This window comes from Streptomyces sp. TAA486, assembly GCF_000426165.1.
On record NZ_KE384503.1, the window covers coordinates 263551 to 378893 of the forward strand.

Annotated in this window: 100 protein-coding genes and 2 tRNA genes (1 of these 102 running past the window's edge); 50 read left to right on the plus strand and 52 right to left on the minus strand. The window is 69.6% G+C overall.

What is annotated here, in order from left to right:
- Positions 1-111: 111 nt before the first annotated feature.
- Positions 112-184 (minus strand) — tRNA-Ala (locus I004_RS0128985).
- A 127-nt stretch (positions 185-311) separates the two neighbouring features.
- Between I004_RS0128985 and I004_RS0128990 the strand changes: the two genes are divergently transcribed.
- Positions 312-866, plus strand: a complete 555-nt coding sequence (locus tag I004_RS0128990) for a DNA-binding protein (RefSeq protein WP_028438339.1) — start codon at positions 312-314, stop codon at positions 864-866.
- A 32-nt stretch (positions 867-898) separates the two neighbouring features.
- Entirely contained in the window at positions 899-2209 is a 1311-nt protein-coding gene (locus I004_RS0128995; RefSeq protein ID WP_028438340.1) for a serine/threonine-protein kinase, read from the plus strand.
- A 92-nt stretch (positions 2210-2301) separates the two neighbouring features.
- Here I004_RS0128995 and I004_RS36840 read toward each other — a convergent pair whose 3' ends face one another.
- The 4 genes from I004_RS36840 to I004_RS0129015 all read right to left on the minus strand — a co-directional run bounded on the left by I004_RS36840 (position 2302) and on the right by I004_RS0129015 (position 6653).
- Positions 2302-3753: a hypothetical protein gene (locus I004_RS36840; RefSeq protein WP_158677141.1), complete on the minus strand. Its 1452-nt coding sequence runs from the start codon at positions 3751-3753 to the stop codon at positions 2302-2304.
- Between the two features lie 104 nt (positions 3754-3857).
- A complete protein-coding gene (locus tag I004_RS36845; protein WP_051345564.1) occupies positions 3858-5894 on the minus strand; it encodes a VWA domain-containing protein in 2037 nt (678 codons plus the stop codon).
- A gap of 230 nt (positions 5895-6124) precedes the next feature.
- A complete protein-coding gene (locus I004_RS38700) occupies positions 6125-6259 on the minus strand; it encodes a DLW-39 family protein (RefSeq protein WP_003958712.1) in 135 nt (44 codons plus the stop codon).
- Between the two features lie 181 nt (positions 6260-6440).
- Complete coding sequence (locus I004_RS0129015; RefSeq protein WP_028438341.1) at positions 6441-6653, minus strand: hypothetical protein; 213 nt, start codon at positions 6651-6653, stop codon at positions 6441-6443.
- Positions 6654-6797: 144 nt separating this feature from the next.
- On the opposite strand from I004_RS0129015, the gene hemC reads away from it, so the two are divergent.
- The gene (gene hemC / locus I004_RS36850; protein WP_486580581.1) at positions 6798-7826 is read left to right on the plus strand and encodes a hydroxymethylbilane synthase; all 1029 of its coding nucleotides are present in this window, start codon (positions 6798-6800) and stop codon (positions 7824-7826) included.
- Positions 7827-7844: 18 nt separating this feature from the next.
- On the opposite strand, the gene I004_RS0129025 is transcribed toward hemC, so the two are convergent.
- The 3 genes from I004_RS0129025 to I004_RS0129035 all read right to left on the minus strand — a co-directional run bounded on the left by I004_RS0129025 (position 7845) and on the right by I004_RS0129035 (position 11473).
- Positions 7845-8420: a dihydrofolate reductase family protein gene (locus tag I004_RS0129025; RefSeq protein WP_028438342.1), complete on the minus strand. Its 576-nt coding sequence runs from the start codon at positions 8418-8420 to the stop codon at positions 7845-7847.
- 149 nt (positions 8421-8569) lie between these two features.
- Positions 8570-10966: a tetratricopeptide repeat protein gene (locus I004_RS36855; RefSeq protein WP_158677142.1), complete on the minus strand. Its 2397-nt coding sequence runs from the start codon at positions 10964-10966 to the stop codon at positions 8570-8572.
- Positions 10967-11107: 141 nt separating this feature from the next.
- On the minus strand, positions 11108-11473 hold the full coding sequence (locus I004_RS0129035) for a hypothetical protein (RefSeq protein ID WP_028438343.1): 366 nt from the start codon (positions 11471-11473) through the stop codon (positions 11108-11110).
- A gap of 1018 nt (positions 11474-12491) precedes the next feature.
- Here I004_RS0129035 and I004_RS40005 point away from each other — a divergent pair.
- The gene (locus I004_RS40005; RefSeq protein ID WP_199779482.1) at positions 12492-12791 is read left to right on the plus strand and encodes a hypothetical protein; all 300 of its coding nucleotides are present in this window, start codon (positions 12492-12494) and stop codon (positions 12789-12791) included.
- Between the two features lie 651 nt (positions 12792-13442).
- On the plus strand, positions 13443-13709 hold the full coding sequence (locus I004_RS40615) for a tyrosine-type recombinase/integrase (protein WP_028438345.1): 267 nt from the start codon (positions 13443-13445) through the stop codon (positions 13707-13709).
- 55 nt (positions 13710-13764) lie between these two features.
- On the opposite strand, the gene I004_RS0129055 is transcribed toward I004_RS40615, so the two are convergent.
- From I004_RS0129055 to dnaA, 9 genes are all read right to left on the minus strand, one after another.
- A tRNA-Ile gene (locus I004_RS0129055) sits at positions 13765-13841 on the minus strand.
- Between the two features lie 69 nt (positions 13842-13910).
- Entirely contained in the window at positions 13911-14573 is a 663-nt protein-coding gene (locus I004_RS0129060) for a DUF3566 domain-containing protein (RefSeq protein WP_051345566.1), read from the minus strand.
- Between the two features lie 3 nt (positions 14574-14576).
- Entirely contained in the window at positions 14577-17216 is a 2640-nt protein-coding gene (gene gyrA, locus I004_RS0129065) for a DNA gyrase subunit A (RefSeq protein ID WP_028438347.1), read from the minus strand.
- Positions 17217-17315: 99 nt separating this feature from the next.
- A complete protein-coding gene (gene gyrB / locus I004_RS0129070) occupies positions 17316-19412 on the minus strand; it encodes a DNA topoisomerase (ATP-hydrolyzing) subunit B (protein ID WP_028438348.1) in 2097 nt (698 codons plus the stop codon).
- Between the two features lie 243 nt (positions 19413-19655).
- A complete protein-coding gene (locus I004_RS0129075) occupies positions 19656-20249 on the minus strand; it encodes a DciA family protein (protein WP_028438349.1) in 594 nt (197 codons plus the stop codon).
- On the minus strand, positions 20246-21403 hold the full coding sequence (recF, locus tag I004_RS0129080) for a DNA replication/repair protein RecF (protein ID WP_028438350.1): 1158 nt from the start codon (positions 21401-21403) through the stop codon (positions 20246-20248). The genes I004_RS0129075 and recF overlap by 4 nt, the downstream gene beginning before the upstream one ends.
- Positions 21404-21411: 8 nt before the next feature.
- Positions 21412-22344: a phosphogluconate dehydrogenase (NAD(+)-dependent, decarboxylating) gene (gnd, locus tag I004_RS0129085; protein WP_028438351.1), complete on the minus strand. Its 933-nt coding sequence runs from the start codon at positions 22342-22344 to the stop codon at positions 21412-21414.
- 128 nt (positions 22345-22472) lie between these two features.
- A complete protein-coding gene (gene dnaN, locus I004_RS0129090; RefSeq protein ID WP_028438352.1) occupies positions 22473-23603 on the minus strand; it encodes a DNA polymerase III subunit beta in 1131 nt (376 codons plus the stop codon).
- Between the two features lie 809 nt (positions 23604-24412).
- Positions 24413-26392, minus strand: a complete 1980-nt coding sequence (gene dnaA, locus I004_RS0129095) for a chromosomal replication initiator protein DnaA (protein WP_037978233.1) — start codon at positions 26390-26392, stop codon at positions 24413-24415.
- 430 nt (positions 26393-26822) lie between these two features.
- Here dnaA and rpmH point away from each other — a divergent pair, with 430 nt between their 5' ends.
- The 9 genes from rpmH (at position 26823) to I004_RS0129135 (ending at position 33280) form a co-directional block, all read left to right on the plus strand.
- Entirely contained in the window at positions 26823-26960 is a 138-nt protein-coding gene (gene rpmH, locus I004_RS0129100) for a 50S ribosomal protein L34 (RefSeq protein WP_028438354.1), read from the plus strand.
- Between the two features lie 23 nt (positions 26961-26983).
- Entirely contained in the window at positions 26984-27361 is a 378-nt protein-coding gene (gene rnpA / locus I004_RS38715; RefSeq protein WP_078511901.1) for a ribonuclease P protein component, read from the plus strand.
- Positions 27358-27648 carry a membrane protein insertion efficiency factor YidD gene (yidD, locus tag I004_RS0129105; protein ID WP_028438355.1) on the plus strand — a complete coding sequence of 97 codons (291 nt, stop codon included), beginning with the start codon at positions 27358-27360 and terminating at the stop codon, positions 27646-27648. The genes rnpA and yidD overlap by 4 nt, the downstream gene beginning before the upstream one ends.
- 8 nt (positions 27649-27656) lie before the next feature.
- Positions 27657-28790, plus strand: coding sequence for a membrane protein insertase YidC (gene yidC, locus I004_RS0129110; RefSeq protein ID WP_028438356.1), 1134 nt, complete (start codon positions 27657-27659; stop codon positions 28788-28790).
- A gap of 18 nt (positions 28791-28808) precedes the next feature.
- The gene (locus tag I004_RS0129115) at positions 28809-29327 is read left to right on the plus strand and encodes a R3H domain-containing nucleic acid-binding protein (protein WP_028438357.1); all 519 of its coding nucleotides are present in this window, start codon (positions 28809-28811) and stop codon (positions 29325-29327) included.
- Positions 29328-29386: 59 nt separating this feature from the next.
- Entirely contained in the window at positions 29387-30109 is a 723-nt protein-coding gene (gene rsmG, locus I004_RS0129120; protein WP_028438358.1) for a 16S rRNA (guanine(527)-N(7))-methyltransferase RsmG, read from the plus strand.
- Positions 30110-30362: 253 nt separating this feature from the next.
- Positions 30363-31436, plus strand: coding sequence for an AAA family ATPase (locus I004_RS0129125; RefSeq protein ID WP_078511902.1), 1074 nt, complete (start codon positions 30363-30365; stop codon positions 31434-31436).
- Positions 31433-32563 carry a ParB/RepB/Spo0J family partition protein gene (locus I004_RS0129130; RefSeq protein ID WP_078511903.1) on the plus strand — a complete coding sequence of 377 codons (1131 nt, stop codon included), beginning with the start codon at positions 31433-31435 and terminating at the stop codon, positions 32561-32563. The genes I004_RS0129125 and I004_RS0129130 overlap by 4 nt, the downstream gene beginning before the upstream one ends.
- A gap of 99 nt (positions 32564-32662) precedes the next feature.
- Positions 32663-33280, plus strand: a complete 618-nt coding sequence (locus I004_RS0129135; RefSeq protein WP_028438361.1) for a GNAT family N-acetyltransferase — start codon at positions 32663-32665, stop codon at positions 33278-33280.
- A gap of 804 nt (positions 33281-34084) precedes the next feature.
- Here the strand turns inward: I004_RS0129135 and trxA are convergent.
- The 7 genes from trxA to I004_RS0129170 form a co-directional block, all read right to left on the minus strand.
- Positions 34085-34414, minus strand: a complete 330-nt coding sequence (trxA, locus tag I004_RS0129140) for a thioredoxin (protein ID WP_028438362.1) — start codon at positions 34412-34414, stop codon at positions 34085-34087.
- Between the two features lie 71 nt (positions 34415-34485).
- Entirely contained in the window at positions 34486-35505 is a 1020-nt protein-coding gene (gene trxB, locus I004_RS0129145; protein ID WP_028438363.1) for a thioredoxin-disulfide reductase, read from the minus strand.
- 118 nt (positions 35506-35623) lie between these two features.
- On the minus strand, positions 35624-36625 hold the full coding sequence (locus I004_RS0129150) for a hypothetical protein (RefSeq protein ID WP_028438364.1): 1002 nt from the start codon (positions 36623-36625) through the stop codon (positions 35624-35626).
- A complete protein-coding gene (gene sigM / locus I004_RS36865; protein WP_486580588.1) occupies positions 36622-37419 on the minus strand; it encodes an RNA polymerase sigma factor SigM in 798 nt (265 codons plus the stop codon). The genes I004_RS0129150 and sigM overlap by 4 nt, the downstream gene beginning before the upstream one ends.
- 59 nt (positions 37420-37478) lie before the next feature.
- A complete protein-coding gene (locus I004_RS0129160) occupies positions 37479-39374 on the minus strand; it encodes a protein kinase family protein (RefSeq protein WP_028438365.1) in 1896 nt (631 codons plus the stop codon).
- 111 nt (positions 39375-39485) lie between these two features.
- Positions 39486-41924 carry a murein biosynthesis integral membrane protein MurJ gene (gene murJ, locus I004_RS0129165; RefSeq protein WP_028438366.1) on the minus strand — a complete coding sequence of 813 codons (2439 nt, stop codon included), beginning with the start codon at positions 41922-41924 and terminating at the stop codon, positions 39486-39488.
- A 34-nt stretch (positions 41925-41958) separates the two neighbouring features.
- Positions 41959-44505 carry a DUF6049 family protein gene (locus I004_RS0129170; protein WP_199779483.1) on the minus strand — a complete coding sequence of 849 codons (2547 nt, stop codon included), beginning with the start codon at positions 44503-44505 and terminating at the stop codon, positions 41959-41961.
- Positions 44506-44663: 158 nt separating this feature from the next.
- On the opposite strand from I004_RS0129170, the gene I004_RS0129175 reads away from it, so the two are divergent.
- Entirely contained in the window at positions 44664-46184 is a 1521-nt protein-coding gene (locus I004_RS0129175; RefSeq protein ID WP_037978235.1) for a CCA tRNA nucleotidyltransferase, read from the plus strand.
- Here I004_RS0129175 and I004_RS36870 read toward each other — a convergent pair.
- The 3 genes from I004_RS36870 to I004_RS0129190 form a co-directional block, all read right to left on the minus strand.
- The gene (locus I004_RS36870; protein ID WP_051345568.1) at positions 46167-47534 is read right to left on the minus strand and encodes an MFS transporter; all 1368 of its coding nucleotides are present in this window, start codon (positions 47532-47534) and stop codon (positions 46167-46169) included. The two genes, I004_RS0129175 and I004_RS36870, sit on opposite strands and share 18 nt — an antisense overlap.
- A 163-nt stretch (positions 47535-47697) precedes the next feature.
- Positions 47698-49203 carry a glycosyltransferase 87 family protein gene (locus I004_RS36875; RefSeq protein WP_051345569.1) on the minus strand — a complete coding sequence of 502 codons (1506 nt, stop codon included), beginning with the start codon at positions 49201-49203 and terminating at the stop codon, positions 47698-47700.
- Positions 49204-49328: 125 nt separating this feature from the next.
- The gene (locus tag I004_RS0129190) at positions 49329-51977 is read right to left on the minus strand and encodes a transglycosylase domain-containing protein (RefSeq protein ID WP_028438369.1); all 2649 of its coding nucleotides are present in this window, start codon (positions 51975-51977) and stop codon (positions 49329-49331) included.
- A gap of 373 nt (positions 51978-52350) precedes the next feature.
- Here I004_RS0129190 and I004_RS0129195 point away from each other — a divergent pair, with 373 nt between their 5' ends.
- A complete protein-coding gene (locus tag I004_RS0129195) occupies positions 52351-53052 on the plus strand; it encodes a PadR family transcriptional regulator (RefSeq protein WP_028438370.1) in 702 nt (233 codons plus the stop codon).
- 50 nt (positions 53053-53102) lie between these two features.
- Positions 53103-54185, plus strand: coding sequence for an inositol-3-phosphate synthase (locus tag I004_RS0129200; RefSeq protein WP_028438371.1), 1083 nt, complete (start codon positions 53103-53105; stop codon positions 54183-54185).
- 174 nt (positions 54186-54359) lie between these two features.
- On the opposite strand, the gene I004_RS0129205 is transcribed toward I004_RS0129200, so the two are convergent.
- The 3 genes from I004_RS0129205 to I004_RS0129215 form a co-directional block, all read right to left on the minus strand.
- On the minus strand, positions 54360-55391 hold the full coding sequence (locus I004_RS0129205; RefSeq protein ID WP_028438372.1) for an alanine racemase: 1032 nt from the start codon (positions 55389-55391) through the stop codon (positions 54360-54362).
- An 81-nt stretch (positions 55392-55472) separates the two neighbouring features.
- On the minus strand, positions 55473-56591 hold the full coding sequence (locus I004_RS0129210; RefSeq protein ID WP_028438373.1) for a peptidoglycan bridge formation glycyltransferase FemA/FemB family protein: 1119 nt from the start codon (positions 56589-56591) through the stop codon (positions 55473-55475).
- A 64-nt stretch (positions 56592-56655) separates the two neighbouring features.
- A complete protein-coding gene (locus tag I004_RS0129215; protein ID WP_028438374.1) occupies positions 56656-58143 on the minus strand; it encodes an MFS transporter in 1488 nt (495 codons plus the stop codon).
- A gap of 224 nt (positions 58144-58367) precedes the next feature.
- Between I004_RS0129215 and I004_RS0129220 the strand changes: the two genes are divergently transcribed.
- Complete coding sequence (locus tag I004_RS0129220) at positions 58368-59312, plus strand: DUF5996 family protein (protein ID WP_028438375.1); 945 nt, start codon at positions 58368-58370, stop codon at positions 59310-59312.
- A gap of 119 nt (positions 59313-59431) precedes the next feature.
- On the opposite strand, the gene I004_RS0129225 is transcribed toward I004_RS0129220, so the two are convergent.
- Both I004_RS0129225 and I004_RS0129230 read right to left on the minus strand, forming a co-directional pair.
- Complete coding sequence (locus tag I004_RS0129225) at positions 59432-59794, minus strand: UBP-type zinc finger domain-containing protein (RefSeq protein ID WP_028438376.1); 363 nt, start codon at positions 59792-59794, stop codon at positions 59432-59434.
- Between the two features lie 380 nt (positions 59795-60174).
- Positions 60175-60477, minus strand: coding sequence for a hypothetical protein (locus tag I004_RS0129230; protein ID WP_028438377.1), 303 nt, complete (start codon positions 60475-60477; stop codon positions 60175-60177).
- Between the two features lie 234 nt (positions 60478-60711).
- Here I004_RS0129230 and rpsF point away from each other — a divergent pair, with 234 nt between their 5' ends.
- The 4 genes from rpsF (at position 60712) to rplI (ending at position 62511) form a co-directional block, all read left to right on the plus strand.
- Positions 60712-61002 (plus strand): 30S ribosomal protein S6, encoded by a 291-nt coding sequence (gene rpsF, locus I004_RS0129235; protein ID WP_028438378.1) that lies wholly within the window; start codon positions 60712-60714, stop codon positions 61000-61002.
- Positions 61003-61122: 120 nt separating this feature from the next.
- Positions 61123-61701: a single-stranded DNA-binding protein gene (locus I004_RS0129240; RefSeq protein ID WP_028438379.1), complete on the plus strand. Its 579-nt coding sequence runs from the start codon at positions 61123-61125 to the stop codon at positions 61699-61701.
- Between the two features lie 108 nt (positions 61702-61809).
- Positions 61810-62046, plus strand: coding sequence for a 30S ribosomal protein S18 (gene rpsR / locus I004_RS0129245; protein ID WP_028438380.1), 237 nt, complete (start codon positions 61810-61812; stop codon positions 62044-62046).
- A gap of 18 nt (positions 62047-62064) precedes the next feature.
- Positions 62065-62511 (plus strand): 50S ribosomal protein L9, encoded by a 447-nt coding sequence (gene rplI / locus I004_RS0129250; RefSeq protein ID WP_028438381.1) that lies wholly within the window; start codon positions 62065-62067, stop codon positions 62509-62511.
- Positions 62512-62708: 197 nt separating this feature from the next.
- On the opposite strand, the gene I004_RS0129255 is transcribed toward rplI, so the two are convergent.
- Positions 62709-64049, minus strand: a complete 1341-nt coding sequence (locus I004_RS0129255) for an MATE family efflux transporter (RefSeq protein ID WP_028438382.1) — start codon at positions 64047-64049, stop codon at positions 62709-62711.
- Between the two features lie 697 nt (positions 64050-64746).
- Between I004_RS0129255 and dnaB the strand changes: the two genes are divergently transcribed.
- Positions 64747-67149, plus strand: a complete 2403-nt coding sequence (gene dnaB, locus I004_RS0129260; protein WP_486580647.1) for a replicative DNA helicase — start codon at positions 64747-64749, stop codon at positions 67147-67149.
- Between the two features lie 229 nt (positions 67150-67378).
- On the opposite strand, the gene I004_RS0129265 is transcribed toward dnaB, so the two are convergent.
- Positions 67379-68131 (minus strand): IclR family transcriptional regulator domain-containing protein, encoded by a 753-nt coding sequence (locus tag I004_RS0129265; RefSeq protein ID WP_028438384.1) that lies wholly within the window; start codon positions 68129-68131, stop codon positions 67379-67381.
- 381 nt (positions 68132-68512) lie between these two features.
- Between I004_RS0129265 and I004_RS38720 the strand changes: the two genes are divergently transcribed.
- The 6 genes from I004_RS38720 (at position 68513) to I004_RS36885 (ending at position 75723) form a co-directional block, all read left to right on the plus strand.
- Positions 68513-69001, plus strand: a complete 489-nt coding sequence (locus I004_RS38720) for a hypothetical protein (protein WP_028438385.1) — start codon at positions 68513-68515, stop codon at positions 68999-69001.
- A gap of 30 nt (positions 69002-69031) precedes the next feature.
- Entirely contained in the window at positions 69032-70144 is a 1113-nt protein-coding gene (locus I004_RS0129275) for a cupin domain-containing protein (RefSeq protein ID WP_037978239.1), read from the plus strand.
- Positions 70141-70977 carry a fumarylacetoacetate hydrolase family protein gene (locus I004_RS0129280; protein WP_028438387.1) on the plus strand — a complete coding sequence of 279 codons (837 nt, stop codon included), beginning with the start codon at positions 70141-70143 and terminating at the stop codon, positions 70975-70977. The genes I004_RS0129275 and I004_RS0129280 overlap by 4 nt, the downstream gene beginning before the upstream one ends.
- Positions 70974-71561 (plus strand): maleylpyruvate isomerase N-terminal domain-containing protein, encoded by a 588-nt coding sequence (locus tag I004_RS0129285; RefSeq protein ID WP_028438388.1) that lies wholly within the window; start codon positions 70974-70976, stop codon positions 71559-71561. Before I004_RS0129280 ends, I004_RS0129285 begins: the two co-directional genes overlap by 4 nt.
- A 28-nt stretch (positions 71562-71589) precedes the next feature.
- Positions 71590-72780 carry an FAD-dependent oxidoreductase gene (locus I004_RS0129290; RefSeq protein ID WP_051345570.1) on the plus strand — a complete coding sequence of 397 codons (1191 nt, stop codon included), beginning with the start codon at positions 71590-71592 and terminating at the stop codon, positions 72778-72780.
- Between the two features lie 366 nt (positions 72781-73146).
- Positions 73147-75723 carry a glucosidase family protein gene (locus I004_RS36885; protein ID WP_199779485.1) on the plus strand — a complete coding sequence of 859 codons (2577 nt, stop codon included), beginning with the start codon at positions 73147-73149 and terminating at the stop codon, positions 75721-75723.
- 211 nt (positions 75724-75934) lie between these two features.
- Here I004_RS36885 and I004_RS0129300 read toward each other — a convergent pair whose 3' ends face one another.
- Positions 75935-77230 (minus strand): PAS domain-containing protein, encoded by a 1296-nt coding sequence (locus I004_RS0129300; protein WP_028438390.1) that lies wholly within the window; start codon positions 77228-77230, stop codon positions 75935-75937.
- A gap of 401 nt (positions 77231-77631) precedes the next feature.
- On the opposite strand from I004_RS0129300, the gene I004_RS0129305 reads away from it, so the two are divergent.
- Genes I004_RS0129305 through I004_RS36890 form a run of 3 tightly spaced genes read left to right on the plus strand, consistent with a single transcriptional unit; the run spans position 77632 to position 82483 of the window.
- Positions 77632-79071: an ATP-grasp domain-containing protein gene (locus tag I004_RS0129305; protein WP_028438391.1), complete on the plus strand. Its 1440-nt coding sequence runs from the start codon at positions 77632-77634 to the stop codon at positions 79069-79071.
- Positions 79068-81080 (plus strand): PEP/pyruvate-binding domain-containing protein, encoded by a 2013-nt coding sequence (locus I004_RS0129310; RefSeq protein WP_028438392.1) that lies wholly within the window; start codon positions 79068-79070, stop codon positions 81078-81080. Before I004_RS0129305 ends, I004_RS0129310 begins: the two co-directional genes overlap by 4 nt.
- Positions 81077-82483: an MFS transporter gene (locus I004_RS36890; protein WP_078511905.1), complete on the plus strand. Its 1407-nt coding sequence runs from the start codon at positions 81077-81079 to the stop codon at positions 82481-82483. Before I004_RS0129310 ends, I004_RS36890 begins: the two co-directional genes overlap by 4 nt.
- A 94-nt stretch (positions 82484-82577) precedes the next feature.
- On the opposite strand, the gene I004_RS0129320 is transcribed toward I004_RS36890, so the two are convergent.
- Positions 82578-83210, minus strand: coding sequence for an HAD family hydrolase (locus I004_RS0129320; protein ID WP_028438393.1), 633 nt, complete (start codon positions 83208-83210; stop codon positions 82578-82580).
- 248 nt (positions 83211-83458) lie between these two features.
- On the opposite strand from I004_RS0129320, the gene I004_RS0129325 reads away from it, so the two are divergent.
- Together I004_RS0129325 and I004_RS36895 are read left to right on the plus strand one after the other, a co-directional pair.
- The gene (locus tag I004_RS0129325; protein WP_037978242.1) at positions 83459-83890 is read left to right on the plus strand and encodes a nitroreductase family deazaflavin-dependent oxidoreductase; all 432 of its coding nucleotides are present in this window, start codon (positions 83459-83461) and stop codon (positions 83888-83890) included.
- 92 nt (positions 83891-83982) lie between these two features.
- Positions 83983-84267, plus strand: coding sequence for a GNAT family N-acetyltransferase (locus I004_RS36895; protein ID WP_486580600.1), 285 nt, complete (start codon positions 83983-83985; stop codon positions 84265-84267).
- 86 nt (positions 84268-84353) lie between these two features.
- Here the strand turns inward: I004_RS36895 and I004_RS0129335 are convergent, their stop codons facing one another.
- The gene (locus I004_RS0129335; RefSeq protein ID WP_028438395.1) at positions 84354-84713 is read right to left on the minus strand and encodes a DUF1304 domain-containing protein; all 360 of its coding nucleotides are present in this window, start codon (positions 84711-84713) and stop codon (positions 84354-84356) included.
- Between the two features lie 105 nt (positions 84714-84818).
- Here I004_RS0129335 and I004_RS0129340 point away from each other — a divergent pair, with 105 nt between their 5' ends.
- Positions 84819-85274, plus strand: a complete 456-nt coding sequence (locus I004_RS0129340; RefSeq protein ID WP_028438396.1) for a winged helix-turn-helix transcriptional regulator — start codon at positions 84819-84821, stop codon at positions 85272-85274.
- A gap of 62 nt (positions 85275-85336) precedes the next feature.
- Here I004_RS0129340 and I004_RS0129345 read toward each other — a convergent pair whose 3' ends face one another.
- The 3 genes from I004_RS0129345 to I004_RS0129355 form a co-directional block, all read right to left on the minus strand.
- A complete protein-coding gene (locus I004_RS0129345; protein ID WP_028438397.1) occupies positions 85337-86440 on the minus strand; it encodes a restriction endonuclease in 1104 nt (367 codons plus the stop codon).
- Positions 86441-86604: 164 nt separating this feature from the next.
- A complete protein-coding gene (locus I004_RS0129350; protein ID WP_051345571.1) occupies positions 86605-87102 on the minus strand; it encodes a GNAT family N-acetyltransferase in 498 nt (165 codons plus the stop codon).
- A gap of 217 nt (positions 87103-87319) precedes the next feature.
- Entirely contained in the window at positions 87320-87769 is a 450-nt protein-coding gene (locus I004_RS0129355) for a MarR family transcriptional regulator (protein WP_028438399.1), read from the minus strand.
- A 199-nt stretch (positions 87770-87968) separates the two neighbouring features.
- Here I004_RS0129355 and I004_RS36900 point away from each other — a divergent pair, with 199 nt between their 5' ends.
- Entirely contained in the window at positions 87969-89240 is a 1272-nt protein-coding gene (locus I004_RS36900) for an MFS transporter (RefSeq protein WP_051345572.1), read from the plus strand.
- On the opposite strand, the gene I004_RS0129365 is transcribed toward I004_RS36900, so the two are convergent.
- Positions 89219-90181 (minus strand): GNAT family N-acetyltransferase, encoded by a 963-nt coding sequence (locus tag I004_RS0129365; RefSeq protein WP_486580604.1) that lies wholly within the window; start codon positions 90179-90181, stop codon positions 89219-89221. The genes I004_RS36900 and I004_RS0129365 overlap by 22 nt on opposite strands.
- A 4-nt stretch (positions 90182-90185) precedes the next feature.
- Complete coding sequence (locus I004_RS36905) at positions 90186-90581, minus strand: hypothetical protein (RefSeq protein ID WP_051345573.1); 396 nt, start codon at positions 90579-90581, stop codon at positions 90186-90188.
- A 172-nt stretch (positions 90582-90753) separates the two neighbouring features.
- Between I004_RS36905 and I004_RS0129375 the strand changes: the two genes are divergently transcribed.
- The 3 genes from I004_RS0129375 (at position 90754) to I004_RS39270 (ending at position 95105) form a co-directional block, all read left to right on the plus strand.
- On the plus strand, positions 90754-91536 hold the full coding sequence (locus I004_RS0129375; RefSeq protein ID WP_028438401.1) for a hypothetical protein: 783 nt from the start codon (positions 90754-90756) through the stop codon (positions 91534-91536).
- 200 nt (positions 91537-91736) lie between these two features.
- Positions 91737-93596 (plus strand): globin domain-containing protein, encoded by a 1860-nt coding sequence (locus tag I004_RS38725; RefSeq protein WP_028438402.1) that lies wholly within the window; start codon positions 91737-91739, stop codon positions 93594-93596.
- Between the two features lie 171 nt (positions 93597-93767).
- Positions 93768-95105, plus strand: coding sequence for a pyridoxamine 5'-phosphate oxidase family protein (locus I004_RS39270; RefSeq protein WP_486580607.1), 1338 nt, complete (start codon positions 93768-93770; stop codon positions 95103-95105).
- Positions 95106-95153: 48 nt separating this feature from the next.
- Here I004_RS39270 and I004_RS0129390 read toward each other — a convergent pair whose 3' ends face one another.
- Entirely contained in the window at positions 95154-95654 is a 501-nt protein-coding gene (locus I004_RS0129390; protein WP_037978411.1) for an NUDIX hydrolase, read from the minus strand.
- A gap of 529 nt (positions 95655-96183) precedes the next feature.
- Here I004_RS0129390 and I004_RS0129395 point away from each other — a divergent pair.
- The 4 genes from I004_RS0129395 to I004_RS0129410 all read left to right on the plus strand — a co-directional run bounded on the left by I004_RS0129395 (position 96184) and on the right by I004_RS0129410 (position 100094).
- A complete protein-coding gene (locus tag I004_RS0129395; protein WP_486580609.1) occupies positions 96184-97572 on the plus strand; it encodes a cation:dicarboxylate symporter family transporter in 1389 nt (462 codons plus the stop codon).
- 111 nt (positions 97573-97683) lie between these two features.
- The gene (locus I004_RS0129400) at positions 97684-98250 is read left to right on the plus strand and encodes a carboxymuconolactone decarboxylase family protein (protein WP_028438405.1); all 567 of its coding nucleotides are present in this window, start codon (positions 97684-97686) and stop codon (positions 98248-98250) included.
- Positions 98247-99149: an SDR family oxidoreductase gene (locus I004_RS36920; RefSeq protein WP_078511907.1), complete on the plus strand. Its 903-nt coding sequence runs from the start codon at positions 98247-98249 to the stop codon at positions 99147-99149. The genes I004_RS0129400 and I004_RS36920 overlap by 4 nt, the downstream gene beginning before the upstream one ends.
- A 30-nt stretch (positions 99150-99179) precedes the next feature.
- The gene (locus tag I004_RS0129410; RefSeq protein ID WP_028438406.1) at positions 99180-100094 is read left to right on the plus strand and encodes an amidohydrolase family protein; all 915 of its coding nucleotides are present in this window, start codon (positions 99180-99182) and stop codon (positions 100092-100094) included.
- 65 nt (positions 100095-100159) lie between these two features.
- Here the strand turns inward: I004_RS0129410 and I004_RS0129415 are convergent, their stop codons facing one another.
- Positions 100160-100936, minus strand: coding sequence for an IclR family transcriptional regulator domain-containing protein (locus tag I004_RS0129415; protein WP_028438407.1), 777 nt, complete (start codon positions 100934-100936; stop codon positions 100160-100162).
- Between the two features lie 92 nt (positions 100937-101028).
- On the opposite strand from I004_RS0129415, the gene I004_RS36925 reads away from it, so the two are divergent.
- Positions 101029-101775 carry a hypothetical protein gene (locus tag I004_RS36925; RefSeq protein WP_037978244.1) on the plus strand — a complete coding sequence of 249 codons (747 nt, stop codon included), beginning with the start codon at positions 101029-101031 and terminating at the stop codon, positions 101773-101775.
- A gap of 388 nt (positions 101776-102163) precedes the next feature.
- Here the strand turns inward: I004_RS36925 and I004_RS40620 are convergent, their stop codons facing one another.
- The 3 genes from I004_RS40620 to thiC all read right to left on the minus strand — a co-directional run bounded on the left by I004_RS40620 (position 102164) and on the right by thiC (position 105601).
- Positions 102164-102301: a DUF397 domain-containing protein gene (locus I004_RS40620; protein WP_078511908.1), complete on the minus strand. Its 138-nt coding sequence runs from the start codon at positions 102299-102301 to the stop codon at positions 102164-102166.
- Positions 102258-103202, minus strand: a complete 945-nt coding sequence (locus I004_RS0129430) for a helix-turn-helix domain-containing protein (RefSeq protein ID WP_486580613.1) — start codon at positions 103200-103202, stop codon at positions 102258-102260. Before I004_RS0129430 ends, I004_RS40620 begins: the two co-directional genes overlap by 44 nt.
- A gap of 551 nt (positions 103203-103753) precedes the next feature.
- Positions 103754-105601: a phosphomethylpyrimidine synthase ThiC gene (gene thiC, locus I004_RS0129435; protein ID WP_028438409.1), complete on the minus strand. Its 1848-nt coding sequence runs from the start codon at positions 105599-105601 to the stop codon at positions 103754-103756.
- Between the two features lie 213 nt (positions 105602-105814).
- Here thiC and I004_RS36930 point away from each other — a divergent pair, with 213 nt between their 5' ends.
- Positions 105815-107347 carry a YibE/F family protein gene (locus tag I004_RS36930; RefSeq protein ID WP_078511909.1) on the plus strand — a complete coding sequence of 511 codons (1533 nt, stop codon included), beginning with the start codon at positions 105815-105817 and terminating at the stop codon, positions 107345-107347.
- On the opposite strand, the gene I004_RS0129445 is transcribed toward I004_RS36930, so the two are convergent.
- Both I004_RS0129445 and I004_RS0129450 read right to left on the minus strand, forming a co-directional pair.
- A complete protein-coding gene (locus I004_RS0129445; RefSeq protein ID WP_028438410.1) occupies positions 107310-107531 on the minus strand; it encodes a DUF5326 family protein in 222 nt (73 codons plus the stop codon). The two genes, I004_RS36930 and I004_RS0129445, sit on opposite strands and share 38 nt — an antisense overlap.
- 204 nt (positions 107532-107735) lie before the next feature.
- On the minus strand, positions 107736-108053 hold the full coding sequence (locus tag I004_RS0129450; protein WP_028438411.1) for a cupin domain-containing protein: 318 nt from the start codon (positions 108051-108053) through the stop codon (positions 107736-107738).
- 121 nt (positions 108054-108174) lie between these two features.
- Between I004_RS0129450 and I004_RS0129455 the strand changes: the two genes are divergently transcribed.
- From I004_RS0129455 to I004_RS0129475, 5 genes are all read left to right on the plus strand, one after another.
- A complete protein-coding gene (locus I004_RS0129455) occupies positions 108175-108552 on the plus strand; it encodes a phage holin family protein (RefSeq protein WP_028438412.1) in 378 nt (125 codons plus the stop codon).
- 83 nt (positions 108553-108635) lie between these two features.
- Positions 108636-109178, plus strand: coding sequence for a low molecular weight protein-tyrosine-phosphatase (locus I004_RS36935; RefSeq protein WP_051345574.1), 543 nt, complete (start codon positions 108636-108638; stop codon positions 109176-109178).
- Positions 109178-110101: a fructosamine kinase family protein gene (locus I004_RS0129465; protein ID WP_037978245.1), complete on the plus strand. Its 924-nt coding sequence runs from the start codon at positions 109178-109180 to the stop codon at positions 110099-110101. The genes I004_RS36935 and I004_RS0129465 overlap by 1 nt, the downstream gene beginning before the upstream one ends.
- A gap of 58 nt (positions 110102-110159) precedes the next feature.
- Positions 110160-111311 (plus strand): cystathionine gamma-lyase, encoded by a 1152-nt coding sequence (locus I004_RS0129470; protein WP_028438414.1) that lies wholly within the window; start codon positions 110160-110162, stop codon positions 111309-111311.
- A 287-nt stretch (positions 111312-111598) separates the two neighbouring features.
- The gene (locus tag I004_RS0129475) at positions 111599-111979 is read left to right on the plus strand and encodes a VOC family protein (RefSeq protein ID WP_028438415.1); all 381 of its coding nucleotides are present in this window, start codon (positions 111599-111601) and stop codon (positions 111977-111979) included.
- Between the two features lie 201 nt (positions 111980-112180).
- Here I004_RS0129475 and I004_RS0129480 read toward each other — a convergent pair whose 3' ends face one another.
- The 3 genes from I004_RS0129480 to I004_RS0129490 all read right to left on the minus strand — a co-directional run.
- Positions 112181-113194, minus strand: coding sequence for a hypothetical protein (locus I004_RS0129480; protein ID WP_028438416.1), 1014 nt, complete (start codon positions 113192-113194; stop codon positions 112181-112183).
- A 325-nt stretch (positions 113195-113519) separates the two neighbouring features.
- On the minus strand, positions 113520-114689 hold the full coding sequence (locus I004_RS0129485; RefSeq protein WP_028438417.1) for a metallophosphoesterase: 1170 nt from the start codon (positions 114687-114689) through the stop codon (positions 113520-113522).
- Between the two features lie 277 nt (positions 114690-114966).
- A protein-coding gene (locus I004_RS0129490) for a LacI family DNA-binding transcriptional regulator (protein ID WP_028438418.1) crosses the window boundary here: on the minus strand, positions 114967-115343 show its end. Its footprint extends 775 nt past the window's final position; only the last 377 of its 1152 coding nucleotides appear in the window; the start codon falls outside the window, past its right edge — the gene reads right to left on this strand; it ends in the stop codon at positions 114967-114969.

Below are 115343 nucleotides of genomic sequence, written 5' to 3' on the forward strand. Positions count from 1 at the left end.
ATAGAGGGGGTGCGGGTGGCCAAGCCCCCGCCCCGCGAGGCGAAGCCGAGCACAAACAACGAGGGCGAACCTGTCCGCGCTCTCCGCGGACACAGTTCGCCCTCGCACTCGTGGAGCCTAGGGGAGTCGAACCCCTGACATCTGCCATGCAAAGACAGCGCTCTACCAACTGAGCTAAGGCCCCGCGCGCACAAGAGTACCGGCTCCTCTGAACGAATTCCGACCGGGTATCGCCCGGCGTCCGCCACGCTCCGTAGGATGCACGGCAAGTTCGCGTCAGCGAAGTGCCAGGGGAGTCCAGGGGAGACGTGATGGACGCAGCACAGCAGGAATCCACTGCCAAAGCGCGTGAGCTGCAAAGTCAGTGGTACGGCGAGCCGCTGGGTACTCTCTTCCGCCGGCTCATCGACGATCTCGGCCTGAACCAGGCCAGGCTCGCCACCGTGCTGGGTCTCTCCGCGCCCATGCTGTCCCAGCTGATGAGCGGGCAGCGAGCAAAGATCGGCAACCCTGCCGTCGTGCAGCGTGTGCAGTCCTTGCAGGAGCTCGCCGCGGAGGTCGCGCGGGGGGACGTCAGCGCGGCCGACGCGACGCAGCGCATGGAGGAGGTCCGTCGCAGCGCGGGCGGCAGCGTCCTCAACAGCCAGTCGCAGACGGCCTCTTCGGGCGCGTCGTCCCAGACGCCCGTCAAGCGGGTGGTCCGCGAGATCCAGGCTCTGCTGCGTTCCGTCTCCGACGCCGCGGACATCCTCGACGCCTCCTCCGCTCTCGCGTCCACTCATCCGGAGCTGGCAGAGTTCCTCCGGGTGTACGGGGCGGGGCGCACCGCGGACGCCGTCAAGCACTACGAGTCGCATCAGAACTGACGCGAGCAGAGGGCACAGGGGGACACGGCGTCATGGGTGAGGTCTTCGCCGGACGGTACGAGCTGGCCGACCCGATCGGGCGCGGAGGGGTCGGTGCGGTGTGGCGCGCCTGGGACCGGCGCCGCAAGCGCTACGTGGCCGCCAAGGTGCTCCAGCAGAGCGACGCCCATTCCCTGCTGCGGTTCGTACGCGAACAGGCCCTGCGCATCGACCATCCGCACGTGCTGGCACCGGCCAGCTGGGCCGCCGACGACGACAAGGTCCTCTTCACCATGGACCTCGTGGCGGGAGGCTCGCTCTCCCATCTCATCGGCGACTACGGGCCGTTGCCGCCGAGCTTCGTGTGCACGCTCCTGGACCAGCTGCTGGCCGGGTTGACGGCAGTGCACGCCGAGGATGTGGTGCACCGCGACATCAAGCCCGCCAACATCCTGCTGGAGCCCACCGGCAGGGGCCGGCCGCATCTGCGGTTGTCGGACTTCGGCATCTCCATGCGGAAGGGCGAGCCGCGGCTGACCGAGACGAACTTCGTCGTGGGCACACCGGGTTACTTCGCGCCGGAGCAACTGATGGGCGCCGAGCCGGACTTCACCGCGGATCTGTACGCGGTGGGGCTCGTCGGGCTGTATCTGCTGACCGGGCACAAGCCCGACTCGCTGGAGATGGTGGCCCGTTACGAGCACGGCGTTCCTCCGGCGCCGGACCGCGTTCCGGAGCCCCTGTGGCAGGTGCTGGGCCAGCTGCTCCAGCCGGACCCGCAGTACCGCTTCCGCACGGCGACGGGCGCGCGCAAGGCCCTCGCGGGCGCGGCGGAGATGCTGGCTCCCGACGCGACGGCCGAGCAGGAGACCGTCGAGGTCTTCGACCATCTCGGGCCGCTGCCGCAGGGCTTCGGACCGGACGGCCCGCTCGCAAGCGGCAACTCCGCGGACCCGGTGACGGGCGCCGGCGGCGCTTCGGACTCTCCCGCCGCTCCGGCTCCGGCCGCCGCCGCGATCTCTCCGTCGGCCACCGGCAGCTTCCATCTCGCGCCCCCGCAGGGCGGGTTCGGCTCTCCTGAGCAGCCCCGGACACCGCCGGCTCCGGGCCACGCGACCACGCATGCGTCCTCACCCGCGGCGTCCGCGCCACCCGCGTCAGCTCCGTACGGGAGCGCGCCCGCGCCCTACGGTGCGGTGCCGCAGCAGACGGCAGGTGCGGCACCGTACGCGCGGACGGCGGGTACTGCCCCCGCGGGCGCACCGGCGCGCAGACCGGGACCGCCCCCGAAGGTGGCGATCCCGGTCCTGGTCGTCGCGCTGATCTGTCTCACCGTCGGCGTCTGGGCGCTGATCGCCGCCTGACCCGGTCCGCTCGCCGATGAGCGGTCCGGGGCGGTTCGGGGGTCCTCCGGCCGCCGGTCACGGCGGTTTCTGTCCCCGCCGGCCCGGACGACCTAGTACCGCTGTTGCGGCGGCCCGTGCCCGTGGCCCTGTTCGGGGCCGTATCCCTGGCTGTATCCCTGGCCCTGCTGCTGTGGCCGGAGCGGCACCGTGCCCGACTGCCCGCCCTGGCCGGGGAAGCCGCCGGACATCCCGGGTCCCGGCGGCGGCACGGCACCAGGGCCCGCGGCCGTGCGCCGCCGCGCCGTCAGCGTCCACACCGCCAGCACGAGGATCAGCACCACACCCGCGCCGATGCCGGCGTAGGCCACGAGCTTGAGGGTCCCGCTGCGCTCCGCGTCCGCCGCGCTCTGGCCCTTCTCCGCCTGTGCCTTGTCGTCCTCGCTGACGCCGAACCCGGCGGCCGCGGCGTCCCCCGCGTACCGGGGTCCGGCCTCGGCCTTGCCGGTGACGTCGACGCGCAAGGTCAGCGGTGCGGTCGACTTGAAGTAGCCGGACAGCTTCGGCGACACCGTCACTGCCAGGTAGTGCCAACCGGCCACGCACGGCGTGTTGTTGGAGTAGGCGAAACGGCGCCCGTAGTCCACAGGCTGTGTGTGGACCGCGGCCTGCGCCGACTTGTCGGGGGTGTACGTGACGAACTGGTCCGCGTCGAACTGCCCCCGCGCCGGGTTGTAGGCCGTGACGCCGAGCCCGTCGTAGATCGTCGGCGGGTACTCGCCGGGCGAGCCCGCGCTGCCCAGTTCCACCGCGGCGTTCAGACGCTGCCCCCAATCGACCGGCACCCGGTAGAAGCGGGTCTCACCGGGCCGGATGCGGTCCTTCCACTGCCCTTTCGAGACGGCTCCTGCGTCGTTGAAGCCGCTGCCGCCGTGTGCCCGCTTCTTCTCGCCGCCGGTGACGGGCTCGGGTGTCTCCTCGGGCGTTGCCGCGTTGTCGTTCGGGGCGCCCGGCAGGGCGTCGAGGCCGCCCTTCAGGCCCGGCTCCGCCATGAAGCGGATCTCCAGCGGCCAGCGCGCCGGGTCCGAGGTCGCCGGGCCCTCGCGTTCGACGGAGAAGAGATACGGGCCCGCCTTCTGGCATTCGTCGTTGGCGCCGATGATCCGCGTCGCGTAGCTCGCGATCGGGTAGGCGGAGCCCTCGGCGCTGAACTGCGGCTGGGTCGCGCCGTTGCAGGCGCTTCCGTCGACGTTCTCCAGTCCGATCTTCAGGCCCTCGCCGATGTCCTTCACGCGCGAGCCCGGTTCGGGTGCGGCGACCGCGGAGATGAAGGCGCTGGATTTCGCGTCCAGTTCGACGCGGTAGTACCTCTTCTCGCCGCGGCCTATGGAGTCGGTGTACGTCGCCGGCGCGATCTTGGGTGCGTCGCCGCTGCTGGCCGTGCCCTTGATCTTCTTGGCTTCGTCGGCCTGCTGGTACGCCGGTACGTCTCCGGCGGCGCCGTCCGAGGGCGCGGCTGACGCCTGCCCCGGCAGGGCTGCCGCCAGGCACAGTGCCCCTGCCACGGCTGCCACAGGTACGGCGGCCCGCCGCCTCGTCCTGCCGTTACTGTCACGTCGCGCTGCGCTGCCGCAGCGCTGCGCGCTGCCGATTCGCCCTGGTCGCCGCGTCACCACGCGTTCCCCCTCATCGCTTCCGCCCCGCCGTCTCCACTGCCACTGCCACTGCCTCCACTGCCACTGCCTCCGGCGCCTCTGTCTCCTGGGGGACCGCTTCCGCGGCGCGCCGCCACGAACCACCAGGCGAGCCCGGCCAGGAGCAGCAGCCCCACTCCACCGGCGACCGCCGCCACGACCAGCGCCCCGCTGCCTCCCGCGCCGTCCCCCGCGGCACCGCCCGCACCGCTGCCCTTGCCGTCGGACGCCGGGTCCGCCGGAGACGCCTTCAACGCCGGGGCGTTGTGCTGCGGTCCCGCCTTGGCCTCGCCCTTGACGTCGACGCGCAGCGTCACCCCGATGTCGGGATTCTCCGCGATGCGCGAGGCGTTGGCGCCGAGCGTGACCGCGATGTAGTAGTCGCCGTCGGTGTGGACGGGAACGACGTGCGTACCGCTCTCGAAGCGGTTCGTCCAGGAGACCGGAACGGTACCGCCCGAGACCTTGCCCGGATCGCCGTCGTAGGAGGACCGCGTGGTCAGTTCACCGGCCCCGGTGACCGGCTGCCGGTAGGGCGTGTAGGTGTCGGTGCGGCTGAAGGAGTACTCGGTGTTGTACTCCTCCACCGTCGGCTCGTTGCTGAACTCCACGTCGTAGCGCAGCTGCTGGCCCCAGCCGACCGGCACCCGGTACCAGAGCGTCTGCGACGGCAGCACCTTGTCACGCCATACGCCCTTGCCGATCCGGGCCGCGTCGTTGAAGCCGGTGCCGCCGCTCACCTTCCTCGCGTTCCCCTGGGGCAGCGTCGCGTCCTGACCGCCGGCGCCGTAGTCGGGCTCCGACCGCGCGGGTGTGGTGCCCGTCTTCAGCGGCTTCTCCGCCGCGTACATCAGCTCGAGCGGCCAGCGCGCGGAGTCGGAACGGCCGACGCTCTCACTGCTCACCCGCTCCACCGACAGCAGATAGCGTCCGGGCCCGCGGTCGCAACGTCCGCTCGAACCCGCGTCGCCCGGGATGCGGCTGACTCCGGCGACGAGCGGCACTCCTCCCTCGTCCTGCCCGAAGCGCTCGGTGCTCGACTGGCAGCTGCTCGCGGACGGTCCCGGCGGGGTCAACTCCGTTTGCAGACCGTCCAGATCGTCCACCACGGAGCCCGGCTTGGGCACCGCCGTGGCGGCGAAGTCGGCGGTACGGGCACCGTCCATGCGCACCGCGTACCAGCGCTTCTCACCCGGCCCGATGGTGTCCAGGTACTGGCCCGAGGCGCTGCCGAGCTTCGTCGCATCGCCGGACTCCGCTCCGCCGTCGATCTTCTTGCCCTTGAGCCGGTACCCGTCCACCGAGAGCCGGCCGGCACGCTGCAGTTGACGGGCGAGAGCATCGGCGTCCGGGGCGTCGTAGTACGTGCCGTTGCCCGCGCCTGCCACGCACTCCAGCTGCTCGCGGGCCTTGCCGCGCACCTTGAAGCCGATCGCGTCGATCCGCAGGTCGATGCCCTGCTTGCCCAACTCCCGTGCCACCTCGCACGGTTCGGGGTCGCCGCAATTGTCCTCACCGTCCGAGATCAGCACGATCGTGCGCTGGCCCGTCGCGCCGTCGGGAACCTCCGGGAGGTCCTCGGCGGCCTTGCGCAGCGAATGACCGATGGGCGTGTCCCCCTTGGGCCGCACCTTCGCGACCGCGTCCTTGATCCCGGACCGGTCCAGCGGACGCACGGACTGAGCGAGCCGGGAGTCGGTGCAGCCCTTCTGCTTCTGCGAACCGTAGAGCCGCAGCCCGGTCGGATAGCCGTCCGGCAGGCTGTCGACGACGGTGCCGACGGCCTTGCGTGCGGACGCGATGCGCGTGCTTCCCGAGCCGTCGTCGTCCGCCATGGAGCCCGACGAGTCCAGCAGCATGACCATCGAACTGTTGCCGTCTGCAACGCCTGCAACTGCGTCCGTCGACTCCGCCGCGGCCGGTGCGGCAAGGATCAGTGCGCACAGCGCTCCGATCGCCGTCCCACCCGACGCCAGGCACTTCGCCCGGCCGGCGCCCCACTGTGATCCCATGTGTCCCCCGCCCCCCTCGCACGCGGGCGTGCCCGCCACATCTTTGCGCGAGACACTATTGCTTTGCTTAAGCACACTACAAGGGGTGGTCCGTCACAGAACGGCAACGCCCTGCCGGCCCTCCCGGCCGCTCGTCGCCGGCGTCCCGCACCGCTCCCGCACCGCTCACGCACGCAAGGAGGCCCCGACCGCCTGTGCGGTCAGGGCCTCACTGCGCGAACGTCGTGGTTTCACACACCCGAACCTGCTGGCACGGAGTCGGTCGCCTCCGTCCACAGATCCTGCTCGGCGCGGTCCGCCTGGATCTGGCGGTACACGAGGAGCCCGCCGATGGCGGCCAGTGCGACCAGGAGAAGCTTCTTCACCGCGCTACCTCGTCCTTCTGAGAGACGTTGGGACCATCTGGCGCCCGATGATACCCAACCGGCTCCCGCCACCGCGGAGTCCGCCCCGACGGGGGACGGCCTCCGTTCCGCGGCCCGCACACACCCGTACAGGCGGACCTGGCGCGCGGATTCAGCGCGACGAAGACCTCATTCCCACACGTCATTCCCACACGTCGGCCTTCCCGCCCCGCCATTCGATCAGCACCGGGTCGTCGAGACGCACCTGGTCGGGGTCGAGCCCCGCCTCGCGCAGGATCCCGACCAGATCCGCGATGCCGCGGGCGAATCCGAGATCGTCCCCATCGACTCTGTCAGCGGTGATACGGCGCCCACCCGTGGGGGCGGGCGGATGCACGACGATCGACGCAGTCATAGCCAAAAGAGTGCGACGGTTCCGCAGCCACCGCATCTCGAACCGGTCACTCATGGTGCGGCCTTCAACACACAGTGCCATACGTGCCGATGAGCGTCCCCGGCGTCCTACGTTGAGAGCCGAACCCCGAGAGGATCCGCCACCGTGACCGACTTCCCCGGCTTCCCCGACCGGCCGCTGCTGATCGGCACCCGCAGCTCACCCATGGCGCTCGTCCAGGCCGGCCATGTCGCGGACCTCCTCGGGCGGGTCGTCCCCGGCCTGACCACACGTACCGTGCCGACCACCACGTCCGGCGACACCTGGCCGGGCTCCCTCACACAGGCCGGCGGCAAGGGGCTGTTCGTCAAGGGCATCGACCAGCAACTGCAGCGCGGCGAGATCGATGTGGCCGTCCACTGCCTGAAGGACGTCCCCGGCGACCAGCCTCTGCCGAAGGGCCTCGTCATCGCCGCGACGCCGCCGCGCTCCGACGTGCACGACGTGCTCCTCGTGCCCGCCGGTTCACCGGTGAACTCCCTCGCGGACCTCCCCGCCGGCGCGGCAATCGCCACCAGCGCAGTGCGCCGCAGGGCCCAACTCCTCGCCCTGCGGCCCGACCTACGCATGCTGGACGTCCGCGGCGCGGTCGCCACACGGCTGGAGAAGCTGGACGGGCAGCGTGGCGGTCTCGAAGCGGACGCGATGGTGCTGGCCGAAGCGGGGCTCGAACGACTCGGCCTCACCGACCGCATCCGCCGCCGGTTCCCGCTCGACGAAGTGCTGCCGGCGGTCGGGGCGGGAGTGCTGGCGCTGCAGTGCCGACGGGACGACGAGGCCGTCGCCGCGCTGCTCCACCGCATCGACGACCCACGTACACACGCGGAAGCCACCGCCGAACGCTCGATGCTCCGCGGCCTGCACGGCCACTGCAACTCGCCTGTCGCCGCGCACTGCGTGACGGATGCGGAAGGCCAACTCGGCCTTCGCGGCACGGTGTTCACCCTCGACGGCACCCGCACGGTCCGCGCTCACCTGCACGCCCCCTCCGCCGCACACGCCGCGGAACTGGGCACCCGCGTCTGCGCCGAACTGCTCGACCAAGGCGCACGCGCCATCATCGACGCGACGACCGTGAACCCCGACCCCACGGGAAATCACCGAGCCCGCGGAGACTCCGGGCCGCAGCCGTGACCCTCGAATCCGTACGGGTCAATGGAGCGTGGGCCGGTAGATGACTTCCTGGACGTGACCGTCGAGCGTCCGCGTCTCCATCAGTTCCAGGTCGAAATCGGCCGCACCACGGAAGATCGGGTCCAGCCCGTTGCGACCGGTGATGACGGGGAAGAGCGTCACCTGCACGCGGGCGACCAGGCCCGCGGCCATCAGCGCCCGGTTCAACGACAGGCTGCCGTGCGAGCGCAACGGCACCTCGGACTCCTCCTTGAGCCGGGCGACGACGTCGACGGCGTCACCGCTCACGAGGGTCCCGTCCGGCCAGTCGAGGGGGCCTTCCACCGCCGTCGACACCACCGTTGCCGGCAGGTTCCTCATCCGCGTGACCCACGGGTCACGCACGTCGGACTCCTCGGTGCTCTCGGCCAGCATCCGCTGGAAAGCCCGGTAGGTGTTGGCCCCGAAGACGATCCGCTGCTCCGCGTCGTACAAGGCACGGCGGCGTTCGAGCAACTCTGGGCCCTGCTTGCCCCAGTAGCCGGTCCAGTCGCCGCCGGCTGCGCCGTAGCCGTCGAGGCTGGAGAAGACGTCGACGGTGTAGGTGACGGTCATGGCGTTCCCCTCGAGTGCGGTTGGTCCGTGTGAGTACAGGCCAGGACCACCGCGATACTCATCGCCGCCGGAACGGGCCACATGAGCCGCAGACGCAGCGGGAAGCCCGCGGGCTCGTGCTCACGACCTGAGGACGGAGCCTCTGACGGTCATACCGGTTGTTCGGGTAGGCCCGGGGTCTCTTGATGGTCTGGGGCGTCTGCTGTGGTTGCTGTATCCGGCTGCTGCACAGCTCGCGGATCGTTGCGCACCCGGGCGAGGTTGTTGCGGGCGGAAAGGGTGTCCGGGTGCTCCTCACCGAGCAGCCGCCCGCGATCGGCCAGCACCCGCTCACACAGGTCGACGGCCTCCTGAATCCGCCCGGTGTCGGCGTAGGAGAGGGCGAGATTGTTCCGGGCGGAAAGGGTGTTGGGGTGTTCGTCGCCGAGCAGCCGCTCGTAGTCGGCCAGCACCCGCTCACGGATCTCGAGGGCGTCCTGGACCCGTCCGGCGTCGCCGTAGCAGTTGGCGAGATTGTTCCGGACAGAAAGGGTGTCCAGGTGGTCGTCAACGAGTAACCGCTCCCGATCGGCCAGCACCCGCTCGCACAGATCCAGGGCTTCCGGGACGCGCCCGGCGTCGCGGTAGGAGCTGGCGAGATTGTTCCGGGCGGAAAGGGTGTCCGGGTGCTCCTCACCGAGCAGCCGCTCGCGATCGGCCAGCACCCGCTCACACAGGTCGACGCCCTCCTGAATCCGCCCGGCGTAGCCGTAGGAGAGGGCGAGGTTGTTCCGGGCGTCGAGGGAGTAGGGGTGGTCCTCACCGAGCAGCCGCTCGTAGTCGGCCAGCACCCGCTCGCACAGGTCGACGGCCTCCTGGACGCGCCCGGCGTCGCTGTAGGAGAGGGCGAGGTTGTTCCGAGCGGAAAGGGTGTGGAGGTGGTCGTCACCGAGCAGCCGCTCGCGGTCGGCCAGCACCCGCTCACGGATTTCGAGAGCGTCCTGGACCCGTCCCGCGTCGCCGTAGGAGAGGGCGAGATTGTTGCGGGCGATGAGTGTGAAGGGGTGGTCCTCACCGTGTAACCGCTCGTAGTCGGCCAGCAGCTCCTCGCACTGGTCGAGCGCGTCCTGGACCCGTCCGGCGTCACGGTAGGAGTGGGTGAGGTTGACGCGGGCCGTGAGGGTGTCGGGGTCGTCGGGACCATGGATCTCGATGCTGCGCTCGACGGTCCTCCGGTCGTACTCAAGTGCCTGGTTGTAGAGGCCGGCTGCTCTGAGACTGCTGCTGACGCGGTGAACACACGGGTGGGTCGTGGGTTGCCACAGGGCCGGGCGGGTGTGCTGGTCGAGCTGCACGGTGCTGGCGCGCAGGTCCGCCGAAAGCTCTCTGTCGTGGTGGTCGAGGTCGGGCCAGAGGTGCAGGAGTGCGTCCGCCGCGGCTTTGGCGGTTGCGGGCAGGCACTTTGCCGGGATCGTCTCGCGTACGGCGCGGGCGGTCAGCGCATGGATGCGAACGGGCGCTTCGGCGGTGTCCTGCGTGATGAGTGCGTAAGTGCGCAGGAGGTCCAAGGCATCGTGGATCTCCTGCTCGGTCACTGGCGGATGGTGCTGTCGCAGCAGGCGGCGGTGGCCGGGGCGTGCCGTGCGCAAGTACCGCATCGCGGGGGGTGTGGTCCACAGATCGGCGGGGTGGCCGAGGAGGTCCAAGAGGGAGACCAGTTCCAGCAGCGGCCGCGCCAGGCGGCTGGTGTCGGTGGCCCGTACCTCGGTGAGAGAGAGCAGGAGTGCCGTGGTGACGGGGCGTCCGTAGCCCTCGGTGTCGGCGGTGGGCGGGAGCAGGTCGCCGACCCGGTTACCGGCGTCGCGGAAGAGCGTCAAGTAGTCGCCGACGGTGCGCCGTTTGTTGATCACGTAGGCGGCGGCGTGGCCGAGAGCGAGGGGCAAATGGCCAAGTTCGGCGGCGAGTTGGTCGGCGTGCTCCGGGTCGTAGAGGTGGGGGTGGCCGGCGTCGGTGAGGCGGCCGCGCAGATAGGAGCGGGCCTCCTCCGGTGAGTAGAGGTCCACGTCGAGGAGTTTGCGGCCCTGGCCGCTGAGCAGGGCGTCGCGTCGGCGGGTGGTGGCCAGAACCCAGCCGTTGTGGTTGCCGTCAGGCCACCACGCATGCACCGCTTCCGGGTGGGTGATGTCGTCCAGCACGACGAGCCACCGCCGAGGGGTGGACGCCAGCCATGCCAGGAACGCCTGCGCCGCAGCGGCGCTGTCCTCCGATGTGCTTCCCGGCAGCTGCAGCGTCGCGGCGGTCTCCGCGTAGGCGGCGATGATCTGGTCGGGCTCGGTGGCGTTCACCCACACCAGCAGATCCAGCCCTTGACCTTCCGTTCGTTCCAGGTCGCGCGCCTCTCGCGCGAGTGAGGCCGCGAGTTGGCTCTTGCCGACGCCACCGTCCCCCGTGAGGACTTGTGAGAGGGCCGTTCCGCTGCCGCCGGCGCGGGCTCGTGCGACCGTGTCCCGGGTGGCGGTGCGTGGCTGGAAGGCGGCCGCGAGCGGCGGAACCCTCCCCACCCGCACCGGCCACTCCACCTCCGGCCTCGGCGCAGGCGGGATGTGCACATGCACGTCACCCGCGCCCTGAACGACGTCACGTCCGGCCTGCGCGCTCTGCCGTGTGCGGCGTTTCCCCGAACTCTCCACTGCTGCCGGTCCCCCCGTTCAGGCGCGGTTGCCGCCCACCTGATCGATGTCACCACCACCGCGCGCCTTCTGCCGCACGTCCTCCCGCCCCGGTCGGCGTCGTGACGCGGCACCCTCACCGTGATCGCCGCCCGTCTGCGTCACGCTGCCCCGGCCTCGCGCGGACTGCCGCACCCGGCGAACCGCGGAGCCGCCTGCCGGTGACGTACCGGCCTGGGACGCCCACGAACCCAGCGCGGCGAGAACCCCCGCGGCGACCACGCCCGCCACCGGACCGATCACCTCCCACGGGTCATCACCAGCGTCGGACAGCAGGGCCCAGGGAACCGCCACAGCGAAGAACCCCAAGGTCGAGCCGGCCACCGCCGCCAGCCACCGCAACACAGCCCGAGCCTGCACACCCGCCCCCGCCCGACACCGGCAACACCCGCTGAAACACTTCATGTTCGCACGCACCGCCCCGCGCACACCGGGACAAGCCGGAAACAGGGCACTGACCGCGAGGGCCCGTCTCGGGCGCGGTGACCGCAGGCTCGACCGCCGGACCGAGCCTCCACGATCTTGAACCGGCCCGGCAGCGACCGCACTTGCGCTCGCCGGCTGATCCCGCCGTGGATGCCGGCCCCGGACGTCAAAAGAGGACCTACTTCCGGAAGCAGGTCCTCTTCGCGCTGGCGGGGCTAACAGGACTTGAACCTCATCCTTATCAGGTCGGTCAATCGAGGGTACCGGTGCTGGCGGCTACCCCTTCTCCTGCTGGTAGGAGGGTTGTTGACGTCTGGTCGCAGCTGCCGAGATCTGCCCCTGTTGTTGTCAGCTGGCGTTGTCAGTGACGTCATCCCTGCGGCACGGTTCCACATGGAACCCTTCTGAGCCTTAGCGGTGGATAGCTCCGACATCTACGGTCGCAGGGTCACGCGAGCGACGAGAAGACCACGTAGGCCCCCGACTCGGTCAGGGTGGCCGAGTCGGGACCCTACGTCGTGAACCACCGTCAGCTCACGGACTCAACACGCCAGCCCTCTTGCCAGACGAGTCACACGGACCCAATTCCGCGAGAACGGGCGATTTGATCATAGGGGCTTCGCGGGCGACTGGGATTCTGACACACGCGGCGGTAGGAAGCTCCTGACTCAGCAGCTCCCGATTCGGCCGAGGCGACCGAATCGGGAGCACACCGCGAGTCACTCACGCAATTTGTGGTCACTATGCGCAGGTTGATCATAGGTCGCTGCTGACCTGCTGGGTTCATCGACACGCAAAGGTCACTGGAGCGAAACCTGACGCCTAGTCAGACAATGGCGGCGTGTTGGGCTGAAATGACACTCCTTTCGTGAATAGCTACTGCTATTCCTTGCGCGATCCTACGGATCGCGCTCAGTGCACTCGAAGTGGAGAAGTCATGCGCATGTTTCGCGGGGCTGCCGTAGTAGCCGCCATTCTCGGTAGCGTCGGCATGGTCGGTGCCGGTGTCGCGTCCGCCGGCGGATGGGAGCACACGCAGCTCCCGAACGTCACCTGCACCCAGTCGAACGGTGACACCGAAGGCGACGTCGACGCCCCCGCCCTCGCCGCACTGACCGGCGGCGGCGGCAGCGCCGACTCCCGCAACCTGCAGAACAACTGCGGCGTCGGCATCATCGGCAACGACCAGAGCTCCGGTGACGCCACCGGCGGAGACTCGACCCCCGCCGCTGCGTGACCTGCTAGTAGCGGCAACAGCTGAAACGCTGTAGCAACTCCCGGGCAACCGCGGGCTTTTACAGGGCCGACAGCCAAGTAGGCCCCGCTCGCGCCAGGTCGGCGTAACGGCTTTGGGCGGGAGCTGCCATGGGGCGAGAGATCGGGGGCTCGTAAGCTTCCCGCGACCCGGGCAGCTCCTAGCCTGCCCGCCATAGCCCGAAGTGAGCCCCCGATCTTCGAGGCTCGCCCCATGGTGGCTGCCTAAAGCCGTGGAGCCGACCGCCCCGCCATGACGGTGCCTCTCAGCAACCCCCCGCACTGCGGGCGGCCGACGGCCGGGCCGCGCCGGGCGAAGACAGGTGCGCGGCCCGAAGTCGTCGGGCCGCCTGCCCGCGCCCTGCGCGGGCCCTTGAGCAGATCGTCAAGCCGAACCGAGAGCACAACACCTACCTGAAGTATGAGTCCAAGATTCGGCTCTACGCGGCCTGTGTGCTCGTCCTCGTGCTGGGGCTACGGCGCAGTGAAGTCCTGGGCCTGCGCTGGCAGGACATCGACTTCGACAACCAGCCCTTCACCCCGGTCAAGCAGGTGCAACGGGAGGACGGTGGCTTGGTGCTCAAGGATCTTAAGACGGAGTCCTCCCAAGCGGTGCTGACGCTGCAACGGCGGCATGATCGAGCCGCGAGGCTTCTCACGGAGCTTCGAAGCTCTCGTCAAGCGCGCCAAGGTGCGCCCGGTGACCGTCAGGCTTGCTCGGCACACCTGCGGAACGCTGCTGGGCTTCCTGAAGGTGCATCCCAAGGTGGCTCAGGCGATTCTCCGGCACAGCCAGATCAGCATGACCATGGACGTCTACACACACGTTGTGGACGATGACCAGCGGGATGCTGCGACGCTGCTTGCCGACCTGCTGAGGGATGATCGTCCGGCCGGTTGATGTCAATTGGTGATGTCAAAGGCCAGTGCTGGATATCCAACACTGGCCTTTTCACTGGTGGGGCTAGGAGGACTTGAACCTCCGGCCTCATCCTTATCAGGGATGCGCTCTAACCATCTGAGCTATAGCCCCTCGCTGCACCGAAAGGTTAGCGCACTTCACCCACGTGCCCAAATCCGTTCAGAGGCCCGATCCTGCTGCTCACTCGTCCTCGGCGAGGGTGACCTCGACGCCTCCGACGAAGCCCGCGGACAGGTTGTAGATGAAGGCACCCAGCGTCGCCAGAGCCGTGGCCAGCACCACGTCGATAGCGGCGATCACCGACGTGAACAGCAGCACCCGCGGCAGCGACAGGAACGACTCCACGTCGAATCCGCCGTCGCCGGACTGCGTCGCCTGGCTGACCGTGCCGGAGATGGCGGAGAAGACGCCCATCGCGTTCATCACCATCCACAGCACTGCCACGGCCACGATGGTGCACACGCCCAGCGCTATCGACAGCAGGAAGCTGACCTTCATGACCGACCACGGGTCGGCCTTGGCCACGCGCAGCCTCGCCTTGCGGGTGCGCGGCACCGTGCGGGCCCCCGTGCGGGGCCTGCGAACGGTGCTCGCGGAGCCACCCATACCGAAAGCGGTGCCGGCCTCCGTGGCGGTGCCCGAACCGTGCTGCTGCCCGCCGGCCGTCGACCCCGCGGCCGTGCCTGCGTTCGTACCCGCCGTCGGCGGATTCACCGGCGGGGCGGGGTACGCCTGCGGCGGACGGTGCGGCTGCGCCTGAGGCAGAGGCTGCGACTCCTGCGGCGGCTGCTGTCGCGGCTCGGCCTCCTGATGCGCATGGGGCTGCGGCTGAGCACCACTCACGCGTTACTCCTCGTCGTCCGGCTCGCTCGACGTGGCAGCCGGCTCCTCACCCAGCAATCCGCCGGGCTCGACAGCCGCCTCCACTTCCTCGGCCTCGCGACCGGCCTCGGCGTTACGAGCAACACCGACCACCGCGTCCCGCTTGCCCAGGTTGATCAGTTGGACGCCCATCGTGTCACGGCCCGTCTCCCTGACCCCACTCACACGTGTACGGATCACACCGCCACCGAGCGTGATGGCGAGGATCTCGTCGCTCTCCTCCACCACCAGCGCACCGACCAGCGAACCGCGGTCCTCCACGATCTTGGCGGCCTTGATGCCCAGACCGCCGCGGCCTTGCACGCGGTAGTCGTCGACATCGGTCCGCTTCGCATAACCGCCGTCCGTGGCGGTGAAGACGAACGTACCCGCACGAACGACGTTCATCGAGAGCAGTTCGTCACCTTCACGGAAACTCATGCCCTTCACACCAGAAGTCGCACGTCCCATGGGCCTCAGAGCCTCGTCGGTCGCGGTGAAGCGGATCGACTGGGCCTTGCGGCTCACCAGCAGCAGATCGTCCTCGGGGGAGACCAGTTCCGCGCCGATCAGCTCGTCGTCGCGTCCGTCCTCCATCTGCCGCAGGTTGATCGCGATGACACCGCCGGAACGCGGGGAGTCGTAGTCCTTCAGCGGAGTCTTCTTCACCAGGCCCGACTTGGTGGCCAGCACCAGATACGGCACCGCCTCGTAGTCCCGGATCGCGATCATCTCCGCGATCTTCTCGTCCGGCTGGAACGCGAGGAGATTCGCGACGTGCTGACCGCGCGCATCCCGGCTCGCATCAGGCAGTTCGTAGGCCTTCGCACGGTAGACACGGCCCTTGTTCGTGAAGAACAGCAGCCAGTGGTGCGTCGTCGAGACGAAGAAGTGGTCGACGATGTCGTCCTCTTTGAGCTTCGTGCCCCGCACGCCCTTGCCGCCGCGCTTCTGCGCCCGGTAGTCGCCCGTCTTCGTCCGCTTCACATAGCCGCCACGCGTGATCGTGACGACGATGTCCTCCTCTGCGATCAGGTCCTCGATGGACATGTCGCCCTCGAAGGGGATCACCGTGGTGCGGCGCTCGTCGCCGAACTTCTCCACGACCGCGGTGAGTTCCTCGCCGATGATCTGCCGCTGACGCTCGGGCGAGGCCAGGATCGCCTTGTACTGGTTGATCTTCGCCTGCAGTTCGTCGTGCTCGGCGGTGATCTTCTGACGCTCCAGGGCCGCCAGTCGCCGCAGCTGCATCTCGAGGATCGCGTTGGCCTGGATCTCGTCGATCTCCAGCAGACCCATCAGGCCGCCGCGCGCGTCCTCGACGGTCTGGCTGCGCCGGATCAGCGCGATGACCTCGTCGATCGCGTCGAGCGCCTTCAGCAGACCACGCAGAATGTGGGCCCGCTCCTCGGCCTTGCGCAGCCGGAAACGCGTCCTGCGGACGACGACATCGATCTGGTGCGTCACCCAGTGCCGGATGAAGGCGTCCAGCGACAGCGTGCGCGGCACGCCCTCCACCAGCGCCAGCATGTTCGCACCGAAGTTCGTCTGCAGATCGGTGTGCTTGTAGAGGTTGTTCAGCACGACCTTCGCGACAGCGTCCCGCTTGAGGACGATCACCAGCCGCTGACCCGTACGCGAGGACGTCTCGTCCCGCACGTCCGCGATGCCGCCGACCCGGCCGTCCTTCACCAGCTCGGCGATCTTCAGCGCGAGATTGTCCGGGTTGACCTGATACGGAAGCTCGGTCACCACCAGGCACTGGCGGCCCTGCAGCTCCTCGACCTCCACCACTGCGCGCATCGGGATCGAGCCGCGTCCGGTCCGGTAGGCCTCCTCGATGCCCTTGCGCCCGACGATCAGCGCGCCCGTCGGGAAGTCCGGGCCCTTGATGCGCTCCATGAGCGCATCAAGCAGTTCCTCGTTGGAGGCGTCCGGGTGCTCCAGGTACCACTGCGCGCCGGAGGCGACCTCACGCAGATTGTGCGGCGGGATATTCGTCGCCATGCCGACCGCGATGCCCGCACTGCCGTTGATCAGCAGGTTCGGGAAGCGCGCCGGCAGAACCGTCGGCTCCTGGTTGCGGCCGTCGTAGTTGTCCTGGAAGTCGACCGTCTGCTCGTCGATGTCCCGCAGCATCTCCATCGAGAGCTGCGTCATCTTGCACTCGGTGTACCGCATGGCCGCCGCCGGGTCGTTGCCCGGCGAACCGAAGTTGCCGTTCGAGTCCACCAACGGCATGCGCATCGACCAGGTCTGGGCGAGGCGCACGAGCGCGTCGTAGATCGAGGAGTCACCGTGCGGGTGGTACGTGCCCATCACGTCACCGACGACGCGGGCGCACTTGTAGAAGCCCTTCTCCGGCCGGTAGCCGCCGTCGTACATCGCGTACAGCACGCGCCGGTGCACCGGCTTCAGACCGTCGCGGATGTCCGGCAGCGCACGCGAGACGATCACGCTCATCGCGTAGTCGAGATACGAGCGCTGCATCTCGGTCTCGAGGCTCACGGGATCGACGCGCGAGGCCGTGCCCTCGATCTGCACCGGAGCGGGGTCTCCGGCGACGACCGGCTCGACGCCGTCGCCCTCAGGGGTGTCAGGGGTGGGGGAAATCTCGTCGGCCATTGCTCAGCTCAAGTCCTTCAGTGTGTGGTGCGCGCCGGACTCCGCGACGGGATACCTGCCTGCGGCGCTACGGCGGGCGACTGGCTCAGATGTCGAGGCTCAAATGTCCAGGAAGCGGACGTCCTTGGCGTTGCGCTGAATGAACGAGCGCCTGGCTTCCACGTCCTCGCCCATGAGGATCGAGAACAGGTCGTCCGCGGCCGCGGCATCGTCCAGCGTCACCTGGCGCAGCACCCGGTGATCGGAGTCCATGGTGGTGATGCGCAGCTCCTCGGCGTTCATCTCGCCCAGACCCTTGAACCGCTGGATCGAGTCGTCCTTGATCCGCTTGCCCTGCTCACGGCCGAGCTGGATGAGGCTGTCGCGCTCACGGTCGGAATAGGCGTACTGGTGCTCGTCGCGACCCCACTTGACCTTGTACAGCGGCGGCTGCGAGAGGAAGACATGCCCCGCCTCCACCAGTGGACGCATGAAGCGGAACAGCAGCGTCAGAAGCAGCGTGTTGATGTGCTGGCCGTCGACATCGGCGTCGGCCATCAGAATGATCTTCTGGTAGCGCAGCTTCGCGATGTCGAAGTCCTCGTGGATGCCGGTACCGAACGCCGAGATCAGCGCCTGCACCTCCGCGTTCTGCAGCACCTTGTCGATCCGCGCCTTCTCGACGTTGAGGATCTTGCCGCGGATCGGGAGGATCGCCTGGAACTCGGGGTTGCGGCCAGACTTGGCCGAACCGCCGGCCGAGTCGCCCTCCACGATGAAGATCTCGCACTTCGCCGGGTCGTTCGACTGGCAGTCGCTCAGCTTGCCCGGCAGCGACGCCGTCTCCAACAGGCCCTTGCGGCGGGTGAGATCGCGCGCCTTGCGCGCCGCCACGCGCGCCGTTGCCGCCTGGATGCCCTTGCGGATGATGTCCGCGGCCTCGTTCGGATTGCGGTCCAGCCAGTCGCTCAGGTGCTCGTGGGTGATCTTCTGGACGAAGGTCTTCGCCTCCGTGTTGCCCAGCTTCGTCTTCGTCTGGCCCTCGAACTGCGGCTCACCCAGCTTGACGGAGATGATCGCCGTCAGGCCCTCCCTGATGTCCTCACCCGTGAGGTTGTCGTCCTTGTCGCGCAGCAGACGCTTGTCACGCGCGTACCGGTTGATCAGACCCGTCAGCGCCGCACGGAAACCCTCCTCGTGCGTACCGCCCTCATGCGTGTGGATCGTGTTGGCGAAGGAGTACACACCCTCGCTGTACTGGTTGTTCCACTGCATCGCGATCTCGACCGAGAGCAGACGCTCCTTGTCCTCGGCCTCCACGTCGATCACGGTCGGGTGCACCAACTCGCCCTTGCGGGAGTTGAGATAGCGCACGAAGTCGGAGATGCCGCCCTCGTAGTGGTAGCGGACCGAGAGCTGGTTGCCGTCCTCGTCCACATGCTCGGGACGCTCGTCCGTCAGCTCGATGGTCAGGCCCTTGTTGAGGAACGCCATCTCCTGGAAACGCCGCGAGAGCGTCTCGAACGAGTACTCCGTGCTCTCGAAGACCTCCGGGTCCGCCCAGAACGTCACGGTCGTACCCGTCTCGTCCGTGGCCTCATTGCGCTTCAGCGGAGCCGTGGGGACACCCAGCTTGTAGTCCTGCGTCCAGCGGTAGCCGTCACACTGGATCTCCACCGCCAGACGCTGCGACAGCGCGTTCACCACGGAGACGCCGACGCCGTGCAGACCGCCCGAGACCGCGTAACCGCCGCCGCCGAACTTGCCGCCCGCGTGCAGCACGGTCAGGACGACCTCCACCGCCGGCTTGCCCTCGGACGGCACGATGCCCACCGGGATCCCGCGGCCGTTGTCGACGACTCGCACCCCGCCGTCACCGAGCAGCGTCACCTTGATCGTGTCCGCGTGGCCCGCCATGGCCTCGTCAACCGCGTTGTCCACGACCTCCTGGACCAGGTGATGCAGACCCCGCTCACCGGTCGACCCGATGTACATGCCGGGGCGCTTGCGCACCGCCTCCAGGCCCTCGAGAACCGTGATCGCGCTCGCGTCGTACGACGGCTCCGCGACCGCGGACACCGGCGTCACCGGTGGACCCACCGGGGGGACCTCGGCGCCCGCGCCGTCGACGAGCGCGGCACCAGTGTCAGTGGAGTTGTTCTCGTACTCGTTGAGATCGCCGGAATCGGCCACGAAGCGCCCTTTCTGGCACAGCACAGGCCGCCTCCAGGATCAGTGGAGCGGCTGCGTCGTTCGACATGTTCCGCTACGGAGCGGTTCTCAACCAGTGTACCGGTGGCGGCAGCGCGAATGGGCGTTTGCCGGTGCCTGAGTCCGCATGTGCCGAGCTGAACTGGCGTCCGGCGACTCCCCATATGCACACCGGGGGGCCAGATCGCTCACAGGGGCGCTCAGCGCTTCGGGCTGTCAACGCTCCATCACCGTGAGCGCCGTCACGAATCACCCGTAGGTGTCCCCCGGCCCCTTGCTACCCGGTGCACGCAAAGGACCACTGCGCGTACCCGGCGCCTGCGGACCACGCACCTTCAGGAACGCCACGGTCCCCTCGCCGAGATCCTCGTTCAGACGCGCGACGAGCCTCGGGGCCAGCAGCCGCAACTGCGTCGCCCACGCCGTGGAATCACAGCGCACCGTGAGCACCCGCTCCTCCTCGTCGAACCGCTGCGGCTCGCAGTGCTGCGCCACCTCCGGCCCGACCAGCTGCGGCCAGCGGCCCATCACGCCACCCACCGCGGCCGGAACCTCCCAGCCCCGCTCCGTGATCAACCCCCGCACCGCAGACCCCAACGACAGCGGGTCACGCCCGTCACGGCCCGCGCCCGAACGCGGCACCCGCCCGCGCCGCACATCCTTCTTCTGCTGCGCCGCCGCCCCGCGCGCCCGCGCCTGCTCCTTCGCCGCACGCAGCGCCACTCGCGCCAGATCCACACCCGTCGGCTCACCGGGCTGTGGACGCTCCGCGCCCGGGGCCTGCGCATCCGCCGGACCCGGTGTCTGCTCGGACGAGGTCTCCGGGGAAGGCTCGTCGCTCATTCCGCCACGACCTCCCCGCCGGACACCGCGAACCGGGCACCCGCAAGCACCTCCGGCACGTCCTCCGGCACCGCCGCCGTCACCAGCACCTGCTCGCCGGGCGCCACCAACTCCGCCAGCCGCGCACGCCGTTGTACATCCAGCTCCGCGAAGACGTCGTCGAGGACCAGCACCGGCTCATTGCCCTCGCTCTTGAGCAGCTCGTACGAAGCCAGCCGCAACGACAGCGCCAGCGACCACGACTCACCATGGCTCGCATACCCCTTGGCCGGCAGCTCGCCCAGCTTCAGCACCAGATCGTCCCGGTGCGGGCCCACCAGCGTCACGCCGCGCTCCATCTCCGCGCGACGCGACTCCCGCAATGCCCCCAGCAGCCCCTCGTACAGCTCCGCGGGGGAGACGGCGGCGCCTCCCTCTCCGTCGTCACCGCCGGCGCGGCTGCCGTCCGCCGGGGCACCCTTGTACTCCAGGCCCACCGGACCACCGCCGGGTGCCAGACGCTCGTACGCCTTGTCCGCCAGCGGCCGCAGCGCCGATATCAGCTCCAGCCGTCGCGCGAGCCACTCGGCGCCCACACGGGCCAGATGCTCGTCCCACACGTCGAGCGTCGAAGTGTCGACGTCGCGCCCGCCGTGGCGCCGCGCCATCACCGCCGACTTCAGCAACGAGTTGCGCTGCTTCAGCACCCGGTCGTAGTCGGAACGCACCCCGGCCATGCGCGGCGAACGCGCGGTCACCAACTCGTCGAGGAATCCCCGGCGTTCACCAGGATCGCCCTTCACCAGCGACAGATCCTCCGGCGCGAACAGCACCGTCCGCACGATACCCAGCACGTCACGCGGCTTGACCTGCGAAGACCTGTTGATCCGCGCACGGTTGGCCTTGCCCGGGTTCAGCTCCAGCTCGACCAACTGCTGCCGGTCCCCCTGCCGGACCACCGCACGTACGACGGCACGCTGCGCGCCCATCCGCACCAGCGGGGCGTCCGACGAGACCCGGTGGCTGCCGAGCGACGCGAGATAGCCGACGGCCTCCACCAGGTTCGTCTTGCCCTGCCCGTTCGGCCCGACGAACGTCGTCACGCCCGGACCGAGAGACACCTCGGCCCGGGCGTACGAACGGAAGTCGGCGAGCGACAGATGCGTGACGTGCATCGGAACCGTCAACCACCCACAGGCGGAAGGACATCGGCGCCCGGAGTGTCACCGTCCACATGGGCACCGCTCGCGGAGACGGCGTGACCGCCGAACTGATTCCGAAGAGCGGCCACCATCTTCATCTGCGGCGAGTCCTTCTGCCGGGACGAGAAGCGGGCGAAGAGCGACGCCGTGATCGCCGGCAGCGGGACCGCGTGGTCGATCGCCGCGTCGACCGTCCAGCGGCCCTCGCCCGAATCGGCGGCATAGCCCCGAAGTTCGGCCAGGTGCTCGTCCGATTCCAGCGCCTTGACCGCGAGATCCAGCAGCCAGGAACGGATGACGGTGCCCTGCTGCCAGGAGCGGAAGACCTCACGCACGTCGGTGACCGAGTCGACGGCCTCCAGCAACTCCCAGCCCTCGGCGAAGGCCTGCATCATCGCGTACTCGATACCGTTGTGGACCATCTTCGCGAAGTGGCCCGCACCGACCTTGCCCGCGTGCACGGCACCGAACTCGCCGTCGGGCTTGAGGGCGTCGAAGACGGGCTGCACGCGGGCCACGTGTTCGGCGTCGCCGCCGTACATCAGCGCATAGCCGTTCTCCAGGCCCCACACGCCACCGGAGACACCGCAGTCCACGAAACCGATGCCCTTGGCGGCGAGCTCCTCCGCGTGCTGCTCGTCCTCCGTCCAGCGGGAGTTGCCGCCGTCGACGACGATGTCGCCGGGGGCGAGCAGCTCTGCCAGCTGGTCGATGGTCGTCTGCGTGGCATCGCCTGCAGGGACCATCACCCACACGACGCGCGGTCCCCCGAGCTTCGACACCAGCTCCTCGATGGTCCGCACATCCGCGACGTCCGGATTGCGGTCGTAGCCGATGACTGTATGGCCGGCCCGGCGGATGCGCTCGCGCATGTTGCCGCCCATCTTGCCGAGACCGATGAGACCGAGCTCCATCAGTGCCCCTTCTTTCACGATTCGTACCTCCGCCCGAGCCTACGCCCACAGGGTGTGTGCACACCTGTGGACAGGGGGCGCTCAGACGTTGCTGACCAGGGGCGACGGCCCGGTCGCCGGAAGGAGCCTCAGCCCGACAACCGCACGGGCATGATCAGGTACTTGTACGCGTCGTCCGCCTCGACGTCCTTCGCGGGCTTGCCGCTCAGCAGCGCCGGCTTCGTCGACGTGGTGAACGAGAGCTGGGCGACGGGGGAGTCGATCGCGCTCAGACCCTCGAGCAGGAAGCCGGGGTTGAAGGCGATCGAGACGTCGTCGCCCTCCAGCTCCGCGTCCACACGCTCCACAGCCTGTGCATCGTCGCTCGAGCCCGCCTCAAGAGTCAGAACTCCCTGCTCGAAGCTCAGCCTGACCGGGGTGTTCCGCTCGGCGACCAGGGCGACGCGCTTGACGGCCTCGACGAACGGCGCGGTTTCGATCACCGCGACCGAGTTGAACTCCGTGGGGAACAGCGTGCGGTACTTGGGCAGATCGCCCTCCAGCAGCCTGGTCGTCGTACGCCGGCCCGCGCCCTCGAAACCGATCAGGCCCTCGCCCGAGCCCGAACCCGACAGGGCCAGCGAGACGTTGTCGCCGCCGCTGAGCGACTTCGCCGTGTCCAGCAGCGTCTTGGCCGGTACGAGCGCCACCGAGGACGCGTCGGGTGTCTCCGGCTTCCACAGGAACTCACGGACGGCGAAGCGGTACCGGTCCGTCGAGGCCAGCGTGACGGTGTCGCCCTCGATCTCGATCCGCACACCGGTCAGCACGGGCAGCGTGTCGTCACGGCCGGCAGCGATGGCGACCTGGGCGACGGCGGAGGCGAACACCTCGCCCGGAACCGTGCCGGTGGCGGTGGGCATCTCGGGGAGCGCCGGGTATTCCTCCACAGGCAGTGTGTGCAGGGTGAAGCGGGAGGAGCCGCAGGAGACGGTCGCCCGTACACCGTCTGTGGAAATCTCCACGGGCCGGTTGGGGAGCGAGCGGCAGATGTCGGCGAGCAGACGGCCGGAGACGAGGACCGTGCCCTCCTCCTCGACCTCGCCCTCGACCGAGACGCGGGCCGAGACCTCGTAGTCGAAGCCGGAGAGGCTCAGGGAGCCGTCCTCGGCCTTCAAGAGCAGGCCAGCAAGGACAGGCACGGGCGGACGGGCAGGGAGGCTCTTCGCCGCCCAGGCCACCGCCTCCGCGAGTACATCGCGCTCTACCCGGATCTTCACCTTCAGCCGCCTCCTGCTGTTGCTGGCTACTCGCCCTGCTGCTTGTCCTAGTCGGCTCGTTGCCGGGGACCAGTCTGACGCACGTCGCCGACAGGCGGCGTGGGTGTGGGTCAAGTCGTTGCGGGGTGGGTAGGAGGGGTCCGGCGCACGTTGTGCACAGCCCCCACTTCGAAACAGATTCAGCGCTATATATCCGTGGTCGTAGTAGTAGGGGTTGTGGAAACCGTGGACAACTCCGTTTTCCCAGCTCAGTGCGCGAATTCTGTCCACCGTCCCTGTGGGCGCGACCAGTGGACGAACGACGGTTTCTGTGGACAGCGGAAAGTTCTGCACACCCGGTTCACAGCCCGGGGCGACTTCCCCACAGCGCGATCCGAAGTTTTCCCCACCTTTCCCACAGGCCGGATCCGGGTCCGGTGTGACGGCTTTCACTCGAACCAGTGAGCAGGCGCGTTGAGTTGCCGAACAGTGGACAGCCCTGTGGAGAAGCTGGGGACAAGACCGTGCCGCCTGTGGGCGGGCGGTGGACAGAGGTCCCTGCAGCCTCGATGGCCACTCCAGGGTCCACACCCTGTGGATCGGAGTTGCTCACAAATCCACACCCCGGTGACCTCCACGGATCAGTGAACAGGGGACCCATCTGTGGAAGCGATCGGGACAACTTCTGCGGCCCACAGGGTGTGGACGCCTCATTCGCCCGCCGCCTGTGGAGCGGGCCCTCCCGCACCGTCGGATTCGAACAGCGAAGAGCCCCCGAGGAGTTGGCTCCCAGGGGGCTCGTGGCGAAGTGCCGCGGTTGAGCGGCGCGCTCAGGCGTTCTTGATGCGGTTGGTGAGCTCGGTGACCTGGTTGTAGATGGAACGCCGCTCGGCCATGAGCGCCCGGATCTTGCGGTCCGCATGCATGACTGTTGTGTGGTCGCGGCCGCCGAACTGGCTGCCGATCTTCGGCAGCGACAGATCGGTGAGTTCGCGGCACAGGTACATGGCGATCTGCCTGGCGGTCACGAGGACGCGGCTGCGGGAAGAGCCGCACAGGTCGTCGACGGTCAGGCCGAAGTAGTCGGCGGTGGCCGCCATGATGGCCGGCGCGGTGATCTCCGGAGTGGCGTCCTCACCACCGGGGATCAGATCCTTGAGGACGATCTCGGTCAGGCCGAGGTCGACGGGCTGCCTGTTGAGCGAGGCGAACGCGGTGACGCGGATGAGGGCGCCCTCGAGTTCGCGGATGTTGCGCGAGATCCGCGACGCGATGAACTCCAGCACCTCGGGCGGTGCGTTGAGCTGCTCCTGGACCGCCTTCTTGCGGAGGATCGCGATGCGCGTCTCCAGCTCCGGCGGCTGCACGTCCGTGATCAGGCCCCACTCGAAGCGGTTGCGGAGCCGGTCCTCCAGCGTGACGAGCGCCTTCGGAGGGCGGTCGCTGGAGAGCACGATCTGCTTGTTCGCGTTGTGGAGCGTGTTGAAGGTGTGGAAGAACTCCTCCTGCGTCGACTCCTTGTCGGCCAGGAACTGGATGTCGTCCACGAGAAGGATGTCCATGTCGCGGTAGCGCTTGCGGAACGCGTCCGCCTTGCCGTCGCGGATGGAGTTGATGAACTCGTTGGTGAACTCCTCGGAGCTCACGTAGCGCACCCGCGTCCCCGGGTAGAGGCTTCGGGCGTAGTGACCGATGGCGTGCAGCAGGTGCGTTTTGCCGAGACCCGACTCCCCGTAGATGAAGAGCGGGTTGTACGCCTTGGCCGGCGCCTCGGCGACGGCGACCGCCGCGGCGTGCGCGAACCGGTTGGAGGCACCGATGACGAAGGTGTCGAAGAGGTACTTCGGGTTCAGACGCGCCGTCGGCTCGCCGGGCCCCGTGGCCGGCGCGGGCTGCGCGGCGAGCGGCCCCGGAGCGCCGCTGGACGCGGGCAGTTGGGACGGGCCGTCGTAGCGCGGCGCGGGTGGCTGGCCCTGTGGCGGCACCTGCGCCTGCGGCATCTGGCCCTGCGGGGGCGGCAGTTGCTGCTGCGCCTGGCGCTGGTGCTCGTAGGACTCGTACGACGGCTGAGGCCGCTCGTACTGCTGCTGGTGCGGGGCCCGGTGCTGGTCGTAGTGCTGCTCGTACGGCTGCTGCTGGTGCGGCTGCTGTGTCTGCTGGGGGTGAGTCTGCCGCTGTGCGTGGTGCGTCTGCTGGTTCTGGGGCGCGTACTGGTCGCGCTGGTGCTGCGGCCAGGCGCCGGTCTGCCGCGGCGCCTCCGGGTATTCCGGGTAGGCGGGGCGCGGGCTCGGCAGGTCGCGGGTCTCGTATCCGTCGTACCTGCTGCCCCCGTATCCGCCGCTGTCGTAGCCGCCGGTCTCGTACCCACCTCCGTCGTATCCGCTGCCACCGCGGTCCTGGCCCGCCGGGCCGGAGCTGTCGTGAGGTGCGGGGGTGTGCTGAGCCGGTACGGACGGCGAGGTGTGCTGCGAATCCGCTCCGGCCGCGGCAGCGGCGGCGGCAGCGGCGTCAGTGGCCGCGGACTGCGCGGACGACTCCGGCGCGGGTCCCGTCACGGTGATCGCGAGCCGGATGGGCTGCTGGCACTCGCGGCTGAGAGCGTCGCTGATCACCGGCGAGAGGCGGCCCTCCAGAACACCCTTCGCGTACTCGTTCGGCACGCCGAGGAGTGCCGTACCCGACACGAGCACGAGCGGCTGGGCCTCGCGCAGCCAGCGCTGGTCCTTGGCTTCGACGCCCTGGCCGTCCGAGAGGAGATGATCCAGCACTCGTGGCCACACTGCGGCAAGATCGGCAGGCAGGTCAGCCACAGGTCACGCTTCTCTCACTCGCTGGATGTGATGGTTCGGTGAAGCCGGTCAGATCCCACGAATGTGTGGTTCTGCGGACGGTCGGGAGGGATGGGAGTTCAATCACGGTAGTCAGGGCGACGCGCAGCATTCAAGTCGTTGTCCACAGGCTGTGCACGAGCGGCGTGCGCACCCCGTGTGGGGCCTTGTCACGGGCTCTCTGTGGTTTGACCGAACGGCGTAGCCCCGCGTACCGTAACGAGGTCGAGTTGTCGATGGCTGCTGCCGCATGCCTCCGATGGGCAAGATCCATGAGACTCTTCACGGATCATGAAGCGGTGCACACTCGGGCGTTGCGAGCTACTCGTGGGCGCACGGTGACAGCCTGTCGACGCCACACGCCCATCTCCCGCGACAACCGTGGGACACGAAGCTTTCCTGGAGCCCCCGAGTGAGCAAGCGCACCTTTCAGCCGAACAACCGCCGCCGCGCGAAGACGCACGGCTTCCGGCTGCGCATGCGTACCCGCGCCGGCCGCGCGATCATCGCGAACCGCCGCAGCAAGGGTCGCGGCCGTCTGTCGGCTTGAGCGCCTGACCACCGGTCCATGACGTGCTGCCTACCGAGAACCGGCTGAGGCGGCGCGAGGACTTCGCGGCCGCGGTACGCCGAGGACGCCGGGCGGGTCGCCCGCTTCTCGTCGTCCACCTTCGCAGCAACAGCAACTCATCGGACCCGCACGAGGCGGGGGGAGACGCTCCCCCGGCACGTGCGGGTTTCGTCGTGAGCAAGGCGGTCGGGAACGCGGTTGTGCGCAACCGCGTCAGGCGGCGGCTGCGGCATCTGGTGCGCGACCGAATGGACGAGTTGGCGCCAGGTAGCCTGGTTGTCGTACGGGCGTTGCCGGGCGCGGGTGAAGCAGACCATGACGAGTTGGTGCGCGACCTGGACGCCGCTCTCGGGCGGCTGCTTGGAAGGCCTCCGTCATGAAGTACCCCCTGCTGTGGTTGATCAAGTTGTATCAGTGGACCATCAGCCCGATGCTCGGGCCGGTGTGCCGGTACTACCCGTCGTGTTCGCACTATGGCTACGCGGCCATCGCGCGGCACGGCGCCGTGAAAGGTACGGCACTGACGGCCTGGCGCATCCTGCGCTGTAATCCCTGGTCCCCCGGTGGCGTCGACCACGTCCCCGCCCGGAAGCATCCGGTTTGGCACCAGCGGCTGCGTTACCGCTGGCAGCAGTACCGGACCCAGTCCAACGCCCAAGGAGCCTGATGAACTTCCTGGACACGATCCTGAGTCCTCTCTATACCGCTGTCTCCTGGATCATTGTCCAGTTCCACTCGCTGTTCAGCCTGGTCTTCGCCCAGAGCAGCGGATGGGCCTGGGGTCTGTCCATCTTCTTCCTGGTGGTGCTGATCCGGATCTGCCTGATCCCGCTCTTCGTGAAGCAGATCAAGTCGACCCGGAACATGCAGGCGCTCCAGCCGAAGATGAAGGCGATCCAGGAGCGCTACAAGAGCGACAAGCAGCGCCAGTCCGAAGAGATGATGAAGCTTTACAAGGAGACGGGTACGAACCCGCTCTCCAGCTGCCTGCCGATCCTGGCGCAGTCGCCCTTCTTCATCGCGCTCTTCCAGGTGCTGAACCACATCGCGAACAACCGGCCTGTGGGTGTCCTCACCGCGGAGCAGGTGGACAGCGCCCGTAACGCGTCGGTCTTCGGCGCTCCGATCGCAGCGAAGTTCCTGGACAGCGCGGACAAGGTCGCCGAGCTGGGTGCGGCTCTGACGGATGTGCGTGTCGTCACGGTCGTCATGATCGTCATGATGTCGGCGTCGCAGTTCTACACGCAGCGCCAGCTGATGACGAAGAACGTCGACCTGACGGTGAAGACGCCGTTCATGCAGCAGCAGAAGATGCTGATGTACGTCTTCCCGATCATGTTCGCCGTCTTCGGCATCAACTTCCCCGTGGGTGTTCTCATCTACTGGCTGACCACCAACGTCTGGACGCTCGGCCAGCAGATGTTCGTCATCAAGCGCAACCCGACGCCGGGCTCCCTCGCCTTCACGCAGCGTCAGGAGAAGCTGCGGGCCGCGGGCAAGCTGAAGGAGGACCCGAAGGAGGTCGAGGCGCGGGAGGCCGTGGAGGCGGCGCGTGCCAGGCGTCAGCAGCCCAAGCGGCAGAGCAAGTCCCAGCGCCAGCAGGCCAAGCCCGGCTCCGGCGCATCGGCTTCCCTGGAGAAGGAGAGTGCCGACGATGACGAGGCTCCCGCGGGAGGCTCCGGCGGCGGGACGACGGGCCAGCAGTCCAAGAAGCCCGGGCAGAAGTCCGGACAGAAGTCGGGACAGAAGAAGTCGGGGCAGCAGCGCAAGGGTGGAGCGCAGCGCCCCAAGCACCCCTCCAAGAAGTAGCGAGAAGGAGCCCACGGCGTGACGGAGACGACGGACACCACGGATACGGCTGCTTCGGACGAGGGGGACTCGCTCTCTCAACTGGAGCAGGAGGGCGAGATCGCGGCGGACTACCTCGAGGGTCTGCTCGACATCGCCGACCTCGACGGTGACATCGACATGGACGTCGAAGCCGACCGTGCCGCGGTGTCGATCATCAATGAGGGATCCGGGCGTGACCTTCAGAAGCTGGTGGGCCGTGAGGGCGAGGTCCTGGAGGCACTGCAGGAGCTGACGCGGCTTGCGGTGCACCGGGAGATGGGTGACCGCAGCAGGCTGATGCTGGACATCGCCGGCTTCCGGGCCCGTAAGCGTGAGGAGCTCGCGGAGCTGGGTGCCAAGGCGGCGCAGGACGCAAAGGGCTCGGGTGAGCCCGTGAAGCTGCGGCCGATGACCCCGTTCGAGCGCAAGGTCGTCCACGACGCTGTGAAGGCGGCCGGCCTGCGCAGCGAGTCCGAGGGCGAGGAGCCGCAGCGCTGCGTGGTCGTGCTGCCGTGACCGACGGGTCGGTAGGGCAGGCCGGGCCGCCCGAGGGTGGCCCGGCGGAATTCAGCGAGCTGTCGGAGCTCGCACCGGCGCCGGAGGCGGCACGGAAACTCTTCGGCAAATACCTCCCGGACGTGGAGCGCTACGCGGAGCTGCTCGCGGACGTGGGCGTGCGCCGTGGCCTGATCGGCCCGCGGGAGGTGCCGCGGCTGTGGGAGCGGCACCTACTGAACTGCGCGGTTCTCTCGGAGATCGTCCCGGAGGGCGTGACGGTCTGTGATGTGGGTTCGGGTGCGGGACTGCCCGGAATCCCCCTGGCTCTCGTCCGCCCGGATCTCGATATCACTCTGCTGGAGCCCTTGCTGCGGCGCACGACCTTCCTCGAGGAGGTCGTCGAGCTGCTGGGGCTGGAGCATGTGTCGGTCGCGCGTGGGCGCGCGGAGGAGATGCTCGGGGCGATCCAGCCCGTGCACGTGGTCACCGCTCGCGCCGTCGCACCGCTGGACCGTTTGGCGGGCTGGGGCATCCCGTTGCTCCGTCCGTACGGAGAGATGCTCGCGATCAAGGGCGACACGGCCGAGGAGGAGCTGAAGGGTGCCCGCGACGCCCTGCACAAGCTCGGCGTCGTGGACACATCGGTGGTCCAGGTTGGCGCCGGCGTGGTGGATCCACTCTCGACGGTCGTACGCGCGGAGGTCGGGGAGAGCCCCGGCGGAGTGCGCTTCGCAGCGCGCCGTGCGAAGGCTCAGAAGGCACGGGGACGTGCGGCACGGGGTGGACGGCGCCAACGCTGAGCATTCCGCCAAGAGGGATGTCCGTTTACTCCAAAAAAGCTCTTAAGACTATGCGTTACGGTGTGTCGTCCTGGTGTGCGGTGTCCGACTGTGCATCGTGTTTCACGTGAAACGCCGCTCTCTCTTGCAAGGAATCATCAGCCGAGGTCGCGCTCAAGCCGCGCAGCGCGACCGGAAATCATCGTCGAAGCCCCGCTCCTCGGTGGATTCATCCACAACTGAGCGGGGCTCGCTGGTTCATGACACCGAAAACATGGCAGGCTCTGTTCAGCACGAGCCTTATGTCGAGGAGAGTGAACCGTTGCGGTCCGACGCCAATACCGCGGGACCGATGGCCGACCCGGTCCCCGGCCCCCGTTCAGAATCGGTGGATGTTTCACGTGAAACTCCGCCCCCGATGGACGATACGCCGATCGGTCGCGCCGCCCAGCAGGCGGTAGAGGCGATGAACCGTGCCGGCGAGGGCCTTCCGAGGCCCGAGCAGACGCGGGTCATGGTCGTGGCCAACCAGAAGGGTGGAGTCGGGAAGACCACCACCACCGTGAACCTGGCCGCCTCCCTGGCCCTGCACGGTGCCCGAGTCCTCGTGATCGACCTTGACCCTCAGGGGAATGCGTCGACGGCCCTGGGCGTCGACCACCATTCGGAAGTTCCGTCGATCTACGACGTCCTGGTCGAAAGCATGCCGCTGGCCGACGTCGTCAAGCCCGTACCGGACGTGGAGGGGCTCTTCTGTGCACCCGCCACCATCGATCTCGCCGGTGCGGAGATCGAATTGGTGTCGCTGGTCGCACGGGAGAGCCGTCTCCAACGAGCTCTCAGCGCATACGAGCAGCCGCTGGACTATGTCTTGATCGACTGCCCGCCGTCCCTCGGATTGCTGACGGTCAATGCGTTGGTCGCCGGTGCCGAGGTCCTCATCCCGATCCAGTGTGAGTACTACGCCCTGGAGGGTCTGGGGCAGCTCCTCCGCAACGTCGATCTCGTCAAGGGCCACCTCAACACGCGACTGCATGTCTCGACGATCATCCTCACCATGTACGACGGCCGGACGCGGCTCGCCTCGCAGGTTGCGGATGAGGTTCGCAGCCACTTCAGCGCAGAGGTGCTCCGGACGAACATCCCGCGCTCGGTTCGTATCTCGGAGGCCCCCAGCTACGGCCAGACCGTGCTGACCTACGATCCTGGTTCGAGCGGTTCGCTGTCCTATTTGGAGGCTGCTCGTGAGATCGCGCTCCGGGACCCGAACGTGAAGCAGCGGCACGACGAGTCCGTACAGCAGCTGCAGCAACAGCAGAACAGCACCATGCCGGAGGGGTCGCAGTGAGTGATCGACGTAGGGGGCTCGGCCGGGGTCTGGGTGCCCTGATTCCGGCGGCGCCGGCGCCCGGGGCCGAAGAGGGTAGGCCCTCGGTCGACTCCAACGGAGCCACGTCACCGAGCGCCGTTCCCGTGATCCCACCCGATCGTGGTGTGGCGGCGGCAAAGGTGACCGCGCTGCCCGACAGCGAGGCGAACGACGACGTTCCACGTGAAACGTCCGGTGCCGACGGCGCCGATTCGACGAACGAAGTCGTTCCCGCCGGGGCGCACTTCGCAGAGGTTCCGCTTGAGGCCATCACTCCCAACCCTCGTCAGCCTCGTGAGGTCTTCGACGAGGACGCACTGGCGGAACTGGTCACCTCCATCAAGGAGGTCGGCCTTCTCCAGCCGGTCGTCGTGCGGCAGTTGGGGCCGGAGCGCTATGAGCTCATCATGGGTGAGCGGCGCTGGCGGGCCTGTCGTGAGGCGGAGCTGGAGCGGATCCCGGCGATCGTCAGGGCGACCGACGACGAGAAGCTTCTCCTGGACGCGCTCCTTGAGAACCTGCACCGTGCACAGCTGAACCCGCTTGAAGAAGCCGCTGCTTACGACCAGCTGCTGAAGGACTTCAACTGCACACACGATCAGCTCGCCGACCGGATCGGCCGCTCGCGTCCGCAGGTCTCCAACACCCTACGGCTGCTGCGGCTTTCGCCGTCGGTGCAGCGGCGTGTGGCCGCGGGCGTTCTGTCCGCAGGGCACGCACGTGCGTTGCTGTCGGTGGAGAACGGTGAGGAGCAGGACCGCCTCGCCCATCGCATCGTGGCCGAGGGTCTTTCGGTGCGTGCGGTGGAAGAGATCGTCACGATGTCGGGCGGCTCCACACCGAAGAGTGCGTCGAAGTCGAAGGGCCCCCGTGCCGGGAAGCGGGTGTCCCCCGCCCTGGACGAACTGGCGGGCCGGCTCTCGGACCGCTTCGAGACCCGGGTGAAGGTCGATCTGGGCCAGAAGAAGGGGAAGATCGTCGTCGAGTTCGCGTCGGTCGACGATCTCGAGCGCATCCTCGGACAGCTGGCCCCGGGTGAGGGCCGGGTGCTCGGCCAATTGACGGCGGAGACGGAAGAGGCCGAAGCGGAGGAGAGCGAGGACTGAATCTTCGTTCGGGAGCCGCGAGAGCGGTGAACCTCGGATACTCCGATACTGGCCCTCAAGAACCAGAACGAGCTGTCGCCCCATGGATACGATGGATCCATGGGGCGACAGCTCGTTCCGCTCACACTGGACAACCTCACGGACCTTCCCGGGCGTTGCCGCGCCTGCGTGTTCTGGGAGCTTGATCCCGTCAGCGGTGAGGCCGCGGTGCAAACCGGGCGGCCGGAGGTTGAGAAAGAGTCATGGATCTCCGCGGTCCTGCTGGAGTGGGGGTCCTGCGGACGCGTGGTCTACGTGGACGAGCAGGCGGTCGGTTTCGTGCTGTACGCACCTCCGGCGTACGTGCCCCGGTCCTTCGCGTTCCCGACCAGCCCGGTCTCCCCTGACGCCGTTCAGTTGATGACGGCCTCGCTGTTGCCGGAGTACCAGGGACAGGGACTGGGGCGCGTCATCGTGCAGACCGTGGCGAAGGATCTGCTGCGGAGAGGCTTCAAGGCGATCGAGGCGTTCGGGGACTCACGCTGGAAGGAGCCGGCGTGCGTGATCCCGGCGGAGCATCTGCTGGCGGTCGGCTTCAAGACCGTCCGCCCGCACCACAGCTTTCCGAGGCTCCGGCTGGAGTTGCGCTCGACGGTCTCCTGGCGGGAGGACGTGGAGCGTGCGCTCGATCAACTGCTGGGAGCGGTGCAGAAGGACCGGGTGCTTCGGCCGTTGTGATGGAGGGCCGGCGAGGGGTGGGTCCTCTTCGGTGGTTTGACTCAGCGCTGGTTTCACGTGAAACGGGACCCGTGGAGTCTCGCCGCAAGGAGTCGCCGTGGGATCACGGCGAGCCCCCTGCCGGCGGTCGCTTGCTAGCTCGTCCGGTCGCACCGTGTTCCGAGGCAGCGAGTCGAGGTGCGCTCAATGGTGTCCTGGCGGGGAGGACATGGAGCGGGCCGCGCTCGAGATTGCTGAGAGCGGTGCAGAAGTGAACTGCCCGCCCGAGCAGTCGGCCACGGCGGCCCCATCCGACGGGCGATCCTCCGAAGGCTGGCTGACGGGCCTCCGATCTGTAGACCCTCGCCAGGAGTGCCCACATGGAGGTTCGCCCGGCTAGGGGCGTCTCCGATCTCGCCGATGAGGTTCTGCCCCCCCGAACGTCGAACCGCGCAGGGGAGTTCGCCGTAGTGACCGAGATCGGTAGGCGACTGCCGGGGACGCAGCAGCGAGAGGTGAGCCGCCAAGAAGCGGCGCGCGGCAGGGCGAGTAGCGCGCCGTCGAGGAGCGCGGTGCTGCTGAGGCGGCGGTCGACAAGCGCGCCACCGAGAGGCGCGGCATCGGGGGCGCGCGGCGCCGGCGAACGCAGCACCTAGCGCGAACTGGAGAGCGCGGCACCTACGATCGCAGCACCGTTCGGCATGGGGCGCAGCGAGGGGGAGTGCCCTCCCCCGTGGGTGACTCGCGCGTGGTTTCACGTGAAACGGCCCGGCGTTCGTACGCCGGGCCGTCCCGTGATGATGCGGCGGAATTCGCCGACCACGCTCAGCCGATGAACTCGGCGAGGTCCTTCTCGATGGCCGCCCGCGGCTTCGCGCCGACGATGGTCTTCACGACCTCGCCGCCCTTGTAGACGTTCATCGTCGGGATGGACATGATCCCGTACTTGGCGGCGACAGCCGGGTTCTCATCGATGTTGAGCTTCACGACGGTGAGCTTCTCGCCGTTCTCCTCCGCGATGGCCTCCAGGGAAGGGGCGATCTGACGGCACGGACCGCACCAAGCGGCCCAGAAGTCGACGAGCACAGGCTTGTCGCTCTTGAGCACGACCTCTTCGAAGTCGGCGTCGGTCGCGGTCACGGTGGCACCGGCCATTGTGGTTCTCCTCGTTTCTCGTGATGGTGCGTGTGCTGCGTTGTTGTCTGTGTCGATCCGCGGCAGGTCCGTCAGAGTGCAGCGGCCTCTGCCTCTGCTGCCTCCTGGGCCTCTTCGGTCTTCTCGGGTTCGGCGACGTGGTCGTTGTGGGCGCCGTCGAGCTGGGCGGCGAGGTAGCGCTCGGCGTCGAGGGCGGCGGAGCATCCGGTGCCGGCTGCGGTGACTGCCTGCCGGTAGGTGTGGTCGACGACGTCGCCTGCGGCGAAGACTCCGGGGATGCTGGTGCGGGTGGAGGGGGAGTCGACCTGTACGTAGCCCTCGTCGTCCAGGGTGAGCATGTCCTTGAACAGCTCGACGCGGGGGTCGTGGCCGATCGCGACGAAGAGGCCCGTCACCGGAAGCTCGGACGTGGCACCGGTCTTGGTGTTCCGGAGCGTCAGGCCGGCCAGCTTGCCGTCCTTCTCGTGGATCGTCTCGACGGCGCTGTCCCAGGCGAAGGTGATCTTCGGGTCGGCGAAGGCGCGTTCCTGCATGGCCTTGGAGGCGCGGAGCGCGTCGCGCCGGTGGATGACGGTGACGGAGTCGGCGAAGCGGGAGAGGAACGTCGCCTCTTCCATCGCCGTGTCTCCGCCGCCCACGACAGCGATGTTCTGGTTGCGGAAGAAGAAGCCGTCGCACGTGGCGCAGTAGGAGACGCCACGGCCGGACAGCTCCTCCTCGCGGGGCAGTCCCAGCGAGCGATAGGCGGAACCGGTGGAGATGATCACGGTCCGGGCGCGGTGGACCGTGCCCGCCGAGTCGGTGACGGTCTTGATCTGGCCGGAGAAGTCGACGGCGGTCACGTCGTCCGGGATCAGCTCGGCGCCGAAGCGCTCCGCCTGGCCGCGCATCTGGTCCATGAGTTCCGGGCCCATGATCCCGTCCGTGAAGCCCGGGTAGTTCTCGACCTCGGTGGTGTTCATCAGGGCACCGCCCGCTGTGACGGACCCCTCGAAGACCAGCGGCTTGAGCGAGGCCCGCGCCGTGTAGAGCGCGGCGGTGTAGCCGGCGGGCCCTGAGCCGATGATGATCACGTTACGGACGTCGCTCACGGGAGTCTTCCTTGTCTGCCGACTGCTTTCCGGTCTGTGAGGTTCTCACCCCACCCAACGGATCCTAGGGGGCAGACATTCCCGCCGTGCCGCCTGTCAGGCCTCCGGTCGAAGCGTGTCAGGGGCGGTCGTAGGTGTGCCTGGTGAGCACCTCTCCCGGTCCGGTGCCTTCATCCCGCACACAGGACGGGTCGACGACGTAGGCGTCGACGCGCTTCGCGTCGTCCTGGTTCGGAAGGACGACGAGATAGGCGGTCACTCCCTTGTACGAGGCGTGCTGGTCGACGGCGAGTGGCGTACCCGAGCGGCCGATGCCCGCGAGCACGCAGGACGGCACGGATGCGGCGCCTCCGGCGAGCGGGGTGTTCCCCTGGCTCTCCTGCGTCTTGAAGTCCCGGGACGGGGCGTCACCGGCCCCCTGTGAGGACTCCCGGGCCGCATCGTGCTTCGCGAGTAGACCGTGGACCTGCTTTTCGAGCGTGCTGCCGGCCTGGGTGCGCTCACTTGCATCGGAGCCCGATCCGGCGCTGGGAGGCGCCGAGCCGTTCATGGACTGCAGGACGACACTGCCGAGACCGAGAGCGACGACCGCGCCCGCACCGGCGAGGATCGCTGACCGCCACCGGCGTACGCGCCGGGCTGGACGGTGACGTCCCGGTCCGGTGCCCCCGCCAGAGGGTCGTCCTGCCGGACGGTCGGCTGGACGGTGCGAGGCACTTGTTTCACGTGAAACAGCGGCAGCGGAATGCCTGTGCGTCGCTGTTTCGCGTGCTGGCTTCGCGTAGCGGTCGCTCCCGTCGGGAGCCGCGTCGGTTTCACGTGAAACCACGGCTCCGTCGCCATGCGGTGAGCCGAGCAATGCCTCCGCAGCGAGGGCCGCGTCGATGCGGCCCGCGATGTCCTCGGGCATGGGGGAGGCCTCCGGCAGTGCGCCGAGCGAGTCGCGGATCTCCTCGAGCGAGGTCAGTACATCCGCACACAGGCGGCAACCGGCCAGATGAGCCCGAAGCTCTGAGGACCGGTCCCGGGGCAGCAGATCCTCATCGAGCGCGGAAATCTCGGCGACGTCCGGATGACCGTCGATGTTGCGCGCGCCGGGCGTGAAAGGGGTGGGTGTCATGCGTGCTCTCCTCCTCCCTTCACGGCTCCGGGTCGTTGCGTGACGCCTTCCGAGGGTGGGACGGATGGCTCGCGGGTCCGGTTCCTTCTCCCCTCTCGCTGTGGCTTGTCCCGCTCCACGCCCTCCGGACGGAGATGGGTGACGAGGGGCAGCAGCCGGGCCCGTCCGCGGGCGCAGCGGCTCTTCACGGTGCCGACGGCGATTCCCAGAACTTCGGCGGCCTCGGCGACCGGATAGCCCTGCATGTCCACGAGAACGAGGGCGGCCCGCTGTTCCGCGGGGAGCTGGGAGAGCGCGTCGACGAGTTGCCGGTTGAGATCCTGGCGCTCGGCGGGCAGTGCCGCGGACTCGTGCGGTTCGAGGAGCAGATCCAGGCGCTCGGTGTCATCGGTGAGCTGAGTGCGGCGCGAAGCGGCCTTGCGCGCGCGATCGAGGCAGGCGTTGACGGTGATGCGGTGCAGCCATGTGGTGACGGCGGACTGGCCGCGGAAGGTGTGTGCGGCCCGGTAGGCGGAGATAAGAGCGTCCTGCACGGCGTCGGCGGCCTCTTCCCGGTCGCCGAGGGTGCGTATCGCCACCGCCCAGAGCCGGTCACGGTGACGGCGTACGAGCTCACCGAAGGCTTCGGGGTCGCCGTCGACGTGCCGCGCGAGAAGCGTCTTGTCGTCCGGTGCGTCGGGGCCGCGATCCTGAGCGGGGACGGGCGGCCGTGCCTGTCTCTCGCCCGCGCCTGCCCCGCCGCGCCCATGTTTGGGGCGGCGGCGCATCCCCTTGCCCCCGCTGTCGTCGCTCACCGTCGGACGCCTCCCGTCATCCTCGCCCGCCGGCCGTGCCGTGCGTCAGTGCCGAGGGATCAGCTCGATACCTGGATCTCAGTGATCCGGCCACGGTAGTTGCCGTCGTCCGAGAGCGGGAGCTTGGTGAGCCATACCAATACGTATTGAGTCCTGATGGGTTTCTTCGCCTTGAGGGTCAGATGCTCACCCGTGCCGCTGCTGACCTTGCTGAATCCCGTGAGCGAGGCCGGCATCGAGGTGGTTCCCCTGGGAGCGGCGAGGAAGTGGGCCTCGGTGGCGCCCATGAAGTCGACCTTGACCGAGCTCACCTGCTGCGGCGTGCCGAGGTCGAGCACGATCCCGGCGCCCGGCTTGAGGTTTCCGAAGTCGGGGCGGCCGTAGTACTTCTGCGTCAGCCAGTACGTATCGGGGGCGCCGTCGTAGGCGTCGGGGACCTTCGCGGGGTTCTCGCTGCCGTTGCCGCCGGGCGGGGGGTCGAAGTCCTTGGCGTCGACGATTTTCACGGACTTGCCTGCGGCGCCCGTCTCGTCGTTGCCCTGTGTCTCGCCCGCTCCCTGGCCCTGGGAGTTGTCGCCCTTGAGGAGTGTGTCGGCGACCTGCCAGCTGCCCAGGCCGAGTGCCGCGATCAGCAGCGCTGAGACGCCCCACTTGAGGACCTTCCCGGTACGGCCCGGAAGCGCGGGTGGTGCTGCGGCCTCGGCAGGTGCTGCGGGACCGCCCATGCCGCCGGCCGGACGCGCGTGGGCGCCCTGTCCGTACGCGCCCTGCTGGAAGCCGCTGCGCTGGTACGGGCGCGGCGAGCCGAAGCCCGTCTCCGGCGGAGGGATACGCGGCAGCGCGGAGGCGGCCTTGGCCAGCTCCTCCGGAGTGGCGCAGGGCTGCTCCTGACTGGATGCGGTGGCGCCGTCGTTGACGAGGGCCCGCATCGCCAGCTGGGAGAGCCCCCGGTGCACGCCTGCACGCACCTGGTCCGGCGCGACGAGGGTGCGTTTGGCGAGGGAGCCGACGCCGGTGAGCCCGTAGGCGTCCTCCTCGTACGGCCAGCGCTGCGTCAGAGCGGCGTAGAGCACGGCGCCGACGCCCTCGGTGTCCGCGCGCTGCGGGGAGCCGCTGGTGATGCCGCGCAGCGCGGCGCTCACGGCCAGCCCGCGGATGCGGTACTGCCCGGAGCCGGTGCGAAGAACCGTGCCGGGTGTCAGCCGCAGATGGGCGAGACCTTCGCGGTGTGCGGCGGCCATCGCCTGGGAGAGCTGGATGACGAGCTGCTGGGCGTCGTGGGGCTCCAGGGCGCCGGTGGCGAGGATGTCGCTGAGGGGCGTCGCGTCGGGAAGCCACTCGTGGACGATGTAGACGAGATCGTGGTCCTCCACGGCGTCGAGGACCTGGACGAAGCGCGGGTCTCCGAGAAGGGCCGAGGAGCGGGCGGCGGACAGCACCTTCCAGGCACGTGGGTGGCCCGAGGGAAGGATGTGAACGCCGACAGCACGACGCAGCTTCTCGTCGACGGCACGCCAGCTGCTGAATCCGTCCAGACGGGTGACGCACTCCTCCAGACGGTACCGCCGTGCGAGCTTGTGGCCGCTGTGCAGCTCCGGGGGCGCGGGCGTCTCCGTGGTGCCGGGAGCGACGGCTTCCGGGCCGCCACCGGCGCTCTCGTCGGTGCCTGGCTGCTGGTCCTGCGAGTGGGCCTGCGGCTGCGTCTCCGCGGGCACAGCGGCGTCGGGGCCGCCCGGGCCGCCGCTTCCACCGCTCGCGCTGCCCGCGCTGTCGCCGTCCTGACTGTCGTGAGAGGTCGAGGAGGCGTCTTGTCTGGTCTCCTCCGGGGGCCGGTCGCTGCCGCTCTTTCCGTCCGTAGCGCTGTCGACGCTGGCCTTGTCCGCCCTGGTGGCGAGTGTTGGCTCGTCACCGTTGTTCTCAGCCACGCCGACGGCAGCTGTGCTCCGTTCCGCCACCGTCGTTCCTGCCTCCCCAGTTCATTGCAGCCACTCTGTGAAACGGCTCGACAATTGTGCCCACAGTCCGCCGCTATGCACGACACGCAGTGGCCGCGGATGGTTGTACGGTCAGCGCCCGAGACGGGCACGCACCATACCGACCATGGCCGTCATCTCCGCGATCCGCATCCTCTTCGCGGCTAGGACGAAAACCACGGCCAATGCGATCCCTCCGGCGATCAGGGAAGCCAGCGAACCGAGCGTTCCGCTGCCGAGAGCCACGGTGACGCCGTAGACGGCGGCACCTGCGGCGGCGGTGGCGGGCACGGCGGCACCGGCGAGCCTGATGTACGTACGCAGCACGTGTGCCGTGTCCAGGTCGCCGCCCAGCCGCAGACGTAGGCGCCGCCACGCGATGCCCACGCCGAGGACGTAGGCGAGCCCGTAGGAGGCCGCCATACCCACGACCGCCCAGCGGGCCGGGAGCAGCAGGAAGCATGCGGCCGAGGCGACCGCGTTGGCGATGGCGACGACGACGGTGTTGAAGAACGGCGTGCGGGTGTCCTCGTACGCGTAGAAGGCGCGCAGCACCACGTACTGCACGGAGAAGGGGATCAGCCCCACGCCGAACGCCATCAGCGCGTAGCCCATGGAACGTGCCGCGTCGATGCCGGAGGGTCCGTAGATCAGGGTGCACATGGGCACGCCGAGGGCGAGGAAGCCGAAGGCGATGGGCACGATGGCGACCGCGGAGTTGCGCAGGCCCTGCGAGATGTCGTCGCGGACGGCCCCGGTGTCGCCGTCGTTGGCCGCGCGGGAGAGGCGGGGCAGCAGGGCGGCCATCACGGAGACGGTGATGATGGCCTGCGGCATGTTCCAGATCAGCTGGGCCTGGGAGTAGGCGGTCCAGCCCGCGCCCGCGTGGCCCTCCGCGGCGGCCGACTCCTGGGCCCAGGTGGAGAGCTGGGTGACGACGAGGACGCCGGCCTGGTTGGCGAGGACGAACAGGACCGTCCACTTGGCGAGCTTCGCGGCCTTGCCGAGGCCGTGGCCGCGCCAGTCGAAGCGGGGCCGGATGCGGAAGCCGGAGGCCCGCAGGTACGGAATCATCGCGAGGGCCTGCACGACGAGTCCGAGCAGGGTGCCGATGCCCAGCAGCCGCACGGCCTCGGGCGGGATGTTGCCGACGGTCAGGCCGGAGTCGTCAGCGGTGCCGTAGACCCACAGGAAGGCGCCGACAGTGGCCATGATGACGATGTTGTTCAGGACCGGCGTCCACATCATGGCGCCGAAACGGCCGCGGGCGTTGAGGATCTGCCCCATCAACATATGGATGCCCATGAAGAAGATGGACGGCAGGCAGTAGCGGATGAAGGTGACGGTCACCGCGTTCGCCTCGGGGTTCTCCGCGAGGCGAACGGACATGACCCGCACCAGCAGGGGAGCCGCGAGGACCGCGAGCACGGTCAGCGTGCCGAGGATGACGGTGACGAGGGTCAGCAGGCGGTTCGCGTACGCCTCGCCGCCGTCACCGTCCTCCTTCATGGCGCGCACGAGCTGCGGGACGAAGACCGAGTTGAGGCCCCCGCCGACGGTGAGGATGTAGAGCATCGTCGGCAGCGTGATGGCCAGTTGGTAGGTGTCGCCGAGCACGGCGGCGCCGATGGCGGCGACGATCATCGCGGAGCGGATGAAGCCCGTCAGGCGGGAGACCATCGTTCCCGCCGCCATGATGGCGCTGGAGCGCAGCAGTCCCCCGGCTCGACCGCCGCCTCCGCCCTTCGACGTGGCCTCCTGGGCGGCTTCCTGCGCGGCCACCGAGGCGGGGGCGTCCGGCTCAGGGGGCGGTGGCGTCGCCTCGGCGGGCGCGGCGTGTGCGGCCTCGAAACCGGCGCCCTGGCCGGGCCCGACGGGCTCCTCGTCCGGCAGCGGCCGGCGCCCTCCGTACGGCCCTGAGGCGGACGCGCGCGGCGCCTGCGGGGGCGTGGCCTCGGAACGCGGCTGGGGCGGCGAGGCGGACGCGTGTGAGGTGTGGCCGCCCTGGTCGCGGAAGAGGTGCGCGAAGGCGTCCTCGGGGTCGCGCCCCTCGGTGCTCACCTGCGGCGCCGGCTCCTGAGCCGGCTCCTGGGCGGACGGTTCAGGAGGCCGCGTGCCGGACGAATCCGGGTGCTCTCCCCGCGGTGCGCTCCCCTCGTCGTCGCGGGAGCCGCTGAGGAGGCCGTCAACGCCCGTGTACCGGACGGAGGCGGGGTCGTCGCCGTAGGGCAGGCGCCGGGACGGGCCGTCGGGTTCGGGGGCGGGTGTGGCGGCCCAGCGCCGTGGATCGGGAGCGTCGGGGCCGGGTTCGGGCTGTTCGTAGAGCGCCTGCGGGTCGGGGAGCGTGCCGGGCGGAGGCGGAGGATCGGCGGCACGGTCGTCGAGGGCTTCGCTCACCGGGTCCTTGGCGGCCGGGTCGCGGTCCCGGTACGGGTCACGCGCGTAGGCGTCCCGTACGTACGGGTCCTCCGGCGGCTGCGAGCCGTCACCGGCGGCCTGGCTGCCCCGGTCACCGTCGTGCGGCGCATTCATCGCTACCTACCCCTGCCCCTGCTCGCAAGCTGACTCAACGGTCCACTTTCTCACCCGCGTCGGGAACGGTTCCGCTTCCCTTACCGGTGTCGGCGGGCCCGGCCTTGCCGTCCTCGTCGTCCTCGTCGTCCGCCCCGTCGCCCCCGGCTGCCGGAGACGCGTCGTCCGCCTCGTCCGGTTCTCCCGGGCCGTCCGCCGGGCCCTTGGAATCGGCTGTGCCGACGTCGCCGCGCTCCTCGGAGTCCGAGCCGGAGCTCGAGTCGGAGTCCGTGTCGGAGCTCGGCTCAGCCGCGTTTCCCGTGTCGTCGTCGGGGCCGGAGGGGTCCTCTCCGTCCGCCGAGCCGCCGTTCCGCTTCCGCGTCGTGTACATCCGCACGCCCGCGAGTACGACGAGCAGCACACCGCCCGCGATGACGAGCAGCACCGTCGACGTGATCGAAGTGACGTTCACCTGGAAGACCATGCGCTTCCCGTAGGGCTTGCCGTCCTTCGTGTACAGCTGGGCCTCCACGAAGGCACGCCCGTTGGCCTTCGACGTCGTGGAGAACTTCACGGACTGGCTGTGCTCCCCGTCGATCTTGACGGCCTGTGCCTCACCGACGTCGAGTCCGATGCGGCGCCTGGACGTCAGGCGCAGCTCCAGGTCGTCGACCCCCTGCACGAGGTTGTTCTGCACCGTCACCGGGATCGTTGCGCTGCGGCCGGACAGAGTGATGGGCGACTTCTGGATCAGGTGGACCTCCTTGGTGAGGCCCACCAGGTAATCGCGCACGCCGTCCCGGTAGTTCGCGGCCCCCTTGGGGTCGCCGCGCCAGGAGGTGGACTCGCCCCGCTCCACCGCGCTCCCGAACGGGGTCTCCACCCGGTCCTCACGGGTGAGGATCTTCTGGAAGTCGCCGACGAGCCGGCTGGTCTCCTGAACGTGCCGGTACGCCTCGCCGGACAGTTCCTGCTTGCGGAGCGAGGCGGGGTACTGGCTGCCGCTCGGCACGCGGCGGTTCGCACCCGGGTCGGGCTTCGCCTTGGCCGCCTCCGAGAGGTCGCTGCCCTCGGCCCAGCGGCCGTCCTTCTGCAGGGAACTCAGCGCCAGCGCCATCGCCCGCGCCTGTTCGGCGCTCGGCTTCCGCTGGGGCGCGACGAGGATGTTGCGCTGCTTGTTGGGGACCTGGGCGTTGACGGCCTGGGTCTCGCCGAGGAAGCGCTGTACGGCCTTGGACGTCGCGCCGGGGCGGGACATGTCGCCCTCGAAGGCCTTGGACAGGCGCGTGTCGGCGACCAGGGCAGTGTTCCCGCCCCCGATGGGACGTGCGGAGGTCGGCGTGTACGACAGGGCCGTGTCGCGAAGGCTGTCGCTGCGCGCGATGACGTTGTGGGCACCGGCGGACGTCGCCACGTCCACGATGCTCGGGTCGAGGGCGCCCTCGACCGGCCAGGCGTAGTCGGTGCTGGGCTTGGCGTGCAGGATCGGCTCGACGGTGTTGGTGGCCCGCTTGGTCGCGGAGTCCAGGTCGCCCAGGGCGCCGGGGACGTTCCTGCCGCGGTGCGCGAGCGAGGCGACATCCGTGTCGCCGAAGGGCAGCGTCGCGACCTCCTCGCCCTTCACGGCGCTCTGCAGGTCCATGAGCCACTGCTTCGCGTACGTCTGGCCCTTGCCGGCGGTCGTGCCGCCGCCCTTCTTCTGCACGCGGTACCGCTCGGTCATCGCGTCGACGGTGGCCAGCAGGTCGGGGTCGATCATCCACGTGATCGGCAGGTCCTTGCCGAGGTGGACCAGCTGCTGGAGGCGGCCGCCGGGGGCCAGTTCCTCGGCGAGGCCGTCGTTGCGGAAGACGGGGGTCTGCTCCTCGTCGGACTGCGTTTGCGCCGTCAGACGCGAGGAGGAGATCAGCGGCCAGAGGTAGGTCAGTTCCGTCTTGTTCTCCGAGTCGGACGTCTGCCAGGGCAGGAAGCTCCGCTCGATGCCGAGGATCTGGTCGTACGGGCGCTCCCGCGTCTGGCCGGTGAGCGTGACGCCCAGCTGGTACACGCCGGCCGAGCGCATCTTGAGCGCGCTGACGGGCAGCTTGATCTTGAAGGAGCGGCGGATGCCGGGGCGCATGCTGCCGACCTTGACCGTCGCGCGCTTGCCTTCGACCTTCTTGCCGTCGGCGCCGGGCACGTAGTCCTTGCGGGCGGCGTTCTGCTCGAGTGCGCCGCGGCTGTCCTCACCCGGGCCGATGCGCAGACCGATGCGGCCGTCGGTGAGGGACGAGCGGCCCTTGTTGGTGACGGTGCCGGTGACGCTCAGGGTGTCGCCCTTCTGCGGCGTCGCCGGAGAAAGGGTGTTGATGGAGATGTCGGCGGTGCGGGAGCCGGTGCCCGTACGGTCGGCGGCCGTCGTGTGCGCGGCGGCCCGGGTGTGGTTCTGCGCGGTGGACCCGCTTGCCGCCGCGGGCGGGCCGGCGTTCTCAGCGGCCGCGGCCGGGCCGGGAAGCAGGCCGCCGACGAGGGGCCCGGTGGTCAGCAGTACGACGGCGGTACCTCGCAGCCACCGGCGGGCGGGAGCGGTCGGGGTGCCCTGGTTCTCAGCCGCCTCGGCCACGCGCTCGTCCGTCCTCGTGTCGTCGTGGATGCGTCTCGTTGGTCTGATGGTAACGATGCCCTCTGAGGGCACGCGCCGCGGTCTGCGTCACATGATCGCCCGGAGTTGCGACCAGGCGCGGGGCGGGGTCCGGGGGTGGCAACGTACCCTGTTCTGTCGTGCCGAACGCCAATGATGACATCCAGCCGACACCGCCCGCCCCCGCCGCCAAGGAGCAGCTCAATGCGGCGCAGCGACGCGCGGTGAGCGAGCTGCTGCGGGTCTCCCCCGTCGCCGACGACCTGGCCCGGCGCTTCCGGGCCGCAGGTTTCCAGCTCGCGCTGGTCGGCGGCTCGGTGCGGGACGCGCTCCTGGGGCGGCTCGGCAACGATCTGGATTTCACCACCGACGCACGTCCCGAGGACGTGCTGCGCCTCGTCCGGCCGTGGGCCGACGCGGTGTGGGAGGTCGGCATCGCCTTCGGAACGGTGGGCTGCCAGAAGAAGACGAACGACGGGGGAGAGACCCGCACTTACCAGGTCGAGATCACCACCTACCGTTCCGAGGCCTACGACCGCACCTCACGCAAGCCGGAGGTCTCCTACGGCCACTCCGTCGAAGAGGATCTGGTCCGGCGCGACTTCACGGTGAACGCCATGGCTGTGGCGCTGCCGGAGAAGAACTTCATCGACCCCCACGGAGGTCTGGAGGACCTGGCGCGGCGGGTGCTGCGCACCCCGGCGGCCCCTGAGTCGTCGTTCTCCGACGACCCGCTGCGGATGATGCGTGCGGCACGCTTCGCGGCGCAGCTCGACTTCACCGTGGCCGACGACGTGCTCGCGGCGATGAAGTCGATGGCGGAGCGGCTCGGCATCGTCTCGGCCGAGCGCGTGCGGGACGAGCTGAACAAGCTCCTGCTCTCCGACCGTCCGGTCAAGGGGATCAGGCTGATGGTCGAGACGGGGCTCGCCGACCAGGTGCTGCCTGAGATCCCGGCGATGCGACTGGAGCGGGACGAGCACCACCGTCACAAGGACGTCTACGAGCACTCGCTGACCGTCCTGGAGCAGGCCATCGACCTGGAGGAGAACGGTCCCGACCTGACGTTGCGGCTCGCGGCGCTGCTGCACGACATCGGCAAGCCGAGGACCCGGCGGTTCGAGCCGGACGGACGGGTCTCCTTCCATCACCACGAAGTGGTGGGCGCGAAGATGACGAAGAAGCGCTTGGTCGCGCTCAAGTACCCCAACGACATGGTCAAGGACGTCTCGCGGCTCGTGGAGCTGCATCTGCGCTTCCACGGGTACGGCACGGGCGAGTGGACCGATTCCGCGGTGCGCCGCTATGTGCGGGACGCGGGTCCGCTGCTCTCCCGGCTCCACAAGCTGACGCGTTCGGACTGCACGACCCGGAACAGGCGCAAGGCGGTCGCGCTCTCGCGTGCGTACGACAGCCTGGAGAAGCGGATCAAGGAGCTGCAGGCGCAGGAGGAACTCGACTCCATCCGCCCCGATCTGGACGGCAACGAGATCATGTCCGTCCTCGGTGTGAAGCCGGGACCCATGGTCGGCAGGGCGTACAAGCACCTGCTGGAACTCCGGCTGGAGCACGGCCCGATGGAGCACGACGAGGCGGTCTCCGCTCTCAAGGAGTGGTGGGCCGAGCAGGCTCAGGATCCGGCGTCAGAGCGCACCCGGTGACGAGGGGGGCGGCGCCGAGGACGAGGCGTTCCTCCGGACCGGCTGCGAGCGTTTCACGTGAAACATCAGCGCAGCGACCCCGGCGTACAGCACGGCGACCCCAATGACGAGCGCGACGGAGCGCCCGTCCGGCGGGAGTATCAGCGCGGCCACTCCGGCGGCGCCGACGAACGCGACGTTGAAGAGCATGTCGTAGAGCGAGAACACCCGGCCGCGGTAGGCGTCGTCCACCGTCGACTGCACGGCCGTGTCGGCGGTGATCTTCGATGCCTGTGTGACCAGTCCGAGGACGAACGCCGAGAGCAGGATGGGCACCGGCGCGAAGCTCAGGCCGAGCGCGGGCTCGAGTACGGCCGCTGCTGCGGCGCACAGTGCCAGCCAGCCGAAGCGGCCCGACCGTCCGACGCCCCACGGAGTGACGACGGCGGCCGCGAAGTAGCCGAGCCCTGACGCGGCCACCGCGAGGCCGAGCAGCTTGAGGCCCGCGCCGACGTCCACCGCTTCGACCGCGTCCCCCACCTTGCCGTCGGTGCCCCATGCGTACCGGCACAGCATCAGCACCATCACGGTCAGCGCGCCGTAGCAGAACCGCATCAGGGTCATGGCGGTGAGCGCGTACGCGGCGGTGCGCCGTGCCCGGAGATGCCGGAGGCCGTCGACGAGACCGCGGGTGGTGGTGGCCAGCGTCGTGAGCAGCCGCAGCGGCACTTGTGGGGCGCCGGGGTCGGGGCCGAGACGGTCGCGGCCCATCCGCAGGGCTGTCGCACCGGCGAGGAGGTAGACCACCGCCCCGGTCAGGACCACCCAGGCGTTCGTCGCCCGGCCGCCGTCGGGTGTGGCCAGCCTGATGGCGAAGGCGATGCCACCTCCTGCCGTTGCGGCGAGTGTTCCGGCCGTCGGGGAGAGGGAGTTGGCGATGACGAGACGGGGTTCGTCCACGACGCGGGGAAGTGCCGCGGAGAGGCCGGCCAGTATGAAGCGGTTCACGGCGGTGACAGAGAGGGCCGAGAGATAGAACAGCCAGGCGGGAGTGGCGCCCAGCACCAGCGCCGCGGTGCATGCGGCGAGCACCGCCCGCAGGAGGTTCCCGTAGAGCAGGACCTGGCGTCGGCGCCACCGGTCCAGCAGCACGCCGGCGAACGGGCCGAGGAGCGAGTACGGGAGCAGCAGAACGGCCATCGCAGACGCGATGGCCGCCGGTGAGGTCTCGTTCTCGGGGGAGAAGACGACATAGGCCGCGAGAGCGACCTGATATATGCCGTCGGCGAGTTGGGAGAGCAGACGCACGGCGAGGAGTCGCCGGAAGTCGGGGAAGTGCAGCAGGCTGCGCAGATCTCCGACGACACTCATGGGCCCAGCTTCACACACGCCGGGGTGGGTCCGCGTCCCGATCCGGAGCGGCGGCGGAGGCTGCGCGCGGCGGACGCGTGGTCATGTTTCACGTGAAACACGGAAGCCGCGCGTGCGGGGGTTCTCGTGACCGGGGTCGCGTCTCCCGGCGAGGCACCGGTCCTCAGTGGGGCGTGGTCGTCGTGCCCCAGCGGACCTGCGGGTCGTCGAAGGGCACGGGCTTCCCGTGCTGCGCCCGCCGTCCGCCGCCGCCCAGAGTGAAGACGTCCGGCGCCCGGTCCAGTACGCCGCCGCCGGGGTCGTCCGACCCGTTCCGGCGCACGACGTCCCGCTCCGGCATCAGCGCGTCCCGAACCACCACCGCGCACAGGTAGAGCGTGCCGACCAGGTGGACCAGGATTACCAGCTGGTAACCCTCGGGAGGCAGGCCGTGGTGCTTGTCCCCGCTGCCCGTGTAGGCGAGGTAGAGCCAGATACCGATGAAGTAGATCACCTCGCACGCCTGCCAGATCAGGACGTCCCGCCATTTGGGGCGGGCGAGGGCCACGAGGGGGATCAGCCACAGCACGTACTGCGGCGAATAGACCTTGTTGGTGAGGATGAAGAGGGCCACCACGAGCAGCGCCAGCTGAGCGAGGCGCGGCCGCCGTGGCGAGCGCAGGGCCAGTGCGGCGATGCCCGCACAGCCGAGCGCCATCAGCAGCGTCGCGTAGAGGTTGGCATCGGGGACCGGGTTGCCGGTCCGCTGGGAGATGACCAGCCAGATCGAGCCGAAGTCGACCGGCCGCTCCTGGCTGAAGCTGTAGAACTTCGACCAGCCCTGGGGCGCCAGAAGCATCACGGGCAGGTTCACGCAGAGCCATGACACCGCGGCGCCGCCAAGTGCCTTGCCGAACGCCCGCAGATGCCCCGCGCGCCAGCACAGCACCAGCAGCGGGCCCAGCAGCAGTACCGGGTAGAGCTTGGCCGCCGTCGCCAGCCCGATCAGCACACCCGCGGCGAGCGGGCGGCTGCGGGACCACATCAGCATCGCCGCGGCGGTGAGGGCCACGGCCAGCAGGTCCCAGTTGATGGTGGCGGTCAGCGCGAGAGCGGGTGCGAGAGCGACGTGGAGGCCGTCCCAGGGGCGGTCGCGGTGGGTGCGGGTGGCGCAGACGAAGAGCACCGCCGCGCAGACCATCAGCATCCCGCCGTTGACCATCCAGTAGAGCTGCTCGCGATGCTGGAGGTCACCGCCACCAGGCGTCAGCCACGAGGCGACCTCCATGAACACGCCTGTCAGCACGGGGTATTCGAGGTAGGCCATGCCGCCGGAGACGCGGTCGGGGATGCGGTCGAAGTACGGGACGAGCCCGTCGGCGAAGCCCCGTCCGGCGAAGAGATGCGGGATATCGGAATAGCACGCGTGTACGTATTGGCTTGTCTGGCCGCTGAACCAGGCGCCGTTGAAACAGGGCGCCTTCTGCACCATGCCCAGCACGAACATGCCCAGCCCCAGCAGCGCCACCACCCGCACCGGCGTCCACCAGCCGCCCGCACCCGGGGCGACCCGGCGGCCGACGGGGCCTCCGATCAGCTCGCTGCCGGCTGCGGCGACCTCGTCCTGCTCCGTCGGACGGACGGGGGCGGCGTTCCGGTCGGGGCGGTCCGAGAGGTAGGCGCGCGTCATGGGCACATCCTGCCGTACGGCCGCGGACGCCAGCAGCCCCGTCACGGTATGACCCGTGACGGGGCTGCGAGGTCCCGCTGTGTGGCTTGCGGCGGGAGGTGCCGGGGGCTGGGGCCTATCGGCCCCTAGTCCCTTTCGCGGCCTCCCGACGGTCCGCCGAAGAGTCCGCCGTTGTCACCCCCGCCGGTATCGCCGCCGGTGTCTCCGCCGGTATTGCCGCCGTCCTGGCCCTGGTCGGTACCGCCGTCCTGGCCCTGATCGGTACCGGCGTCCTGACCCTGGTCGTTGCCGCCGTCCTGGCCTTGGTTGTTGCACAGGATGCCGTTGCAGCTGTCCGTCGGCGACGGCGACTGCGAGGGCGACTGCGAGGGCGGCTGCGACGGTGTGTCGCTCGGCGTCGGCGTCGGTGACGGGCTCGCCCCGGCTCCGAAGACCCTGTCGCCGATCGGCTCGGGCGTCGGGAAGGGCTTGGCGTACGTGCCCCTCAGAGCGCCCGTCATGTACTTCGTCCAGATCTCGGCGGGGAAGGACGCACCGTGGATCGACTCCTGGCCGCCCACGCCGTACATCTTCTGGAAGCGCTGTGTCTTCGCCTTGTCGTTGACCCGCCACATGCCGATCGACGTCGACAGCTGCGGCGTGTAACCGGTGAACCAGGCCGACTTGTTGTCGTCCGTCGTACCGGTCTTGCCGGCCGCCGGACGGCCCAGGGCGCTCGCCGCCTTGCCGGTGCCGCTCTTGACGACCGTCTCGAGGACGTTCGTGACGTTGTCGGCCACCCGGGCCTCGAACTTGCTCTTCACGTTCTTCTGGTGCGTGTAGATGTTCACGCCGTCCTCCTCCACACGTGTGACGGAGTACGGCTCGGACTTGTTGCCGCTGCTGGCGAAGGTCCCGTAGGCGTTCGCCATGCGGATCGCGCTCGGCGCCGAGGTGCCCAGCGAGAGGGTCGGAGTGCTGCGCGCCAGGCTGTCCTCGTTGAGGCCCGCGTCGAGCGCCGCTGCCCGCACCCTGTCGACGCCGACGTCCATGCCCAGCTGGATGTAGGGCGTGTTCACCGAGAACTGCATGGCCTCGCGCAGCGAGACCCGGCCGCGGTCCTCATTGCCGTCGTTGCGCTGGCGCCACTCCTTGCCTTCCTCGTTGCGCCAGATGCTGCGGTCGTAGTTGCGCAGCTTCAGCTTGTTGTCGCCGTTGTAGACGCTCTTGGGCGAGACAGGCGTGCGGGTGTCCGCGGTCTGCACGTCCGGGCCCTCGGGGTCACGGACACCGTCGCGCATCGCGGCCGCGAGGACGAACGGCTTGAACGTGGAGCCGACCTGGACGCCGGTGTAGTCGGCGTTGTTGGTGAAGTGCGAGGTGGCGTCCTCGCCGCCGTACATGGCGACGATCGCGCCGTCGTTGGGCTTCACCGAAGCGCCGCCGAACTGCACGTACTTGTCGACGTTGCGCTCCTTGGGCTTGATGTTCGCCTTGCGCACCCGCTCGACCGCGGCCTCCATCTCCTCCATCTTCCTCTTGTCGAAGGTGGTGTGGATGCGCAGGCCGCCCTTCTTGAGCCTGCGGTCGGAGATGTTGCTGTTGGCCGTGATGTAGTTGTTGACCGTCTCGACCATGTAGCCCTTCTGGCCCTTGAGTTCGGTCGACTTCTTCGGCTGCCGGGGCATCGGGAACTTCGTGTACTTCGCCCGCGTTGCCCCCTCCAGCCTGTTGGTCTTGACCATCCGGTCCAGGGTCCACGACCAGCGGTCCTTGGCCCGCTCCAGGTTCTTGTCCTGCGTGGCGGCGGAACCGATGCCGCCGGCCGGGTCGTAGAGGTTGGGGCCGTTGAGTGTCGCGGAGAGGAACGCGCACTCGCTCGCGGTGAGGTCCTTGGCGTCCTTGCGGTAGTACGCCTGGGCCGCGGCCTGGATGCCGTACGCGCCGCGCCCGTAGTAACCGGTGTTGAGGTAGCCCTCGAGGATCTTCTGCTTCTCCACCGTCGCGCCGACCTTGATGGAGATGAACAGCTCCTTGGCCTTACGCGTCAGCGTCTGCGACTGGTCGAGGTAGGCGTTCTTCACGTACTGCTGCGTGATCGTCGAACCGGACTGCGTCTCGCCGCCGAGCGCCATCCGTCCGACGGCGCGGGCGATGCCGATCGGGTCGACACCCGGGTCCTTGTAGAAGGACTCGTTCTCGGCCGCGATCACCGCGCTCTGCATGGACTTGGGGATCTGGGCGAGCGGCACGATCTGCCGGTTCTGATCGCCGCCACCTGCCACGACCATCTGCTTGCCGCTGGCCCAGTAGTAGACGTTCTTCTGCTGCTTCGTCGCCTCGTTGACGCTCGGCGTGCCCACCATCGCCAGTGCGATGCCGGAGAGGCCGATGATCAGCCCGAGGAAGCCGGCCATGGAGCCCAGCACCAGCTTCCAGGAGGGCACCCAGCGGCGCATGCCGGTCTTGTTCCAGCGCGGGTAGTCGACGAACCGCTTCTTGGGCGGCGGCTGGAAGCGCCCGCGGGCCCTGCCGTACGCGCCGGCGGCCGCGCGCGCGCGGCCCCCTCCGCCGAGGCCGCCCGCTGCCAGGCCGGCGCCGGCTGCGGCGCCTGCTCCGGCCGCACGCCGGCGGCCACCGCCGCCTCCTGCGCGCTGTGCATCTCTCCGTGCCTCGGCGCGACCCCCGTAAGGGCTGCCGCCGGCCCTGGGCGGCGGCGCGGAACGGCGGCCGGTGCCGGATGGCGGCTGCGCTGCGCGCCGGCCGCGTGGCGGCTTTCGACGGTGCTCGCTCATGGAACAGCTACTCCTCGGGCAGGCGCTCGCGCCTGAAGGTGGCAGTTGACGTCGTCTGGTCCCCCCGAGCGCGACCCGCGGACACATGGTCTGCCGGTCGCACTGCACCCAGGACGATGACGCACTCGAGCGTCTTCTGGTTCCCGGTGGTGGTCTGCACGCGCACAGACTACGCAGATCCAAAACGCCCGTTAGCAAGCATTCATCTCAATCGAGGCAAGTTGCCTTCAACTAATCAGAGATGTGAGTCCCTTCACCCAGGGCCCACTTGTCGCCCGTGAGTCTGCGTTCTATCGTGCTGATGTATCGAGCCGATACATCAGCACGACACAAGTCCACGATTGGCGCGCGGGGTTGAGGGGGGCGGTGCGGCATGAGCCGGCGCTCGGGAATCCTTGAGTTCGCCGTACTCGGCCTGCTTCGTGAATCACCCATGCACGGCTATGAGCTGCGAAAACGGCTCAACACCTCGCTGGGTGTCTTCCGCGCCTTCAGCTACGGGTCGCTCTACCCATGCCTCAAGACCCTGTTGCAGCGCGGATGGTTGAGCGAGGAGCACGAACCGTCCCGTCCGCCGGCGGAGAGCGAACGCACCGAACGGGAGGCCCTCTCGGCTTCACTGGCCGGCCGCCGGGCAAAAATCGTCTACAGATTGACCGCGGCCGGAAAAGAACACTTCGAGGAGCTTCTTTCACAGACCGGACCGGACGCGTGGGAAGACGAACACTTCGGTGTCCGTTTCGCCTTTTTCGGGCAGACCTCGCGGGACGTGCGGATGCGCGTCCTGGAGGGGCGCCGCAGCCGCCTGGAGGAACGCCTCGCGAAGATGCGCGCCTCGCTGGCCCGCACACGCGAACGGCTCGACACCTACACCCTCGAACTGCAGCGCCACGGAATGGAATCCGTGGAGCGCGAAGTCCGCTGGCTCACCGAGCTCATCGAGAGTGAGCGGACCGGGCGCGACCTGGAGGCGGGCATCGAACCCGGGCCTCCACCGCGCCGGCAAGGAGACGCGGGAGGCCGGCCCCGGCACGGGGATGGCACCCCGCCGGATCCGTCCGAGGACACCGCATGAGGCCCCGTACGAACGCGGGTCTCACCGACCAGACACAGGGAGCAACCGGAATGGGTTCGGTTCGTGTAGCCATCGCAGGCGTGGGCAACTGCGCCGCCTCGCTGGTGCAGGGCGTCGAGTACTACAAGGGCGCCGACCCGGCCACCAAGGTGCCGGGTCTGATGCACGTCCAGTTCGGCGAATACCACGTGCGTGACGTGGAGTTCGTCGCCGCCTTCGACGTCGACGGCAAGAAGGTCGGCCTCGACCTCTCCGACGCGATCGGCGCGAGTGAGAACAACACCATCAAGCTCTGCGACGTACCGCCCTCCGGCGTGACGGTGCAGCGCGGTCACACGCTCGACGGGCTCGGCAAGTACTACCGCGAGACGATCGAGGAGTCCGACGCGGCGCCGGTCGACGTCGTGCGCGCCCTGCGGGACTCCGAGGCCGACGTCCTGGTCTGCTACCTGCCGGTGGGCTCCCAGTCGGCGGTCGAGTTCTACGCCCAGTGCGCCGTCGACGCGGGCGTCGCCTTCGTCAACGCGCTGCCCGTCTTCATCGCGGGCACGAAGGAGTGGGCGGAGAAGTTCACCAAGGCCGGTGTGCCGATCGTCGGCGACGACATCAAGTCGCAGGTGGGCGCGACGATCACGCACCGCGTGCTGGCCAGGCTCTTCGAGGACCGCGGTGTCATCCTCGACCGCACCATGCAGCTGAACGTCGGCGGCAACATGGACTTCAAGAACATGCTGGAGCGCGACCGGCTGGAGTCGAAGAAGATCTCCAAGACCCAGGCCGTGACGTCCCAGATCCGCGACCGCGAACTGGGCGCCGACAACGTGCACATCGGCCCGTCCGACTACGTGGCGTGGCTGGACGACCGCAAGTGGGCCTACGTACGACTGGAGGGCCGCGCCTTCGGCGACGTACCGCTCAACCTGGAGTACAAGCTGGAGGTCTGGGACTCACCCAACTCCGCCGGCGTGATCATCGACGCCCTGCGCGCCGCGAAGATCGCGATGGACCGGGGCATCGGCGGGCCGATCCTCTCGGCCTCCTCGTACTTCATGAAGTCGCCGCCCGTGCAGTACTACGACGACGAGGCACGGGAGTTGGTGCAGGCGTTCATCGACGGTAAGACGGAGCGCTAGGCGCTGCCCGGCGGCCGGCCGCCGCCGTGTCCGGCGGACCGGGCCCCCTCCCCTTCGGGGGCGGGCGGGCCTTGTTCCGCCGGACGTTTCCTCGAGGTCACCGCTACCCGGAGGTCACCGCCCGCACGGCGGAGACCTCCGGCGACTGGCGGCCCCTCCCGGGTGCGCGCCGCCTCAGCGGTCGACCGTGCGGTCCACCATCGTGGTCGTGTGCCGCAGCTGGGCCGTCAGCTCCTCGCCGACCTTGGGCTCCTCTGCGTCCCCCGGTACGAACAGGATCGACATCTGCATGTGCGGCGGCTCCGCGAACCACCTTTGCTTGCCGCCCCAGAGGAACGGCGAGAGATTCCGGTTCACCGTCGCGAGCCCCGCACGGGCCACGCCCTTCGCCCGCGACGTCATCCCCTGCAGCGCCTTCGGCGACTCCAGGCCCACGCCGTGCGACGTGCCGCCGGCGACGACCACGAGCCATCCGTCGCCCGGAGCCTTCTGCTGCCGGTAGCCGAACCGGTCGCCCTTGACGACGGGCGTCACGTCCAGGATCGAGCCCCTGTACTCCGTGGCCGTGTGATCCCCCAGCCACAGCCGCGTACCGATGCGCGCCCTGAACTTCGTTCGCGGGAACTGCTGTTGGAGCCGGGCGAACTCATCGGGGCCCAGGTGCGAGACGAACATCGTCTCCAGCGGCAGCCGCGCCGCACGCAACCGGTCCATCCATCCGATGACTTCCTCCACGGCGTCCGAACCGTCCGTACGGTCCAGCGGGAGATGGACCGCGAAGCCCTCCAGCCGCACCTCGTCGATCGCGGCGTGCAGCTTCGGCAGATCCTGCTCGGTCACGCCGTGCCGCTTCATGCTGCTCATGACCTCGATGACGACCCGTGCACCGCGCATCAGGCCGACGCCCTCCACCGAGGACACCGAGCGGATCGCGCGGTCGGGCAGCGGCACCGGCTCCTCGTCCTTGCGGAACGGGGTGAGGACCAGCAGATCACCGCCGAAGAAGTCCTTCATGCGGGCGGCCTCGTAGGTCGTGCCGACAGCCAGGATGTCGCTGCCGAAACGCGTGGCTTCGTCGGCCAGTCGCTCGTGACCGAAGCCGTAGCCATTGCCCTTGCAGACCGGAACGAGGCCCGGGTACTGCTGGATCACCGACTGCTGGTGCGCCCGCCAGCGATCGGTATCGACGTAGAGGGTGAGCGCCATGGCCGGTTGGGAACCTTTCTTCCGTCAGTCGTCTCGGTCATCTGATTGCGACCTCTCCTACAGCGCGTCCCCCTCGCGCCGTCAGCGTCGCGACATGTAGATGTCGAGCGCCTTGTGCAGCAGCTTATTGAGCGGGAAGTCCCACTCGCCGAGATACTCGGCGGCCTCTCCCCCTGTGCCCACCTTGAACTGGATCAGCCCGAAGAGGTGGTCGGACTCGTCCAGCGAATCACTGATGCCGCGAAGGTCGTAGACGCTCGCGCCCAACGCGTAGGCATCCTGGAGCATCCGCCACTGCATCGCGTTCGACGGTCGCACCTCACGCTTGTGATTGGCCGATGCACCGTACGAGTACCACACATGGCCACCCACGATCAGCATCGTGGCGGCAGCGATCCGTTCGCCCTCGTGCTCGGCGAAGTACAGCCGCATGCGGTTCGGGTCCTCGGCGTTGAGCACTTTCCACATGCGCTCGAAGTAAGCCTTGGGCCGCGGACGGAACTTGTCGCGCTCCGCGGTGATCTCGTACAGCCGCTGCCAGTCGTCCAGGTCCTGCAGGCCGCCCTGCACGACCTCGACGCCCGCCTTGTCGGCCTTCTTGATGTTGCGCCGCCACAGCTGGTTGAAGCCCTTGTGCACCTCTTCCAACGACCGTCCCTCGAGGGGCACTTGGAAGACGTAACGAGGCTGTACGTCACCGAACCCGGCGCCGCCGTCCTCGCCCTGCTGCCAGCCCATCCGGCGCAGCCTGTCGGCGACTTCGAAGGCGTGCGGCTCGATGTGCGTCGCCTGCACGTCCCTCAGCCGCTTCACGTCGGGGTCCTGGATGCCGCTCTTGATCGCGGGTGCGTCCCAACGCCGGATCACCACCGGGGGGCCCATCTTCACCGAGAACGCACCCTGTTGCTTGAGATGGGCGAGCATCGGCCGCAGCCAGTCCTCCAGTTGGGGCGAGAACCAGTCGATGACCGGGCCCTCCGGGAGGTACGCCAGATACCGCTTGACCTTTGGGAGCTGCCGGTAGAGGACGAGGCCCGCGCCGACGAGCTCTCCGTTGCCGTCGAACCAGCCCAGGTTCTCCGACCGCCACTCGCCCTTTACGTCGGCCCAGGCCGGCACCTGGCAGTGGCTGGCCGAAGGAAGGCCGCGGACATAGGCCAGATGCTGCTCACGGCTGATGGCCCTCAGGGTCAGACTCATGCGGGACGCTCCTCCGGCGCAGGTGGGTGACTCGCCGGGAAGCCTACTGTGCGTCGGGTCCGCATCACGTCCCGCCGCCGGGCTCGGCACGCTCCGCTGCGGGAGGCGGCGCGGACAGGGAGCACGACCTGCACACCGCGTCCACCGTCTCCTGCGTCGGCACCGCGGGCCTGACGAACAGCCAGGCCGTGGCGCCCGCGGCCGCGAGCAGTCCGGCGCAGATCAGCATCGCGCCCTGGAAGGCGGCGTCGACATCGGCGGGCGAGCGGTACTCGTCGCCGGACAGGCTCACGATCGCGGGAATGGCCGCCACCGAGATCAGGCCGCCGGTGCGTGCGGCGGCGTTGTTGATGCCGCTCGCGGTTCCCGACCTGTCCACGTCGACGGAGTCCAGCACCGTCGCCGTGAGGGGAGCCACCAGCAACGTCATGCCGGCACCGAGACCGATGCCCGCGGGTAGCACGTCGGCGAAATAGGAGGCGTCCGGCCCGATCCGGAGCATCAGCAGCACGCCGATGCAGGCCAGTACCGGCCCCGCCGTCAGCGGGATGTGCGGCCCGATGCGCTTGCCGAGCCGCGCGGCCCGGCTGGAGAAGGCCAGCATCAGCAGCGTCAGCGGCAGCAGCGCGAGCCCGGCCAGCAGCGGCGGGAAGCCCGCGGTGGTCTGGAGCTGAAGAACAAGGAAGAAGGAGACCGCGGCGAGCGCCCCGTAGATCAGCACCGTCACCACATTCGTGTACGTGAACAGCCGCACGGAGAACAGCCCGAGCGGCACCATCGGACGCGGCGAGCGGCGTTCCGCCACGATGAACGCCGCACCGAGCAGCACGGCCGACGCACCCGTCACGATCGCGGCGAAGGGGTGCGTGGAGGCGATCGTCAGGGCGTAGGTGAGGGAGCCCAGCGACAGCGCGGCGAGCACGGCACCGGGAATGTCGAAGCGGCCGCTCGCCGCCTCGTCCCGCGTCTCCGGTACGTGGCGCAGGGCGACGGCCGCGGTCAGGACGGCGAACGGAAGGTTGATCAGGAACACCCAGCGCCAGCCCGGTCCGCCGGCCAGCCAGCCGCCCAGCAGCGGCCCCACCGCCCCGGCCACCCCGCCCAGACCGGCCCACATCCCCACGGCGGCGGCACGGTCCTGGGGGCGGAAGACCGCCTGGATGATCGCGAGCGAGCCCGGTGTCAGCAGTGCGCCTCCCACCCCTTGAAGGCCACGCGCGCCGATCAGCAGCGGCGCGCTCGGTGCGAGCCCGCACATGGCCGAGGACACCGCGAACCACAGCACGCCGACGACGAAGATCCTGCACCGTCCGTACCGGTCACCGAGGGAGCCGCCCAGCAGGATCAGCCCGGAGAGCGTCAGCAGGTACGCGTTCACGGCCCACTGCAGCCCCGCGAGGCTCGCCCCCAGGTCTTCGCCGATGCGCGGCAGGGCCACGTTCACCGCGGTGCCGTCCAGCAGCACCATGCTGGAGCCCAGGACGGTGGCGAACAGCACCCAGCGCCCGGTGGCGCCGGACATGGTCACCTCTCCCGCGCGCGCAGATGTCATGGCATCCATCCTGCTGCCCTTACCCGGGATCAGCACCGCCGCATTCCCACATGTCAGGCCCTAACGTTGGCCGCCTGATCGCGCACGTACGGCGCGGCCCGGCGTCGCACATGCCGGACACCTGCGATCTCGTCATCATGGGAAGTGCCAGGCCCGTCGGCCCGGCGCGAGCCGTGCCGGAGCAGGAGGGCAGGAAGCACCACAGCAGGAAGGGGGAGGACGCCATGGAGCTCTTCCCGTCCCTGCCTCTCACCGAGTGGCGGGACACCAAGGAGACCCTGCACCGCTTCGAGCAGCTCGTCGGCAAGATCCGGCTCACCTCGAGCAGCCGCCGGAACCACTGGTGGAATGTGCCGTTCCACATCACCGGCCGCGGCATCACCACGCGCCCGATGGGCCAGGCCGACGGCAACCCCGTCTTCACGATCGACTTCGACTTCGTCGATCACCAGCTCGTCGTCGCGGCGCTCGACGGCACCGAGATCTCCTTCCCCTTGCTCGGCCAGTCCGTGGCCTCCTTCCGCCGGCTGACCCTGGAGGCGCTCACGGACCTGGGCATCCACGCCGAGATCCCCCACCCCGAGCCCTTCGATCTGCCCGACTCCTCAAGGCCGTTCTCGCGGGACACCGAGCACGCCACGTACAACCCGGAACACGCCAACCGCTATTGGCAGATCCTCAGCCAGGTGGCGCTGGTGCTCGAGGAGTTCGCCGCACGCTTCTCCGGCAAGAGCAGCCCCGTGCACCACTTCTGGCACACCTTCGACATCGCCCATACGCGCTTCTCCGGCCGGCACGTGGAACAGCCGCCGCAGACGGACCCGGTGACCCGCGAGGCGTACTCACGCGAGGTGATCAGCGTCGGCTTCTGGTTCGGCGACGACTCCTTCCCGGAACCCGCCTTCTACGCCTACGCCGCTCCCGAGCCCGCGGGCCTGGAGACGGAACCGATCCGTCCGGAGCAAGCGCGCTGGGTGCCGCAGAACGGCGGTCATCTCGCGATGCTGCGCTACGACGACGCGCGCGCCTTCGCCGATCCTCGGTCCGTGGTCCTCGACTTCTACGAGAGCGCCTACCGGGCGGCGGCCTCGCGCGCCGAATGGGACATGGAGGCCTTCACGAGCCCGCACGGCGTCACGGATCAGCAGTTGGTCGGGCACCACCGCTGACCGGCTCCGAGCGGGCTCCGGCTGGCGGGGCCCCGACGCGCGCCGGCCCCGGGCCGTGCGGGGCGCGCAGATTCCGCGCCGCGCACAGACCCGGCTCCGGGCAGGCATCCGGAACTGGCTCAGTGCAGCTGCCGCTGCCAGTCCGAGGGGACCTTGCCCGCCGGGCCCGGGGTCGGCTGCGACTGCGGATGGGAGGTGGGCGGGGCGAGACGCGGGCCCTCGTAGATCTGCTCGGTGTCCGCGTTCCAGAACCAGTCCTCGCCCGGCTCGAAGCTGGCCAGGAAGGGATGCCCGGCCTGGTGTGCGTGCATCGTGGCGTGCTGTCCCGGAGAGGAGTCGCAGCACCCGATGTGCCCGCACTCCGCGCAGCGCCGCAGATGGAACCACCACCCGGGGCCGTCGCCCGCCGAACACTCGACGCACCCGGTGCCGCTCGGCGCCGCGGAAGGATCGATGCCAGGGATTCCGTCCTGCTGTGACATGTGCAGACTCCTCTCGCTCGCCCCCGTCCGTCCCCTCGGACTTCTCCCTCGGCCGCGGCGGCCGCGTCATTGCGACGCCGGCGCGACGAAGGCGCACGTACGGGCGCGGGAGGCGCGGGCCTGCGCGGTGAGGCGCGCATGCGCCTCGAGCCGGCAGCCATCGGCCGAGCCGTCACACGATCGGTTGATGACCGGACGCCGACTGCCCCGCAGCCGTACATCCGTCAGAGTAAGCAGAGCTGGCATTCCCGGCATTTCGGAAGTGGGGCGGACAGCCCGGCGGCCGGTACGACGCCCGGCCCGCCTCGGAGGAACAGCGAGCCCGGGTCGCACCGGCCGTGTGCTGGGAGGCCTGGTTCGGGGCAGCGTCGCGGCGGGGCTCAGGCGAGCAGTCCGCCGTGAGCCATGCCTAGATAGAAGCCGAAGGCGGCCCCGCCCAGCCCGATGATCAGCGCGAAGCGCTCACCCGTCGTGGCGGAGATGAACTGCCCCCACGCCCCCGTGACGATGCCGACCAGGCCCGTCCAGGCGCTGAGCACGTGCAGCCCCGGCCACAGCAGTGCCGTCAGGAACGCGACCACGCCCACAACGACCGTCACCGCCGCGAGTGAGCTCTCCAGCGGGTGAGCCCTGCTGTCGTCGAGGACCATGGAAACCGGGTTGTGCCGTACTGCCTGTGCCATGCGGCACCTCCTGACAGAGGCCGACAATGGCGGCGCCCCAGTGACGCCGCTCACACCGTTGCGTCCAGGTTGCGGCGACTTGCCCCCGGATTTCAACCGGAAGGCTCAAGCCGGGTAGTCTGAACGGTCTGCACCCACCCGCCGCCGAGCTGAGGCGGCGCCGGTGCGGAACGCATCACGAACCTCCTGCCACGGAACGACCGTGGCCGCGAGTCCGAAGGAGGTGGGTTCCACATGCGTCACTACGAGGTGATGGTGATCCTCGACCCCGATCTCGAGGAGCGCGCGATCTCGCCGCTGATCGAGAACTTCCTGTCCGTCGTCCGCGACGCGAAGGGCAAGGTCGAGAAGGTCGACACCTGGGGCCGTCGCCGGCTTTCCTACGAGATCAACAAGAAGCCCGAGGGCATCTACTCGGTCATCGACGTGCAGGCCGAGCCTGCGGCCGTCAAGGAACTCGACCGCCAGATGAATCTGAACGAGTCGGTTCTGCGGACCAAGGTTCTGCGCCCCGCCGCCCACTGAGCCGCACGGCACACAGGGCACCACGGACGGGCACAGCACCGGACACCGAGTAGCAGCCAAGCCACAGCACGAGCCACAGAAGCCACAAGCAGCCAGCAGCACCCCGCCGAGAGGTTCCCCATGGCAGGCGAGACCGTCATCACGGTCGTCGGCAATCTTGTCGACGACCCCGAGCTGCGCTTCACCCCCTCCGGTGCGGCGGTCGCGAAGTTCCGTGTCGCGTCCACCCCCCGCACCTTCGACCGCCAGACCAACGAGTGGAAGGACGGCGAGAGCCTCTTCCTGACCTGCTCGGTCTGGCGGCAGGCGGCGGAGAACGTCGCCGAGTCCCTCACCAAGGGGACGCGCGTCGTCGTACAGGGCCGCCTCAAGCAGCGTTCGTACGACGACCGCGAGGGCATCAAGCGCACGGTCTACGAGCTGGACGTCGACGAGGTCGGCGCCAGTCTCCGCAACGCCACCGCCAAGATCACCAAGACCAGCGGCCGAGGTGGCCAGGGCGGCGGCTTCGGCGGCGGCCAGGGTGGCGGCGGCTGGGGCGGAGGCCAGGGTGGCGGCGGCCAGCAGGGCGGCGGCGCACCCGCGGGCGATCCGTGGGCGACCGGCGCACCGGCCGGCGGCGGCCAGGGTGGCGGAGGCGGCGGAGGCGGCTGGGGCGGCGGCTCCGGCGGCGGCTACTCGGACGAGCCCCCCTTCTGACAGGGCGCACCCGCGCGTACCGGCCGGAAAGACCGCCGCGGAGCACCCGCGGCCGGTCAGGGCAGGGCCAGACAGCTGCACACTTCTTGAATTTCAACGGAGAGAGACATGGCGAAGCCGCCTGCTCGCAAGCCCAAGAAGAAGGTTTGCGTGTTCTGCAAGGAGAAGATCAACTACGTCGACTACAAGGACACGAACCTGCTGCGGAAGTTCATTTCCGACCGCGGCAAGATCCGTGCCCGCCGAGTCACCGGCAACTGCACCCAGCACCAGCGCGACGTCGCCACGGCCGTCAAGAACAGCCGTGAGATGGCGCTGCTGCCCTACACCTCGACCGCTCGATAAGGGAAGGGTGACCGACAGATGAAGATCATCCTGACCAACGAGGTGTCCGGCCTCGGTGCCGCGGGCGACGTCGTGGAGGTCCGCGACGGCTACGCACGCAACTACCTGATCCCACGCCGCGTCGCCATCCGGTGGACCAAGGGCGGGGAGAAGGACGTCGAGCAGATCCGCCGCGCCCGCAAGATCCACGAGATCGCCACGATCGAGCAGGCCAACGAGATCAGGACCCGGATCGAGGGCGCCAACGTGCGTCTGAAGGTCCGGGCCGGCGACCAGGGCCGGCTCTTCGGCTCCGTGACCCCGGCCGACATCGCCGGCGCCGTCAAGGACGCCGGTGGGCCGGAGATCGACAAGCGCCGCATCGAGGTGGGTGCGCCCATCAAGACCCTGGGCTCCCACCAGGTCTCGGTGCGTCTGCACTCCGATGTCGCCGCAAAGATCGACATCGAGGTCGTCGCCGGCTGATCAGCCGCCACGGCTGAGCGGAACGGCTGCGTGCCACGGCCGGCCCACGGCCACATCGGAGGGCCGTACCCCTGAAGTCAGGGGGTACGGCCCTCCGTTCATGTTCGGGCGCCTCCCCAGGACGTGGGCAGGGGTGCGGCAGCGGGCGGCGGCATCGGCCCGGGGCGGGCGGGTGGCGGCGGCGGCCCAGTGTGAGGTCAGGCCCGTACGGCCCCGGTCACGACCCAGCGGCCGGAGCGCGCCCGCACCCACAGCGTCACAAGGCGCACGCCCATCATCACGCCCGCGATCGTCCACCACAGGGCCGTCAGACCGCCCCCCACCAGCGGGACGAGCAGCGCCACCGGCGCGAACACCGCCAGGGTGACCAGCATCGCCCCCGCGAGATACGGGCCGTCGCCCGCACCCATCAGCACACCGTCCAGCACGAACACCACACCGGCGATCGGCTGCGTCACCGCGACGACCAGCAAGGCGGGCGTCAGTTCGCCGATCACCGCAGCGTCGGACGTGAACAGCGGCATGAAGAACGGCCGCGCCGCCGCGACCAGCAGCCCCAGCACCACACCCGTGACCACGCCCCACTGCACCATCCGCCGGCACGCCGCCCGCGCACCCGCTTCGTCCCCCGCGCCCAGGTACCGGCCGATGATCGCCTGCCCCGCGATGGCGATCGCGTCCAGTGCGAACGCCAGCAACGACCAGAGAGTCAGCGCGATCTGATGCGCCGCGATGTCCGCGTCGCCGAGCCGTGCCGCCACCGCCGTCGCGATCATCAGCACCGCACGCAGCGAGAGTGTGCGGATCAGCAGAGGCGCGCCCGCCTGCGCGCACGCCCGGACACCTGCCAGGTCCGGACGCAGGGATGCCCCGTGCCGCCGCGCACCCCGTACGACCACGAACAGATACACCGCCGCCATCGCCCACTGCGCCAGCACGGTCCCCCACGCGGAACCCGCGATCCCGAGCCCGAACCCGTAGACGAGCAGCACGTTCAGGGCGGCGTTCGCGGAGAAGCCGCCCACCGCCACATACAGCGGCGTCTTTGTGTCCTGAAGGCCCCTCAGCACACCGGTCGCGGCGAGCACGACGAGCATGGCGGGGATCCCGAGCGAACTGATGCGCAGATAAGTCTCGCCGTGCGGTGCTGCGGTGGCCGAGGCACCGAAGAGATCGACGAGCAGCGGGGCACCCGGCAGCACCACGACGATCACGGCCAGGCCGAGCAGCAGTGCGAGCCAAATGCCGTCCATGCCCTGGCGGATGGCCGCGGGGAGATCGCCGGCGCCGACGCGGCGGGCCACGGCGGCGGTGGTGGCGTAGGCGAGAAAGACGAAGATGTTGACGCCGGTCTGCAGCAGTGCCGCCGCCACTCCGAGGCCCGCGAGTTGGGGGGTTCCCAAGTGGCCGACGATGGCGCTGTCCACCATGACGAAGAGTGGTTCGGCGACGAGCGCGCCGAAGGCGGGGAGCGCCAGCGCGACGATTTCGCGGTCGTGGCGCCGCATGGTCGAACGTGTGCCAGCAGGGTCGTTCATGGATTCGATCCAAGCATCCACAAGTAATGGTTGCAAGGGGGTACTGGCTATTACGCTTGTGGGGCTCGCGTGCGTGTGCGGTAACAGTGCGCCAAGCCGCGTAACGATCCCGGTTCGGGGGCCGACTTTTTTCCCCGCACAGGCAGTGGATGCCGTCTTCACAGGTCAGGGGTGGTCGGCGAGGTCGGGGCCCGACTTCTCCACAGGGCTGTCCCCCGTGCCGTACACAGCTTTCGCGGTCTTCTCCACAGAAAGTTGTCCACCGTCCACATCACCCTGTGGATAACAAGATTGGCTGACGCCTCCTCGTCCCCATAACGTGGGCAGTCGCCCGCCCCACAGCCCCCTCGTCAACTCCGTTGTCCCGACGCGCCGATGGAGAGTCGGGCGGCCATTGTCAGAGCCGTGCCGTAAGAAAGAGGGGCACTGCGGTCAGGTCCGGTCGTGCTTGATCACCGGACGGGGAGGAGGTGAACGCGTGACTCAGCAGCCCGAACACGTCGAGGACCCTTGGGCGTCGGATTCCGCATCCCGCAGTGCCGCGCGTCCCGCCCCCGGCGACCGCTTCCCCGCCGCCCGCAGCCGTCAGCACGGGCAGGGCGGCCACAACGGCTCCGGCGGCAACGGGCGCGGCGAGCGCCACGACCGGGGCACCGACGAACACTCCCCGGCACCCGCGTCCGTCTCCTTCGAGCGCGTGCCGCCGCAGGACCTCGAGGCCGAACAGTCCGTGCTCGGCGGCATGATGCTCTCCAAGGACGCCATCGCCGACGTCGTCGAGGTCCTCAAGGGCCACGACTTCTACCGCCCCGCGCACGAGACGGTCTACGAGGCGATCCTCGACCTCTACGCCAAGGGCGAGCCGGCCGACCCGATCACCGTCACCGCCGAACTCACCCGGCGGGGCGAGATCAGCCGCGTGGGCGGGCCGGGCTACGTCCACTCCCTCGTGCAGACGGTGCCCACGGCGGCCAACGCCGAGTACTACGCGGAGATCGTCCACGAGCGGGCGGTGCTGCGGCGGCTCGTCGAGGCGGGCACCCGGATCACGCAGATGGGATACGCGGCCGACGGCGACGTCGACGACATCGTCAACTCCGCCCAGGCGGAGATCTATTCGGTCACCGAGCAGCGCACGTCGGAGGACTACCTCCCCCTCGGCGACATCATGGAGGGCGCCCTCGACGAGATCGAGGCGATCGGATCGCGCAGCGGTCAGATGACGGGCGTGCCCACCGGTTTCACCGACCTCGACTCGCTGACGAACGGGCTGCACCCGGGCCAGATGATCGTCATCGCGGCGAGGCCCGCCATGGGTAAGGCGCTCGCGCTCGATACCCCTCTGCCCACTCCCACCGGTTGGACGACGATGGGAGCGGTCGAGGTCGGGGACCTCCTGCTCGACGCCGCCGGAAATCCGACCCGGGTGACCGCTGCGACGAACGTGATGCACGACCGCCCCTGCTACAAGATCACGTTCGATGACGGCACCACGGTGATCGCCGATGCCGAACACCTGTGGCTCACGGACACGCGGGCGTCCCGCCGTTCCGCGCAGCAGGCCGCGACGGGACACCACCGGTACCGCAACCAGCGGAGTTTCTCGTCGGTGAAGACCACGCGGGAGATCGCCGAGACAGTTCGCTGCCGCAGTGCGGACCGGCGGATGAACCACTCGGTCGCCAATGCCGCACCCTTGGAGCTGCCGGCGCAGGAACTTCCTGTCGCGCCCTACACCCTTGGTGCATGGCTGGGCGACGGCCACAGCGGCGCTGCCAGGATCACCACCGCGGACCCCGAACTCCTTGTGCACATCGAATCCGACGGATTCGCCACTCGTCCCGCGGGTTCCTCGAAGTTCACCTATGCCCTGCGCCTGGCCGTGGACGAGACGGAGGACGTTGAAGGCCGCTCATGCGGGCACGGAAGCCTTCTCGTGCTCCTCCGGGAGACCGGCGTACTGGAGAACAAGCACATCCCGCAGTCGTACCTTCGCGCTTCCGTCGCCCAGCGGCGGGCGCTGCTCGCCGGGCTTCTCGACACGGTCGGCACCGTGACCGGCACAGGATCGGTGCAGTTTGCCGTGACCGGCCGGGCACTCGCCGAGGGCTTCCGTGAACTGGTGGTGAGCCTCGGTTACCGGTGCGGTGCGGCCCTCAAGCGGGTCAAGGGCCGCGGCGAGGAATCGTCCACCTGCTACGTCACCACGTTGACCACCGACGACGATGTCTTCCGGCTGGAATGGAAGCGGCTCCTGCACAAGGAGCGCCGGCGGCCCGCGACGCCGAGGCTGACGCAGCGCTTCATCCGTGACGTGACTCCGGTCGAGAGCGTTCCGGTGCGCTGCGTCGAGGTCGGCAACCCCGACCACCTCTACCTCGCGACACGGTCCATGGTCCCCACCCACAATTCGACGCTCGCACTGGACTTCGCCCGGGCCTGCTCCGTGCGGCACAACATGCCGAGCGTGATCTTCTCGCTGGAGATGGGCCGCAACGAGATCGCGATGCGGCTGCTGTCGGCGGAGGCGCGCGTGGCGCTGCATCACATGCGGTCGGGGTCGATGACGGACGAGGACTGGACACGGCTGGCGCGTCAGATGCCGCAGGTGACGGAGGCGCCGTTGTACATCGACGACTCGCCGAACCTGTCGATGATGGAGATCAGGGCGAAGTGCCGCCGGCTCAAGCAGCGGAACGATCTGAAGCTGGTCGTGATCGACTATCTCCAGCTGATGCAGACGGGCAGTTCGCGGCGTCCCGAGAGCCGTCAGCAGGAGGTCTCGGAGATGTCCCGGAACCTGAAGCTGCTCGCCAAGGAGCTCGAGGTCCCCGTGATCGCGCTGTCGCAGCTCAACCGTGGTCCGGAGCAGCGTACGGACAAGAAGCCGATGGTCTCCGACCTCCGCGAGAGTGGAAGCATCGAGCAGGATGCCGACATGGTCGTCCTGTTGCACCGTGAGGATGCGTACGAGAAGGAGTCGCCGCGCGCGGGGGAGGCGGACCTGATCGTGGCCAAGCACCGTAACGGTCCGACGGCGACGATCACGGTGGCCTTCCAGGGGCACTACTCGCGCTTCGTGGACATGGCGCAGACGTAGGGACGTTCATTGCCGGTTGCTCGACCGTGCAGCAGACAACGTCGCCTCTGAATCCCCGACTTCCACGGAACGCCCGCACACGCTGGTGATCCGCCGGGACGTCTACGAACAGCACGGCTGGCTCGCCCGTGAACTGGTCACTCGCGAGAGTGTCGGCGAGCGCCGGCGGCCCTCCGTCGGAAGAGATGTTGACGACGCCCACGCCGCCGCCGACGGCCGAGTACGTCAACTACCCGTCGGCTGCAGCCAGATCGCGTCCGATCCCGGTGACGGTGACAGCCATCGCTGCCACCCAGACCGGGAGCACCTGCTGGTCGAAACGTGCGGAGGGCGCGGCGACCGAGACGGCCGCGACGGACTGACCGCTGTCGTCGCGCACAGCCATGCCGACGGCGGTCAGTCCGGTCTCCGTCAGTCCGTCGTTGATGGCGAAGCCGCGTTTGCGTATGAGCGTCAACTCTCGGCGGAGCTGGGCGAGATCGATGGTCGCGTCCGCCGGCTCGTACAGCCGGTCCAGCTCCTCGGCCTCCAGCGCGGCCAGCAGAACCTTCCCTCCGGACGCCAGATGAGCAGGGAGGGCACGGCCCGCCCGGTCACCGACCCGCAGGATGCGGTCGCCGCACTCGACCGTCGAGAGGAACCGTACTTCTGTGCCAGCGAGGACCGTCAGGTTCGCGGTCTCGTCTACGCGGTCGACCAGCGTCTGCAGATGTGGCTGAGCGACCCTGCGCAGCAGAGCCACCGGTGCCTCGGAGGCCTCGGCGGGACGCAGTACGGGTCCCGCCCGGTATCGCCGGTCGTCGATCTGCTCGGCGAAGTCCCGGTAGACGAGCATGGCCAGCAGCCGGTGAGCCGTGGAGCGGGACACCTCAAGCCGGTCGGCTGCATCGGTCACACGTAGCGGCCCCTCCTGCTGAAGCAGCTGTGCCAAATGGAGCGCGTGGTCGACGGAGCCGATGGCATAAGGCGGCTTGTTCTTCATGACAGAAAAGGCTATCCCGCAAGACGGAATCGAGTCCAAGCTCGGTCCATGAGCCGCTTCACGAACACCGGGAGCGCACCGGGGTCCCGCGCAGGGGTGCGGCCCTGGTGACCGCCCTGTGCTGGATGATCGTCGTCTTCGACGGCTACGATCTGATCGTCTACGGGACTGTCCTGCCCCGCTTGCTCACAGAGCCGGGATGGGACCTGACCGAGTCCGAGGCGGGACTGCTCGGCAGTCTCGCCTTCGCAGGAATGCTGATCGGCGCCGTGTTCGCCGGCAGGTTCGCCGACCAGTACGGGCGCCACCGCGCTCTTCTCACTCGCGACCGTCGCGACGCTGTTCGCCTGGTACGGGCCGGCGACCTGGCTGCCGCAGCTGATGGTGGAGACCGGCTTCGACCTCGGCTCCTCCCTGACCTTCCTGCTCGCGCTCAATCTCGGCGCCGTCGCGGGCTCCCTGCTGACGGCCTGGGCCGGAACTCGCGTCGGCCCGCTCACCACCGCGGTGACCGCAGCAGCCCTTGCGGCCCTCGGCCTCGCTGTACTGCTGCTTCACCCCGGCCCGTACGGGGCCTATGGCGCCCTCGTCCTCGCGGGCGTCGGCACCCACGGAACCCAGTGCCTGATCATCGCCGCCATCGCCGACCACTACCCGGCGCGGCTGCGCGGCACCGCCCTCGGCTTCTCGCTCGGTTTTCGGCCGGATCGGCGCCGTACTCGCACCACAGACGGGCGGATGGCTGCTGGCAGCGGGTCTCGGCGTCGACTCCAACTTCCTTGTCTTCTCCGTAGCCGCCGCGGCAGCGGGCGGCCTGTTGTTCGCCTTCCCGCGTACGTCCCGCTTGTCGGACGGCCGCCGTCCCCGTAAGTCCTCCAGCGACAGTGAAGGAGTCCTGAGATGACCACTGCACCGGTGCACATCACCGCCACGGACGCACCGGGTCAGCCGGAGCGCACCCCGGAGCTCGAAGCGCTCTACGGCGGGTTCGAATCGGAGCTGCTGGTGCCGCTGTGGACGGAGATCGGTGATCTCATGCCACCGCATCCCCGGGCCAAGGCCGTTGCGCACACCTGGCGTTGGAAGAATCTGCTGCCGCTGGCCGAGCGCGCCGGGGAGCTGGTGCCGGTCGGCCGAGGCGGGGAGCGGCGGGCGATCGCGTTGGCCAACCCGGGTCTGGAGGGTGCCCCGTTCGTCACCCCGACGTTGTGGGCGGCGATCCAGTACCTGGGTCCCCGTGAGGACGCACCGGTGCACCGGCACACCCAGCACGCCTTCCGGTTCGTGGTCGAGGGTGAAGGGGTATGGACCGTCGTCGACGGCGACCCGGTCGCCATGCGCCGCGGCGATTTCCTGCTCACCCCGGGCTGGCGCTTCCACGGGCACCACAACCAGAGCGACGCACCGATGGCCTGGCTGGACGGCCTGGACATCCCCTTCGCGCACTACACCGGATCGACGTTCTTCGAGTTCGGCCCCGACGAGGTCGACGACCGCGGCACCCCTGAGCTGTCCCGGTCCGAACGACTGTGGGCCCACCCGGGCCTGACACCGGTCTCCGCGGCGGGCACCGAACACCCCAGTTCCCCGGTCGCCGCGTACCGCTGGGAGAACACCGACCGCGCCCTGCGCGATCAACTCGCCCTGGAACAGGAGGGATACACGGGCGTCCTGGAACCCGGTCACGCCGCAGTGCGCTTCACCAACCCCACCACCGGCGGAGATGTGATGCCCACGATCCGCGCCGAGTTCCACCGGCTGCGCCCGGGCACCGAGACCGCCACCCGCCGCGAGGTGGGCTCGTCCGTCTACCAGGTCTTCGACGGAAGCGGCACCGTGCGCGTAGGTGAGAGCGAGTGGACGGCCGCGCACGGTGACCTCTTCGTCGTTCCGTCCTGGCAGCCGCTGAACCTGGCCACCGACGAGGGCGTGGACCTCTTCCGGTTCAGCGACACCCCGATCTTCGACCGGCTCCACCAGTCCCGTATCCACATAGAAGGAAGCGACCGTTGAAACTCGCCACTCTCCGCACCGCCCGAGGCACCCTCGCCGTCCGCGTCGAAGCCGACCGCTGCGTCGACTTGGACTTCACCGATGTCGGCGCCCTCCTCGCACAGGCCGGCTGGCACGACCTCGCAACATCGGCAAGGGGCGAAGAAATCCCCCTCGACGGAGCCGACTTCGCGCCTGTGGTGCCACGCCCAGGAAAGATCGTGTGCGTCGGCCTGAACTACCGCAACCACATCCTGGAGATGGGCCGCGAGCTGCCTGAACACCCCACGCTGTTCGGCAAGTACGCCGAGGCCCTCATCGGCGCCCGGGACGCCGTGGAACTGGCCCCCGAATCCGAACAGGTCGACTGGGAAGCCGAGTTGGCGGTCGTCATCGGCGCCCCGGTGCGCCGTGCCGACGCGGCGCGGGCCGAGCAGGCGATCGCCGGGTTCACCGTGCTCAACGACGTCACCATGCGCGACTGGCAGTACCGCACCAAGCAGTGGCTGCAGGGCAAGACCTTCGAAAACTCCACCCCTGTCGGGCCGGTACTGGTGACCCCGGATGAACTGCCCGGCACGGTGGCGCCCGAGCTGACCATGAGCTGCTCCGTCGACGATGAGATCGTGCAGAAGGCGGACACCTCCGACCTCGTTTTCCCGCCTGTCGACCTGGTGCGCTACATCTCCACCGTGCTCACGCTCCGCCCCGGCGATGTGATCGCCACCGGCACCCCGGGCGGCGTCGGGCATGCGCGCAAGCCGGTCCGCTATCTCACCGAAGGCTCGCGTCTCGTCACGGAGATCAGCGGAATCGGCCGGCTCGACAACGTCGCGCGGAGGGTTGCCCGATGACCGTACGCGGTTGGATGGACCACAGCACCGAACTCTTCCTGGCCGCCGTCGGAAAGCTGTCCGACGAGCAGTTCGCCGAGGCCACGGCACTGCCCGGCTGGTCGCGCGCCCACATCGTCGCGCACGTGCACTTCAACGCCGAGGCGCTGCTGCGCCTGCTGCACTGGGCCCGCACCGGTGAGCGGACGCCGATGTACGAGGGGCCGGAGCAGCGGGCGTCCGAGATCGAGCACGGTGCAGCGCTTCCGCCACCGGAACTTCGCCAGCTGCTGCACGACTCGACCGAGCGGCTGGCGACCGCCATGGACCAGCTGCCCCAGGCGGCGTGGAACCACGAGGTGGTCACCGCCCAGGGCCGCACCGTCCCTGCCCGCGAGGTCGTGTGGATGCGCACCCGCGAAGTAGCGATCCACGCTGTCGACCTGGACGCCGGTACACGCTTCTCGGACCTTCCCGACGATCTCAACACCGCCCTGGTGGCCGATGTCGCCCAGAAGCGCTGCACGAGCGGCGATGCGGCCGCGCTCGCCTCCTGGCTCACCGGACGCACAGCCGAGGCACCGCAGCTCGGCCCCTGGCTCTGACAGAAGCTCCCGCAGAGGACAACGAATCGTGAACGCAGCAGCGGACAACGAGACAGACGTCGTCATCGCCGGCGGAGGGATCGCGGGGCTGGGCAACGCATACGCCCTCGCCTCGGCCGGACACCGCGTCCGCGTACTCGAGCGAGCACCCGACTTCACCGAGATCGGCGCCGGGCTCCAACTGGCTCCCAACGCGACCCGCGTACTGCGTGATTGGGGCCTGCTGGACGAGGTCATCGAACTCGGAGTGCTGCCACGGCGGCTGGTGTTCAGGGACGCCCTCGACGGCACGGAACTCACGCACCTGGCACTGGACGACGGCTTCCGGCAGCGCTACGGCGCACCGTACGTCGTGATCCATCGCAGCGACCTGCTGAAGGTCCTCGTCTCGGCGTGCGAACGCGCCGGAGTCGAACTGGTCCCGGACCACGAGGTCGACCATGTGGAGACCGACGACAGCCACGCGGTGGTGCACACCGGCAGCACCCGGCACCGTGCCCGACTCGCCCTCGCCGCCGACGGCTTGCGCTCGGCTCTGAGGGCCCGCCTCAGCGACGACGAGCCGATCGCATCCGGCTACGTCGCCTACCGCGGCGCGTTCCCCGTCGCAGAGATGGCCGACCAGCTCGGGCAGGACGCCCTGCAGGACGTGGTGGTGCACATCGGCCCCGGCTGCCACCTGGTGCAATACCCGCTTCGTTCCGGCGAGATCTTCAACACCGTCGCGGTCTTCGAGTCGCCGGCGTTCCACCGCGGGGAGAGCGAGTGGGGAGGAGCGGAGGAACTCGACGCAGCGTTCAGCGGCGCCTGCGAAGAGGTCCAGCGCGGGCTGAAGTCTCTCTGGCGGGAGCGCTGTTGGCCCATGTACGACCGCAATCCGATACGCACCTGGGTCGACGGCAGGCTCGCTCTCACCGGTGACGCGGCCCACCCGATGCTCCAGTACCTGGCCCAGGGCGCCTGCCAGGCGCTGGAGGACGCACAGTGCCTGGCAACAGAGGCCGCGAAGGGCGCGGGGAGCGACGGCCCGGACTGGCCGCGCGTCCTGAGCGCATTCGAGAGCAGCCGCACGGAACGGACAGCCCGCGTCCAGTCCGCTGCCCGGGTGTGGGGCGAGACCTGGCACGTCGACGGCTTCGCGCGGACACTGCGCAACCGGCTCTTCAAAGACCGCGACCCGGCCGACTACCGGCACATCGACTGGCTTTACGGAGGCTGACCCGCCTGCACCTGGTTCACATGGTTGACGCATTCCGCAGTTCCGACGGGGAGTTTGAGCCGGCCGCCGCCGCTCGCACCGCCGGACCTGGCCTGTCTCCACCCGCAGGACCGCGACCTGACCCCGCAGCCGTGCAACCAGTGGCAGGGACGTCGGGCCGGGGTATGCACAGGGGCCGTTCGACTCTCACGCTCAGTTTCCGCACAGAATGTCCGCTCCGCGCGATTGACGCCGCACCTGAGTGTGAGTTGACTGTCGTCGCCCAACCGTACGTACATTCAAATCCGTCAGTGTCGCGATGATTTCGGATGAACCGACGGAAAGATGCCGAATCTGGCGGTGATCATGCGACCACGGATCGCACTCATGACGGCGGCCATCGGCATTCTCCTGACGGGTGGGCTCGCCCCTGCTGCGTTCGCCCAGCCCGATTCCGCAACGCACGACGCGGCGCTACCTCGCTCGTCGGAGCTCTCCGAGACCGAGCGCCTGCCCGACCGCCGTTCGCTCACGGTCGGGGACCGCTTCTACTCGATGGGCACCGAGGACGGCCTCTATCCGGCCGCCGGGTGGCACACCACCGGCGAGATGGGCGGCATGTGGACCCAGCCGATCAAGTTGCTCGACGGCATGTGGTTCGGCCTGGACGACGCGTGGCTGGGCAAGCAGGCCAAGGCGACCAAGTTCACCTCCGGATGGGGCTACAACCGGGTCGACTACGCCCCGAGTGGCGGCATCAGCGCCAGCCGCACCGACTTCGCGCCGGACGGTCTGCGCGCCGGACTTGTCGGGCTCACGCTCAGCGCGCGGCAGAACGCCGAGGTGACCCTCTCCCTCGACGCACACTCGGAACTGATGAACGCCTACCCCTGGGGCTGGACCACGCCCGGTCAGTCGGACTTCAACCTCCCCGACAAAGGCAGCTTCGACGGAAACGCACTCTCCTTCCGTGAGACCGGAACACCCGCGACCCCCAACGCCACGCCGCACGACTACGCGGCCGTCGTCGGCGCCAAGATGACCGCGAACACACACAAGCTCGGGCCGGACTTCCGCGGCCCGCAGAGCGACCCGGCCATCTGCCCGACCGAAGGCGACAAGCCCGCCACATGCGACGACAGCTCGTTCGGCAAGGGCACGGGCGGGCAGCTGACCTACCGGGTCAAGCTCGACAGCGACGCCCCCACGACTCTGTGGTTCGCCGTAGCCGGCTCGGACAAGGGCCCGGACGAAGCGCGCGCCCAGTACGACAAGGCCTTGGCCGATCCGCTCGGCTTGCTCAAGGACAAGATCGAGAAACGCCGCGCGATGTCTGCCCACACATCCGTCGACCTCCCCGGCGACAAGCGCCTGCAGCGCAGCGTGGAATGGTCGAAGCAGAATCTGGCCGACTCCGCCCAGGAGTCACGGGACCTGCAGCTGCGCAGCACACGTGAGGGCAAGCAGTACCCGGAGCCGAGCGGCACCCTGCCCTCCGCCCGCTGGCTCGGCGCGGGCTGGCCGGACTATCCCTGGATGTTCGGCACCGACGGCGAGTACACGGCCTTCGCCTCCGTCGCGATGGGACAGTTCGACGACATCAAGGGACATCTGCGGTCCCTGAGGGACGTCAGCGAGGTCATCAACGACCGCAGCGGAAAGGTCATCCACGAGATGACACCGGACGGCTCGGTCTACTACGGCGCCAACGACGACCCCGGGAACACCGACGAGACAGCGAAGTTCCCGAGTGCGGTCGCCCTGCTGTGGAGGTGGACCGGCGACGACGGCTTCCGTGATGATCTGTATGGCTTCAGCGTGCGGAACATGAAGTACATCGATCGCACACTCGACGACGACGGGGACGGATGGCCCGAGGGCACCGGCAATGTCGAGCGGCCGGGCATGGGACCGGAGAAGCTGGACAACGCCGTGTACACGATGCGCGGCTTCCGGGACCTCGCGGACATGGCCCGCAGCAAGGACGACTCCGAGACCGCCGCCTGGGCGAACGGCCGCGCCGAGAAGCTGGAGAAGAAGTTCGACAAGACCTGGTGGGCCGGTGGGGACACCGACCAGTACGGCGACTCGCTGGAGGATCCGTCCAACAGCCCGATCCTCCAGCGGCACTGGATCGGTGTGACCCCCATGGACGCGGAGATGGTCCGCCCCGGCGAGCCAACCGTGCCTCTGGCGCCGGTCGAGCACGGCGGAACCGCATTGGACAGGCGCCAGCAGGACTGCTACTCCGGCGAGTTCGGGCTGTTCCACACCGGAACGGGACCGACGTCGGCGGAGGGCGGCAACAAGGGCCCGTCGTGCGACAGTGCGGTCTCCGCCGTGCAGAGCGAGCGGACCTCCTACTCGCTCAACACCGGGATCATGGCCGTCGCCGAGGGCAACTACGGCCGGCTGGGCAAGGACCAGCAGCAGCGGTACACCACGGCGAACGCACGGATCCAGCTGGACCCATCGGTCTGGGAGATGCCCGGTGCCATGCCGGAGATCGCGCCGAGTCCCGACTTCACCCCGAACATCGACCGTCACCTGACGGACCGCTCGATGGTGCTGCAGGCGTGGGGCGCCTACGGCGTCCTCTGGCCGGTGGTGCACCATCAGCTCGGCGTGGCCCCCGACATGGGGCGGGACAGGCTCTCGGTGATCCCACAGGTGCCGGCGGGTCAGGATCGTGTGGCCGGCAGCAACATCCGTCTCGCGAAGGGGTCGGTCGACGTCCGCGCCACTCGTTCCGGGAAGACCCTCACCACCACCGTCACCCGGCACGGCCTGGATTCCGCCCTGTCAGTCGGGCATGTGCTGCCGAGCGGGGCGAAGGTCAGCTCCGCGACCATCGATGGAAAGCCGGTGCCGTACCGGATCGTCGCCACGGCTCGCGGGCAGGAGGTCGTCGCCACGGCGGGCTCCTCCGACGGCCGCACGAGCCTCGTCGTGCGTCTGTCCTGACCGTCTCGCCCGACAGTCACCTGATCCGCCGGACACTGCCTGGCAGTGCGGGGCCCTGCGTCACTGTCACTTTCGCCAGAGCAGGTGATGGGTCACGCGTCTACACGAACCGGCTCACACCGAACAGGTCTCAGCGTCCGCCGCACCCCGGCCGAAGATCAGCAGCGCTCATGCGGCAGCGGCCTTGCGACCCGCTGAACGACCGCCCGCCTCAAGGGGAATTGAGGGGGTGGGCTGTCGGGGCCGGGCGCGGGGGCCAGGCATGGGGGGCGAGGATGCCGAGGACGTACGCACGGGCGACGAGGGCAGGTCTGGTCGCGGCGCCCAGGAGGTCGCGCAGCCGGCTGATGTGGTAGTCGACAGCCTGCCGGGAGAGCTTCAGCGAGGTGGCGATCTCGCCGTTGGTGCTGCCCTCCGCGAGGAGGGACAGTATGCGGATCTGAGCGGCGGTGAGCGGGGAGTGGGCATCGTGGGCGAGGCCCTGGTGCATGACGACGGCCCACACGTGGGTGGCGCGGCCTGCGGACCGGCCCACCGTGGTCAGGTGGAGCTGCGCGCGGCGCTGGCGGCCCTGGGCATCGAGGAGCACGGCGGAGGTTTCCACGCGTCTGACGCGGCGGGTTATCAACCCCTCCCATGCGAGGCGGAGTTGGCGCAGGTCGGTCGCGGCGGCGAGCAGTGTGTGCGCGCGGCGTCCGAGGAGGTCGGACAGGCGTATGCGGAACAGCTCGGCGGTGGCCGTGCTCGCCTGCTCGATGCGGCCGTTGACGGAGAGCAGCGCGCAGGGCAGACCGCTGTGGTCGCGCAGGGCCCGCAGGTTCTCCTCGGCCTCCCGGCGCTGGTTCATGGCGCGGGTGTGCTCGGTGATGTCGACGTAGATCCCCGCCACGCAGGTCTGGCCGTTCTCCTGGACGGGGAAGCGGTGGCCGACGGCCTGGCCTGTGATGCCGTCCGAGCGGTGATAGCTCAAGGTGTGGCGCACCGGCTTGCCTCTGTTGAGGATCTCCTGGTCCAGGGCGCGGAACTGTGCGGCGTCGGAGGGGGAGTCGAAGTCCTCGATGCGGCTGCCGACGACCCGCTCGGGTGTGGTGCCGTAGAGGTGGGCGTAGGAGTGGTTGGCCCACAGGTAGCACCCGTCGGGGTCGCGTATGAAGGCCGCGGCCGGTGCGAAGTCGGCGAATTCCGCGAAGGCGGCATAGCGGCGGCCGCCCGCGGGCTGTGCGTCGGCCTCCACCGCGAGTCCGCGGGTGCAGCCCTGGACCCCGCTCTCGTCCGGTGGCCATCGCACGTCGAAGTTCCGGCCGTCGAAGTGGACCAGACAGTGGCCGTCTTGGAGGGAGTGTCCCGGCGAGGCCATCTCCTGGCGCATGCGGTCGAGGAAGCGCTGTGCGGTGGGCTGGTCGGCGAAGGCGCCGCCGCCCTTCTCCAGGAGGTGCCACTGCTCGTCGGCCTCCCACCAGGAGACGGGGAGGTGCTCCAGCAGTGCCTTGATACCGGAATCGTCCACGAAGGCCTTTCCGTCCGCGTTTCCACCGTCCGGCTGGAGGTGGCACCGCGATGCCTATCCCCTGCGGGTACCGCCCATGCCCGGTTTCCGGCCGACTGCGAATTGTGGGCGCATCCCCGGGGAGGCGCCCGGATGTGATCATCAGCGTTCACCATTGCTCTGCGATGTCCGCGACTTTGGCATTTGCCTGACCGGTGCCCGGCTTCCGCGGCACTTCCGCGATCCACAGTCTGATTCCCTTGAGTGTGCCGCCGGTTACCTGCCGTGATCTACGCGCGTTGAGCAATCCTGTGCCCCGGTCGCGGTCCGAGGGCAGGGAGGGACCGGGTCGGCGGCCGGTCAGCGGGGCCGAGCCATCGCTCTGGGCCTCGAACAGGACAAGCGATGGGAGACGAACTCCAGTGAGCACAGTGCTGTTGGTGCACGCCAAGGGTGGTCCGCCGCTCGGTCACGTCCTCTCCCGGGCGGCCGCGAGAGCGGAAGTGCATCTGCTGGCGCTCAGCGCGCTTCCGTCCGCGATCGCGGCGTCCGCCGAAGGGCTGTGCGCATCGGTCGTGACGCCCGGCGAAGCGGAGCTGGGCGACCTGGTCTCGCTGATCGTCTTGCGGGCGGAGGCAGTTGGTGCGGACGCGGTGCTCACCTTCTCCGAGTACGCCGTCGTGGCCGTCGCCGAGGCATGCGAGTCGCTCGGGCTCGCCGGGCCGGGAGACGCCGCCGCGCTCGCCCGCGACAAGCGGATGATGCGGCACACCTGGCATCGGCGCGGCCTGCCGCAGCCGGAGTTCCGCCCGGTCGCGACGCAGGCGGACCTCCACGAGGCCGCCGCCACCCTGCCCGTCCCCATGCTGCTGAAGGCGGCCTGGAGCGCGGGCTCCACCGCCCACCAGATCATCGAATCCCCGCAGGAGGCCGACGCCGCCTGGCAGCGATCGCGTGAAGTGATGACCGAATCCGCTCAGTTGGGATTCGCCGAACTCCATGTGGCCGAAGCGGACGCGCACTTCGTGGTCGAGCAGATCGTCACAGGGACCACTGAGCAGTGGTTCGACGAGCCCGGCTGGGGCGACTACGTCAGCGTCGAGGGCGTGGTGGCCGACGGCGTCTTCCACCCGGTCTGTGTCAGCGGACGGATGCCCACGGTGGAGCCGTTCACCGAACGGGCCAGCATCACCCCCGCGTTGCTCCCGGCCGACCTCCAGGACCGCGTCGTCGCCCTTGCCCGGGAGGCCGTGGACGCTCTCGGCCTGCGCGACTGCGGCACGCACACCGAGATCAAGCTCGGCGCCGGCGGGCGCATGTGGCTGATCGAGACGGCGGCCCGGTTCGGCGGCGCGATGACCGTCCCGCAGATCGAGGAGGTCTTCCGGCTCGACCTCGTCGGCATGCTCGTGGACCACCTCCTGGGCCGCCCGGTCGACTGGCCCGAGCGGGCCCTCGGCCCCGAGCAGGCGCGGGGAGCGGCGGGTTCCCTCGTCGTCCTCGCGGTGGACGGTCAGGGCGAGGCCTGGCGGGACCGCAGGGTCTGGGACTTCCCCGTGGCGAAGGAGGCCGTCGCACTGAGCGAGGGCAGCAACCTCTCGGTGGTTCCGGAGAGTTCGCTGCCCGACGGCAGCACCGTGCCGGTCTACGACCCCGTCGGCGGAGCCAACACCATGGCGGCACTGTGCCTGCTCTCCGCCGCCGACGCGCGCACCGTGCTCCGCGACTTCACGACCCTGGTGGACGCCCTGCCCGCCGTGCTGCCGCCCGCCGTGCCCGCCCCTCCCGCCGGGTCGAAGCCCGCGCCCGCCGCCCACTCCCGGGTCCGGCCGGCCACGGAGCCCGAGGGGGTCGCCGCGTGAGCACCGCCCCGCTCTCCACAGGCGCCCCGGAACCCGCCATCGACCGCACCGTTGTCGGCGAGAACCTCTCGCTGCCCCTGTTCCGCACGCTGTCCGGGGTACTGGCCGGCCACTCGTACCTCAAGGTCGTCGTCGACCGCGCCGAGGCCACCTGGCACCTGCTCGACACCGCCGCGCACCCCTTCCACGTCAACTACATCGCGACCCGCGTCCTCGGCATGGACCTCGCCGAACTCGACGCCGCTCTCGATGAGTTCAACGCCTCCGTCTACATGGACCCCGAACGCCGTTTCCTGCTCGGGGTGCTCTCCCTGCACACCGACGAGGACGCGGAGGGCCGCGAGCGCACCTTTCTCGTGCTGGAGACGACCGAAGCGGACACCATGCACGGGGAGTTGCTGGAGTACTTCCACGCCTTCGTCCGGGAGCGCGTCGACGGCAGGCTGCCTCTCCTGCTCAAGCCCGCCAACCACGGGCAGGAGGAGGAGCTGGCCGCGATCAGCGAGCAGCTGGTGCCGCGCATCCTCAGCCACGAACTCTTCGGCACCAGGAACCGGTCACCGCTCAACCTGGGGGAAGCCACGGGCCGGCTGCGCTGGTTCCGCACCGTCGAGGAGTACGAGGCGGCGGCCGGCGAACTCGGCTGGTCGGACATCGTCGCCATGCCCTGCCTGCCGGACGACGTCCAGCGCGTGGCCGGATTCGTCAACACCGCGCCCATCACCCCGCTGTCCCACACCAACGTCCTCGCCTCCGGATGGGGCATCCCGAACGCGATCGTCCGCGACCTGGAACAGCTCGTCGAGAAGGACGGCCTGGACGGCGCATGGGTCCGCTACCGGGTCCGCGAGGACGAGATCACCCTGGAGCGGCTGGCGCAGGCTCCCGAGCTGCGGGCCCCGGCCTGGCACCAGCAGCGGATCCGGCTGGAACCGCCGGGACTTGAGGACGCGCCCGTACTCTCCCTGCACCGGCTGCGCAGCGCCGACCGGGACCGCTACGGCACCAAGGCGGCCAACCTCGGCGAGCTGCACCACGTCCTCGACAGCCGGACGGCCGACCTCACAAGTTTCTACGGTCGTCCTCGCCCGCCGCGGGATGACCTGTACGGGCACCTCGCGTCACGGCTCGGCCTCGTCACGCCCTCCGCCGCCGAACTCCGCGCCGCTGCGACCTCCTTCGTGGCGGACACGGTCGAGGCCCCCGAGGGCGTGGCCCTGCCGTTCTCCCTCCAGCAGCGCTTCCTCACGTCCTCCCCGGCGCTCCAACAGGGCATCGGGAAGCTGAAGATGGCGCTCGAACTCGACGCGACCGACGTCCTCGACTCGCTCTGCCTGCAGATCCAGCAGCTGATCAGGCACACGCCGATACCCGAGCCGGTCGCCAGGGAGATCACCCGGGCCTTCCCCGACCGGCTCGCCGAGGGCGGCCGCCTCGTGGTGCGCTCCTCCTCCAACGCCGAGGACCTCCCGGGCTTCTCCGCGGCCGGCGTCTACGACTCCGTCACCACGGTCCGCGGCATCGACGAACTCCCCGACGCCGTGCGGCAGGTGTGGGCCTCCCTGCTCTCACCGCGCAGCGTGCGGCTCCGCCACCAGGTGGGCATATCCCTGGACGACACGTACATGGGCGTGATCATCCAGGTGTACGTCCCCGCTGCGCTCGGCGGCGTCCTGGTGACCTGCAACCCGACCCGGCGCGAGGACTTCCGCAACGTCTACCTCAACTGCTCGCCGGGTTCCCCCGAGCAGGTCGTCGAGGGAGCGGTCCTGCCGCAGCAGTACCTCTACAACACCGTCGAGGGCGGCGGCCGCACCGTCGCACTCGGCTCGTGGAACGAGGGGCTGTCCGCCGGCATGCGTGCCCGGCTCGCGGATCTTTCCCTGACCGGGCGGCTGTTGCAGTCCCACTTCAGCGCACCCGAGGTGGACGAGCCCCTGGACATCGAGTGGCTGCTGACCGACCAGGGCGACTTCCGCCTGGTCCAGATCCGCCCGTACGCGCTGTGAGGGCCCGCCTCCCGCGGTCGGCCGCGCGGCCGCCGGCCACGGCCCTGACCCGCACGGCCCGCCGCATCATCCGGCTCAACTACGGCTTCCAGCTGCTGTTCAACCTGCTGTGGTGGATGCCGGTCTTCTACGCCTACCAGAAGGACGCCGGGCTCTCCGACGGTCAGATCTTCGGCATCCAGAGCATCTACTACGTGGCCTTCTGCCTCTTCGAAATCCCGACGGGTCTGATCGCCGACCGCATCGGCGCCCGCAACTGCCTGCGGGCAGGCGCCGTCGTGATGACGGCGGCGAATCTCGCCCCGGTGTTCAGCGCCTCGTACAGCGGGTTCCTCGTCCACTTCCTCGCCATCGCCGCGGGGCGCTCCCTCACCTCGGGGGCTGCCAGCGCCTACCTGTACGACGGGCTGCGCGCCGAGCGGTGCGATGAGCACTACCTGAAGGCGGAGGGCACGGCCCGGGCGCTCGGACTCGCCGCGAAGGTTGTGTGCTGGCCACTGGTCGGGCCGCTGATGGCGGTCGCCCATCCTGCGCCGTACGTCCTGAGCGCCGTGAGCGCGGCGGGATCCCTGGCCTGCGTCGTGGCTCTGCCCCGATTGGCGGCCCCCGCCGGGGCGGACGGCAGGACCTCGTCCGGCGCGACGAGGAAGGCATCCCGGGCCGCGAACAGCGGCCGCGGGCGCGCCACTTCGCTGGGCGACGCGAAGGCCGCGCTGCGCAGCATCGCCTCCTCGCCGTGGCTGGCACTCGTGATGGTGCAGGGCGTGGCCGTCTTCACGCTGTCCCGGATCTGCCAGGTCAACCTCTTCCAGCCGATCCTGCTGGACCACGGCATCGGAGAGGCTTCGCACGGCGGGGTGCTCGCCGCGATGACGGTGGCGGAGGCCATCGGCTCGGCGCGCCCCCAGTGGCTGGGCCGCCGCCTGACACCGGTGGCCTGGGTCTCCGTTCTCAGCCTCGCCCTCGCGGGCACCCTGGCGGGCATCACCCTCGGCGGTCCCTGGACGGTCGTCGCCCTGCTCTGCCTGTTCGCCGCCGCCACCGGCTTCGCCTACCCGATCCAGCGCAAGCTGGTCAACGACGCCGTGCCCGCCCACGCCCCGAGGGCGACGATCCTGTCGGTCGAGTCGATCGTGGACCGCGCAGTGTGCGCACTGGCGGCCGTCGCCGTCGGCGCCTACCTGTCCGCCGGACACCTGGACGCCCTGCTCTGGCACAGCGCCCTGGCGACCGCCGTGCTGCTCGGCGCCTTCCAACTGGTCCTGCGCAGCGGGGTGTTGCGGCGCGCTTCCGACGGGAGCGAGGAGGCGGGCGTCGGCCGGGAGAAGGCCGACCGGGCCGGTCCGGGCGCGGCCGGGGCGGAGCACTCGAAAGAGGACGCACACCCCAAGGCCGGCGTGTAGGACGGGCACACGCCCGCCCCCTCGGAGAGGGAGCGGGCGTGTGGGAGGCACGACGGCGCTTGCAGGCTGCGGCCGTGGTCGAGGCCCGCGGGCGTCAGGATCCGTGCGCCAGGTGTTCGATCACGCGGGCGGGGAGATACGCGGGCCGGGAGGGCTGCCCGGTCTGGTACGCCACGTAGCCGAGGGAGGCGGCGACATCTGTCTCCTCCGCGGTCTCGGCCTCGTAGACGAGGCGGCAGCCGTTCGCGTCCGCCTTGGCACGCTCCCAGAGGGCGGGCGCCGGCTTGCGCTCCGCCTCGGTGCGCGGGGTGAGGATCCGGTCGTCGAAGTCCTTCCAGGCGAAGGGAGTCGACCCCTTCCAGGTCTTGTCGACCTCCTTCTTCAGGGCCGCCGCACGCTCGGCGTCCGTCTCGCCCCAGGAGGACGGCACGTTGGTGATCAGCCCGACCTCGATGTCCCGCTCCCGCAGTTCGCGCAGATAGGCGGCCGCTCCGGGCATGTAGCTGGTGCTGGAGTCCTCGGCCGTGTGCACCAGGGTCTCGCCGAGATCGAACCAGACGACGGCGCAGCCGTGCGCGGCGTCCGCACGCGCCCCGGCCGGAGCGTCATGCGACATCCCCGCGGGTACGGCCGCGCTCGCCGTGGTGCTCAGCGAAATGGACGCCACTGCGGCACCCAGGAAGGCGAGGCTCGTGCGGAGTAAGCCGCGGGAGGCGGATCTGTTCATGGCGTTCGGCGCCTTTCTTCTCGACGCATCCCACGGACGCGTCCATGTCCGGTGCATGACACGCCTGGCCGCCTGGAACGCCCACGCGGTCCCTCGCGTGCCCGGAAGAACGTTCTTCCTGCCACCGCTCCCTTCCGCCATACCCCTGAACAACACACACCACTCGGCTCCCGTGGATCTCGGCAAGTCCTGGCGACAGCCTCCGGCCCGGCGGGAATGAGAGCGGCTCGAGGCGCGTTGCCACAGCCATGTCTGATGAGACCGTGGAGTTCCTCCCCGTCGACTGGGTGCGGGACCAGACGCGGAAGATCCTTGAGGCCGGTACCACCGAGGGCATCGAGATCCGCGGTGCGCCGATCGTGCTGCTGACCCTTCGCGGCGCGAAGAGCGGCAAGCTGCGCTACACCCCCGTGATGCGGGTGGAGCACGACGGCAAGTACGCGGTCGTGGCGTCCAAGGGCGGCGCTCCTGAACACCCCGGCTGGTACTACAACATCAAGGAGCATCCCGAGTTCCCGCTGCAGGACGGGACCGTGACGAAGGACTACGTCGCACACGAGGCGGCGGGGGCCGAGCGGGCCGAGTGGTGGCAGCGAGCCGTCGCGGCCTTCCCGTCGTACGCCGAGTACCAGCAGACGACCGACAGGCAGATCCCGGTCTTCGTGCTCGAGCCGACGTGACCGGTCGTCCGGCCGCGCCGCGCGTGAAGCGCCGGTCTGGCGTGAGCTGTTGAGCGAGGCCGTAGGCGGTGCCCGCCTCGTGGGGTGCTCCTGTGCGAGGCCGCCGACGCCTGTTCCGGCCGCCCAGCGCGGGAATCCTCGAGACCGGGTACGGCATCGTGGCCTCCCGTCGCGGCCGAGGCCATGCACCTGAAGCCGAGCCGGCCCTCGCCGGGTTCGCCCTTGCGGCGCCCGGCGTCCACACCGTGTTCGCCGACGTGGAGCTGTCGAACCCGGCCTCCGTCCGTGTGCCGGAGAAGGCCGGCATCCGCAGATGGATCACCGAGGAGAACAAGTCCCGCTTCAGGATGACGAATTCGGAACTCCAAGAGAGGTGACCCGGCGGGGCCGGCGGCTTGCTGTCGGCCCCGTGCTGGCCCGCGAACTGCGCACCGGAGAAGGGGAGATGGGACCGCCGCCGCCTTCAGGAGGCGAGTGCGAGGGCGAGGGCCGCGGCGGCGGGGAGGGCCTGCACGTAGAGGATGCGTCGGCTGACGCTCAGCGCGCCGTAGAGGCCCGCGGCGATGACGCAGCACAGGAAGAAGATTCGCGCCTGGGGGCCGGTCGGCTCCTGCGCGACGAGGCCCCAGATCAGCCCCGCGGCAAGGAAGCCGTTATAGAGGCCCTGGTTGGCCGCCAGCGACGCCGACTGCTCGGCGAACTCCGGCGTGGTCCCGAAGACGGCCCGGCCGCGCGGTGTGCGCCACAGGAACATCTCCAGTATTAGAAAGCCCAGGTGGAGAAGGGCGACAAGGGCGGTGAGCGCGAGCGCGGCGGTGTGCACGAAGTCCTCCGGGAAACAGGTGAGTTGGAATTGGCAACCAACTGGTCGGGTGGACCCTAGCACGGAGGTTTGATTTACCAACCATGTGCCTGGTTGGATTGCCGCATGGTGAGGAGAGAGGTGAATCCGCGGGAGTGCTCGCTGGCTTCGGCGCTGAACGTCGTCGGCGAGAAGTGGTCGCTGCTGGCTCTGCGCGAGGTGTTCTACGGCGTGCACCGCTTCGACGGCATCGTCCGCAACACCGGTGCTCCCCGCGACGTGCTCGCCACTCGGCTGCGCACGCTCGTCGACGGCGGGGTGCTGCGGAAAGTCCGGTACTCGGAGCGTCCGCCGCGCGACGAATACCACCTCACCGAGGCCGGCCGGGAGCTCGCCCCGGCCATGCTCGGCCTCATGCGCTGGGGCATGCGGTGGGTGCCCGGCGCCCCGGTGGGCCCGACGGTCTTCACCCACAGCTGCGGCGGGCAGTTGGACGCCGGGATCGTGTGCACGTCCTGCGGGGAGAGGACCGGCTCGGGGGACGTCGCTCTGCCGGACACCGGTACGGCAGAGGGGACTTGAGCCGGGCCTGTGCCTGAGTCCCGAACGGCGGCGTGACTCGGGGGCGCGGGTCTCCGGCCCGCTCACTCCAGCACGCGCAGCTTCGCGCCGTTGTTCCACGCTTCCAGCAGACCGCGGTGGACGGCGGTCACCTCGTCGCGCGCGGCCATCAGCAGGGCGTCCCGGGTGAAGGGTGCCGTGGCGACGAGCAGAGCGACGTCGGCCTCGTACTCGGCCCTGGCCATGCCGATGAACCCCCGGACATCGGCGCACCCGATGTTCGACGAGGGTGTGCGCGCCTTGCACTGGACGACGAGGCGGCGCCCGTCGGCCGTGCGGCCGAGCACGTCGGCACCGGCGCCCCCGTGCCCGCCGGTGACGGTGACCTGTTCGCAGCCGTCCCGCCGGCACAGCCAGGCGATGTGCCGCTTGAACTCCCGGCCGTCCATGGCGTCCAGCGCCGCCATGGAACCCGCCGCCTCGTGCTCGCGCAGGACTCGCCGCAGCTGCACCATCTCCGCTTCGTTCTCCGCGAGTTGCAGGCGCAGCTCACGCTGGGACTCGATCGCCTGGTTCAGGAGGGGCACGATGGTCCGGCCGAGGACGCCGCGCACGGTCTCCTCCGCCAGCTGCCTCACCCGCGTCTCGTCGACCGCGGGCCCCTGCAGCGGCTGCTCGGCTACGGTCTGTGCGATGCGCCGGTCGAGCCAGGCGATGAGGCTGTGGACAACGGAATCGTCCACGTGCGAAGGCCCGGGCAGTGCCGTCGACGCGGCGCGGTGGGCGTGTTCGGCGTCGAGCAGATAGGTACGGATCCGCCGCGCGACCTCGCTGTCGCGGAGCAGCATCGCGATGTTGAGAACGGCTCGGCGGGTGAAGAGAGCGAGGCTGGAGCGGGGCTGTGGATAACTCTCAGGAAAGAGAGACAAGGTGTCTCTCTTGAAAAGCTCCAGCTCAGGGCCTCGCAGCGTACGCATGCCGTTGTCGGTCAGTTCGTCGCGGTGCCGCTGCATCAGCCTGTTGACGGTGCGTTCGCCGACGTCGAAGTAGTCGGCCACCATCCGCGTTGTCACATGCAGACCGTCCGGCAGAAGCGAGAGAACCCTGACCTTGTCGAGTACTTCGGTTCGTTCCGCGACGGACGCGCGCAGCGTCCGCGATTCCAGCAGTGCGCCCTCGTGCACCATGTGACCCCTCCCTTCCGGGCGGACCCGGACATGGATGGGCATCCCTGCTGATCCCCACCCCTACCGGGGTCAACGAGGCCCGCAATGTGAAGACACGCTCGAATTGCGATCGTTCTTGCGATTCGAACCGAACATGAGCGGAGCACGCCTGGCCGTCGCGACGGTCAGAGCTGCATCTTGAAGCCCAGGTGGGACGCCTCGAAGCCGAGCCGTTCGTAGAAGCGGTGGGCCTCGATGCGGGTGGCGTCGGAGGTGAGCTGGACGAGGGCGCAGCCCTGGCGGCGGGCCTCCTCGATGGCCCACTGGATCAGCCTGGAGCCGAGGCCGTCGCCGCGCGCGTCCGCGTGTACGCGGACCCCTTCGATGAGGGCGCGGGTCGTACCCCGCCTGGACAGGCCCGGAATGAGGGTGAGTTGGAGGGTGCCGACGGGGTGCCCGTCGCGCTCCGCGACGACGAGGTGCTGGTGCGGGTCCGCGTCGATGCGGTCGAACGCCTCGCGGTAGACGGCCGTCTCGTCGGGACTCTCGCGCTGGGCGCCGAGGGGGTCGTCGGCGAGCATGGACACGAGGGCCGGTACGTCGTCGGCTGTCGCTCGCCGCATGGTGACCGGCTCCGGTGCCGGTGCCGGTGACGACGGCGTGGAGGGGGTCCCGGTGCTCATGATCGCAGCTTACGCCCCGGTATTGGCCAGAGGTTGGACTCGGTGGGAAAGTGCGCAACCGCGTACGTGTGCGGGGTCTGGGGTGATGACGCCGGTTTTCGCGGCGAACTCGCCCTCACCGCACGCTACTTACCGGCCGTGTGCTTCTTCCCGGCCCGGGCCTCTTGCGTGCCGGGCTCTCCGTGCTCACCGGCGTCCGTCCCCGGCGGGCCGCTCGTCACGTCGCCGGCCGAAGTGCCCGTACGGCCCGTACGAGGGGCGCCAGTTCGCTGCGTTCCTCCGCCGCGTCGAGGGCTTCGCGCAGGGCGGCGTCGTTCGTGGGCCGCGCCGACTTGAGCAGGGCGTGGCCCGCCTCTGTGACGTCGGTGTAGATGCCGCGGCGGTCGTCGGGACAGAGGTACCGGGTGAGCAGGCCGCGCTCCTCGAGCCTGTTGACGAGCCGGGTCGTGGCGCTCTGACTGAGGACGACGGCGTCCGCGAGCTGGTTCATGCGGAAGTGGCCGCCCTCGCCTCCGTGTTGCTCGCTGAGCACGTCGAGGACGGAGAACTCCCGGACGCTCAGCGCGTGTTCGGCCTGAAGCGCGCGCTCGATGCGGGCCTCGATGCGGCCATGCAGTGCGGACAGTGCGCACCAGCCCTGGGCCAGGCCGGGGTCCGGTCGTGACATGGCTCCTCTGCTTCCTCTGCGGGACGGGCGTGCGGGGCGGGAGGGCGGTCGCCTCGGGGCGGCGTCCCGTTCCATGGGCCGCCTCCGGTGGCCCAGGATAGTCCACTCGCAAAATAGCCCGCGCTTGCAAATAGTCAGCGTCTGCAATTATTGTCTACGCCGGTTAACGACGTACGCATGCAACTGTGAAGGGCTCACCATGCCGCTCGCTCTACTGGCGCTGGCCCTCGGCGCCTTCGGAATCGGGACCACCGAGTTCGTGATCATGGGGTTGCTTCCCGAGGTCGCGGACGACTTCGGGGTCTCCGTCCCCACGGCCGGTTACCTCACCACTGGCTACGCCCTCGGCGTCGTCGTCGGCGCTCCGCTGCTCGCGGTGCTCGGTGCCCGCGTCCCGCGCAAGCGGATGCTGATGCTGCTGATGGGCCTCTTCATCGTCGGCAACGTGGTCTCGGCCGCGGCCCCCGTCTTCGGCGTGATGCTCACCGGCCGCGTCATCGCGTCGCTCGCCCACGGCACCTTCTTCGGGATCGGGTCGATCGTCGCGGCGGGCCTGGTGGCACCGCAGCGCAAGGCCGCCGCGATCTCGATGATGTTCACGGGGCTGACGGTCGCCAACGTGGTGGGCGTTCCGGCGGGCACGATGCTGGGCCAGGAGCTGGGCTGGCGCGTCACGTTCGCCGCGGTCGCCGGGCTGGGAGTGCTCGGGCTGCTGGGCATCGCTGCCCTCGTACCCGCCGGGCGGGCAGGAGGCCCGGACGGTGCGACTCACCCCGCGGGCGGCTCCCGCGTACGCGGCGAGCTGGCGGCCTTCCGCAACGTGCAGGTGCTGCTCGCCATGGGGATGACGGTCCTCGGCTTCGGCGGGGTCTTCGCCGCCATCACCTACATCGCGCCGATGATGACGGATGCCGCCGGCTACGGGAGTGCGTCCGTCACATGGCTTCTCGTGCTCTTCGGACTCGGCATGGTGGCGGGCAACCTCGTCGGCGGACGGCTCGCGGACCGCGCGCTGATGCCGCTGCTCTTCACTGCGCTGTCGGCGCTCGCCGTCGTCCTGGCGCTCTTCGTCTTCACGGCCCACGACAAGGTGGCCGCGGCGGTGACGCTCCCGCTGGTCGGCGCGTTCGGCTTCGCGACCGTTCCGCCGCTGCAGAAGAGGGTGCTCGACCAGACCGCGGACGCCCCCACCTTGGCCTCCGCCGTCAACATCGGCGCCTTCAATCTGGGCAACGCGCTCGCGGCCTGGCTCGGCGGTCTCGTCCTGGACGCGGGAGCCGGAGTCACCTCGCCGAACTGGGTGGGTGCGCTGCTCGCCGCGTCGGCTCTCGCGCTGGCAGTGCTGTCGGCGCTGCTCGAACGCCGCGCTGCCGCCGTTCCGGCTCCTTCAACTTCCCCTTCACCGCGAGTCGTTGCGACGGGTGGCGCACGGCACCGGGCCCGTGTCGTTCAGCCGAGCGCGACGGAGTAGGGCGCGAAGCGGCGGGAGGCGTCCCCCAGGAGGCCGGAGCGCGAGCCGAGGGTCATGAGGGTGCAGAGGCAGCCGCCCTCGAGGCCCCGGCGGCGCGCCCACGTCTCCAGGCCCTCGTGCCGGGCGTCGATGTCGAGGCGGATGTCCCCCGCGGTGTGTTCGCCCAGGTCGCGGACGAGGGCCTGGGCGGTCGCCGTGTCCCGGGCGACGACGGGTCCGACGACGGTGCCGCCGGGGCCGTTCGGCCAGGCGGCCGCGAAACCGCGGACCGATCCGTCGCCCCCGTCCGCCACGACGAGGCGGTCCGCGAACCCGGGGAGCCGGTCCAGGAGATGGCCGCGGTCGGCCCCGAAGGCGTCAGCGTCGAGCGCGCGTACGGCGGACAGGTCCGATGCTGTCGCGGGACGTACGTACGGGGCGGGGCCGTCGGCCGCGTCGGACTGTCCGTCGGCGGGGAGCAATCTGCCCCTGAGCGAGGTGACGGTGCCTGCCGCACGGAAGCCGAGCCGCTCATAGAGGGGCCTGCCGTTGTCGGTCGCGTACAGGAAGAGAAGGGCGTCGCCCGCTTCGGCGACGGCGTGTTCCATCAGCCGGCGGCCCAGGCCCTGCCGTTCGCAGCGTTCCGCGACGAGCATCATGCCGACGCACGCCGCGCCCGCACCGGGGTCGAGGTCCGGACCCGGACCTGTCGTGGCCAGGGCGCCGTACGAGGTGAGGACGCAGGCGCCGATCAAGGTTCCGGGGCGGTCGGGCGCCTCGACGCCGTACCCCCGGCCCGATGTGAGCAGCAGCCGCCACTTGTGTTCCTCGCGCCCCCATCCCCGGCTCTGCGCGAGGTCGGAACAGGCTGCGAGGTCGGCGCTACCGAGGCGGCGGACGGGAAGATCCCGGAGCCTGTTTCCGAGGGAGCGGGGCAGCGATGGCCCAGGAGTCGTCGTCACGTACTCAGGCTGGCTGACGGGACCTCCGCCCGGCGACAGGTTTTCCCGCCGCCGCCTCGTCCGCGCCGGGCTCGAAGGCGAAGACGGTCAGGCCGGTCGCGGCCAGCGTCAGCCAGAACTTCACCCAGACCCAGCGGTGCCTGGCGAGCCCCCACGACGTCCCCAGCGAGAGCACGAGTCCGGTGCCCAGGGAGATCAGCGCGACGGGCACGAGCAGCCAGTCGGCGAAGAGCTTCATGGCGATGGACGAGGGTCCGGCGACGGCATCCCGATCGCGGACTCCGGCGATCGCGAGGGCCAGCAGGCACAGCGAGACGCCGAGCCAGCCGACCGAGACGGTGACGTGCGCGACGAGGAAGGCTCTGCGTGCGGGGCGCGGCAGGCGCGGTAGCTGAGGCATGCTCACACGGTGACGGGCGGGCGCGGGTCGCCGCGTCTGACGGCGGGAGTACTTCGCCCTACTCGGTCCCGAGTACGCAGACCTCCGGCCCGGCACCGGGCCGGCCGGTCGTCGGAGGGGGCGGGTCGAACCGGGGCCGGCGGGCGCCGGGGTCCGCACTACGATCGGGTGCATGGCCTCTTCGCTCTCCCGTTCGTCGGGGCGTCCGCCCAGGCTTCATCTCTTCGATCTCGACGGGACGTTGATCCACGGTTCTTCGGCGGCGGTGGAGATTTCGCATCAGCTCGGCCTGGACGCGGAGATCCGTGAGCTGGAACTGGCCTTCGCGGCAGGGGGAATGACTCCGCCGGATTTCGCGACCCGGGCGTGCGCACTGTGGTCGGAACTGACGGAGGATCACATATCCGCGGCCTTCATGGGCGCCCCGTGGCTTTCGGGAATTCGTGAAGTGTGGGCGGAGATCCGCGAGCGTGGCGAGCGCTCCGCGGTGATATCACTGTCGCCGGATTTCTTCGTCAGCCGGCTGCTTCTCCAGGCTCCGCCTGCGCGTCCTTCCCCGCCTTTGCCCACACCGGGGCGCGGTCCGTCCGGCACCGTCCGCACCACTGGGACGGGCTCCGCTACGGAGGACGCCGGAGGCGATACCGGCGGGGGCGCTGACGCCACGTACGGCTCCCGCTGGCCCACCGTCCCCTTCCGTCAACAACCGGATCCGACGGGGATTCTCTCAGCGGAGGCGAAGGTACGGATAGCGGACGAACTCTGCGCGCAATTCGGTGTATCGAGAAACGAATGCGTCGCGTACGGCGATTCGAGGTCGGACGCGGCTCTGTTCGCCGCAGTGCCGGTTTCGGTGGCCGTGAATGCCGACGGCCACGTCAGGGGTCTCGCCACGGCTGATTACGAAGGGAAAGATCTTCGCGAAGCCTACGGACTTGTCCGCAAGAGTCCGTAATTCCCCGCGAGTGGTCCACGTCACGTAATTCGCCCCCCGCACGGAGGGGACTTGTGTGGCGAAGTGATAACGGTATGGTCGAGTCCGCATCGCGCGGTGCGACGCCATTCCGCGGTCGGTGTCAGGGGGCGGTACCACCAGAACGCGTTCCGAATGCGTGCTGCGCAGATTCTTCGTACGAGTTCGAGGCGAGGCAGACCATGACGACCAAATCGGCCGGAAACGGTCCGTCCGCGGGGGACGGCAGAAGAGACAACGACAGCGGCTGGGGATGGTTCACCCGCTCACGGCGTGCGACCGGAACGACAACGTCCAGTGAGGACGAGCAGCAGAACCAGCAGAACCAGCAGCAAGAGAACGGGCAGAGGCAGCCGGACCGGCAGAACGAGCAGAGCAGGGACGCCCACCGCCCGGCGGACGACGGAGCGGATTGGCCCGCCCGGCCACTGAGCCCCGTCGTCGACGGCGCCGGCGCCGGACGCGCGCGCTGGGCCGAGACGCCGGAAGAGGCCGCGATGCCGGTGCCGGCACCGCCGGACCCGTATGCCGGCGGCACCCCGGACGGCTCCGGCCAGTCAGAGCGCGGAGCACCGGCACCCGGCGCGTGGTACGGCGGCGGCCCGGAAGCACCGCGTGAACACCCGGCACCCGCCCAGTACGGCGGCAACGGTGCCGCGCCCCAGGCGGCCGCGCCTCAGGCCGAGCCCCGGACACAGTCCCGGCCCGCGTCCCAGGCTCCGACCCCGCCCCAGGCACGGCCCGCCCCCCAGGCTCCGCCACCGATGCCCGACCGGCCGCCGTCCGTGTCCCCGCCGCAGGCCGAGAGACAGCCGCAGCCCCGAAGTGCCCCTTACGGGGACGAGCCGGCCGCGGCTGCGCCGCCGGCGCAGCCGCCCGCGCAGACGGCCGGGCCCGACGACGGCGAGCTGATCCGCCGGACGCTCGACGAGGTCGAGCCCAGGGCCGACGCGGCCACCGCGTACTTCTACGCGCTGCTCTTCGTCCAGCAGCCCCAACTGCGCGAGCTCTTCCCCGCGTCCATGGACTCCCAGCGCGACCGCCTCTTCAAGGCGCTGCTCACCGCCGTGCGGCTGTCCGACGAAGCGGACGCGCTCTCCGAGTACTTGTCGGGTCTGGGCCGTGGCCACCGCAAGTACGGAACGCTGCCCGACCACTACCCGGCCGTCGGCGAGTGCCTGCTGGGCGCGCTCGCCCAGTACGCGCCCAAGACCTGGAGCCCGGAGACCGAGCAGGCCTGGGTCCGCGCGTACACGACGATCTCGCAGGTCATGATCGATGCCGCCGCCGAGGACGCGGAGCGTGCCCCGGCCTGGTGGAACGCCGAGGTCGTCTCGCACGAGCTGCGCACGTCGGAGATCGCTGTGATCACGGTTCGTCCGGACCAGCCGTACTCCTTCCTTGCGGGCCAGTACACGAGCGTCGAGACGCCGTGGTGGCCACGGGTCTGGAGGCACTACTCCTTCGCGTCCTCGCCGCGCTCCGACGGGTTGCTCACCTTCCATGTGAAGGCCGTCCCCACGGGATGGGTCTCCAGCGCGCTCGTGAACCGGGCCCGCCCGGGCGACGTGCTGCGGCTGGGTCCGCCCGCAGGAAGCATGACCGTGGACCACGCCACCGACAGCGGGATGCTCTGCGTCGGGGGCGGCACGGGGATAGCTCCCATCAGGGCGCTGGTGGAGGATGTCGTGGAGCACGGCCGTTCACGACCGGTCGAGGTCTTCTACGGTGCGCGCAGCGACCACGATCTCTACGACCTGGACACCATGATGCGGCTGGAGCGCGAGCACCGCTGGCTCTCCGTGCGTCCCGTTGTCGCCAGCCCTCCGGGGTCGGCGTTCGCGAACGCCCTGGCGGGGCAACTCCCGGACGCCGTACGGCAGTACGGTCCGTGGTCCGCGTACGACGGCTATCTCTCGGGCCCGGCCGGCATGATCCGCAGCGGTGTCGACGCGCTGGTGGCCTCGGGTGTTCCCGCCGAACGCATACGGCACGACTCGCTGGCGGAGCTGATCCTCAGCGGTGAACGGACACCCGGATGAGTTCGCGACGCGGACCTGGCATCCGGAGAACCACGCGCGGGACGGAGACCGCCGATCGGCGCCTCACCGTCACGCGCTCCGCGCGCGGGCGTAACGCGAACGGCGAGGCCCAGCGCACTAGAACGAGAACGCGAGCGAGTGCAGGAAAGTGGAAGGGGAGGGGTCAGCGCCGTGGCTGAGGCGGAGGAGCCACGTCCGTGGGTCGGGCAGGACTCACGGACGCGGCACGAGCACGGGCGCGAGCCCGAACACGACAGGGCGGCAGCCGAGAGGACGCGGCACCGTCCGGGCAGTGACGGGGAGCGGCTGCTGCAGCGCCGGCTCGGCACGTCCGACCGCGCGGAGCGCTTCTACGACGAGCAGGTGCTCGACCATCTCAACGAAAGGATGCGGGAGTTCGTGCAGCGTCAGGAGATGTTCTTCCTGGCCACCGCGGACGCGTCCGGCGAGTGCGACAGCAGCTTCCGCGCAGGTCCCACCGGTTTCCTCCAGGTGCTGGGTGAACGCACCCTGGCCTACCCGGAGTACCGCGGCAACGGCGTGAACGCCAGCCTCGGCAACATCCAGGAGAATCCCCACCTGGGCATCATGCTGATCGACTTCACCCGGGCGCGCATCGGTCTGCACATCAACGGCCGCGCCAGCATCGTCGAGGACGAGGAACTGCGCGCCTCCTACCCGCACTTGGCCGACGACCCCGTGCCCGGCCGGCGGGCACAGCTGTGGGTGCACGTGGAGGTCGAAGAGGCCTACATCCACTGCGCGAAGCACATACCGCAGATGCAGAAGGCGCAGCGGCGCACCGCCCGCGACTGGGGCACCGACGACTACAAGCGCAAGGGCGGCGACTTCTTCGGCACGGCGCGCGACGCACGTGAGCGCGTCGCCCTGGACGAGGGTGGCGCCCGCGAGCACGCCCGCCGCGAGGAGCCTTCCGCGCCGGGAGAGCAGGAGCCCGTGGAGGGGTCCGGGGCCGCTTCCTCGCTCTCCGTCCCCTCTCCTTCTTCCTCTTCCTACTCGCCCTCGTCGTCCGCGTCGTCTTCGGCCTCCTCCTCGTCCCCGTACGACGAACTGCCGGGATTCGCGCGGGAGGAGGCCCATGCCGACGCGGCGTCCGCCTCCCCTTCGCGCGAGGCCGGGAACGTGCTGGCGGTCGACGCGGACCCGCGTGAATCCAAAGTGGCCGAGCAGCGCTTCTCCTTCAGGTCCCGCGGTGTTCCGGAGCAGCGGCGCTCCCCGGACCTGGAGTCGCCCGAGGTCGCTCCGCCGGCATCACCGTCGGTCTCGGCCTCCGCCTCGGCATCCGCCAACTCCCGTGAACAGACCGGCTCGACAGCGATGGACGGGGCCTCCGGTGCGCTCGCTGCCCGCGGGGCGCCGTCCGCGGGCTTCCGCATGACCGGTTCCGATCCCCACGCGTGGCGTCAGGAGGCCGAGCGTGCGCTGGCCGAGGCGCAGCGGCGCGGTGCCGTGAGCGGGTCCGGCTCGTTCCAAAGCTGGTTCGGCTGACGGGGCCGGAAGCAACGCGGTCTTCCCGGGCGGACCGCCCCCGGCAGCTCATCCCATGTCGGGGGCGAGGAGCGCCAGTACGCCCTCGATGTTCTTGTCGAGGTACGCGCTCAGCGCGGGAGGCACGACGTCCACGGACGCGATGCCCTCGCGCGTGAAGGGCACCCGCACGAACTCATAGAGTCCGCACGGCTCGTCCACCTCCGGTCCGTGCCTTCGTGAAAGGTCCATGGAGGCGAGGCGGCAGACGAAGAAGTGCTGCACCTTCACGCCCTCCGCACCCTCGTCCGTGGTGTGCGGGACGGTGTCGACGAAGGCGGAGACCACGTCGGTGACCTTCGCGCCGAGCTCCTCGTCGACCTCGCGGTGCAGCGCGTCGATCACGGTTCCGTCCACGCCCGGCTCGACCCCGCCGCCAGGGGTGATCCAGTACGGGTCGCGGCCCGGCTTGGTGCGCTTGATCAGGACGAGTCGGAGGGTGCCCGTGCTGTCTCCGTCGAGGAGGATGGCGCGGGCGGTGCGCTTGACCACTGGACGCTCATGGGCCATGGGTGAGGTCTGGCCCGTGGTGCACCGGGTCAAACCCTCCTGTCGCAGACGTACGGACATCCGGACCTGGTGATCCGCCGCGGGACCGTGCTCCCGGGAACGCACACAGGCGTGGTGAATATCTCCACAGAGGTATATCGATAATGTCGTCTCTGTCACTGGACATTGACGCAGAGTCAACTAATCTGGAATCGGCGGTTCTTCGCGCGTTGAGCCGCCACCGGGCGGTTCGAGGCATGAGGGGGGAGCCTCGAACCGCTTCGGCCTGCAAGGGGGTTGGGGCCGTCGAGCCCTGTGACGTTTCCGGCCCGTCCCCGCTCGCGTCGCGCTCCGTCTTCCCGTAGCCGAAACTCACGCCCCGCGCCTGTCGCTTGGCGGCTTCCGCCGGGCGGGGTCGGGGTCCGTGCGGCTCGCCATCGCCTTGCCGCGGCACCTTTCGTCGCTGCTCGCTTCTTGACCTCCGGAGGAAGCACCTTCAATACTGCGTTCGCGGTACGTGCAGTTGTGCGTCAGTCGAACGAGCGGAGTCATGATGTCGCCGGGAGCCATCCTGAAGAGCGCCTTCACCAGCAAGCTCTACGTCACGGTCCTGGTCGCCATCGCCCTCGGTGCGGCGCTCGGCCTCGCGGCCCCCGGCGTGGGGGCGGCCATGGAGCCGGTGGGCACCGGGTTCATCTCGCTGATCCAGATGCTGATCGCGCCGGTGATCTTCTGCACCATCGTCACGGGCGTCGCCTCGGCCGGCGAACTCACCAGCGTCGGTCGGATCGGCGTGAAGGCGCTGGTCTACTTCGAGGTCCTCACGACGATCGCCCTGATCATCGGCCTGGTCGTGATGGACGTGGCCGCGCCCGGGGCCGGAGTTCACGCCGATCCCGCGAAGGTCGAAGTGACCGGCAGCGCCCGCAGCTACATGGAGCAGGGAGAGGCGCAGCACTGGTACGACTTCATCGTCCAGATCATCCCCGACAGCATGGTGGGCGCCTTCACCGAGGGCAACGTGCTCCAAGTGCTCCTGATATCCGTGCTGTTCGCCGTCGCGGTGAAGATGCTCGGAGAGCGCGGCGAACCGCTGGTGCGCGGGATCGAGCGCGTCGGCGAGGCCGTCTTCGGCATCGTGCGGCTCATCATGTACCTCGCCCCGCTCGGCGCGTTCGGCGCGATGGCCTTCACCGTGGGGAAGTTCGGCACCGACACCCTTGTCTCGCTGCTCGGAGTGGTGCTGCTCTTCCTCGGCGCGAGCGTCTTCTTCTCCGTCGTCGTGCTCGGTGCCGTGGCCCGGCTGTGCGGACTGCGCGTCCTGCGTCTCTACCGTCACTTCAAGGCTGAACTGCTCATCACGCTCGGCACCGCCAACTATGAAGCGGTCATGCCGCAGTTGATGACCAAGCTGGTCGGGCTCGGCTGCCCGAAGCGGATCGTCGGTCTGACGGTGCCGTCCGGGTACGCGTTCAACGGGGACGGCGTCTGCCTCTACCTCGGCTTCGCCGCGCTCTACATAGCCCAGGCCTTCGACATCCACATGTCCTTCTGGGAACAGCTCGGCATGCTCGCCGTCTTCATGATCACGTCGAAGGGGAGCGCCGGGGTGGCGGGAGCGGGCTTCGTCATCCTCGCGGCCACGCTGTCCACCACGGCGGCCGTTCCCGTCGCGGGCATCATGCTGATCCTGGGCATCGACCGCTTCATGTCCACGCTGCGCGGACTTGTCAGCCTCACCGGGCAGATACTCGGCAGCATCGTCGTCAGCCGCTGGGAAGGCGTCTTCGACCGGGAGCGGGCCCGGGCCGTGCTGTACGGGCGCGAACCGGCCGTGGCCGGCGCGCACTCCGGGGGTTCCGCCTCGGCCGAAGCCGACGCACCCGACGAGACCGACCCCGCCGCCTCCGCGGACAGCAGTACCGCGAAGCAGCTGTGACGGGCGGCCCGTCGCGCATGCGCACCGCGCGGCCCCCCCGTCGGCGTCCCGGATCTCCGTACGTCCCGACCACCGGTACACACCCCGGAACCCGCACCCGAGAGGAACTCGATGGCCCGGCTCGACTACGTCCGCAACGACAGCGAGGTCGCGAATCGCATCCGTCTGCGAAGGGGCGGGAAGCTGACCCCGCTCGACGGAATGCTGCTGCACAGCCCGCCCGTCGCGGACGGCTGGAACAACCTGCTGGGCGCCATACGCAACAGCACCTCTCTTCCCGCCGACATACGGGAGTTGGCGGTCCTGCGAGTCGCTGCGCTCAACGGCGCGCCCTACGAATGGCAGGCCCACGAGCCCGTCGGACGCGCCGCCGGACTCACCGACGCGCACCTCGCCGCCCTGCACGAGGGTGGGGACACGACCGTGCTGACCGCCGCGCAGCGGGCGACCCTGGATTACGCCGACGCCATGACGCGCCAAGTGACCGTCCCCGACCCGGTCTTCGACGGCCTGCGCACACACTTCGACGACCGGCAGATCGTCGAACTCACCGCCACCGTCGGCACCTACAACCTGGTCTCGCGCTTCCTCGTCGCACTCGAGGTCGGAGCGGAGGGCGGTGGGGAGGCCGCCACTGAGGACGACGGCGGCCGTCACTGGCAGGAGCGGAGCGCATGAGCGCCGCCCAACGACCCACGCACCGCGCGCACCCCCCGGACCCATGGCCGGCCGCACCGGCCCCGGGAGCCACCGGCGGCACGAGCGGCACGGGCAGGCTCGCGGGGAAGGTCGCCGTCGTCACCGGCGCGGGATGCGTCGGTGCGGGCTGGGGCAACGGCCGTGCCGCAGCAGTGCTGTTCGCCCGCGAAGGTGCCACCGTTCTCGCCGTCGACGTGGACGCGGAGGCGCTGGAGGGGACCGTCGCCATGGCGGACGAGTACGGCGGCGGGGCCGGCACCCGGGTGCACCCGCATCTGTGCGACGTCACCGATCCGGCCGCGGTCGCCGACCTGGTGCGGCGGTGCAGTCGTGAACCGGGCGGCCCGGACGTCCTCGTCAACAACGTCGGCGGCTCTCGGCCGGGCGGCCCCGCCGAACTCGACGAGGACGGCTGGCAGGCCCAGCTCGACTACAACCTCACCAGCGTCTACCTCACGTGCCGCCATACGATTCCGCTGATGCGCGGGCGCGGCGGTGGCGCGATCGTCAACACCGCTTCGACGTCGGGGCTGCGTTGGACGGGGTCGCCGCAGATCGGCTACGCGTCGGCGAAGGCCGCCGTCATCCAGTTCTCCCGTGTGGCCGCGGTTCAGCACGCCCCGGACGGCATACGCGTCAACGCCGTCGTCCCCGGCCAACTGCACACGCCCATGGTCGAGGCGCGGCTCGCCGGGCAGCGCACGGGCGGCGACGCGGCGGCCCTGCTCGCCCAGCGCGAGGCGCGCATCCCGCTCGGCTTCATGGGCGACGGACGGGACACCGCGAACGCCGCGCTCTTCCTCGCCTCGGACGAGGCCCGCTTCATCACCGGCACCGAGATCGTCGTCGACGGCGGCATGACCGCCCGCTGCGACTGAACACCCCCCGCACGACATGGAGTTCCAGCCGTGACCGATCCCTCAGAACCTGCCAGCGGGACGCCCACGTGCCCGCCGCCGGTCGCCCGGCCCCGCCGGCCCCGTACGCAACTGCCCTCGGGAGCCTGCGACTCCCACTGCCACATCTTCGGCCCCACGCACACCTTTCCCTATGCACCCGGGCGGACCTTCACCCCGCCCGAGGCGCCCAAGGAGCGGTTGCGGGAACTGCACCGCCTGCTCGGCCTGGAGCGCGCCGTGATCGTGCAGTCGGCCTGCCACGGCACCGACCACTCCGCACTCCTCGACGCGCTCGACGCGGCGGGGGGCCGCTGCCGCGGGGTCGCGATCATCGACTCGGCGACGCCCCCCGAAGAGGTACGCCGCCTGCACGAGGCCGGAGTGCGGGGCGCACGCCTGCACTTCACCCCGCACCTGGGATCGGCGCCCTCGGAGGAGGAGATCCGTTCCGTCGTCGGTCTCGTCCGTCCCTACGGCTGGCACATCGCGCTCCATGTGCAGGGCGACGGGATCGCCGACCACGAGGAGCTGGTCCGCTCGATTCCCCTGCCGGTCGTGATCGACCACATGGCCCGCGTCGATCTGCGGGACGGTCCGAAGAGCCGCGCGGTGAGCGCGCTGCGGGGGCTGCTGCAGACCGGCCGGGTCTGGGTGAAGATCAGCGGCGCCGACCGGCTCGCCACCGCGCCGCCGAGGATGGACGACTCGGCGGAGCTGGCCTGCCTCCTCTTGACGGACGCGCCGGAACGCGTCGTGTGGGGCACGGACTTCCCGCACCCCAACACCCACGGATTCATGCCGGACGACGGCGACCTGACCGATCTGCTGTCCCAGATCGCGTCCAGGCCCGCGGACCTGCGGCGGATCCTCGTGGACAATCCCACCCGCTGCTTCGACTTCGACGAGGCGGAGCCGGCGAACTGACCCGGACAGGCCGGGGCCGGTCAGAGCGGGACAGAAACAGAAGCAGCCGAGTGCCGGGAGCAGGATCAGTGCAGACCCGTGTAACCGATGTCGGCCGTGATCGCGTCCGCGGTCTCCACCACCCGCGGCACGCACACCTGCCGCAGCTCCTCCAGGGGAACGCGCGCCGCGTTCGCGGACACATTGACCGCTGCCAGCACGTGGCCGCCCCGTCCTCGCACCGGCGCCGCGGCGGAACGCACACCCTCCTCGCGCTCCCCGTCCACGACGGCGAAGCCCTGCTCCCGGACGCGGTCCAGCTCCTGCCGGAGCTCATCGGGGTCCGTGATCGTGTTCCTGGTCAGCGGCTCCAGCCGTGCGTCCGCGAGCAGTGCGTCCAGCTCCCGGGGGGAGAGCGCTGCCAGCAGCACACGGCCCATGGATGTCGCGTAGGCAGGCAGACGCGAACCGATGCTCAACGTGATCGACATGCTTCGCGCCGCAGGAACCCGCGCCACGTACACGATCTCTGCACCGTCGAGGGTCGCCATGGAGCAGGACTCGCGCAGCTCGTCGGCGAGCGCCCGCATCCGGGACTGTGCCGTCTCCCAGTACGGCAGGGCGGAGAGGTAGCCGAAGCCGAAGCGGAGCACGCGCGGAGTGAGGGCGAAGCGCCGCCCGTCGGTCTCGGCGAAGCCCAGCCGCTGGAACGTCAGCAGTATGCGGCGCGCGGTCGCCCGCGAGAGTCCCGCCGCCTCGGCCGCCTCCGTCACCGACATCTGCGGCCGCTCCGCGGAGAACGACTCCAGCACACGGAAGGCCTTCTCGACCGAGTCGATGACGTCGGGATCGCTACGTGACACCCCTTCCGCCTCCCCCTTGTGTCAGCCGCCGACCGGTCACCGTCAAGCGTCGCAAACGCTACCTCAGCGCCGCCACCCGAAAGGATCTCCCCATGACCCAGGGTCTGCTATACGTCCTGTCGGAGCCGGGCCGGGTGCCGGACGAGGAGTTCCACGACTGGTACGACCACGAGCACGCCCCGGCACGGCTCGCCGTTCCCGGCATCCGCAACGGCTTCCGCCACCGGGCCGCGGACGGACTGACCCCCACCTGGATGGCCTGCTACGACCTCGGCCTCGACGCGCTCGAGAGCCCCGACTACGCGCGCCTGCGCACCAGGAGCCCGCGCGAGCAGCGGGTCGTCGATGACCTGGCCGTACTGGACCGCCGCGTCTACGAGCTGCTCGACTCGCACGGGTCGATGCCCGCGGCAGCCGCGGGCGGCACGGAATGCGCGGCACCCTCGCAAGAACCGACGCCTGCCGGACCTGCCGCGCCCGCCGGACCGCCCGAACCCGCCGCAGCGCCCGTCGCGCTGTGCGTCGCCATGAGCACCGGCGACGAGGCGGCCTTCCACGACTGGTACCTGGGCGAGCACATCCCCCTGCTGCACACTCTGCCCGGCTGGTGGCGGACCCGGCGCTTCCGCCGGCTGGAAGGCGCGGGCCCGGACTTCCTCGCGTTCCACGACATCAGCGGCACCGGCCTGTTCGAGACCGGCGCCTACCGCCGGGCGGTCAGCACCCCGCTGCGCGAGCGCGTGATGCGCACCGTCACCGACCGCGAGCGGCGCGTCTTCCGCTTCCATGCGGCGGTGACGCCCGGTCGCGCGTCACCGGAAGACAACGGGCGGGGATGAGCGGGGAGTTGGGCCGGCCCGGTATCAGCCGGATTCGGGCCGAGGGCCGGAGGCATCGTGCTGTTCCAGAGCCTCACCGTCCGGTCGCAGCTGCCGGTGGCGAGCCAGTCGCCGACGCGGGACTCCTGGCCCCAGGGCAGCACCTGGTCGCTCAGCCACACGGCCAGCGTGAACGTCAGCACACCGCACACTCACCTCGTGGCCGGGCCGGGCCGGAGCGTCATGACCGTCAGCCGTCCATGGAGATGGAAAAGGACCGGTCGAGGGAGCTTGAAAAGGGCGCTGCCCCCGGCCGGGTCCGCGAGAGGCCCGAACCGGGGGCGGCTTTCTGCCACTTGAGGGCGCTACGTTGCTCTTCCAGTTGGGCAACGGGGCGTCGCGCGGCACGTCAGTCAGTCAACAGGCCCTGACCGACGGCGGAAATGAAGGTGCTGAATGACTGCATCGGCATCAGGAGGGCGGGATCGTCCGGGCGCTTGCTGTCACGCACAGGAACGACGTTCGGAAACCCGTCCGCCACCTCCACGCAGTCGCCCCCCTCTTGGTTGCTGTAGCTGGACTTGCGCCAGACGGCGGCGCTGAGCTCGGGACGGCATGCGAGGGTCATGGTCGATTTCCTCCATCGCAGTTCTGATCAGCTCCGCGGACATCCTCGGGGGAAATGCCAGTGCCCTGAGGCGCTCGTACGTCACGGCGTAGGTTTCGACGTCCTCTGGCTCTTCGATCAGCTGCCCGGACTCCGCGCCCTCGGTGTACGCCACCGTCGACCTGTCCGGGAGGGTGAGCATCGTGAGCGATCCTCCGAGAGTCGCGTGCTCTCCGCTGCTGAACGGTAACACCTGCACGGTTACTCGCTGCCCTTCCACCGTTTCGAGAAGTCGCGCGAGTTGGGCGCCCATGGCGGCCCCACTGCCGATGCTGCGCCGCAGGACCGACTCATCCAGCACCACCCACAGATCCAGTCCGTCGGGGCCGGCCAGCTGGTCGTGACGATTCATCCGTGCTGCCAGCCGCTCCTCAAGTTGCTCCGCACTCCGCAGCGTTCGGCCGACCTCCAGCAGGGCTCGCGCATAACCCGTGGTCTGCAGCATGCCGGGAACCACATGCGCCGCGTACTGATGCATCACAGTCGCTCGCGCGGACAATTCCATGAAGCGCCGCGACCAGTCCGGAAACGCCTCGCGGTACACATGCGGCCAAAGATCCGCGAACAAATGGTCGGCGCCGAGTTCCTTGTCCAGCAGACGTGCCAAGTCGACGGTGGGCTTGTGCCCAGTGGCGCGCTCTACCTGTGCGATGCGCGCGCCCACGACGTGAACGCTCCGTCCCAGTTCGGCCTGCGTCAGTCCCGCACCCAGACGCAGACGGCGCAGGCGCGCTCCGAACAGTGCTGCCATCGATGACGCAGGGTCAAGGTCGTTGGCCATGAGTTCACATCCCTCTTTACGGCTGGCGCCGTAAAGCCGTTGGGTCTTCTGACCATACGCGCCGAGAGCGACTCTTGATGTACTCAGAGTCAAGACAGGCAAGACTGTTGACAGGCAAGGGGCATGCGGTATGGCAGGCAATCCAGCGGACGGCCCGGCATGCATGAGGTACGACGATGACCTGCCGTACGCCGACGAACTGAACAGGCGAGCAGAGGCGCTGATGGCGCGTATCGACAAGCACCTTGAGCGACGGGGCCCGGCGTCTGCTGGCCCCTCGGAGGTGACTCCCGACGAACCAGCAGGTCAGGCCCCCTCGTCGGAATGAGCAGCAGTCAGAACAGGCACCTGGCGATTACCTGCCCATCGCCTTGCCGGCTGCACCGGTCACGCCTGCGCTTCGAGTTCTCCGTTCAGGAGCCGACTCTGATCGAGCACCATGCGGCAGCGGCCAAGCGTGCGGATCTCCGTACGTGGTGGCTGTCGAGAGCCGAAGCCGGCACCGGACGACTTACAGGCCCGGTGCCGGCTCCTCAGCAACGCTCCATCGACTACTCGGCGATCGGCAGATAGACCCTGTTACCCGCCTCGGCGAACTCCCGGGACTTGGCGAGCATGCCCTCCCGGACCTCGACCTCGTCCAGCGTTCCGTTCTCGTCGGAGCCGAACCGCTCGTTGATGCTCCTGCTGATCTTCATCGAGCAGAACTTCGGCCCGCACATCGAGCAGAAGTGAGCCGTCTTCGCCGGCTCCGCCGGCAGCGTCGCGTCATGGAAGGCGCGCGCCGTGTCCGGATCGAGGGCCAGGTTGAACTGGTCCTCCCAGCGGAACTCGAACCGGGCGTCGGACAGCGCGTCGTCCCACTCCTGCGCCGCCGGGTGACCCTTGGCCAGGTCCGCGGCATGAGCCGCGATCTTGTACGTGATCACGCCGGTCTTGACGTCGTCACGGTCCGGCAGCCCCAGATGTTCCTTCGGGGTGACGTAGCAGAGCATCGCCGTGCCCCACCAGCCGATCATCGCGGCGCCGATGCCACTGGTGATGTGGTCGTAGCCGGGTGCGATGTCGGTGGTGAGCGGGCCGAGGGTGTAGAACGGCGCCTCGTCGCAGACCCGCTGCTGACGGTCGACGTTCTCCTTGATCTTGTGCATCGGGACATGGCCCGGGCCCTCGATCATCGTCTGGACGTCGTGCTCCCTGGCGATGCGGTTGAGTTCGCCCAGGGTGTCCAGCTCGGCCATCTGCGCATCGTCGTTGGCGTCCGCGACGGAGCCGGGCCGCAGCCCGTCCCCGAGGGAGAAGGTGACGTCGTAGCTGCGCAGGATGTCGCAGAGCTCCGAGAAGTGCGTGTAGAGGAAGCTCTCTTCGTGGTGCGCGAGGCACCAGGCCGCCATGATCGAGCCGCCGCGCGAGACGATGCCGGTCTTGCGGCGGGCGGTCAGCGGCACGTACCGGAGCAGCACTCCCGCGTGCACCGTCATGTAGTCGACGCCCTGCTCGCACTGCTCGATGACGGTGTCCTTGTAGACCTCCCAGCTCAGCTCCTCCGCCTTGCCGTCGACCTTCTCCAGCGCCTGGTAGAGGGGCACCGTGCCGATGGGGACGGGGGAGTTGCGCAGTACCCACTCGCGGGTGGTGTGGATGTTGCGGCCGGTGGAGAGGTCCATCACGGTGTCGGCGCCCCAGCGGGTCGCCCACGTCATCTTCTCCACCTCCTCCTCGATGGAGGAGGTGACGGCCGAGTTGCCGATGTTGGCGTTGACCTTCACCAGGAAGTTCTTCCCGATGATCATCGGCTCGGTCTCGGGGTGGTTGACGTTGGCGGGCAGCACGGCACGGCCCGCCGCGATCTCGTCCCGCACGAACTCGGGAGAGCAGCTCTCGCGGATCGCCACGTACTCCATCTCCGGAGTCACCAGCCCGCGCTTGGCGTGGGCGAGTTGGGAGACGGACGCCCGCCCGTCCGGGCCCTCGCGGCCCCGGCGGGGCCTGCGGGGCCGGCCCGGGAAGACGGCGTCGAGGCCGTCGAGCCCCGGGGAGCCGTTGCCGCCGGCGCCGTTCCTCCCGTTCCGGCCGAGGGTGCCGCCGCGAGGCGTGGTGTGCTTGATTCCGTCGTCCTCGGGCCGCAGTTCACGGCCCGCGTACTCCTCCGTGTCGTCGCGTTCGATGATCCAGTTCTGGCGCAGCGGTGACAGCCCGCGGCGCACGTCGGTCTCGATGTTGGGATCGGTGTACGGCCCGGACGTGTCGTAGAGCGTCACATCCTGGTCGTTGGTGAGGTGCACACGGCGGACAGGGACCCGGAGGTCCGTGCGCGATCCGCTCAGATACCCCTTGTGCCAGCCGAGTTCACGAGGCGCGTTCTCGGCCGAGGGCGTACGTGCATCCTGCATGGTCATGGGACCAACTCCCTACGCCGGCATTACCCGGTAACAGGTTCGGCGGTCGACGCAGCCTTGTCCGTTGCCCGTTGATCCGGTGCGAACGGAGGTCAGCGCCCTCTCAGCCCCGTGCTCGGAGCTCCCGCGATGTGCAAAGCACTCCCACGCTAGTCGTATGACGGTGGTGATGAACAGAGCGCCCATCGGCGGGGGCTTTGCAATGATCGGGGCGTGACTCCTACTCCGCGGTCCGGCACGGACCGGCACGCACCAGGCTCCTCCGAACCCGTTCCGGTTCCGGGACAGGACCGTGAGGGAGAACGCCGCGCCGCGCTCGCACACCAGCGCCGGCACGAGAGCGCGCCCGGGCACGGGCACTCCCACGCCCACAGCCACGGGCCCCCGGCCCCGGTCTCCCGGCATCTGCGCAAGGTCATCGCGGCGGTCCTGATCCCCTTCGCCGTCGCCGTACTCGCCGGGCTCGTCGTGCTGTGGCCCGGCGGAGTGCCCGAAAAGGGCGGGCCCAGCGGCGTCGGATTCGACCGGCCCACCCTTCCGGCACGCGTCACCGCGGTGCGGGTCGTGGACTGCAAGGACGTGAACGCGCAGCCGCCCGCGGGGCAGCCGGGCCAGACCCCCGGGCAGTCCGCGGGCGCCGGCGGTGACGGCGGCGCAGGCCAGGCCGGCGGAACGTGCCGCAAGGCGACCGTCGAGGTCACCGGCGGAAAGGACAAGGGCAGCACGTTCACGGAGGTCATCACCCCCGACGCCACCCGCACCTACTCCGCCGGGCAGGACGTCGTCGTCGCCTACGCCGCGAAGGCGCCGAAGGAGCTGCGCTACAGCGTCATCGACGTCGACCGGAAGCTGCCGATGGTGCTGCTCGCGGGCATCTTCGCGCTGTTCGTCGTGCTGGTGGGGCGGCTGCGCGGCGTGCTCGCGCTCGTCGGTCTCGCCGTGAGTTTCGCGGTGCTGAGCCTGTTCATCCTGCCCGCGATACTTCAGGGCTCGAATCCCCTGGTGGTGGCGGTCATCGGGGGCAGCGCGATCATGCTGGCGACGCTGTATCTGTGCCACGGACTGTCCGCCCGTACGTCCGTGGCCGTCCTGGGCACCCTGATCTCACTGCTGCTGATCGGTGTGCTCGGCTCCCTCTTCATCGGCTGGGCCCATCTGACGGGCAACACCGACGACCAGACGGGCCTGGTGCACGGCCTCTTCCCCGGCATCGGCATCCAGGGCCTGCTGCTGGCGGGTGTGCTGATCGGCTCGCTCGGCGTGCTCGACGACGTGACGGTCACGCAGACCTCGGCGGTGTGGGAGCTGAAGGAGGCCGATCCGGGCGCCGGCTGGCGGAAGTTGTACACCTCGGCGATGCGCATCGGGCGGGATCACATCGCGTCGGTGGTCAACACCCTTGTGCTGGCCTACGCGGGCGCCGCACTGCCGTTGATGCTGCTGTTCTCCATCGCGCGCAGCGGCGTGACCACGGTGGCGACGAGCGAGGTCGTCGCGGAGGAGATCGTCCGCACGCTCGTCGGCTCGATCGGGCTGGTGGCCTCGGTGCCGGTGACGACGCTGCTGGCCGCCCTCGTCGTCTCCTCGGACCGTAAGAGGGCGGTGGCGGAGGGCGTCCCCTCGGGCGCCGCCGCAAGGACGGGTGCGCCCATGGCCGCGGGCCCACCCGGGAGTACGGACCCGCGGGTGCGTACGGGCCCGGAGGTCATCACTCGTCGTGGCGGGAAGAGGAGGAAGCCGAAGTGAAGTGCCGCACCAGGTAGATGAGTCCGCCGACGAGGGCGGCGAAGATCAGCACCTTGAAGAGGAGACCGATCAGGAAGCCGACGACGCTGGCGATCAGACCGCCGAAGACGACGACGGCGATGACCGGGATCGCGACCCACTTCACCCACCACGGCAGGCTTCTCAAGATCCCCTTGGCGTCCATGTCTGGCTCCTGTCGGCCGGTCCGGCACCGCTCGTGGCGGGCCGGTGCGTTACGGGCTGCTGTGCGGCGGCACGGTCCGCCGCTGCTGCACCACCGATGCTAGAGCGCCGGGAGCCGCGCCGGGAGGGCCGCCGACCCCGGCCCTCCCCTGAAACGTCCCCCACCGCGACCCTGAGCCGTGCGGGCGGGAGGCGTCCGCGGGCGTCAGCTCTCGGGCGGCGCGAAGACCACCATCACCCGCAGGTCCTCCGCGATGTGATGGAACTTGTGCGGCACTCCGGCCGGCACATAGACGATGCTGCCCCGCGCGACCGCCGTGGTCTCGTCCCCGACGGTGATCGCCCCGCGGCCGCTGACGACGAAGTACACCTCGTCCTGCTTGTGCGGCTTCTGCGGATCGCTCGTGCCCCGGTCCAAGGCGTAGAGCCCGACGGACATGTGGCGCTCCCGCAGGAACTGGAGGTACGCGCCCTCATGAACGACGCGCTGAGCCTCCAGCTCCTCGAGCCGGAACTCCTTCATCTCCCCGTCCACCCCTTGTCGATCGTCCTCGCGCCCGCACGCCGCCGGTCCCGCCCGTCGCCCCGCGGAGACTTCACGGGCCGTGTGTGCTCCGGCGATCAGCCTCTGCCACGATCACACTATGACGAATTTCCTCATCAAGACGGTCGCGAACGCGGGTGCCCTCGCGATCGCGACGTGGCTGCTGTCCGGCATCGAACTCACCGGCGCCGACACCGCTTCGAAGGCGTTGACGCTGATAGTCGTGGCGTTGATCTTCGGCGTCGTGAACTTCGTGGTCAAGCCGCTGCTGAAGTTCATCTCGCTGCCGCTCCTGGTACTCACCCTCGGCCTGTTCACGCTGGTGATCAACGCGCTGATGCTGATGCTCACCTCGTGGGTCTCGGACCAGCTCGACGTGAGCTTCCACGTGGACGGCTTCGGAACGGCGTTCCTCGGCGGCCTGATCATCTCGATCGTGGCGTGGGCCCTGCACATGGTTCTCCCGGACCGGGACTGAGAGCGCGCCCGGCGCGCGAGCATGGAGAGCGAGAACGAGAGTCCGGTGACCACATACCGGCACAGAACGAACACGGAGAGCGCATGGACCCCTTCCGCGTCTGTTTCGTCTGCACCGGCAACATCTGCCGTTCCCCCATGGCCGAGGCCGTCTTCCGCTTCCATGTGACGGAGGCAGGCCTGGAGGACCGGATCACCGCGAGCAGCGCCGGCACCGGCGGCTGGCACGTCGGTGACCCGGCCGACCCGCGCACCGCCGGGACGCTGGAGGCCGCCGGATACGAACTGGTCCACTGCGCACGGCAGTTCTCCCCGAGCTGGTTCGAGGAGCACGACCTGGTCGTCGCACTGGACGAGGGGCACGAGCGTGAACTGCGCGCCATGGCCCCCTCCGCGGACGACGCCGCGAAGGTACGCCTCCTGCGCAGCTACGACCCGAGCGCCTCCGAGGGCGACGGCTTCGGCTTCGACGTGCCGGACCCGTACTACGGCGGCGCACAGGGCTTCGACGAAGTGCTGCGACTCGTCGAGGCGGCCGTGCCCGGTGTCCTCGCCGAGGCCGCAGCGGCCCTGGAACAGAGACCCGCGGGGGCGGCCGGCGCCCGTCACCGGGAAGAAGCCGGCTGATGCCCGCGCTCGCCGACCGCGTGGCGCAGCTGACCGGCGCCGACGAGGCCACCAGGGTGTTCCCCGTCGACGGCGGGGACATCTGCGACGCCTGGAGCATCATGCTCCGGGGCGGCCGGCACGGCATGCACCGCAAGGTGTTCGCCAAGACCCTGTCCGACAGCCCTCCGGGCTTCTTCGCCGCGGAGGCCGCCGGGCTCACCCTCCTCGCCGTCACCGGCACCGTCGCCGTGCCGGACGTCCTCGCCGTCGAGGACGACCTGCTCGTACTGGAATGGCTGGAGCCGGGGGAGCCCACCCCCGAGCAGGCCCACCGCCTCGGGCGCGACCTGGCCGCACTGCACGGGACCAGCGCGCTCTCCTACGGAACTCCCGGCCGCAACGCCTACATCGGAACGCTGCCGCTGCCCTCCCCCTCCGCGGCGGTCACCGATCCCGCCCACTGGCCCGCCTTCCACGCCGAGTACCGGCTGCTGCCGTTCCTGCGCCAGGCCGTCGACCGCGGCGGAATCGAACCCGCAGACGCCCGTGACGTGGAGCGGCTGTGCGAGCGGATCGGCGAGATCGCGGGCCCGCCGCAGCCGCCGGCGCTCATCCACGGCGACCTGTGGTCCGGCAACGTCCACTGGACGACCGTCGACGCACCGGGCTCCTTTCCCGCGCAGGGCAGCGGCCCTCGCGCGCGCCTCATCGACCCGGCCGCGCAGGGCGGCCACCCGGAGACAGACCTGGCGTTCCTCCAGCTGTTCGGCTGCCCGCAGCTCTCCCGTATCCTCGCCGCGTACGACGAGGTACGTCCCATCGAGGGCCGCGCCGAGCGGGTCCCCCTCCACCAGCTCCATCATCTGCTGGTGCACGCGGTCCTCTTCGGACCGGGCTACGGCGCACAGTGCGGGGACGCCGCGCGCGCCGCGTTGGGCTGACGGGACAGGCACGCACAGACACCGGCACAGCAGCCGCCCATAACGGGAGAGCACAGCCATGACCAGCGACAGCGACGCCACCAGGGTCGTACGGGCGGGCCTGCCGGAGGAGCAGCCGTACGAGCCACCGCTGCCCGGCCCGGTCTTCGCGGCCCACTACCACCTGCCGGGAGACGTCGAAGCGGCGCCCTACGCGTACGGACGGGACGCCAACCCCACCTGGACCGCCCTCGAACGTGCCATCGGCGAGCTGGAGTCGCCCGCGGACGGGGCGCACGCTGACGGCTCGCGCGTGCACACCGTCTCCTTCGCCTCCGGCATGGGCGCCATCTCCGCCGTGCTGCTCTCCCGGGCGCGCCCCGGCAGCGCCGTCGTACTGCCCGACGACGGCTACAACCTCCTCGTACCGATGAGGGAGCGCCTGGGCGGACTCGGCGTCGAGGTCCGCACCGCGCCGACCGCGGACGACGCCCAACTCGGCCTGCTCGACGGGGCGTCGCTGCTGTGGATCGAATCGCCGTCCAACCCCGGCCTGGACGTGTGCGACATCCGGCGGCTTGCCGACGCAGCGCACGAACGCGGCGCACTGGTGGCCGTCGACAACACCCTCGCGACGCCGCTCGGCCAGCGTCCCCTCGAACTCGGTGCCGACTTCTCCGTGGCCAGCGGCACCAAGGCGCTCACCGGTCACGGCGACGTGCTGCTCGGGTACGTCAGCTGCCGTGACGCCGAACTCGCCGCCTCCGTACGGCAGTGGCGCAAGCTGGTCGGGGCGATTCCCGGACCGATGGAGGCGTGGCTCGCGCACCGCTCGCTGGCGACGCTCGACGTACGCACCCAACGGCAGGCGGCGGGCGCTCTCGCGGTCGCGGGGGCACTGCTGGAGCGCCCCGAGGTCACGGGCGTGCGCCACCCCGGACTGCCGGGCGACCCCGCACACGGGACCGCCGTGCGGCAGATGCGGCGCTTCGGCTGCGTCGTCTCCTTCACGCTGCCCGGCAAGGAGCACGCGGAACGATTCCTGGGCGCGCTGCGCCTCGTGGACGAGGCCACCAGCTTCGGCGGCGTCCGCTCCACGGCGGAGCGGCGCGGACGGTGGGGCGGGGACGCCGTGCCGGAGGGCTTCGTGCGTCTGTCGGTCGGCGCGGAGGACCCGGACGATCTGGCCGCGGACCTCCTTCGCGCCCTGGATGTGGCCGCGGTCGGCTAGCTCGTGTCCGGCCAGATCCCGTCCGGGGCGCGGTGCTTGGCACGCACCCCCAGCCTTCGGCCGGGGGTGCCCCCACGCTGCGTTGTCGATCGTCGGCACAGCTCGCTGCAGACCCTCAGCGCCCCAGCGGTATGTCAGTGGACATCGACCGGACGTGGCCCGCCCTGAAATCATCTCGCACGAGCTCGTCTCGGCCGGTACGGTCGCGGGGTTGTCTTCACTGCTGGGAGCCCGTGGGTTCCCGTGTGGCCTCCCCGACGGTTCCCAGGCTGAGAGCAGGTTTCGTTATGGCATGTCGCATCAGTGAGCTCGTGCTCGGTTGCCACGACCCCGAGGTGCTGGCGCGGTTCTGGTGCGAGGTCCTGGACTTCGTCGTACTCGATCGCGAGGACGACGGCACGCTGGAGATCGGGCCCCGCGAGGGCTTCGGCGGTCCGCAGCCGACGATCATCCTCAGCCGCAGGGATGAACCGGAGAAGGGCAAATCCCGGCTCCACATCGACGTCAACGCCACCGACCGCGATCAGGACGCCGAGCTCGAACGTCTTCTGAAGCTCGGTGCGCGCCCGGCCGACATCGGCCAGACGGGGCAGGAGCAGTGGCATGTCCTGAGCGACCCCGAGGGCAATGAGTTCTGCCTGCTCAAGGCCCGCCTCGCCCCGCTCTGAGGCTCATCGGTCGCGCCTCGACCACCAGGTATCTGTGCCTGCCCCGGAGTAGGCGTGACGGTCGCGTCCTGATCGTGAGGTGAGGTCTCCGGAGCGCCGCTGCCGCGGGGCGGCCGCCACCGACGCTCGGTGCCGGCCCGCCACGGTGGGATTCTGGCCCTGCACCGGTGCTGAGACCTGGCCTTCGTCGGCGCGCCGCGCCTACTCCGGCTTGTGCTCGGGACCCCCGTAGTCGGGACTGGAGTAGTCCGGGCTCGAATAGCGCGGGCGGACGCTCTCCTTGCCGTCCGACGGGCTGCGGCTGGAGAAGTCCGGGCCGGAGTAGCCGAGCCGCGGAGTCCGCTCGTGGCTGCGCGCCGCCTCCGGCTCGGACGTCGGCGAGGACGCGTTGTCGCGGGCGTCGAGCCCTTGGTCGTCGCTCCCGGCCCCCGCACCCGCGCCCGGCTGAGCTGCCAGTACGCCCGCGAGGAAGGGCACTATCCCGCGTTCCAGGAGCGCCTCGCGCCAGACCGAGCGGGCCGCCGAGACCTCTCTGGCCAGCCGGGACTCGCCCTGATCACCGTCGGCCGACTCCGCCACCACCTCATCGGCGCGGCTCCTGAGCGCACCCGCCCCGTTGCGCATGGCCGTGAGCCACAGCTCCGTCATCGCGACGACGATCCCGGCGGCGGCCAGTACGGCGAAGACCCAGCCCGCGCCGCGCATCGGCGCCGCGATGGACGGCTCCGGCGAGACCACCCGCAGCAGATTGCCCAGCAGCAGGAAGATGACGGCTGCCGAGCCCGCCAGCAGCGGGACCAGCACGGAGATCATGGCGAGCAGCCCGGCTCCCGCCGTCTCGCTGACGCCACCGTTCACGCCGGCAAGGCTCAACCCGCTTCCGGCGCCGCGCTGTTCGCCGTCCCCCGCTTCCGCCTCGCCGCCGGACCGCACCCCCGAGGACGGCGAGCCGGACGAAGAGGCACGGGAGGCGTCGACTGCGGGTTGTCTCAGCCGGGTTCGCAGAGCCACGTACTGCTCGTACTCCTCCGCGGCGTCCGCGGCGATCGCGGTCGCGGAGCTGAGAGCCATGACGCGCAACTGCTGTGCGCTGATCTGCTCGCCCACCGCAGCCAGGGCAGGACGGCGGTCTGCATCACGCAGAGCCTCGTCCACGGCCCGTTCGAACTCGGGCCGGTCTTCGGGCAGCAGGTGCGGAGCGGTGTTCATGTGCATCCCCCGATGCTCCGTAGGGCCTTCGGGTGCCGGATGGGGGCACTCCCCTCGCCCGGCTGGGGGCACCTCCACCCAGGCCGGCAGGCGCAGGGGGAGGGTGGGGCAGCCACGGCGAAGGATAGGCGAATTCACTGTGGCAGAACCGATATTAGAGGGAGTCGGGTACTTCCTGAGAGAGGGTTTCCGGTAATTGGCTCTCCCCGGCAATGTGTTGCGCGCCGTTGCGCGCCTTCCCGAGCCCGCGTGCGCCCGTTCTCCCCTGGCCCCGCCGGCCCTGCGTCGGGGTCCCCCACAGCCATTGCGAGGGGGGAGTGCCACCAACCGGCTAATCGGCCAAGGGCAGTTGTGTGACGAGGAGTTTCCCGTCCATGGTCACGCCGCCGTCCATGGCGAGCGCGAGACCGTCGGCGTAAAGGTGAGGGCCGGTCACCTCGGGGAGCGCGTCCTCGTCCTCCCCGCCGTCCCCGGTGTCGGCGGCGCCGTTGGCGGCCGGCTCGCCCAGCAGATACGGGATGGGGCTGTGACCGTGCACGATCTGGCGCCCGCCGAATACCGTGAGCAGTTCTCGCGCGGCCAGGGAACCCGTCTCCTCGCGGAACGCGAAGCGCTTGGTGAACCTGCGGAACAGGTCCCAGGTCTCGTCCGCGTCGTTGCGCTGAAGTGCCTCGGTGATCGCGTCGTTGACGCCCTCGATCGTGTTGCCGTAATCGAGATAGCACGTGGCGTCGGAGTGGAGCAGGAGATGGCCGTCGGCGAGTGCCATCGCATCGAGACGTGACATCCACTGGATGTGGTGGTCCTCGAGCCGTTCCATGTCGGAGTGCTGGCCGCCGTTGAGCAGCCACGCCGCCTGGAACGAGGCAGTGCCCGCACTGGAGTTGACCGGTGTGTCACCGAACTTCTTGGCCCCGATGAGCAGCAGTTCGTGATTGCCCATCAGCGCCTTGCAGTAGCCGCCCGCGGCGGCCGCCTGCGCGGAGAGGTGCATGACGAGGTCGATGACGCCGATGCCGTCGGGACCGCGGTCGGTGAAGTCGCCGAGGAACCACAGGCGTGTGTTGCCCGCCGCCCAGTTGTCGTGCTGGTCGGTGATGCCCGCGTCGCGCAGAGCGTCACGCAGTTCGTCGAGATAGCCGTGCACGTCGCCGACGACGTACAGCGGGCCGTCGCCCTCGTCGGTCACGGGGTCGGCGGCGAGGTCCACGAGCGTCGGCTCGCGCCCCTCGTCCGTCCCACCCGGGTTGACCACCGGCAGATCGCGCTCGGTGGGCGTGTATCCGTCGTCGGGCTCGTCGGGGTGTCCGTCGTCGCGTGCGGGAGCGGACGTCTCCTCCCGTGATGGGGCGGCCGTGCGCGTGTGCTCGGCGTCAGCCACGGCTGTGGCCGCGTGAGGCCGCGCGGCGGGGTGTCCGGGTGCTCCCTGGGCCCCGGCCTCGTGCGCGACGGCGTCGCCGCCCTGCCACATCCCGGGTCCTTGACCTGCCCCCTGAGTCATCGACCCCTCCACGATCGCGCGCCGCCGTGCACCTGTCCGGACCTCGCCCTGCCTGCTTCGGAGGGGAGTCCCGCCCGTCGCCTGTCACGCCGACCCAGGGGTCCACACTTGCACAGGTCGGGATCGGGTCCCGGTGTCGTGCGCCCCATCATAGGAACGCCGGTAGCGGCTTGTGACGCACCTGGGGGCGGCAATTGCGGTCCGTGGGCGGGTGGCTGGCGCATTCCTCCGTAAATTCCCCTCTCGTCCGCGGCCCGACACATGGTCCGAGGGGCCGTCAGGCGTCTGCCGGATCATTCGGGCCGGGCCGTTCCGTGGGGGAGCGCGGCGCGCTGACGGTGGTGCGGGGCGAGCGCCGCTGCGAGGACGTACGGATGATGAGGTCCGTCGGCATCACCTGATGCACCGGCGCGTCGCCGGCGATGCCCTCGATGGCGTCGATCAGGAGCTGGATGACGGTGTTGCCGATGCGGCCCGGCTTGAGCGAGAGCGTGGTGATGGGCGGCTCGGTCGTGTTGTAGACGCTGGACTCGCTGCAGCACACCAGCAGCAGGTCCTCCGGCACGCGCAGCCCGTACCGGCGTGCCGCCGCCAGCAGGTCCGTGCCGTTGGGGTCGAAGAGCCCGTACACCGCGTCGGGGCGGTCGGGCCTGG

Excerpts from the sequence above, each read along its gene's own strand:
- I004_RS0129275 (WP_037978239.1), top strand. The coding sequence starts at position 69,032 with ATGACCACTGCACCGGTGCACATCACCGCCACGGACGCACCGGGTCAG.
- I004_RS0128990 (WP_028438339.1), top strand. The coding sequence starts at position 312 with ATGGACGCAGCACAGCAGGAATCCACTGCCAAAGCGCGTGAGCTGCAA.
- I004_RS0129375 (WP_028438401.1), top strand. The coding sequence starts at position 90,754 with ATGGCCTCTTCGCTCTCCCGTTCGTCGGGGCGTCCGCCCAGGCTTCAT.
- I004_RS0129240 (WP_028438379.1), top strand. The coding sequence starts at position 61,123 with ATGGCAGGCGAGACCGTCATCACGGTCGTCGGCAATCTTGTCGACGAC.
- I004_RS0129320 (WP_028438393.1), bottom strand. The coding sequence starts at position 83,210 with ATGAACAGATCCGCCTCCCGCGGCTTACTCCGCACGAGCCTCGCCTTC.
- gyrA (WP_028438347.1), bottom strand. The coding sequence starts at position 17,216 with ATGGCCGACGAGATTTCCCCCACCCCTGACACCCCTGAGGGCGACGGC.
- I004_RS0129255 (WP_028438382.1), bottom strand. The coding sequence starts at position 64,049 with ATGAACGACCCTGCTGGCACACGTTCGACCATGCGGCGCCACGACCGC.
- I004_RS36905 (WP_051345573.1), bottom strand. The coding sequence starts at position 90,581 with ATGCCTCAGCTACCGCGCCTGCCGCGCCCCGCACGCAGAGCCTTCCTC.
- I004_RS0129400 (WP_028438405.1), top strand. The coding sequence starts at position 97,684 with ATGGCCCGGCTCGACTACGTCCGCAACGACAGCGAGGTCGCGAATCGC.
- I004_RS0129230 (WP_028438377.1), bottom strand. The coding sequence starts at position 60,477 with ATGGCACAGGCAGTACGGCACAACCCGGTTTCCATGGTCCTCGACGAC.
- I004_RS0129190 (WP_028438369.1), bottom strand. The coding sequence starts at position 51,977 with ATGAGCGAGCACCGTCGAAAGCCGCCACGCGGCCGGCGCGCAGCGCAG.
- I004_RS0129345 (WP_028438397.1), bottom strand. The coding sequence starts at position 86,440 with ATGGTGCACGAGGGCGCACTGCTGGAATCGCGGACGCTGCGCGCGTCC.
- I004_RS0129480 (WP_028438416.1), bottom strand. The coding sequence starts at position 113,194 with ATGCACATGAACACCGCTCCGCACCTGCTGCCCGAAGACCGGCCCGAG.
- I004_RS36925 (WP_037978244.1), top strand. The coding sequence starts at position 101,029 with ATGACCCAGGGTCTGCTATACGTCCTGTCGGAGCCGGGCCGGGTGCCG.
- I004_RS0129430 (WP_486580613.1), bottom strand. The coding sequence starts at position 103,202 with ATGGCCAACGACCTTGACCCTGCGTCATCGATGGCAGCACTGTTCGGA.
- I004_RS0129455 (WP_028438412.1), top strand. The coding sequence starts at position 108,175 with ATGACGAATTTCCTCATCAAGACGGTCGCGAACGCGGGTGCCCTCGCG.
- I004_RS0129125 (WP_078511902.1), top strand. The coding sequence starts at position 30,363 with ATGGCAGGCTCTGTTCAGCACGAGCCTTATGTCGAGGAGAGTGAACCG.
- murJ (WP_028438366.1), bottom strand. The coding sequence starts at position 41,924 with ATGAATGCGCCGCACGACGGTGACCGGGGCAGCCAGGCCGCCGGTGAC.
- I004_RS0129285 (WP_028438388.1), top strand. The coding sequence starts at position 70,974 with ATGACCGTACGCGGTTGGATGGACCACAGCACCGAACTCTTCCTGGCC.
- gnd (WP_028438351.1), bottom strand. The coding sequence starts at position 22,344 with ATGGAGCTCGGTCTCATCGGTCTCGGCAAGATGGGCGGCAACATGCGC.
- I004_RS40005 (WP_199779482.1), top strand. The coding sequence starts at position 12,492 with ATGCGCATGTTTCGCGGGGCTGCCGTAGTAGCCGCCATTCTCGGTAGC.
- I004_RS0129200 (WP_028438371.1), top strand. The coding sequence starts at position 53,103 with ATGGGTTCGGTTCGTGTAGCCATCGCAGGCGTGGGCAACTGCGCCGCC.
- I004_RS38720 (WP_028438385.1), top strand. The coding sequence starts at position 68,513 with ATGGTGGAGACCGGCTTCGACCTCGGCTCCTCCCTGACCTTCCTGCTC.
- I004_RS0129075 (WP_028438349.1), bottom strand. The coding sequence starts at position 20,249 with ATGAGCGACGAGCCTTCCCCGGAGACCTCGTCCGAGCAGACACCGGGT.
- I004_RS0129450 (WP_028438411.1), bottom strand. The coding sequence starts at position 108,053 with ATGAAGGAGTTCCGGCTCGAGGAGCTGGAGGCTCAGCGCGTCGTTCAT.
- I004_RS0129325 (WP_037978242.1), top strand. The coding sequence starts at position 83,459 with ATGTCTGATGAGACCGTGGAGTTCCTCCCCGTCGACTGGGTGCGGGAC.
- recF (WP_028438350.1), bottom strand. The coding sequence starts at position 21,403 with ATGCACGTCACGCATCTGTCGCTCGCCGACTTCCGTTCGTACGCCCGG.
- I004_RS36935 (WP_051345574.1), top strand. The coding sequence starts at position 108,636 with ATGGACCCCTTCCGCGTCTGTTTCGTCTGCACCGGCAACATCTGCCGT.
- I004_RS0129395 (WP_486580609.1), top strand. The coding sequence starts at position 96,184 with ATGATGTCGCCGGGAGCCATCCTGAAGAGCGCCTTCACCAGCAAGCTC.
- I004_RS36920 (WP_078511907.1), top strand. The coding sequence starts at position 98,247 with ATGAGCGCCGCCCAACGACCCACGCACCGCGCGCACCCCCCGGACCCA.
- I004_RS0129205 (WP_028438372.1), bottom strand. The coding sequence starts at position 55,391 with ATGGCGCTCACCCTCTACGTCGATACCGATCGCTGGCGGGCGCACCAG.
- I004_RS0129355 (WP_028438399.1), bottom strand. The coding sequence starts at position 87,769 with ATGTCACGACCGGACCCCGGCCTGGCCCAGGGCTGGTGCGCACTGTCC.
- trxA (WP_028438362.1), bottom strand. The coding sequence starts at position 34,414 with ATGGCCGGTGCCACCGTGACCGCGACCGACGCCGACTTCGAAGAGGTC.
- I004_RS0128995 (WP_028438340.1), top strand. The coding sequence starts at position 899 with ATGGGTGAGGTCTTCGCCGGACGGTACGAGCTGGCCGACCCGATCGGG.
- I004_RS36885 (WP_199779485.1), top strand. The coding sequence starts at position 73,147 with ATGACGGCGGCCATCGGCATTCTCCTGACGGGTGGGCTCGCCCCTGCT.
- I004_RS36900 (WP_051345572.1), top strand. The coding sequence starts at position 87,969 with ATGCCGCTCGCTCTACTGGCGCTGGCCCTCGGCGCCTTCGGAATCGGG.
- I004_RS0129390 (WP_037978411.1), bottom strand. The coding sequence starts at position 95,654 with ATGGCCCATGAGCGTCCAGTGGTCAAGCGCACCGCCCGCGCCATCCTC.
- I004_RS0129475 (WP_028438415.1), top strand. The coding sequence starts at position 111,599 with ATGGCATGTCGCATCAGTGAGCTCGTGCTCGGTTGCCACGACCCCGAG.
- I004_RS0129195 (WP_028438370.1), top strand. The coding sequence starts at position 52,351 with ATGAGCCGGCGCTCGGGAATCCTTGAGTTCGCCGTACTCGGCCTGCTT.
- I004_RS38725 (WP_028438402.1), top strand. The coding sequence starts at position 91,737 with ATGACGACCAAATCGGCCGGAAACGGTCCGTCCGCGGGGGACGGCAGA.
- rpsF (WP_028438378.1), top strand. The coding sequence starts at position 60,712 with ATGCGTCACTACGAGGTGATGGTGATCCTCGACCCCGATCTCGAGGAG.
- I004_RS0129485 (WP_028438417.1), bottom strand. The coding sequence starts at position 114,689 with ATGACTCAGGGGGCAGGTCAAGGACCCGGGATGTGGCAGGGCGGCGAC.
- I004_RS36845 (WP_051345564.1), bottom strand. The coding sequence starts at position 5,894 with ATGGGATCACAGTGGGGCGCCGGCCGGGCGAAGTGCCTGGCGTCGGGT.
- I004_RS36870 (WP_051345568.1), bottom strand. The coding sequence starts at position 47,534 with ATGAGTGTCGTCGGAGATCTGCGCAGCCTGCTGCACTTCCCCGACTTC.
- thiC (WP_028438409.1), bottom strand. The coding sequence starts at position 105,601 with ATGACCATGCAGGATGCACGTACGCCCTCGGCCGAGAACGCGCCTCGT.
- I004_RS0129470 (WP_028438414.1), top strand. The coding sequence starts at position 110,160 with ATGACCAGCGACAGCGACGCCACCAGGGTCGTACGGGCGGGCCTGCCG.
- I004_RS0129350 (WP_051345571.1), bottom strand. The coding sequence starts at position 87,102 with ATGAGCACCGGGACCCCCTCCACGCCGTCGTCACCGGCACCGGCACCG.
- I004_RS0129215 (WP_028438374.1), bottom strand. The coding sequence starts at position 58,143 with ATGACATCTGCGCGCGCGGGAGAGGTGACCATGTCCGGCGCCACCGGG.
- I004_RS0129015 (WP_028438341.1), bottom strand. The coding sequence starts at position 6,653 with ATGACTGCGTCGATCGTCGTGCATCCGCCCGCCCCCACGGGTGGGCGC.
- rpsR (WP_028438380.1), top strand. The coding sequence starts at position 61,810 with ATGGCGAAGCCGCCTGCTCGCAAGCCCAAGAAGAAGGTTTGCGTGTTC.
- I004_RS40615 (WP_028438345.1), top strand. The coding sequence starts at position 13,443 with ATGATCGAGCCGCGAGGCTTCTCACGGAGCTTCGAAGCTCTCGTCAAG.
- I004_RS0129025 (WP_028438342.1), bottom strand. The coding sequence starts at position 8,420 with ATGACCGTCACCTACACCGTCGACGTCTTCTCCAGCCTCGACGGCTAC.
- I004_RS36875 (WP_051345569.1), bottom strand. The coding sequence starts at position 49,203 with ATGACGCGCGCCTACCTCTCGGACCGCCCCGACCGGAACGCCGCCCCC.
- I004_RS0129340 (WP_028438396.1), top strand. The coding sequence starts at position 84,819 with ATGGTGAGGAGAGAGGTGAATCCGCGGGAGTGCTCGCTGGCTTCGGCG.
- I004_RS0129210 (WP_028438373.1), bottom strand. The coding sequence starts at position 56,591 with ATGAGTCTGACCCTGAGGGCCATCAGCCGTGAGCAGCATCTGGCCTAT.
- I004_RS0129445 (WP_028438410.1), bottom strand. The coding sequence starts at position 107,531 with ATGGACGCCAAGGGGATCTTGAGAAGCCTGCCGTGGTGGGTGAAGTGG.
- yidD (WP_028438355.1), top strand. The coding sequence starts at position 27,358 with ATGAAGTACCCCCTGCTGTGGTTGATCAAGTTGTATCAGTGGACCATC.
- I004_RS0129135 (WP_028438361.1), top strand. The coding sequence starts at position 32,663 with ATGGGGCGACAGCTCGTTCCGCTCACACTGGACAACCTCACGGACCTT.
- I004_RS0129225 (WP_028438376.1), bottom strand. The coding sequence starts at position 59,794 with ATGTCACAGCAGGACGGAATCCCTGGCATCGATCCTTCCGCGGCGCCG.
- I004_RS0129220 (WP_028438375.1), top strand. The coding sequence starts at position 58,368 with ATGGAGCTCTTCCCGTCCCTGCCTCTCACCGAGTGGCGGGACACCAAG.
- rplI (WP_028438381.1), top strand. The coding sequence starts at position 62,065 with ATGAAGATCATCCTGACCAACGAGGTGTCCGGCCTCGGTGCCGCGGGC.
- I004_RS0129150 (WP_028438364.1), bottom strand. The coding sequence starts at position 36,625 with ATGACACCCACCCCTTTCACGCCCGGCGCGCGCAACATCGACGGTCAT.
- I004_RS0129465 (WP_037978245.1), top strand. The coding sequence starts at position 109,178 with ATGCCCGCGCTCGCCGACCGCGTGGCGCAGCTGACCGGCGCCGACGAG.
- I004_RS0129265 (WP_028438384.1), bottom strand. The coding sequence starts at position 68,131 with ATGAAGAACAAGCCGCCTTATGCCATCGGCTCCGTCGACCACGCGCTC.